Origin of the sequence: Thermomonas fusca DSM 15424 (assembly GCF_000423885.1) — a bacterium.
Lineage (GTDB): Bacteria > Pseudomonadota > Gammaproteobacteria > Xanthomonadales > Xanthomonadaceae > Thermomonas > Thermomonas fusca.
In genome coordinates this window covers 55,374-168,124 of record NZ_AUIV01000005.1, presented here as the reverse complement: position 1 = coordinate 168,124, position 112,751 = coordinate 55,374, and the positions used below count along the sequence as shown (strand labels likewise).

The 112,751-nt window shown below is 68.9% G+C and carries 107 protein-coding genes and 1 riboswitch (2 of these 108 cut by a window edge); of the genes, 40 read left to right on the top strand and 67 right to left on the bottom strand.

What is annotated here, in order from left to right; translation table 11 throughout:
• Positions 1–505, bottom strand: partial view of an MgtC/SapB family protein gene (locus G582_RS0102775; protein WP_028838529.1) — the start only. 731 nt of this gene lie to the left of the window's left edge; 505 of the gene's 1,236 nt are visible here — the first part of the coding sequence; it begins with the start codon at positions 503–505; the stop codon falls past the left edge of the window.
• Between the two features lie 64 nt (positions 506–569).
• Positions 570–1,340, bottom strand: a complete 771-nt coding sequence (locus G582_RS15190) for a helix-turn-helix domain-containing protein (RefSeq protein WP_038052542.1) — start codon at positions 1,338–1,340, stop codon at positions 570–572.
• A 178-nt stretch (positions 1,341–1,518) separates the two neighbouring features.
• Here G582_RS15190 and ccoN point away from each other — a divergent pair, with 178 nt between their 5' ends.
• The 11 genes from ccoN (at position 1,519) to G582_RS0102715 (ending at position 11,807) form a co-directional block, all read left to right on the top strand.
• On the top strand, positions 1,519–2,958 hold the full coding sequence (ccoN, locus tag G582_RS0102765; RefSeq protein ID WP_028838528.1) for a cytochrome-c oxidase, cbb3-type subunit I: 1,440 nt from the start codon (positions 1,519–1,521) through the stop codon (positions 2,956–2,958).
• A 9-nt stretch (positions 2,959–2,967) separates the two neighbouring features.
• Positions 2,968–3,582 (top strand): cytochrome-c oxidase, cbb3-type subunit II, encoded by a 615-nt coding sequence (gene ccoO / locus G582_RS0102760; protein ID WP_028838527.1) that lies wholly within the window; start codon positions 2,968–2,970, stop codon positions 3,580–3,582.
• A gap of 4 nt (positions 3,583–3,586) precedes the next feature.
• A complete protein-coding gene (locus tag G582_RS17425) occupies positions 3,587–3,760 on the top strand; it encodes a CcoQ/FixQ family Cbb3-type cytochrome c oxidase assembly chaperone (RefSeq protein ID WP_083960914.1) in 174 nt (57 codons plus the stop codon).
• The gene (ccoP, locus tag G582_RS0102750; RefSeq protein WP_028838526.1) at positions 3,757–4,692 is read left to right on the top strand and encodes a cytochrome-c oxidase, cbb3-type subunit III; all 936 of its coding nucleotides are present in this window, start codon (positions 3,757–3,759) and stop codon (positions 4,690–4,692) included. Before G582_RS17425 ends, ccoP begins: the two co-directional genes overlap by 4 nt.
• Positions 4,689–4,982, top strand: a complete 294-nt coding sequence (locus G582_RS0102745; protein ID WP_038052538.1) for a hypothetical protein — start codon at positions 4,689–4,691, stop codon at positions 4,980–4,982. The genes ccoP and G582_RS0102745 overlap by 4 nt, the downstream gene beginning before the upstream one ends.
• A gap of 6 nt (positions 4,983–4,988) precedes the next feature.
• Positions 4,989–6,533 carry a 4Fe-4S dicluster domain-containing protein gene (locus tag G582_RS0102740; protein ID WP_028838524.1) on the top strand — a complete coding sequence of 515 codons (1,545 nt, stop codon included), beginning with the start codon at positions 4,989–4,991 and terminating at the stop codon, positions 6,531–6,533.
• Positions 6,534–6,599: 66 nt separating this feature from the next.
• The gene (locus G582_RS0102735; RefSeq protein WP_028838523.1) at positions 6,600–7,115 is read left to right on the top strand and encodes a FixH family protein; all 516 of its coding nucleotides are present in this window, start codon (positions 6,600–6,602) and stop codon (positions 7,113–7,115) included.
• Between the two features lie 4 nt (positions 7,116–7,119).
• Positions 7,120–9,492 carry a heavy metal translocating P-type ATPase gene (locus G582_RS15185; RefSeq protein ID WP_038052599.1) on the top strand — a complete coding sequence of 791 codons (2,373 nt, stop codon included), beginning with the start codon at positions 7,120–7,122 and terminating at the stop codon, positions 9,490–9,492.
• On the top strand, positions 9,489–9,680 hold the full coding sequence (gene ccoS / locus G582_RS0102725; RefSeq protein ID WP_028838522.1) for a cbb3-type cytochrome oxidase assembly protein CcoS: 192 nt from the start codon (positions 9,489–9,491) through the stop codon (positions 9,678–9,680). The genes G582_RS15185 and ccoS overlap by 4 nt, the downstream gene beginning before the upstream one ends.
• Positions 9,670–10,392, top strand: coding sequence for a sulfite exporter TauE/SafE family protein (locus tag G582_RS0102720; protein ID WP_028838521.1), 723 nt, complete (start codon positions 9,670–9,672; stop codon positions 10,390–10,392). The genes ccoS and G582_RS0102720 overlap by 11 nt, the downstream gene beginning before the upstream one ends.
• 98 nt (positions 10,393–10,490) lie before the next feature.
• On the top strand, positions 10,491–11,807 hold the full coding sequence (locus G582_RS0102715) for a diguanylate cyclase (RefSeq protein ID WP_028838520.1): 1,317 nt from the start codon (positions 10,491–10,493) through the stop codon (positions 11,805–11,807).
• Positions 11,808–11,822: 15 nt separating this feature from the next.
• On the opposite strand, the gene asnB is transcribed toward G582_RS0102715, so the two are convergent.
• The 7 genes from asnB to map form a co-directional block, all read right to left on the bottom strand.
• Positions 11,823–13,532: an asparagine synthase B gene (asnB, locus tag G582_RS0102710; protein WP_028838519.1), complete on the bottom strand. Its 1,710-nt coding sequence runs from the start codon at positions 13,530–13,532 to the stop codon at positions 11,823–11,825.
• A 229-nt stretch (positions 13,533–13,761) separates the two neighbouring features.
• On the bottom strand, positions 13,762–14,892 hold the full coding sequence (dapE, locus tag G582_RS0102700) for a succinyl-diaminopimelate desuccinylase (RefSeq protein ID WP_028838518.1): 1,131 nt from the start codon (positions 14,890–14,892) through the stop codon (positions 13,762–13,764).
• The gene (locus tag G582_RS0102695; RefSeq protein ID WP_028838517.1) at positions 14,889–15,251 is read right to left on the bottom strand and encodes a Spx/MgsR family RNA polymerase-binding regulatory protein; all 363 of its coding nucleotides are present in this window, start codon (positions 15,249–15,251) and stop codon (positions 14,889–14,891) included. The genes dapE and G582_RS0102695 overlap by 4 nt, the downstream gene beginning before the upstream one ends.
• A gap of 1 nt (position 15,252) precedes the next feature.
• Positions 15,253–17,142: a CocE/NonD family hydrolase gene (locus G582_RS0102690; protein WP_028838516.1), complete on the bottom strand. Its 1,890-nt coding sequence runs from the start codon at positions 17,140–17,142 to the stop codon at positions 15,253–15,255.
• A gap of 262 nt (positions 17,143–17,404) precedes the next feature.
• Entirely contained in the window at positions 17,405–18,301 is an 897-nt protein-coding gene (gene dapD / locus G582_RS0102685; protein WP_343122280.1) for a 2,3,4,5-tetrahydropyridine-2,6-dicarboxylate N-succinyltransferase, read from the bottom strand.
• Positions 18,247–20,841: a [protein-PII] uridylyltransferase gene (gene glnD, locus G582_RS0102680; protein WP_028838514.1), complete on the bottom strand. Its 2,595-nt coding sequence runs from the start codon at positions 20,839–20,841 to the stop codon at positions 18,247–18,249. Before glnD ends, dapD begins: the two co-directional genes overlap by 55 nt.
• A complete protein-coding gene (gene map / locus G582_RS0102675; protein WP_028838513.1) occupies positions 20,838–21,614 on the bottom strand; it encodes a type I methionyl aminopeptidase in 777 nt (258 codons plus the stop codon). The genes glnD and map overlap by 4 nt, the downstream gene beginning before the upstream one ends.
• Positions 21,615–22,152: 538 nt before the next feature.
• On the opposite strand from map, the gene rpsB reads away from it, so the two are divergent.
• Both rpsB and tsf read left to right on the top strand, forming a co-directional pair.
• Positions 22,153–22,932, top strand: a complete 780-nt coding sequence (rpsB, locus tag G582_RS0102670; RefSeq protein WP_028838512.1) for a 30S ribosomal protein S2 — start codon at positions 22,153–22,155, stop codon at positions 22,930–22,932.
• A 158-nt stretch (positions 22,933–23,090) separates the two neighbouring features.
• Positions 23,091–23,969, top strand: a complete 879-nt coding sequence (tsf, locus tag G582_RS0102665) for a translation elongation factor Ts (RefSeq protein WP_028838511.1) — start codon at positions 23,091–23,093, stop codon at positions 23,967–23,969.
• A gap of 72 nt (positions 23,970–24,041) precedes the next feature.
• Here the strand turns inward: tsf and rlmH are convergent, their stop codons facing one another.
• The 7 genes from rlmH to leuS form a co-directional block, all read right to left on the bottom strand.
• Positions 24,042–24,512, bottom strand: coding sequence for a 23S rRNA (pseudouridine(1915)-N(3))-methyltransferase RlmH (gene rlmH, locus G582_RS0102660; protein WP_028838510.1), 471 nt, complete (start codon positions 24,510–24,512; stop codon positions 24,042–24,044).
• Positions 24,512–25,651 carry a hypothetical protein gene (locus G582_RS0102655; RefSeq protein ID WP_051246517.1) on the bottom strand — a complete coding sequence of 380 codons (1,140 nt, stop codon included), beginning with the start codon at positions 25,649–25,651 and terminating at the stop codon, positions 24,512–24,514. The genes rlmH and G582_RS0102655 overlap by 1 nt, the downstream gene beginning before the upstream one ends.
• The gene (rsfS, locus tag G582_RS0102650; RefSeq protein WP_028838508.1) at positions 25,635–26,039 is read right to left on the bottom strand and encodes a ribosome silencing factor; all 405 of its coding nucleotides are present in this window, start codon (positions 26,037–26,039) and stop codon (positions 25,635–25,637) included. Before rsfS ends, G582_RS0102655 begins: the two co-directional genes overlap by 17 nt.
• The gene (nadD, locus tag G582_RS15180) at positions 26,036–26,737 is read right to left on the bottom strand and encodes a nicotinate-nucleotide adenylyltransferase (RefSeq protein ID WP_248642643.1); all 702 of its coding nucleotides are present in this window, start codon (positions 26,735–26,737) and stop codon (positions 26,036–26,038) included. The genes rsfS and nadD overlap by 4 nt, the downstream gene beginning before the upstream one ends.
• Positions 26,734–27,774: a DNA polymerase III subunit delta gene (gene holA / locus G582_RS0102640; RefSeq protein WP_028838507.1), complete on the bottom strand. Its 1,041-nt coding sequence runs from the start codon at positions 27,772–27,774 to the stop codon at positions 26,734–26,736. Before holA ends, nadD begins: the two co-directional genes overlap by 4 nt.
• Before the next feature lie 16 nt (positions 27,775–27,790).
• On the bottom strand, positions 27,791–28,297 hold the full coding sequence (locus G582_RS15175; protein ID WP_038052534.1) for an LPS-assembly lipoprotein LptE: 507 nt from the start codon (positions 28,295–28,297) through the stop codon (positions 27,791–27,793).
• Between the two features lie 141 nt (positions 28,298–28,438).
• On the bottom strand, positions 28,439–31,171 hold the full coding sequence (leuS, locus tag G582_RS0102630) for a leucine--tRNA ligase (RefSeq protein ID WP_038052528.1): 2,733 nt from the start codon (positions 31,169–31,171) through the stop codon (positions 28,439–28,441).
• A 95-nt stretch (positions 31,172–31,266) separates the two neighbouring features.
• Between leuS and G582_RS0102625 the strand changes: the two genes are divergently transcribed.
• Entirely contained in the window at positions 31,267–32,562 is a 1,296-nt protein-coding gene (locus tag G582_RS0102625) for a metal-dependent hydrolase family protein (protein ID WP_028838505.1), read from the top strand.
• Positions 32,559–32,810, top strand: coding sequence for a SemiSWEET transporter (locus G582_RS0102620; RefSeq protein ID WP_028838504.1), 252 nt, complete (start codon positions 32,559–32,561; stop codon positions 32,808–32,810). Before G582_RS0102625 ends, G582_RS0102620 begins: the two co-directional genes overlap by 4 nt.
• Here the strand turns inward: G582_RS0102620 and G582_RS15170 are convergent.
• The 4 genes from G582_RS15170 to G582_RS0102600 form a co-directional block, all read right to left on the bottom strand.
• Positions 32,758–33,390 (bottom strand): DUF998 domain-containing protein, encoded by a 633-nt coding sequence (locus G582_RS15170; RefSeq protein WP_051246514.1) that lies wholly within the window; start codon positions 33,388–33,390, stop codon positions 32,758–32,760. The two genes, G582_RS0102620 and G582_RS15170, sit on opposite strands and share 53 nt — an antisense overlap.
• Before the next feature lie 25 nt (positions 33,391–33,415).
• The gene (locus G582_RS15165) at positions 33,416–33,976 is read right to left on the bottom strand and encodes a hypothetical protein (protein ID WP_051246511.1); all 561 of its coding nucleotides are present in this window, start codon (positions 33,974–33,976) and stop codon (positions 33,416–33,418) included.
• A gap of 135 nt (positions 33,977–34,111) precedes the next feature.
• Positions 34,112–34,333 carry a helix-turn-helix transcriptional regulator gene (locus G582_RS0102605; protein ID WP_028838503.1) on the bottom strand — a complete coding sequence of 74 codons (222 nt, stop codon included), beginning with the start codon at positions 34,331–34,333 and terminating at the stop codon, positions 34,112–34,114.
• Positions 34,330–34,965 carry a hypothetical protein gene (locus tag G582_RS0102600; protein ID WP_156880219.1) on the bottom strand — a complete coding sequence of 212 codons (636 nt, stop codon included), beginning with the start codon at positions 34,963–34,965 and terminating at the stop codon, positions 34,330–34,332. The genes G582_RS0102605 and G582_RS0102600 overlap by 4 nt, the downstream gene beginning before the upstream one ends.
• 114 nt (positions 34,966–35,079) lie before the next feature.
• On the opposite strand from G582_RS0102600, the gene trxA reads away from it, so the two are divergent.
• The 3 genes from trxA to G582_RS17055 all read left to right on the top strand — a co-directional run bounded on the left by trxA (position 35,080) and on the right by G582_RS17055 (position 38,533).
• Positions 35,080–35,973 (top strand): thioredoxin, encoded by an 894-nt coding sequence (gene trxA / locus G582_RS0102595; RefSeq protein WP_425476530.1) that lies wholly within the window; start codon positions 35,080–35,082, stop codon positions 35,971–35,973.
• A 102-nt stretch (positions 35,974–36,075) separates the two neighbouring features.
• Complete coding sequence (locus G582_RS0102590; protein ID WP_028838500.1) at positions 36,076–36,525, top strand: DUF4442 domain-containing protein; 450 nt, start codon at positions 36,076–36,078, stop codon at positions 36,523–36,525.
• A 64-nt stretch (positions 36,526–36,589) separates the two neighbouring features.
• Positions 36,590–38,533 (top strand): serine/threonine-protein kinase, encoded by a 1,944-nt coding sequence (locus G582_RS17055; RefSeq protein WP_169380539.1) that lies wholly within the window; start codon positions 36,590–36,592, stop codon positions 38,531–38,533.
• Between the two features lie 34 nt (positions 38,534–38,567).
• On the opposite strand, the gene G582_RS15155 is transcribed toward G582_RS17055, so the two are convergent.
• Positions 38,568–40,862, bottom strand: coding sequence for a methyl-accepting chemotaxis protein (locus G582_RS15155; protein WP_051246504.1), 2,295 nt, complete (start codon positions 40,860–40,862; stop codon positions 38,568–38,570).
• Between the two features lie 106 nt (positions 40,863–40,968).
• Between G582_RS15155 and G582_RS17800 the strand changes: the two genes are divergently transcribed.
• The 4 genes from G582_RS17800 to dxs all read left to right on the top strand — a co-directional run bounded on the left by G582_RS17800 (position 40,969) and on the right by dxs (position 44,858).
• Positions 40,969–41,643 carry a DUF502 domain-containing protein gene (locus tag G582_RS17800; RefSeq protein WP_038052526.1) on the top strand — a complete coding sequence of 225 codons (675 nt, stop codon included), beginning with the start codon at positions 40,969–40,971 and terminating at the stop codon, positions 41,641–41,643.
• Between the two features lie 3 nt (positions 41,644–41,646).
• The gene (locus G582_RS17795; protein WP_028838498.1) at positions 41,647–42,414 is read left to right on the top strand and encodes a queuosine precursor transporter; all 768 of its coding nucleotides are present in this window, start codon (positions 41,647–41,649) and stop codon (positions 42,412–42,414) included.
• 193 nt (positions 42,415–42,607) lie between these two features.
• A complete protein-coding gene (locus tag G582_RS15150; protein WP_156880217.1) occupies positions 42,608–42,844 on the top strand; it encodes a hypothetical protein in 237 nt (78 codons plus the stop codon).
• A gap of 109 nt (positions 42,845–42,953) precedes the next feature.
• Positions 42,954–44,858 carry a 1-deoxy-D-xylulose-5-phosphate synthase gene (dxs, locus tag G582_RS0102560; protein ID WP_028838497.1) on the top strand — a complete coding sequence of 635 codons (1,905 nt, stop codon included), beginning with the start codon at positions 42,954–42,956 and terminating at the stop codon, positions 44,856–44,858.
• A 33-nt stretch (positions 44,859–44,891) separates the two neighbouring features.
• Here the strand turns inward: dxs and G582_RS0102555 are convergent, their stop codons facing one another.
• The gene (locus tag G582_RS0102555; RefSeq protein WP_028838496.1) at positions 44,892–45,899 is read right to left on the bottom strand and encodes a TraB/GumN family protein; all 1,008 of its coding nucleotides are present in this window, start codon (positions 45,897–45,899) and stop codon (positions 44,892–44,894) included.
• Between the two features lie 135 nt (positions 45,900–46,034).
• Here G582_RS0102555 and G582_RS0102550 point away from each other — a divergent pair, with 135 nt between their 5' ends.
• Positions 46,035–46,424 (top strand): DUF488 domain-containing protein, encoded by a 390-nt coding sequence (locus G582_RS0102550; RefSeq protein ID WP_028838495.1) that lies wholly within the window; start codon positions 46,035–46,037, stop codon positions 46,422–46,424.
• A 12-nt stretch (positions 46,425–46,436) separates the two neighbouring features.
• Here the strand turns inward: G582_RS0102550 and G582_RS0102545 are convergent, their stop codons facing one another.
• The 5 genes from G582_RS0102545 to G582_RS0102525 all read right to left on the bottom strand — a co-directional run bounded on the left by G582_RS0102545 (position 46,437) and on the right by G582_RS0102525 (position 50,658).
• Positions 46,437–47,102, bottom strand: coding sequence for a DNA-3-methyladenine glycosylase family protein (locus tag G582_RS0102545; protein ID WP_028838494.1), 666 nt, complete (start codon positions 47,100–47,102; stop codon positions 46,437–46,439).
• Between the two features lie 13 nt (positions 47,103–47,115).
• Entirely contained in the window at positions 47,116–47,490 is a 375-nt protein-coding gene (locus G582_RS15145; protein WP_051246499.1) for a DUF423 domain-containing protein, read from the bottom strand.
• A 91-nt stretch (positions 47,491–47,581) separates the two neighbouring features.
• Complete coding sequence (locus G582_RS0102535; protein ID WP_028838493.1) at positions 47,582–48,643, bottom strand: SRPBCC family protein; 1,062 nt, start codon at positions 48,641–48,643, stop codon at positions 47,582–47,584.
• 171 nt (positions 48,644–48,814) lie between these two features.
• The gene (locus tag G582_RS0102530; RefSeq protein ID WP_038052520.1) at positions 48,815–49,471 is read right to left on the bottom strand and encodes a response regulator; all 657 of its coding nucleotides are present in this window, start codon (positions 49,469–49,471) and stop codon (positions 48,815–48,817) included.
• Positions 49,468–50,658 (bottom strand): sensor histidine kinase, encoded by a 1,191-nt coding sequence (locus tag G582_RS0102525; protein ID WP_028838491.1) that lies wholly within the window; start codon positions 50,656–50,658, stop codon positions 49,468–49,470. The genes G582_RS0102530 and G582_RS0102525 overlap by 4 nt, the downstream gene beginning before the upstream one ends.
• A 143-nt stretch (positions 50,659–50,801) precedes the next feature.
• Here G582_RS0102525 and G582_RS0102520 point away from each other — a divergent pair, with 143 nt between their 5' ends.
• The 8 genes from G582_RS0102520 (at position 50,802) to G582_RS0102485 (ending at position 58,410) form a co-directional block, all read left to right on the top strand.
• On the top strand, positions 50,802–51,419 hold the full coding sequence (locus tag G582_RS0102520; RefSeq protein WP_028838490.1) for a GNAT family N-acetyltransferase: 618 nt from the start codon (positions 50,802–50,804) through the stop codon (positions 51,417–51,419).
• Positions 51,416–52,183 carry a septum site-determining protein MinC gene (gene minC / locus G582_RS0102515; RefSeq protein WP_028838489.1) on the top strand — a complete coding sequence of 256 codons (768 nt, stop codon included), beginning with the start codon at positions 51,416–51,418 and terminating at the stop codon, positions 52,181–52,183. The genes G582_RS0102520 and minC overlap by 4 nt, the downstream gene beginning before the upstream one ends.
• Positions 52,184–52,217: 34 nt before the next feature.
• Positions 52,218–53,030, top strand: coding sequence for a septum site-determining protein MinD (gene minD / locus G582_RS0102510; protein ID WP_028838488.1), 813 nt, complete (start codon positions 52,218–52,220; stop codon positions 53,028–53,030).
• 3 nt (positions 53,031–53,033) lie between these two features.
• Entirely contained in the window at positions 53,034–53,297 is a 264-nt protein-coding gene (minE, locus tag G582_RS0102505) for a cell division topological specificity factor MinE (RefSeq protein WP_028838487.1), read from the top strand.
• Positions 53,294–53,821 carry a hypothetical protein gene (locus G582_RS15140; RefSeq protein ID WP_051246541.1) on the top strand — a complete coding sequence of 176 codons (528 nt, stop codon included), beginning with the start codon at positions 53,294–53,296 and terminating at the stop codon, positions 53,819–53,821. Before minE ends, G582_RS15140 begins: the two co-directional genes overlap by 4 nt.
• A 79-nt stretch (positions 53,822–53,900) precedes the next feature.
• The gene (locus G582_RS0102495) at positions 53,901–55,862 is read left to right on the top strand and encodes a M2 family metallopeptidase (protein ID WP_038052517.1); all 1,962 of its coding nucleotides are present in this window, start codon (positions 53,901–53,903) and stop codon (positions 55,860–55,862) included.
• 87 nt (positions 55,863–55,949) lie between these two features.
• Positions 55,950–57,029: an aromatic ring-hydroxylating oxygenase subunit alpha gene (locus G582_RS0102490; protein WP_028838485.1), complete on the top strand. Its 1,080-nt coding sequence runs from the start codon at positions 55,950–55,952 to the stop codon at positions 57,027–57,029.
• A gap of 46 nt (positions 57,030–57,075) precedes the next feature.
• Positions 57,076–58,410 (top strand): amino acid permease, encoded by a 1,335-nt coding sequence (locus tag G582_RS0102485; RefSeq protein ID WP_083960911.1) that lies wholly within the window; start codon positions 57,076–57,078, stop codon positions 58,408–58,410.
• Here the strand turns inward: G582_RS0102485 and G582_RS0102480 are convergent.
• Positions 58,397–59,584 (bottom strand): multidrug effflux MFS transporter, encoded by a 1,188-nt coding sequence (locus G582_RS0102480; protein WP_248642656.1) that lies wholly within the window; start codon positions 59,582–59,584, stop codon positions 58,397–58,399. The two genes, G582_RS0102485 and G582_RS0102480, sit on opposite strands and share 14 nt — an antisense overlap.
• A gap of 253 nt (positions 59,585–59,837) precedes the next feature.
• Positions 59,838–59,968, top strand: a riboswitch (glycine riboswitch).
• A gap of 34 nt (positions 59,969–60,002) precedes the next feature.
• On the opposite strand from G582_RS0102480, the gene gcvP reads away from it, so the two are divergent.
• On the top strand, positions 60,003–62,912 hold the full coding sequence (gene gcvP, locus G582_RS0102475) for an aminomethyl-transferring glycine dehydrogenase (protein WP_028838482.1): 2,910 nt from the start codon (positions 60,003–60,005) through the stop codon (positions 62,910–62,912).
• A gap of 252 nt (positions 62,913–63,164) precedes the next feature.
• Positions 63,165–66,041: a TonB-dependent receptor domain-containing protein gene (locus G582_RS0102470; protein WP_051246496.1), complete on the top strand. Its 2,877-nt coding sequence runs from the start codon at positions 63,165–63,167 to the stop codon at positions 66,039–66,041.
• An 83-nt stretch (positions 66,042–66,124) separates the two neighbouring features.
• Here the strand turns inward: G582_RS0102470 and G582_RS0102465 are convergent, their stop codons facing one another.
• Positions 66,125–68,782, bottom strand: coding sequence for a M1 family metallopeptidase (locus tag G582_RS0102465; protein WP_028838480.1), 2,658 nt, complete (start codon positions 68,780–68,782; stop codon positions 66,125–66,127).
• An 89-nt stretch (positions 68,783–68,871) separates the two neighbouring features.
• A complete protein-coding gene (trhA, locus tag G582_RS0102460) occupies positions 68,872–69,525 on the bottom strand; it encodes a PAQR family membrane homeostasis protein TrhA (RefSeq protein WP_028838544.1) in 654 nt (217 codons plus the stop codon).
• A 143-nt stretch (positions 69,526–69,668) separates the two neighbouring features.
• Here trhA and G582_RS15135 point away from each other — a divergent pair, with 143 nt between their 5' ends.
• Complete coding sequence (locus G582_RS15135; RefSeq protein WP_038052576.1) at positions 69,669–69,986, top strand: flagellar basal body rod protein FlgC; 318 nt, start codon at positions 69,669–69,671, stop codon at positions 69,984–69,986.
• Positions 69,987–70,052: 66 nt separating this feature from the next.
• Here G582_RS15135 and G582_RS0102450 read toward each other — a convergent pair whose 3' ends face one another.
• Positions 70,053–70,775, bottom strand: coding sequence for an anti-sigma factor (locus G582_RS0102450; RefSeq protein ID WP_156880215.1), 723 nt, complete (start codon positions 70,773–70,775; stop codon positions 70,053–70,055).
• 10 nt (positions 70,776–70,785) lie between these two features.
• Positions 70,786–71,274: an RNA polymerase sigma factor gene (locus G582_RS0102445; protein WP_028838478.1), complete on the bottom strand. Its 489-nt coding sequence runs from the start codon at positions 71,272–71,274 to the stop codon at positions 70,786–70,788.
• Between the two features lie 137 nt (positions 71,275–71,411).
• On the opposite strand from G582_RS0102445, the gene G582_RS0102440 reads away from it, so the two are divergent.
• The gene (locus G582_RS0102440) at positions 71,412–72,587 is read left to right on the top strand and encodes a S8 family serine peptidase (RefSeq protein ID WP_051246490.1); all 1,176 of its coding nucleotides are present in this window, start codon (positions 71,412–71,414) and stop codon (positions 72,585–72,587) included.
• A gap of 98 nt (positions 72,588–72,685) precedes the next feature.
• Positions 72,686–73,498, top strand: a complete 813-nt coding sequence (locus G582_RS15125; protein WP_028838476.1) for a hypothetical protein — start codon at positions 72,686–72,688, stop codon at positions 73,496–73,498.
• Between the two features lie 80 nt (positions 73,499–73,578).
• On the opposite strand, the gene G582_RS0102430 is transcribed toward G582_RS15125, so the two are convergent.
• The 11 genes from G582_RS0102430 to rlmE all read right to left on the bottom strand — a co-directional run bounded on the left by G582_RS0102430 (position 73,579) and on the right by rlmE (position 85,283).
• Positions 73,579–74,871 carry an adenylosuccinate synthase gene (locus tag G582_RS0102430; protein WP_028838475.1) on the bottom strand — a complete coding sequence of 431 codons (1,293 nt, stop codon included), beginning with the start codon at positions 74,869–74,871 and terminating at the stop codon, positions 73,579–73,581.
• A gap of 237 nt (positions 74,872–75,108) precedes the next feature.
• Entirely contained in the window at positions 75,109–75,294 is a 186-nt protein-coding gene (locus tag G582_RS0102425; protein ID WP_028838474.1) for a DUF2065 domain-containing protein, read from the bottom strand.
• Positions 75,295–75,342: 48 nt separating this feature from the next.
• Entirely contained in the window at positions 75,343–76,206 is an 864-nt protein-coding gene (gene hflC / locus G582_RS0102420) for a protease modulator HflC (protein WP_028838473.1), read from the bottom strand.
• Complete coding sequence (hflK, locus tag G582_RS0102415; protein ID WP_083960910.1) at positions 76,203–77,261, bottom strand: FtsH protease activity modulator HflK; 1,059 nt, start codon at positions 77,259–77,261, stop codon at positions 76,203–76,205. Before hflK ends, hflC begins: the two co-directional genes overlap by 4 nt.
• A gap of 41 nt (positions 77,262–77,302) precedes the next feature.
• Complete coding sequence (gene hflX / locus G582_RS15120; RefSeq protein ID WP_051246535.1) at positions 77,303–78,646, bottom strand: ribosome rescue GTPase HflX; 1,344 nt, start codon at positions 78,644–78,646, stop codon at positions 77,303–77,305.
• A 66-nt stretch (positions 78,647–78,712) separates the two neighbouring features.
• The gene (gene hfq, locus G582_RS0102405) at positions 78,713–78,988 is read right to left on the bottom strand and encodes an RNA chaperone Hfq (protein ID WP_028838471.1); all 276 of its coding nucleotides are present in this window, start codon (positions 78,986–78,988) and stop codon (positions 78,713–78,715) included.
• 177 nt (positions 78,989–79,165) lie between these two features.
• Entirely contained in the window at positions 79,166–80,131 is a 966-nt protein-coding gene (gene miaA, locus G582_RS0102400) for a tRNA (adenosine(37)-N6)-dimethylallyltransferase MiaA (RefSeq protein WP_028838470.1), read from the bottom strand.
• Positions 80,132–80,136: 5 nt separating this feature from the next.
• The gene (putP, locus tag G582_RS0102395; RefSeq protein WP_028838469.1) at positions 80,137–81,639 is read right to left on the bottom strand and encodes a sodium/proline symporter PutP; all 1,503 of its coding nucleotides are present in this window, start codon (positions 81,637–81,639) and stop codon (positions 80,137–80,139) included.
• Between the two features lie 47 nt (positions 81,640–81,686).
• Positions 81,687–82,580 (bottom strand): dihydropteroate synthase, encoded by an 894-nt coding sequence (gene folP, locus G582_RS0102390; protein WP_028838468.1) that lies wholly within the window; start codon positions 82,578–82,580, stop codon positions 81,687–81,689.
• A 107-nt stretch (positions 82,581–82,687) separates the two neighbouring features.
• Positions 82,688–84,592: an ATP-dependent zinc metalloprotease FtsH gene (gene ftsH / locus G582_RS0102385; RefSeq protein WP_028838467.1), complete on the bottom strand. Its 1,905-nt coding sequence runs from the start codon at positions 84,590–84,592 to the stop codon at positions 82,688–82,690.
• A gap of 43 nt (positions 84,593–84,635) precedes the next feature.
• Positions 84,636–85,283, bottom strand: coding sequence for a 23S rRNA (uridine(2552)-2'-O)-methyltransferase RlmE (gene rlmE / locus G582_RS0102380; RefSeq protein WP_028838466.1), 648 nt, complete (start codon positions 85,281–85,283; stop codon positions 84,636–84,638).
• Between the two features lie 117 nt (positions 85,284–85,400).
• Here rlmE and yhbY point away from each other — a divergent pair, with 117 nt between their 5' ends.
• The 3 genes from yhbY to rnk all read left to right on the top strand — a co-directional run bounded on the left by yhbY (position 85,401) and on the right by rnk (position 86,635).
• Positions 85,401–85,706 (top strand): ribosome assembly RNA-binding protein YhbY, encoded by a 306-nt coding sequence (gene yhbY / locus G582_RS0102375; RefSeq protein ID WP_028838465.1) that lies wholly within the window; start codon positions 85,401–85,403, stop codon positions 85,704–85,706.
• 19 nt (positions 85,707–85,725) lie between these two features.
• Positions 85,726–86,097, top strand: a complete 372-nt coding sequence (locus G582_RS0102370; protein ID WP_028838464.1) for an Mth938-like domain-containing protein — start codon at positions 85,726–85,728, stop codon at positions 86,095–86,097.
• 109 nt (positions 86,098–86,206) lie between these two features.
• On the top strand, positions 86,207–86,635 hold the full coding sequence (gene rnk, locus G582_RS0102365) for a nucleoside diphosphate kinase regulator (protein WP_028838463.1): 429 nt from the start codon (positions 86,207–86,209) through the stop codon (positions 86,633–86,635).
• 10 nt (positions 86,636–86,645) lie between these two features.
• Here rnk and recO read toward each other — a convergent pair whose 3' ends face one another.
• The 9 genes from recO to rpoE all read right to left on the bottom strand — a co-directional run bounded on the left by recO (position 86,646) and on the right by rpoE (position 95,458).
• A complete protein-coding gene (gene recO, locus G582_RS0102360; protein WP_028838462.1) occupies positions 86,646–87,389 on the bottom strand; it encodes a DNA repair protein RecO in 744 nt (247 codons plus the stop codon).
• Positions 87,390–87,425: 36 nt separating this feature from the next.
• A complete protein-coding gene (gene era / locus G582_RS0102355) occupies positions 87,426–88,346 on the bottom strand; it encodes a GTPase Era (RefSeq protein WP_028838461.1) in 921 nt (306 codons plus the stop codon).
• Positions 88,347–88,422: 76 nt separating this feature from the next.
• Entirely contained in the window at positions 88,423–89,109 is a 687-nt protein-coding gene (rnc, locus tag G582_RS0102350; protein ID WP_028838460.1) for a ribonuclease III, read from the bottom strand.
• Entirely contained in the window at positions 89,090–89,473 is a 384-nt protein-coding gene (locus G582_RS0102345) for a DUF4845 domain-containing protein (RefSeq protein ID WP_028838459.1), read from the bottom strand. Before G582_RS0102345 ends, rnc begins: the two co-directional genes overlap by 20 nt.
• A gap of 48 nt (positions 89,474–89,521) precedes the next feature.
• Complete coding sequence (lepB, locus tag G582_RS0102340) at positions 89,522–90,307, bottom strand: signal peptidase I (RefSeq protein ID WP_028838458.1); 786 nt, start codon at positions 90,305–90,307, stop codon at positions 89,522–89,524.
• Between the two features lie 52 nt (positions 90,308–90,359).
• Complete coding sequence (gene lepA, locus G582_RS0102335) at positions 90,360–92,150, bottom strand: translation elongation factor 4 (protein WP_028838457.1); 1,791 nt, start codon at positions 92,148–92,150, stop codon at positions 90,360–90,362.
• A gap of 170 nt (positions 92,151–92,320) precedes the next feature.
• Positions 92,321–93,877, bottom strand: a complete 1,557-nt coding sequence (locus G582_RS0102330) for a DegQ family serine endoprotease (RefSeq protein ID WP_083960909.1) — start codon at positions 93,875–93,877, stop codon at positions 92,321–92,323.
• A gap of 73 nt (positions 93,878–93,950) precedes the next feature.
• On the bottom strand, positions 93,951–94,847 hold the full coding sequence (locus G582_RS15115; RefSeq protein WP_051246486.1) for a sigma-E factor negative regulatory protein: 897 nt from the start codon (positions 94,845–94,847) through the stop codon (positions 93,951–93,953).
• Between the two features lie 5 nt (positions 94,848–94,852).
• Positions 94,853–95,458 (bottom strand): RNA polymerase sigma factor RpoE, encoded by a 606-nt coding sequence (rpoE, locus tag G582_RS0102320; RefSeq protein ID WP_248642641.1) that lies wholly within the window; start codon positions 95,456–95,458, stop codon positions 94,853–94,855.
• 181 nt (positions 95,459–95,639) lie between these two features.
• Between rpoE and G582_RS0102315 the strand changes: the two genes are divergently transcribed.
• The gene (locus tag G582_RS0102315; RefSeq protein ID WP_028838454.1) at positions 95,640–97,715 is read left to right on the top strand and encodes a 3-hydroxyacyl-CoA dehydrogenase NAD-binding domain-containing protein; all 2,076 of its coding nucleotides are present in this window, start codon (positions 95,640–95,642) and stop codon (positions 97,713–97,715) included.
• A gap of 25 nt (positions 97,716–97,740) precedes the next feature.
• On the opposite strand, the gene G582_RS17050 is transcribed toward G582_RS0102315, so the two are convergent.
• The 15 genes from G582_RS17050 to G582_RS0102240 form a co-directional block, all read right to left on the bottom strand.
• Positions 97,741–99,819, bottom strand: a complete 2,079-nt coding sequence (locus G582_RS17050; protein WP_028838453.1) for a S9 family peptidase — start codon at positions 99,817–99,819, stop codon at positions 97,741–97,743.
• A 27-nt stretch (positions 99,820–99,846) separates the two neighbouring features.
• Positions 99,847–101,667 (bottom strand): hypothetical protein, encoded by a 1,821-nt coding sequence (locus G582_RS0102305; protein WP_028838452.1) that lies wholly within the window; start codon positions 101,665–101,667, stop codon positions 99,847–99,849.
• A gap of 27 nt (positions 101,668–101,694) precedes the next feature.
• The gene (locus G582_RS0102300) at positions 101,695–102,603 is read right to left on the bottom strand and encodes an ABC transporter ATP-binding protein (RefSeq protein WP_028838451.1); all 909 of its coding nucleotides are present in this window, start codon (positions 102,601–102,603) and stop codon (positions 101,695–101,697) included.
• Positions 102,604–102,697: 94 nt separating this feature from the next.
• The gene (locus G582_RS0102295; RefSeq protein ID WP_028838450.1) at positions 102,698–103,108 is read right to left on the bottom strand and encodes a GntR family transcriptional regulator; all 411 of its coding nucleotides are present in this window, start codon (positions 103,106–103,108) and stop codon (positions 102,698–102,700) included.
• A 244-nt stretch (positions 103,109–103,352) separates the two neighbouring features.
• Positions 103,353–103,712: a PilZ domain-containing protein gene (locus G582_RS0102290; RefSeq protein WP_028838449.1), complete on the bottom strand. Its 360-nt coding sequence runs from the start codon at positions 103,710–103,712 to the stop codon at positions 103,353–103,355.
• A gap of 33 nt (positions 103,713–103,745) precedes the next feature.
• Positions 103,746–104,744, bottom strand: a complete 999-nt coding sequence (locus G582_RS0102285; RefSeq protein WP_028838448.1) for a DNA polymerase III subunit delta' — start codon at positions 104,742–104,744, stop codon at positions 103,746–103,748.
• Complete coding sequence (gene tmk / locus G582_RS15105) at positions 104,741–105,391, bottom strand: dTMP kinase (protein WP_038052505.1); 651 nt, start codon at positions 105,389–105,391, stop codon at positions 104,741–104,743. The genes G582_RS0102285 and tmk overlap by 4 nt, the downstream gene beginning before the upstream one ends.
• A gap of 2 nt (positions 105,392–105,393) precedes the next feature.
• Positions 105,394–106,446 (bottom strand): endolytic transglycosylase MltG, encoded by a 1,053-nt coding sequence (mltG, locus tag G582_RS0102275; RefSeq protein WP_028838447.1) that lies wholly within the window; start codon positions 106,444–106,446, stop codon positions 105,394–105,396.
• Positions 106,443–107,222, bottom strand: a complete 780-nt coding sequence (gene pabC / locus G582_RS15100) for an aminodeoxychorismate lyase (RefSeq protein ID WP_051246483.1) — start codon at positions 107,220–107,222, stop codon at positions 106,443–106,445. The genes mltG and pabC overlap by 4 nt, the downstream gene beginning before the upstream one ends.
• Positions 107,223–107,364: 142 nt before the next feature.
• Positions 107,365–108,702 (bottom strand): aminodeoxychorismate synthase component I, encoded by a 1,338-nt coding sequence (locus G582_RS0102265; protein ID WP_028838446.1) that lies wholly within the window; start codon positions 108,700–108,702, stop codon positions 107,365–107,367.
• Positions 108,703–108,757: 55 nt separating this feature from the next.
• Positions 108,758–109,996: a beta-ketoacyl-ACP synthase II gene (gene fabF, locus G582_RS0102260; RefSeq protein WP_083960906.1), complete on the bottom strand. Its 1,239-nt coding sequence runs from the start codon at positions 109,994–109,996 to the stop codon at positions 108,758–108,760.
• Positions 109,997–110,086: 90 nt separating this feature from the next.
• A complete protein-coding gene (acpP, locus tag G582_RS0102255) occupies positions 110,087–110,326 on the bottom strand; it encodes an acyl carrier protein (protein WP_028838444.1) in 240 nt (79 codons plus the stop codon).
• An 89-nt stretch (positions 110,327–110,415) separates the two neighbouring features.
• Positions 110,416–111,162, bottom strand: coding sequence for a 3-oxoacyl-ACP reductase FabG (fabG, locus tag G582_RS0102250; protein WP_028838443.1), 747 nt, complete (start codon positions 111,160–111,162; stop codon positions 110,416–110,418).
• Entirely contained in the window at positions 111,159–112,115 is a 957-nt protein-coding gene (gene fabD, locus G582_RS0102245; protein ID WP_028838442.1) for an ACP S-malonyltransferase, read from the bottom strand. Before fabD ends, fabG begins: the two co-directional genes overlap by 4 nt.
• A gap of 130 nt (positions 112,116–112,245) precedes the next feature.
• A protein-coding gene (locus G582_RS0102240; protein ID WP_038052501.1) for a beta-ketoacyl-ACP synthase III crosses the window boundary here: on the bottom strand, positions 112,246–112,751 show its 3' portion. It continues 484 nt past the right edge of the window; only the last 506 of its 990 coding nucleotides appear in the window; the start codon falls outside the window, past its right edge — the gene reads right to left on this strand; its stop codon occupies positions 112,246–112,248.

Here is a 112,751-nt window from a genome sequence, read left to right as displayed (position 1 = left end):
GCGGATTGAGCACCGCCCATGGATCGATGGCGCGATCCGGCAACAGCGGCAGCACCACGGTGGCCGCCGCGGCCAGCAGCAGCGCGTCGTGCAGCTCCTGGTCGGTCAGCACCTGATGGACGAAGTGGTGGGCGCGGGTCTTCATCGCCAGCAGCAGGGTCACCGCCACGCCCAGGCCCGCCGCCAGCACCAGCTCGCGCATCGCCAGCACGCCCAGCAGGAACACCAGCAGCATCGCGGTTTCGGTGGTCAGACCAGGATCGCGACCGCGGCTGGCGCGGTAGCCGGCCAGCGCCGCCAGCACCACGAACGCGCCGCCCAGCGCGATGCCGATGCCGCCGATGCGCTCGGCGATCGCCCCGGCCAGCGCGATCAGCGCGAACGTGCGCACCCCGGCCACGTCGTGGCCGTCGTCGGCGCGCCGGCGCTCGCGCTCCACGCCCACCAGCAAGCCAAGGCCCAACGCCACTGCCAGGCCGCGAAGGATGTCCAGGTCCGCCATCATCCATGCAGCTTCGCGGAACCCCCGTCGGCCGGCAAGCCCGGCGCGGAGACGCCGCCGCTATCGATCAGGCGCGGTCGCGTTTGCGCGACTGCGGGCTCGCCCCATCGCTGCCGCCGTTGGCGGCCAGGCACAGCGCCGTTTCGTCGACGATGCGCACCCGCCGGCCGCGCACTTCGATCACCCCGTCCTCGTGCAGGCGGCTGAAACCGCGGCTGACGGTTTCCAGCACCAGCCCCAGGTAGCGGGCGATCTCGTCGCGGCTCATCGGCAGCTGGAAGTCGTCGCAGGGCCGGCCGATGCGCCGGTAGCGCTCGCTCAGGCCGTGCAGGAACAGGGCGATGCGCTCGCTGGCCTGGCGCCGCGACAGCACGTCGACGTGGTCATGGTCGCGATCCGCACTTTGGCCGATCACGCGCAGCAGCTGCTGCTGCAGGCTGGGCAGCTTGGCGGCGATGGTCGCCAGCTGCGAGAACGGCAGCTCGCACACCCGCGAATCGCTCAGCGCCACCGCTTCGCAGCGGTGCTGGCCACTGCCGATGGCATCCAGCCCGAACAGCTCGCCCGGCAGGTGGAAGCCCAGTACGTGCTCTTCGCCGGCCGGGTTCACCACCACCGTCTTGAAGCTGCCTTCGCTGGCCACGAACACCGCCCGCAACGGATCGCCGGTGCGATACAGGCTTTCGCCCTTGGCCAGCGGCTTGCGCCGCTGCACCACCGTGTCCAGCCTGCCGAGATCTTCCGCGTCGACACCCGCGGGCAGGCACAGCATCTGCAACGAGCACTCCGCGCAGGTGCGCCGCAGTCGTGCCAGATTCAGCGGGATCGGGTCGCTCATGACTTTGCGAATGCCTGCAAATCGGGAAGGCTAGGGCTACAATTATCGCTGATCCCGCCACCAGTTGCCCGGCTTACACCGCCCGCCACGACTGCGATAGACCCCATCAATTTGACCCACGTCAAGCCCCGATCTTCGAGGCCTGACTAGCATGTTCATGTTCACTCCGGAGACCCGCATGCAAGCCATCACCGGCACCTACAACGACAAGGTGGTGCACCAGTTCGCGGTCGCAACCGTGTTCTGGGGCATCGTCGGCATGGCCGTCGGCGTCCTCTGCGCCGCGCAGCTGTACTGGCCCGCCCTCAATTTCGACATCCCGTGGCTGACCTACAGCCGGCTGCGGCCGCTGCACACCAACGGCATGATCTTCGCGTTCGGCGGTTCGGTGCTGTTCGCCACCTCGCTGTACGTGGTGCAGCGCACCTGCCACGTGCGGCTGATTTCCGACAAGCTGGCCAGCTTCGTGTTCTGGGGCTGGCAGGCGGCGATGCTGGGCGCGGTCATCACCCTGCCGCTGGGCATCACCCAGAGCAAGGAATACGCCGAGCTGGAGTGGCCGCTGGACCTGCTGATCGCGATCGTCTGGGTGGCCTACGGCTGGCTGTTCTTCGGCACCATCGTCAAGCGCCGGGTCAAGCACATCTACGTCGCCAACTGGTTCTACGGCGCCTACGTGATCGCGGTGGCGCTGCTGCACATCGTCAACAACCTGGTGATGCCGGCCGGGCTGTGGAAGTCGTACTCTGTCTACAGCGGCGCGGTCGATGCGATGGCGCAGTGGTGGTACGGCCACAACGGCGTGGCGTTCCTGCTCACCGTCGGCTACCTGGCGATGATGTACTACTTCGTGCCCAAGCAGGCGCAGCGCCCGATCTACTCCTACCGCCTGTCGATCGTGCACTTCTGGGCACTGATCTCGATCTACATGTGGGCCGGCCCCCACCACCTGCACTACACCGCGCTGCCGGACTGGGCGCAGTCGGTGGGCATGGTGTTCTCGGTGATCCTGCTGGCACCGTCGTGGGGCGGCGCGATGAACGGCATCCTCACGCTCTCGGGCGTGTGGCACAAGCTGCGCACCGACCCGATCCTCAAGTTCCTGATCGTGGCGATCAGCTTCTACATGATCGCCACCTTCGAAGGCCCGCTGCTGTCGATCAAGACGGTCAACTCGCTGTCGCACTACACCGACTGGACCGTCGGCCACGTGCACGCCGGCACTCTGGGCTGGGTGGCGATGATTTCGATCGGCTCGCTGTACGCGCTGTATCCGCGCCTGCTGGGCCTGCCGGGGATGTACTCGACCAAGCTGATCGACACGCATTTCTGGATGCACACCATCGGCGTGGTGTTCTACATCGTCTCGATGTGGATCGCCGGCATCACCCAGGGCCTGATGTGGCGCGCCACCAACGCCGACGGCACGCTGACCTACAGCTTCGTGGAGTCGCTGGTCGCCACCTATCCCTACTACCTGGGACGCCTGCTGGGCGGCCTGTTGATCCTGTCCGGCATGTGCCTGATGGGCTGGCACATGTGGAAGACCTGGAAGATGGCGTCCGGCGTTGCCGAACATCCGGTCATGGCACCCGACGTCGCCGAAGCGCAGGGCTGAGGACAAGACATGGCAATCGCACACGAGAAACTCGAGAAGAACATCGGCCTGCTGGCCGTGCTGGTGGCCGTCGCCGTCTCCCTCGGTGGCCTGGCCGAGATCGTCCCGCTGATGTTCCAGGCCGAGGCGATCAAGCCGCTGCCGGGGGTCAAGCCGTACCCGGCGCTGGAGCTGGCCGGGCGCGACGTCTATGTCCGCGAAGGCTGCTACAACTGCCACTCGCAGATGGTGCGCACGCTGCGCTTCGAAACCGAGCGCTACGGCCACTATTCGCTGGCCGGCGAATCGGTCTACGACCGTCCGTTCCAGTGGGGTTCCAAGCGCACCGGTCCGGACCTGGCCCGCGTCGGCGGCCGCTACTCCGACGACTGGCACCGGGTGCACCTGATCAATCCGCGCGACGTGGTTCCGGAATCGAACATGCCGTCGTTCCCGTGGCTGCAGAAGAACACCCTGGACGGCGTCACCGTGCAGTCGCACATGCGCGCGCTCAAGCGCCTGGGCGATCCCTACACCGACGCCGAGATCGCGGCCGCGCCGGCCGCCGTCGACGGCAAGACCGAACTGGATGCGCTGGTGGCCTATTTGCAGGGCCTCGGCAAGCACGCGCCGCGGGGGAACTGAGCAGATGATTTCCGGAATCGTGACAACGCTGCTGCTGCTGTTGTTCGTCGGCCTGTGGGTCTGGGCCTGGCAGCCGCGCCTGCGCAGCGGCTTCGACGCCACCGCGCGACTGGCGGTGGATGACGGCGTGCCGGCGGGCGAAGCCCTGGCCGGCGACAACGGGAGGACGAAGGCATGACCACCGCATGGAACTGGTACGTCATCATCCTGGTGCTGTTCAACCTGCTGGGCGTCACCTGGCTGCTGTGGTGGACGGCCAAGCGCCGTCCCGGCGATCCCAAGCCGGAAGACACCAGCCACTACTGGGACGGTGACATCACCGAATACAACAAGCCGATGCCGCGCTGGTGGATCAACGGCTTCTACATCGCCATCGTGTTCGCCTTCGGCTACCTGTTCTGGTACGGCGGCTTCGGCACTTACCAGGGTTTCAGCAAGTGGAGTTCGCAGGGCGAACATGACCGCCAGGCAGCGGTTGCCAACGCGCGGCTGGAACAGACCTTCGCTCCCTACAAGGGCCTGGCGATCGATGCGCTGGCGCGCGACCCGCAGGCGCTCAAGCTGGGCAAGTCGATCTTCGCCAACACCTGCGCAACCTGCCACGGCTCGTCGGCGAAGGGCGCGGTGGGTTATCCCGACCTGACCGACGACATCTGGCACTGGGGCGGTGCGCCCGAGCAGATCCTGCACACGGTGGTGCAAGGCCGCGAAGGCGTGATGCCGCCGTGGGGCAAGGTGCTGCAGGGCATGGGCGGCCCGGATGCGGTGGACTACGTGATCGCCTACGTGCACCAGCTGGGCGAGCCGGCCGGCGGCAACCGCAACGATTACGCCGCGGCGCGTGGCAAGACCCTGTACGAGGGCGTCTGCGTGGCCTGCCACGGCAAGGACGGCAAGGGCGATGCGAAGGTCGGCGCGCCGGACCTGACCGACGGTTACTGGCTGTACGGCGACGGCCGCGAAGCGCTGCGGGTCACCATCGGCGACGGTCGCCATGGGGTGATGCCGGCGTGGGGTAAAATACTGGGCGATACCCGTTCACGCCTGGTCGCGGCCTATGTCTGGTCGCTCTCCCACCAGGCCAAACCCGGCGCCCAGACCCAGCAATGACCTCGTTCACCACCCCGGATTTCGACCATCCGCCGCGCCCGATGGCGCAGCGGATCGGGGCCATCCTGTGGCCCAGCTTCTTCGCAGCCGGGGTGGCGACGATGGTGTTCTTCGCCTTCATCGATCCGCTGGAACTGCGTGACTTGACCTTCCCGGGCCTGGCGATCACCCGCGGGCTGGGCTACAGCATCGGCTTCTTCACCTTCTGGCTGGCGACGGCGTCGTCCAGCCTTTTCACCTGGATCCTGCTGCGGCCTTCCAGCCGCTTCAACGGACCCAGCACCAGGTAACAGGCAGTGAGCAAACGCATCGACATCGACCTGCTGGATTCCGGCGGCGATTCCGTCTATGTGAGCGAGCGGAAGGTCTATCCGCGCGACGTTTCCGGGCGCTTCGACCGCCTGCGCAAGTTGGCGGTGTTCTGGCTGCTCGGGATGTACTACCTGTTCCCGTGGTTGAACTGGGACGGCCGCCAGGCGGTGCTGTTCGACCTGCCGGCGCGCAAGTTCCACGTGTTCGGACTGACCTTCTGGCCGCAGGACTTCAGCCTGCTGGCGCTGCTGCTGATGATCCTGGCCTTCACCCTGTTCTTCACCACCGCGCTGGCCGGCCGCCTGTGGTGCGGCTACGCCTGCCCGCAGACGGTGTGGACCGAGTGCTTCCTGTGGATGGAACGCTGGACCGAAGGCGACCGCGCCAAGCGGATGAAGCTGGATGCCGGCCCGTGGAATCGGGAAAAGATCCTGCGCAAGGGCGGCAAGCACCTGCTGTGGCTGCTGTTCGCGCTGTGGACCGGGTTCACCTTCGTCGGCTTCTTCACCCCCATCGCAAGCCTCGGTGCGCGCCTGCTGCCGTTCGACTGGAATGGCTGGGAGTTGTTCTGGGTGCTGTTCTACTCGCTGGCCACCTGGGGCAACGCCGGCATCCTGCGCGAGCAGGTGTGCAAGTACATGTGCCCGTACGCGCGCTTCCAGAGCGCGATGTTCGACCGCGACACCCTGATCATCGCCTACGACCCGATGCGCGGCGAGCCGCGCGGCCCGCGCAAGAAGGGCCTGGCCAGCGTGCTCGAACGCGCGCGCGGCCTGCTCGACCTGCGCACCGCCTACGACTATGTGTTCCGCGCCAGCAAGCATCCCAGCGCCGCTGCGTCGCGGCTGCAGGCCGCCGGCACGGTGATGCTGGACGGCACCGATGCCGCGCCGCTGCCGAAGTTCCAGACCGAGGAGCTGGGCGACTGCATCGACTGCACCATGTGCGTGCAGGTCTGCCCGGTCGGCATCGACATCCGCAACGGCCTGCAGTACGAGTGCATCGCATGCGGCGCCTGCATCGACGCCTGCGACGACGTCATGGACAAGATGGGGATGCCGCACGGTCTGATCCGCTACACCACCCAACACGCGCTGGACGGTAATTCCGGCCGGGTGCTGCGCCCACGCATCTTCGTCTATGGCTTCCTGCTCACTGCGCTGGTCGGGGCCTGGACCTGGGGCGTGTTCAACCGCAGCCCGCTGATCGCCGACGTGCTGCGCGACCGCAATGCGCTGTACCAGCAGCAGGGCGACCGCACCGCCAACGGCTACACCCTGAAGCTGGTCAACAAGACCGACGCCGACCGCAGCTACCGGGTGCGGATCGAATCGGCCGACGACGCCTCGCTGGTGCTCAAGGATGCGCCGCTGGACGTGCGCGTGCCGGCCGGCGAAGTGGTGTCGCAGGCGGTCGAGGTGGGCGCGCCCGCCACCCTGCGCGGCCGCCACGCGCTGGTCTTCGTGATCGAGGCCGACGACGGCAGTGCAAAGGCGCGCGTTGACAGCACGTTCTTTGGCCCCATGTAACCCTCATCGTTGCGAGCTGCTGCGCTTCCCGCAGCGGCCCGCGCACTGGCTTCCAGGAGAATCCGGATGGAACGCGAATCGTCGTCGCCGTGGCGGCAACCCATCGTCTGGCTGATGGTGGTACTGGTCGGCGCCGTGGTCGTGGGCAGCGTCTGGATGCTCAAGGTCGCCGGCAATGGCGACGCGATCGACGCGGTGCCCGACGAGGTCCAGCGCACCGGCCAGACCCAGCAGACCGATCTCGGCCCCGATGCGCGCGCGGCCGAGCGCAAGCTGGGCGCGATCGTGCGCATCGACGAGGAACACGGCTTCGTCGAAGTGCTGCCGGTGAGCGGCGACTTCGACCACGCGGCCGCGCTCACGCTGCGCCTGCACCACCCCACCCGCGCCGAGCAGGACCTGTCGCTGGCGCTGGCCGCCACCGACACCGGTTGGCGCGCCGATGCCAAGCCGGCCGGCGACCACGACTGGCTGATCCAGCTGCAGCCGGCCACCGGCGACGCCTGGCGCCTGCGCGGGCGGATGCCGAAGGGCCAGCTTGCCGCGCAGCTGCGGCCGTCCCTGGACGACGGGCAACCGTAGCGCGGTGAATGCCGTGGCCGGGGTCTGCCACCACTGCGGCGAAACGCTGCCGCAGTCGCCGGTGCGCGCCGACGCCGAAGGCGGCACGCGCGAATTCTGCTGCGAAGGCTGCGCTGCCGCTGCGCGCTGGATCGCGGACGCCCACCTGGATGACTACTACCGCCTGCGCAGCGCGCCGGGCGGACGGGTCGATGCCGACGCGCCGGCGCTGGCCGCCTGGGACCGCGAGGAACTGCTGGCCGGCCACGCCCGCGAGGTGGACGGCGGCCGCGAGATCACCGTGCTCACCGACGGCATGCGCTGCGCCGCCTGCGCCTGGCTGATCGACCGCGCGCTGGCGCGCGAGCCGGGCGTGCTGGAGTCCTCCGCCAACGCCATCACCGGGCGCATCCGCATCGCCTGGGATCCCGCGCGTACCGCATTGTCGCAGCCACTGGCGCGGCTGGCCGCGCTCGGCTACCGGCCCTACCTCGCCACCGGCCAGGCGCGCGAAGCGGCGCGTCGGCGCGAACGCAACCGCGACCTGCTGCGGATCGGGCTGGCCGGCATCGGCGCGATGCAGGCGATGATGTTCGCCGAAGCGCTGTATCTCGATACCCGCGGCGAGATGCCGCTGCCCACCCGCGATTTCTTCCGCTGGATCACCTTCATGGTGTCGACCCCGGTGGTGTTCTGGGCCGGCTGGCCGTTCATCGTCGGCGCCTGGAACGAACTGCGCGGGCGCCGCCTGGGCATGGACGTGCTGATCGCCGGTTCCACCCTGCTGGCGTGGGCGGTGAGCACCATCGAAACCGTGCGCGGCGGCGCCCACGTCTGGTTCGATGCGGCGGTGATGTTCGTGTTCCTGCTGCTGGTGGCGCGCCAGCTGGAGCAGCGCGCGCGCGGCATCGCTTCCGCGCAGGTGGATGCGCTGGCACGGGCGCGGCCGGCGTTCGCCACCCGCGAACTGGCCGACGGCAGCCGCGAGTCGGTGCCGATCGATGCGCTGGCGGTGGGCGACGTGGTGCGGATCGCGGTGGGCGAGCCGGTGCCGGCCGACGGCGTGCTGCTGGAAGACGAGGCGCATTTCGAGGAATCCCTGCTGACCGGCGAATCGGTGCCGGTGACCCGCCATGCCGGCGATGCGGTGTTTGCCGGCACCGCCTGCCGCGAGCACGCGGCGAAAATCCGCGTGACCGGCGTCGGCACCGGCACCCGCCTGGCCGAGCTGGCGCGGCTGGTGGAAAGCGCGCAGGCGCACCGCCCGGCGCTGGCACAGGGCACCGAACGCATCGCCGGCTGGTTCGTCGCCGGGCTGCTGCTGGCCGCGGTGGCGGTGTATGCGTGGTGGCGCGTGCATGAGCCCGCGCGCGCCTTCGAAGTGGTGCTGGCGCTGCTGGTGATCAGCTGCCCGTGCGCGCTGTCGCTGGCGGTGCCGGCGGCGCTGGCCGCCGCCCACGGCGCGCTGGCCAGGATCGGCGTGCTGTCGGTGCGGCCGGACGCATTGCAGCGGCTGGCGCAGGCCACCGACGTGGTGTTCGACAAGACCGGCACCCTCGGCGACGGCAAGCCGCACCTGCAAGGCGTGGATGCCTGCCGCGGCATCGACGCCGATGCCGCGCTGCGCATCGCCGCTGCGCTGGAACGCGACAGCAACCATCCGCTGGCCGCCGCATTCGCGCAGGTGGCCGACGCGCCGGTGGCAGGCGGCGTGCGCGCCATTGCCGGGCGCGGCGTGGAAGGCACGGTCGAGGGCGTGCGCTGGCGCATCGGCACCGCGCCGTTCGCGACCGGCAGCGATGACGACGGCGCGGTCTGGCTGGGCAATGACGCAGGCGCGCGCGCGCGCTTCACTTTCGCCGAACACCAGCGCGTGGACGCCGCGCAGGCGCTGCAGCGATTGCGCGAACAGGGCCTGACACTGCATCTGGCCAGTGGCGACGCCGCCGCACCGGTGGCGCGCTTCGCCAGCGCAATGGGAATCGCCGATCCGCATGCGCGCCAGTCGCCGGAAGACAAGCTGGCACTGGTACGCGCGATGCAGCGCGATGGCCGGGTGGTGGCGATGGTCGGCGATGGTCTCAACGACGCGCCGGTGCTGGCCGGCGCCGATGTCTCGCTGGCAATCGGCGATGGCGCCGCGCTGGCCCAGCGCTCGGCGGATCTGGTGCTGTCCGGCAGTTCGCTGGGCAACGTGCCGGCCGCCATCGAGATCGCCCGCCGCACCCATCGCATCGTCCGCCAGAACCTGGCCTGGGCGATCGGCTACAACCTGCTGGCGCTGCCGCTGGCCGCCGCCGGCATGGTTACCCCGTGGCTGGCGGCGCTGGGCATGGCATTGTCCTCGCTGGCGGTCACCGCCAATGCCCTGCGCCTGACCAAGGTTCCGCCGCGATGAACATCCTGCTGTTCCTGATTCCCATCAGCCTGGTGATGATCGGCGCCGCCGCGCTGCTGTTCGCATGGGCGGTGAAGCACGGCCAGTTCGAGGATCTGGACACTCCCGCGCTGGATATCCTGCGCGACGACGACAGGCCACCGGCCCCCGCGCCGGACGCGCCAGCGGACGACCACGATGCCGGTTGACCTGCTGGTGCTGGGCGCGGCGCTGCTGACCGGCCTGCTGGGCGGCGCGCACTGCGTGGCGATGTGCGGCGGCATCGCCACCGGGTTTTCGGTGCATTCGCGCGGCTGGTTCGCAGCGCTGCAGCCCAACCTCGGCCGGGTCAGCGGCTACGTGCTGGCCGGCGCATTGGTCGGCGGTCTTGGCGGCGGCCTGCTGGGCATGGCCCGCGTCCCGCAGCTGGGCATCGCGATGCGCGCGCTGGTCGGGATCGTGCTGGTCATCGCCGGGCTGCGCATGCTGGATATCAAGGGTCGCCTGCCGCGCTTTTCCGGCGGCCCCGGCAACCGGTTGTGGCGCGCGCTGGCACCTTTGCAGCGCCGCCTGCTGCCGGCCGATACCGCCGGCAAGCGGTTCCTGCTCGGCATGCTCTGGGGCTGGATGCCCTGCGGCCTGTCCACCACCCTGCTGGCGGCCGCGTGGCTGAGCGCCAGCCCACTGCACGGCGCGCTGACCATGGCCGCGTTCGGGCTGGGCACGCTGCCGGTGATGGTGTCGCTGACCTGGGCCGGCGCGCGCATCGGCCAGCGCCTGCAGCGCGGCGCGCTGCGCAATGCCGCCGGCGTGCTGGTGATCGCCGCCGGCCTGCTCACCATCGCGGCGCCCTGGCTGATGCAGCTGCCGGCGATGCACGGCCTGCTCGCCGCGCTGGGCTGCCGCAGCCTGCCGGTCTGACCCGGCCCAGGTCCGCCCTGCTTCGGCGCCGCAGCTGCTGCATAATCGGGATGGCCGCAGGGCCATCTCCCGCGCCGCACTTTCCCAGGAAACCACCGATGCCGGCCGGATTCGCTTTGGCCAACGCCCGCCAACCCATCGCTGCCCTGCCCCAGCGCATCCTGCTGCTGGAGAATTCGCGCGCCTACACCTCGATGTTGCGCGAAGCGATTGAGCAGCGCGTGCAGCTGCCGATCAGCGTCGCCTCGACGCTGGCGGAAGCGCGCGAACTGCTGGACCGCGAATCCGACTGGTTCCTCGCCCTGACCGGGCTGGTGCTGGCCGACGGCGACCGTGATCAGGTCATCGATTTCTTCGTCGAGCGCCGCATGCCCACCATCGTGGTCAGCGGCGTGTACGACGACGCGCTGCGCGAACGCGCGCTGCAGCAGCACATCATCGACTACGTGCTGAAAAGCACCCCGGACAGCCTCGACTATCTGGTCTGGCTGGTGCAGCGGCTGGAGCGCAACCGCCGGATCAGCGCGCTGGTGGTGGACGATTCGCTGTCGGCCCGCTCCTACATCGCCTCGCTGCTGTCGCTGCAGGGCTACCGCGTGTCCCACGTCGCCGACGGCCAGTCGGCGCTGCGCATGATCGAAGCCGACCCCGACATCCGCCTGGTCATCGTCGACCAGGAAATGCCGGGCATGGACGGGATCGAGCTAACCCGCCGCCTGCGCCAGCTGCGCGCGCGCGACCGGATGGCGGTGATTGGCGTGTCCGGCAGCACTGATGCCTCGCTGATCCCGCGTTTCCTAAAGAACGGCGCCAACGATTTCCTGCGCAAGCCGTTCTCGCGCGAGGAATTCTTCTGCCGGGTCTCGCAAAACATCGACCAGCTGGAGCTGATCGGCACCCTGCAGGACCTGGCCACCCGCGATTTCCTGACCGGCCTGCCCAACCGCCGCAGCTTCCTCGAGCAGAGCGAGAAGCACATCGCCCGCAGCAGCAGCGGCGACGTGACCGTGGCGATGATCGACATCGACCACTTCAAGCACATCAACGACAGTTTCGGCCACGAGGCCGGCGACCGCGCGTTGCGGGCGATGGCCGACATCCTGCACGCCCACAACCGCCCGGAGGACTACTGCGGGCGCTTCGGCGGCGAGGAGTTCTGCATGCTGATCGACGGCCTCGACGCACAGGCCAGCCTGCGCCACCTGGCGGGCCTGCGGCAGGCGGTGGAAGCGATGGAAATCGACATCGACGGCCGGCCGCTGCGGATGACCATCAGCATCGGCGCCAGCCGGCGCTCGCCGCAGTTCCCCAACCTGCACAAACTGCTGGGCGAGGCCGACCGCCAGCTGTACCTGGCCAAGGCCGGCGGCCGCAACCAGGTGTGCGGCCTCGAACCTGAATCGCTGCCGGCCTGACCCACGCGCCCTGCCTCAGGGGGCCGCCACGCCCGCCGCGATGGCATCGTTGTGTACCCCAGCCACCGCGCGCCCGGACGGGTCGGCCATGCCGGCGAAGCTGGCATCCCACGCGATCGCCGCCGCCGACGAACAGGCGATCGACTTGCCGCCCGGCACCGTTTCCGCCGCCGCGCGGCTGGGATAGAACTGCTCGAAGATGTGGCGGTACCAGTACGCCTCCTTGGTCTGCGGCGGGTTGACCGGGAAGCGTTTGTCGGCGGCGGCCAGCACGCGGTCGGATACCTGCGCCTCGGCGTGCGCCTTCAGTCCGTCGATCCAGCCATAGCCGACGCCGTCGCTGAACTGCTCCTTCTGCCGCCACAGGATTTCCGGCGGCAGGTAGCCGTCGAACGCCGCGCGCAGCACGCCCTTTTCCATCCGCTGCGGGCCGGCATCGCCCTTGCGCACCATCTTGTGCGCCGCGTCCATCCGCATCGCCACGTCGAGGAATTCGCGGTCCAGGAACGGCACCCGCGGCTCCACGCCCCAAGCCATCATCGATTTGTTGGCGCGCAGGCAGTCGTAGTTGCTGAGCGCATCGAGCTTGCGCACCAGCTCCTCGTGGAACTCGCGCGCGTTCGGCGCCTTGTGGAAGTACAGATAGCCGCCGAACACCTCGTCGCTGCCCTCGCCGGAGAGCACCATCTTCACCCCCATCGCCTTGATCCGCCGCGCCAGCAGGAACATCGGCGTGGACGCGCGGATGGTGGTGACGTCGTAGGTTTCGATGTGGCGGATCACCTCGGGCAACGCGTCGAGCCCCTCCTCGAAGGTGTACTCGAAACCGTGATGCACGGTGCCCAGCATGTCCGCCGCCACCTTCGCCGCGGCGAGGTCGGGCGAGCCCTTCAGGCCGATCGCGAAGCTGTGCAGGCGCGGCCACCACGCTTCCGATTTGTCGCCGTCCTCGATCCGATGGCGGGCGTAGCGCGCAGCCACCGCCGCCACCAGCGAGGAATCCAGCCCGCCCGACAGCAGCACGCCGTAGGGCACGTCGGTCATCAGCTGGCGGTGCACGGCGGCCTCGAACGCCTCGCGCAGTTCGGCCAGCGATACTTCCACGCCTTCCACCGCCGCGTAATCGCGCCACGGGCGCTCGTAGTATTTCGTCAACTCGCCGGTCGCGCTGTCGTACCAGTGCCCCGGCGGGAACTGCGCCACGTCGGCACAATCGTCGGCCAGCGACTTCATTTCCGAAGCCACCCGCAGCCGGCCTTCGGCATCGTGACCCCAGTACAGCGGCACCACCCCGATCGGATCGCGGGCGATGATCGCGCGCCCTTTCGCGCGGTCCCACAGTGCGAACGCGAAGATGCCGTTGAGGCGGTTGAGGAAGCAGGCGGGCTCGTCTTCCCGGTAGAGCGCGCTGATGACCTCGCAATCCGACTCGGTCTGGAACGCATACGGCTGCGACAGTTCACGCTTCAGCGCCAGATGGTTGTAGATCTCGCCGTTGACCGCCAGCGCCAGTTCGCCGTCCGCCGACAGCAGCGGCTGCGAACCGCCAGCCGGATCGACGATGGCCAGCCGCTCGTGCACGAGGATTGCGCCGTCGTCGGTGTAGACGCCGCTCCAGTCCGGGCCGCGATGGCGCTGCCGCTGCGAGCGTTCCAGCGACTGCCGCCGCAGGGCCTGGAGGTCGTCGCCGGGCTGCAGCCCGAAGATGCCGAAGATGGAGCACATGGTGGGAATTCCTTGGTGGATGGGTGAAAACCGCACAACGAAAAAGCCCGCATCCTTCGATGCGGGCTTTGGGTGATTCCGGCTTGCTGTCGCTTCGCCTATGCGCGGGCCCGCAGCCGCGCACGATGGTTCGTGCCGCGATTATTGCGGTTGAGGTTGTTGGCGGTGGCGACGAAGGAGCGCATGGGCCGACTATGGCACGCCGGATCCGGCGCGCGCAAGCGCCCTCTCAATCAACCAGCAGCCGCTCCATCAGCGCCAGATAAAGATCCGGCAGCCGTTCCAGATCGGCCACGCGCACGTGCTCGTCGACCTTGTGGATGCTGGCGTTGACCGGGCCGATCTCGATGCACTGCGCGCCCAGCGGGGCGATGAAGCGGGCGTCGGAAGTGCCGCCGCCGGTGCTTTCCTCCGGCATGTGGCCTGCGAACTGCGCAAGCACCTCCCGCGCCGCCGCGCGCAGCGGGCCTTCCGGTGTGTGGAACGGCTCGCCGCCGCGATGCCAGTGGACGCTGTAGTCCAGCCCGTGCGCGGCCAGCACGGCCTCGCACTCGGCTTCCAGCTGCGGCGCGCGCCAGTGCGGGTTGTAGCGCAGATTGAACAGCACCTGCAGTTCGCCCGGAATGACGTTGTTGGCCCCGGTGCCGGCGTGGATGTTGCTAACCTGCAGGCTGGTCGGCGGGAAGCTCTCGTAGCCCTCGTCCCAGCGCCGGGCCGCCAGCGCCGCCAGCGCCGGCATCGCCTGATGGATCGGATTGCGCGCCTTCTCCGGATAGGCGACGTGGCCCTGCACGCCGCGCACCGTCAGCGTCGCCGACAACGTGCCGCGCCGGCCGACCCGCAGCAGGTCGCCCAGCGCCGCCTTCGACGACGGCTCGCCGGTGATGCACCAGTCGATGCGCTGGCCGCGCTGGCGGAACACCTCGGCGACCTTGCGCACGCCGTCGATGGCATCGCCCTCCTCGTCCGAGGTCAGCAGCAGGGCCACCGTGCCAGGATGGTCCGGATGCGCGGCGACGAAGCGTTCCAGCGCGATGACGAACGCGGCGACGCTGCCCTTCATGTCGGCCGCGCCGCGCCCGTACAGCAGGCCGTCACGGACCTCGGGCAGGAACGGGTCGCTGGCCCAGGCCTCGCGTGGGCCGGGCGGCACCACGTCGGTATGGCCGAGCAGCGCCAGCACCGGGCCGCCGCTGCCGTGCGTGGCCCACAGGTTGTCGACTTCACCGAAGCGCAGGTGCTCAATTGCGAAACCGGCGGCGCGCAGGCGCGCGGCGATCAGCGCCTGGCAGCCTGCATCCTCCGGCGTCACCGACGGCCGTGCGATCAGCTCGCAGGCCAGCGCGACGACATCGCTCATGCGCCGGTGCCGAACAGCTTCTTGAAGCCGTTGTCGGAAAAGCCCTGCGACACCGTGCCGTCGCCCAACACCACCACGGGGCGGCGGACCAGCTGCGGGTATTCCTTCAGCAGCAGCTTCCACTCCGCATCGCTGCCGGGCGCCTTGCGGTTCGGCGGCAGCTGCCGCCACGTCGTGGACGACTTGTTGACGAGCGCATCCCAGCCGCCCACCGCGTCCTTCCAGCCGCGCAGCGTTTCCGGCGACTGGCGCTCGTCGCGGTAATCGACGAACGCATGCTCGATGTCGAAGCGCTTGAGCCAGTTCAGCGCCTTCCTGCAGGTATCGCAGTTCTTCAGTCCGTACAGCGTCGCGGCCATCTCAGCGTTTCACCACCGGCAGTTCGACATAGCTCGCATTATCCGCCGAATGATGGATCGCGTTGTCGGCCACCACCGCCTCGCGCTCGGTTTCGTTGGGGCCGCCGGTGTTGAGGTTGCGGGCGAACTTGGGGAAATTGGAGCTGGTGATCTCGACGCGGATGCGGTGGCCCTTGCCGAACTGGATCGAGGTGGTGATCGGCGTGGGCTTGAGCGTGTAAACCGTGCCGGGCTGCATCAATGCGGGCACCGTGTAGCCATCGCGATAGCGCGCGCGCAGCATGGTGTCGCCGATGATCCACGCGGTGCCGTCCGGCGCCACGTCGACCAGCTTCACCGCGAAGTCGGTGTCCTTGGCGCTGGACGACACCTTCAGCACCGCATCGACGAACCCGGTCACTTCCATCGGCTCCTGCAGCGGCGCGCTGGTATAGACCAGCACGTCGTGGCGCGATGAAATCTGGCGCTGGTCGAACGCACCGGGGATAACCACACCGCCGTTGCAGCAGTCGCCACCACCGATGGTCTGCACGGGGTTGGCCGGGTCATAGCGATAGCTGTCCTTCGGTTCGTCGGCGCGCGGCGCTTCGAATGACAGCAGGCCGTCGCCGTACATCGAATTGGCATTGCCGCCGGAGCGCAGGTACATGCGCACCGGCTGCGCCGCCTTCGGCGGCCACTGCGCATCCGACTGCCAGCGGTTGGCGCCCATGGTGAAGTAGCGCACATGCGGCGTGTCGGCAGCGAACGCCTTCGGCTGGTCCTTCAGCCAGCGGTCGAAGAAGCCGAAGATCTGCTGGTTGACCGGGAAACTGGCGTCGCCCATCTCGCGGTCTCCGACCTTGTAGTCCTTGCCCAGTCGTGCGAACTGGCAGTGCGGGTTCGGTCCCACCACCACGTACTGGTTGGCACTGGCTTCGCGATCCGAATTGACGCTGCGCGCGTGGTTGTACAGCGCCATGTTCGGGCCGATGGACACGTCGTACCAGCTGTTGAACCACAGCGCCGGCACGCCCCAGCCCATCGAGTCGTCGTACAGGCCGCCCTTCTTCCATTCGGCATCACCTGGTCCACGCGCGATCATCGATTCGAACGTGGCCGGCGGCTCACCCAGCGAGGACAGCAGGCTGGCGTAGGGCAGGTGCCAGATGTGCTTCTTCCATTCGACATCGGGCTTCCTGGTGTCGAGATCGTTGTACTGCGCGATCCGCGCACGCATCGGCCCGGACAGGTCCTGCGGCAGCTGCGCGCGCAGGGGATTGTCGACGCCGTACATCCAGATCGCGAACAGCGTGCGCGGCACGCCGCCGGTGTAGAAATTGCCCTGTTCCCAGAACGGGCCGACCTTGCCGATGCCCGCGCCCGCCGCCATCGGCACCATCGCCGCATGCGCCGGATGGTTCATCGCCGCCAGCGCCAGCTGCCATTCCGCCGACGACGAACAGCCCAGCGTGCCGACCTTGCCGTTCGACCACGGCTGCTTGGCGATCCAGCTGAGGGTGTCGTAGCCGTCGGTCTGCGGGTAGCCCAGGATCTCGTACTTGCCCTGGCTGAAATAGCGGCCGCGCTCGTTCTGCACGATGAAGGCGTAGCCGTTGCGCACCGCTTCGGCGGCGAAGCGTGCGGTGCTGCCGCGCAGCACGTGTTCGTTGTAGGGCGTCTTCCACAGGATCGTGGGCAGCGGGCCCTTCGCGCCCTTGGGCCGCCAGATGTTGGTGGACAGGCCAACGCCATCGCGCATCGGCACCAGCAGCGCGACCTCGGATTCTGCGATCGACGCCAGTTCGGCGCGCAGCCCGTCATCGCCGTAGCGCGAAAGATCCTGCGCGGAATTGGCCGAAGCTGCCGTCAGTGCGGCGACCAGCAGGGTGACGGACAGGCGCTTCTTCATGGCATCGCTCCGGTGAGGATGCCTATCCTGTCGCATGGCGCGCCGCGCCGCTCCCCTGCCGAAAGTCATGGATCTCCGGAATGGGCGGCGGGCAGCCAATCCCGCGACACGCCACGAGTCATGCCTGCGGGTTCGAAAGGCTGGCCGGCGTGCGTTGGCCGCGACCTTCGGCGACATGGATGTCGCCGATGAGCCTACATGGACGTATTCACGGCGTGTCGCGGACAACGCATGCCGGCCAGCCTCGCGCGGACACCATCAATCAATCCGCCAAACCGCGCAGCAGCTCGTTCACGCTGGTCTTGCCGCGGGTCTTCTCGTCCACCTGCTTGACGATCACCGCGCAGTACAGCGAATGGCTGCCATCGGCCGCCGGCAGCGAACCGGACACCACCACGCTGTACGGCGGCACCGAGCCGTAGCTCACCTCGCCGGTCATGCGGTTGTACACGCGCGTGCTCTGGCCGAGGAACACGCCCATCCCGACCACGCTGTGGTGGCCGACCACGAAGCCTTCCACCACTTCCGAGCGCGCGCCGATGAAGCAGTGGTCCTCGATGATGGTCGGCCCCGCCTGCAGCGGCTCCAGCACGCCGCCGATGCCGACGCCGCCGGACAGATGACAGCCCTTGCCGATCTGCGCGCAGCTGCCCACCGTGGCCCAGGTATCGACCATCGTGCCTTCGTCGACGAAGGCGCCGATGTTGACGAAGCTCGGCATCAGCACCACGTCCTTGCCGATATGGCTGCCCGCGCGCACTACCGCGCCCGGCACCACCCGCGCACCAAGCTGGCGGAACGCGACCTCGTCGAAGCCGGCAAAGCGCGCCGGCACCTTGTCCCAGAACGGCGCCGGCGCGGCATCGACCAGCGCCATCTCCTGCGTGCGGAAATACAGCAGCACCGCCTTCTTCAGCCACTGGTTGACCTGCCAGCCAGCGTTGCCATCGGGCTCGGCCACGCGCAGCTGGCCGCTTTCCAGCCCGGCGATGGCCGCGTCCACCGCGGGCCGCACGCGGCCGGCGATGTCGTCGGCGGTCAGCTCCGCGCGGCGCTCCCACGCATCTTCAAGCGTCGTGCGCAGGGCGGAAAAATCGGCTGCAGTCATCGGTTGTCTCCGTCGAAAACCGCCAGCAGTGCGGCGCGCAGGGCGTCGCAACGGTCCGGCGAAAGGGGGTGGTTATGTTCGTCGCTGACCAGCAGCAGGTCCTCGGCGCGCGCGCCGAAGGTGGCGATGCGCGCATCGTGCACGCGCAGCCGTTGTTCGCGCAGCACCCGCGCCACGTCGGCCAACAGGCCGGGGCGGTCGGTGCAGATCAGGCCGATGCGGGTGCCGCCGGCCATCTCGGTGAAATCCAGCTGCGGGGCCACGCGGAAGTGGCGGAGGTGGCGCGGCTGGCTGCGCCGCGCCGGCAGCAACCGGCCCAGATCGCCGGCCAGCGCCTGTGCCAGCGCCGCAGCCAGCAGCGCCGGTTCCGGCGCCTGCCGCTGCTCCGCCGGCAGCACGTGGAAGGTATCGAAGATGGTGCCGTCCGGGCCGTCCAGCACCCGCGCCTGCAGCACGCTCATGCCCAGGCGATCAAGGGTGATGACGATGGCGGCGAACAGGCCGTCGCGGTCGGGCATGTGCACCAGCACGTCCAGCCCGTCGCGACCGTCGCGGCCGGGGATCGCGCGCGCCGCCACCACCGGCTCGAACGGCAGCGCGCCGTTCAGCGCAGTGGCCTGCCAGGCGATCTGTTCGGGGCGGCTGCGCAGGAAATTCTCGTCCGGCATGCGCGCGAACATGGCGTCGACATCGGCATCGGCATGCCCGGTATCCAGCAGCAGCGCGCGCGCCGCAGCGCGGTTCTCGGCGATGCGTTCGGCGGCGGCCACCGGCTGCCCCAACCCGCGCCGCAGCGCCAGCCGGGTGGCAGTGTGCAGGTCGGCCAGCAGCCGGTCCTTCCAGCTGTTCCACAGCTTGGGCGACGTGCCGGCGATGTCGGCGCAGGTCAGCAGATAGAGCGCATCCAGCCGTTGGCGGTCGGCAACGATGGCGGCGAAGCGATGGATCACCTCGGGATCGGTGATGTCCTGCTTCTGCGCGGTGACCGACATCAGCAGGTGCCTGCGCACCAGCCATTCGACCAGCGCGGTGTCGGCCTCGGACAGGCCGTGCGCCTCGCAGAACGCGCGCGCATCGACCGCGCCGAGTTCGGAATGGTCGCCGCCGCGGCCCTTGCCGATGTCATGGAACAACCCGGCAAGCAACAGCAACTCCGGCTTGCGCAGCGACGGCCACACGTGGTGCGCGATGGAGAAGCGCGGATCGGCCTCGCCGCTGGCGAACTGGTCCAGATTGCGCAGCACCGCCAGCGTGTGTTGGTCGACGGTGAACACGTGGAACAGATCGAACTGCATCCGCCCGGACACGCGCTGGAACGCCGGGATCCAGCGCCCCAGCACGCCGGAGCGGGCCATGCGCTCCAGCGTCTTGACCGGGCGCGGGCCGCGCAGCAGCTGCATGAACGCTTCGCGCAGCGCCGGCGAGGCATCGGTGTAAGCGGGAATCTGCGGCAGTTCCTGCGCCAGTTCGCGCGCGCTTTGCGAATGCAGGCCGCGCAGGCCGGAATCGGCTGCCCACGCGGCGAACAGCGCGAACAGGTTGGCGGGATCGCCGGCCAGCCAGCCCGGTGATCGCGCCGCCAGCCAGCCGCCGCGGCGCTCGAAATCCGCATCGATGGGTTCGGGCGCGGCCACGCCTTCGAAATGCTCCTCGAAGCGCTGCAGCAGGCGGTCCCCGATCCGCCGCACCACCGCGGCGCTGCGGTAGAAGTCCTGCATCATTTTCTCGACGCCGAGCGAATCGGCATCGTCGACGTAACCCAGCCGCACCGCCAGCAGCTTCTGGTAATCGAAACGCAGCCGCTCCTCGCGCCGCCCGGCCACCAGATGCAGGCCGTAGCGCAGCCGGCACAGCGCGCGGCGCTCGCGCTCCAGCGCGGCAGCCTCGTCCCAGCCCAGCCGGCCCCGTTCGATAAGCCGGTCCAGCGCGTGCACGCCAAAGCTGCGCAGCGCCAACCAGCCCAGCAGGTGCAGGTCGCGCAGGCCGCCGGGGCCGTCCTTGAGATTGGGCTCGAGGTTGTCGGAGGTATCGCCGAAGCGCGCGTGGCGGCGACGCTGTTCCTCGCTCTTGGCTTCGAAGAACGCTTCCGCCGGCCACACCCGCTCAGGCGCGACGGCCGCGCGCAGCGACTCTTCCGTCGCCGCCGCGGCGCACAGCGGACGCGCCTCGATCAGTGCGGTCAGCACGCTGTGGTCGTCGCCCGCGGCGGCGGTGCATTCCCGCGCCGAGCGCACCGCATGGCTGGCTTCCAGGCCTGCGTCCCACAGCAGCGCCACGAAGCGTGCCAGCGCCGCTTCCCAGGCGCGCTGCGCCTCGGGTTCGGCCAGCACCAGCAGGTCGATGTCGGATTGCGGGAACAGTTCGCCGCGGCCGTAGCCGCCCACCGCGAACAGGGCCAGCGGTGCGTCCTCCGGAATACAGCGCCGCCATGCGGCGCGCACCTGCGCATCGACGGCGCGGGCGCGCAGCGCGATCAGGCGATCGGCGGGATGGCCGGCGTCGAAGCGTCGCGCCAGGCGGGCATCGATGCGCGCCTGCGCGGCCTTCGCCGCGGCGGACCAGGCCGGGTCACCGCCCGCCGGCGCGCTCACAGGTCGTTGTCGTCGCCCGGCAGCCGGGTCAGGATCTCCACGCCGTCGCGGGTCACCACCACGGTGTGCTCCCACTGCGCCGACAGCTTGCGATCCTTGGTGACCACGGTCCAGCCGTCCGGCAGCAGGCGGGTGTGGCGTGCGCCTTCGTTGATCATCGGCTCGATGGTGAAGGTCATGCCCTCTTCCAGCACCAGGCCTTCGCCCGGGCGCCCGTAATGCATCACCTGCGGGTCGTCGTGGTAGATCTTGCCGATGCCATGGCCGCAGTAGTCGCGCACCACGCTGAAGCGCTCGGCCTCGGCATAGCTCTGGATGGCATGGCCGATATCGCCCAGGGTCGCGCCCGGCCTGACCGCGCGGATGCCGCGGAACATCGCCTCGCGGGTGACGTCCACCAGCCGCTTGGCCATCACCGACGCGGTACCGACGATGTACATCCGGCTGGTGTCGCCATGCCAGCCGTCCTTGATGACGGTCACGTCGATATTGACGATGTCGCCGTCCTTCAGGACCTTGGTTTCGCTGGGAATGCCGTGGCAGATCACGTTGTTGACCGAAGTACACACGGTCTTGGGATAGCCGCGGTAGCCGATGTTGGCCGGGATCGCGCCCTGCACGTTGACGATGTGGTCGTGGCAGATGCGGTCGAGTTCCTCGGTGGTGACGCCCGCCTTCACGAACGGGGCGACCACCTGCAGCACTTCGGCGGCCAGCCGGCCGGCCTCGCGCATTTTCTCGATCTCGGCCGGGGTCTTCAGATTGATAGTCATTTGCGGATTATCGCGCATTGCGCGGGTGGCGGCAGAACGGCGTCTGCAAGACCGTTGTCCGGTGCTGGGATGCGCCGGGGGAAGAGTCCGCCGCTCGATCCAGTCATCCAAGACTGATGTCGCGGCCGCGGGCCATCCATGGCCCGCTCGGGCTCTTCCCCCGGCGCACCCCATCACCTCCATGCAACCAGACCGCCGGCCGGGGGCGAGCACAAAGCCGGGCAGGATGCCCGGCGCCCGAATCGGGCCAGGGATGGCCCGATTGAGGGACAAGCCGCCTCCGGCCGGCGGCCTGGTTGCAGCCATGATTTGCTCGCAAACCCCTCCTCCCCTATAATTCCGCGGCTGTAAACGCCATGCCGAGCGCCATCGGCAAATCCACACCTGTCGGCAACCCCCGCTCCGGGGTGCCCGCGCAAGCGGGTTCGGAAGCGGTGACGACGGGGAGGCCCAACCCCGGAATCCAGCGCCAGCCCCCGCGGCCGTGGCGCAGCGCCTTCATCCAACCGGCGCGGATTCCCTCATCGGAGTTTCAGAAATGCCCCAGATCACCATGCGCCAGATGCTGGAAGCCGGCGTCCACTTCGGCCACCAGACCCGCTACTGGAATCCCAAGATGGGCCCGTACATCTTCGGCGCCCGCGGCAAGATCCACATCATCAACCTGGAAAAGACCGTCCCGCTGTTCAACGACGCGATGAACTTCATCTCGGGCGTTGCGCAGAAGCGCGGCACCATCCTGTTCCTGGGCACCAAGCGCAGCGCGCGCGATGCCATCAAGGAAGAAGCCGAGCGTTGCGGCCAGCCGTTCATGAACCAGCGTTGGCTGGGCGGCACCCTGACCAACTTCGCCACCGTCAAGAAGTCGGTGTCGCGCCTGAAGGAACTGGAAGCCGCGGAAACCGACGGCACCTTCCAGAAGCTGGTCAAGCACGAAGTGATGGGCCTGCGCCGCGAGCGCGACAAGCTGGAAGCCTCGCTGGGCGGCATCAAGGAAATGAACCGCCTGCCCGACGCGATCTTCGTGATCGACATCGGCCATGAAGACATCGCCATCAAGGAAGCCAAGAAGCTCGGCATCCCGGTGATCGCGGTGGTCGACACCAACTACAACCCGGAACTGGTGGACTACGCGATCCCCGGCAACGACGACGCCATCCGCGCCGTGCAGCTGTACGCCCGCGCCGCCGCCGACGCCGTGCTGGAAGGCAAGGCCGCTGCCCCGAATTCGGCCACGGTGCGTGAAGAAGACTTCGCCGCCGCCGTCGAAGGCGAAGAGGCCAAGCCGGCCCGCCGCAACGGCAAGAAGGGCGAGTAATCGCCCGTCCCGCGGTCGCGCCCAGCTGCGCGGCCGCGGGTTACTGCTCGCCATTCCCGCGCAGGCGGGAGTCCAGGGACGTTGAACCCCGAACGGGCAAGGTCTCCGGATCCTGCTTTCGCAGGGATGGCGTTTCCATACATCTAGAGGTAATCCCCATGGCTGAAATCACCGCTTCCCTGGTCAAGGATCTGCGCGAGCGCACCGGCGCCGGCATGATGGAGTGCAAGAAGGCACTGACCGAAAACAACGGCGACATCGACGCCGCCGCCGAGGCGCTGCGCAAGTCGGGTCTGGCCAAGGCCGACAAGAAGGCCAGCCGCGTCACCGCCGAAGGCCGCGTGGCCGCTGCCGGCAACGGCGGCAACGCCGTGCTGGTCGAGATCAATTCCGAAACCGACTTCGTGGCCAAGGACGGCAGCTTCGTCGCCCTGTGCGACGCCATCGCCGCCGCCGCGCTGAGCTCCGGTGCTGCCGACGTTGAAGCCCTGAAGACCGCCAAGCTGGCTTCCGGCGAGACCGTCGAGGAAGCCCGCGCCGCCGCCATCGCCAAGCTCGGCGAGAACATCCAGGTGCGCCGCATGGTGCGCGTGGACGGCAACAACAACGTGGCGGCCTATGTGCACGGCGGCAAGATCGGCGTGCTGGTCGAGCTGGCCGGCGGCGACGCCGACCTGGCCCGCGGCCTGGCGATGCACATCGCCGCGATGAACCCGCCGCACAACAAGACGTCCGATGTGCCGGCCGAGTTCGTGGCCAAGGAAAAGGAAATCGAGCTGGCCAAGATGAGCGAAAAGGACAAGGCCAAGCCGGCCGAGATCCTCGAGAAGATCATCAGCGGCAAGATCAACAAGATCGTCAACGAGGTCACCCTGTACGGCCAGCCCTACGTGCTGGACGGCGACAAGACCGTCGAAGCCGTGGTCAAGGCCGCCGGCGCCGACGTGCTGGGCTTCCAGCGCCTGGTGGTCGGCGAAGGCATCGAGAAGGTGCAGGAAGACTACCTGGCCGAAGTCGCCAAGGCGATGCAGGTCTGATTCTTCGCGACACCCAACCCACGAAAAACCCGCCGGAAACGGCGGGTTTTTTGTTGCCCGCGTGCGCTGTGATCAGGCGCGGTGATAGGGATGGTTGGCCAGCAGCGCCGCCGCGCGGTAGATCTGTTCGGCCAGCACCAGCCGCACCAGCATGTGCGGCAGGGTCAGCGGGCCCAGCGACCAGTGTTCGTCGGCGCGGGCGATGACCTCGGCGGCATGGCCCTCGGGGCCGCCGATCAGGAAGGCGAGGTCGCGGCCCTGCCCGCGCCAGCGTTCGAGGCGTTGGGCGAGCTGTTCGGACGAATGCATTTTCCCGCGCCCATCCAACGCCACCACATGCGCGCTCTTCGGCAGCGCCGCCAGCACCCGCGCGCCCTCGTCGCTCATCGCGCGGGCGGTGTCACGACCCTTGCCGCGCACGCCGGGTTCGACCTCGACGAGATCGAGCGGCAGCCAGTGCGACAGCCGTTTCTGGTACTCGGCGAAGCCCTGCGCCACCCAGCCGGGCGCGCGCTCGCCCACGGCGATCAGACGCGCCTTCATCAGTACCAGTACCCGGCGTCATCCTGAGCGAAGCGCGCATCCTCATCGCCCAGCTGGCGCTGTTGTTTGAGCCAGCGCTTGAACGCCTGCGGTTGCTGCAGGCCGCGCAGGTCGGCGCGCATGATCGCCAGGTCGGCTTCGACTTCGCGCTTGCAACGCGCCAGCAGCTTGTCGAGCTGCTGCGGCTTCAGCCGCCGCGCCGGATCCAGCCCGTAGTCCGCGCAGAAGCCCTGCTCCACCTGCGCCAGTTCCCGCGCGACCTCCTCGCACTGCCGGGACAGCTCGCGGTTGTACTGCTGCAGGCGCGCGTCGGTGAGTGCATCCACGCCGGCGGCGTCCAGCAGGCCGATCTCCACCTGCAGCTCGATCAGGCCGATCAGGTCGCCAGCCTTGTAGCTGGCGTTGAGCCGCTGCATCAACACGGTGCGGCGCTGGCCGTCGGCGGCGTCGCGGGCGCGATCCGGATGCAGGCTGGCCGCGAGCCTGCGGTACAGCTCGCGCAGCGGCGGCGGCTCGTCGGCCGGCTGTTTGGCGCGTTCGCGCTGCTGCCGACGCGCCTTGCGCTGCCGCACATGTTCCTGCTGCTGGTGCATTCGCGCCTGCGCCTGCTCGAACACCGCGTCCGGCGAGTCCATCGCCTCCACGTCCTCGGGCGACAGGCCGAACGCAGCACCGAGCACCTGCTTGAACATCGCATCCGTTTCCGCCATGTCCGCGTCGTAGTCCTGCGGACTGTGGCGGTCGTACAGTGGCTTGAGTTCCACGCGACCGGCCTCGATCAATGGCCCGGCCAGCTGGCACAGCAGTTCGGAAAGAACGGCGCGATCACTCTTGGCCAGCTTGATGGTGGCGTCGCTGTGGTCCAGCAATTCCACCAGCGCGACATCCAGCTCGATCCGCTGCGCCAACAGCGGCGCCAGTTGCGACTGGTGGCGCTCATGCCAGCGCGGCAGGGCCTCGGCCCAGGCGCGCAGTTCGCCGCGCTGGCGCTCCAGCTCGGACACCAATTTGTCGAAGCGCTTGCGCGCCGGGCTGGCCTGGGCGCAGAGGCCGGACTGCGCCTGCAGCTGCTGCAGGACGCTGGCTGCCGCCACCGGCGCAACGGCCGTGACGGCACCGGGCTTATTCGTCTTCGCCACCCGCTGCCGGCGGCTGGTCGCCGACCGACCACAGCCGTTCCAGCGCGTAGAACTCGCGCACCCTCGGCAGCATGACGTGGACGACCACGTCCCCCAGGTCCACCAGCACCCATTCGGCCTCGCGCTCGCCTTCCACGCCCAGCGGCATCACGTCGAGCTTCTTGGCGAAGCGCACCACTTCGTCCGCCGCCGACTTCACGTGGCGGGTGGAGGTGCCGGAGGCAACCACCATGTAATCGCAGACGCTGCTCTTGCCGCGTACGTCTATTTCAACGATGTCCTTGGCCTTGAGTTCTTCCAGCCCGTCGTGCACGGCCTTCAGCAGGGCCTCCACGGAGGGCGGCGGGTTGGGCAGGCTGGTCTTGATGACTTGGGCGGCGGTGGTCAAGGGCGATCGCTCGATGGAAACGCAGGCAGTATAACGGCCGGGTTGCGGTAGAGATGAAGGCTGTCGATACGCGCGGCCACGGCCGCCGGCACCCACTCCCGCCACGGTTCGCCGGCGGCGATGCGGCGGCGCAGCTCGGTGGAGGACTCCGGCCGCAGCTCCGCCAGCGGCAGCAGGACGAAGCCGCCAGCCGGCCCATCAGCCAACGCATCGGGCGGCAGCCAGCGGCCATTGACCTGGGCCAGCACCTGCGGCGCCTGTTCGCGCAGGCGCGCGGCGTCGACCTCGGCACCCGGGCGCTGCACGGCGACGATATGGGCGAGGTCGAACAGTTCGCGCCAGCGGTGCCAGGTATGCAGCTGAAGCAGCGAGTCGGCGCCGACCAGCCACGCCAGCGGCGCGCTGGCGCCGGCTTCGGCGCGCAGCTCGGTCAGGGTGTCGAAGGTGTAGGACGGACCGGCGCGGTGCAGTTCGCGCGTGTCCACCCGCAGCCCCCGCTCGCCGTCGATCGCCAGCGCCAGCAGCTGCGCGCGCTGGTCGCTATCGGCATGGGTGGCGTCCTTGTGCGGCGGATCGCGCGCCGGCACCAGCGCCACCTCGGCGTGCAGCGCATCGCGGGCGGCGCGGGCGATGGCCAGGTGCCCGTTGTGCACCGGGTCGAAGCTGCCGCCATAGAACACCCGCAGCGGGCTGCTCACGATGCCAGCAGGCGCAGTGCGCCCGGATCCGCAACCGTCAGCAGCAGGCGTTCCAGCTGCAGCCAGGCGTCGTGGGATTCGCGGCCCGGCCGCACCCGGCCCTTGGAAATGCGGTCCACGCTGCCGGCTTCCACCAGCAACCGCTGCCAGCGCTCCGGCGGATGCCGCGACAGCGCGCGCTTGTACACGGCTTCCTTGGCCGGCCAGATGCGCTGCGCCTTGCACTCGGCGGCGAAATTGCGCGCGCGCGCCAGCGCGGCGACGGTGTGCAGCTCCTTCACCACCATGCCCATCAGCGCCGGGATCGCCTCGCCTTCCGCCTTCAACCCGGCGATCACCCGCGACACCTGCGCGGCTTGCCCGTTGAGGGCGGCATCGACCAGCCGGAACACGTCGAAGCGCGCGGAATCGGCGACCAGCGCATCCATCCGCTCGACATCCAGCACCTCGGCCTGACCCTGCAGCAGCAGCGCCAGCTTGTCCACTTCCTGCGCCGCCGCCAGCAGGTTGCCTTCCACCCGCTGCGCCAGCCGCGCCACCGCGTCGGGTGCGGCCTTGATGCCGCGGCTGCGCAGGCGCTGGCCGATCCAGCCTGACAGCTCCTGCGGCTTCACCGGCCAGGCGATGGCGAGGTGCCCGGCGCGGGCGACCGCCTCGCTCCACTTGCCGGCGTGCGACTTCGACCATTCGCCGGCGATCACCAGCAGCACCACGTCCGGCGGCGGCGCGGCGCAGAAGCCGGAAATCAGCTTCGCGCCCTCCGCGCCCGGCTTGCCGGTGGGCAGACGGACTTCGATCAGGCGACGGCTGGCAAACAGGCTGGGCGCGTTGATCGACGCATCCAGCCCGTCCCAGTCGGCATCGCGGCCTTCCATGTCGTGCACTTCGCGGTCGGGGATGCCCTGCGCGCGCGCGGCGGCGCGCACCGCGTCGGCGGCTTCCAGCACCAGCAGCGGCTCGCTGCCGGCTATCAGATAGACCGGCCGCAGCGGCTCGTTGGCCAGCTGTCCGGCAAGGCGGTCTGCGCCCAGTTCCATGCGCGGCCTGCCGGCGTTACTGCGCGGCCGGCTTGGAAGCGGCGTCGACGCGACGCAGGATCGCCGCCGCCATGTCGCGGCGCAGCTCGCGGACCAGCATCTCGCGCTCGCTGGCCTTGCCGATGGAATCCACCGCCGGGGCCAGGTAATCGCGCGACAGCTCCACCGCCTGCTGCGGAACTGCGGTGCTGCCATCGGCACGGCGCAGGCTGAACACCACCGCGTAGCGCAGCGCGTATTCCTGAGCGCGCCCGGACTGGTCGTTGCTGATCGGGGTGTCGGCCCACTGCTCGGAAATCACCTGCAGGGTGGCGACCCCTTCGCTGGCCTCCGCGGGCGCCGCCTGCGCGCCTGCGCGCTGCAGGCCTTCGGCCAGCAGATCGCCCAGCGGGCTGTAGCGGTCGGCCGCCAGCACCCGCACCGGGCCCAAGTCGGCCGGCAGGTTGAGGGCGTTGCGCAGGTGAAAGCCGCAGCCGGACAACAGCGCGGCGGACAGGGCGAGGATGGCGAGGCGGGATTTCATGCTCGGAGTGTATCGCGCTTCATTCCCGGCCCCGCGTCGGGGAGCGATTCGCACGCAGCGCGAAGGGGGAGTGGAAGCCAAGGAGTGGGGCCCACCGTTTCGGAAGCGAAACGGCGGGGGTATGCGCCAGCCTGGCGCGGTTCACACCACGATATTGACGATCTTGTCCGGGACCACGATCACCTTCTTCGGCGCCTGCCCGGCCACGAACGCGGCCACGTTCGGCTCCGCCAGCGCGGCGGCCTCGATCGCCTCGCGCGGGGTATCTACGCCGACCTCGATCGTGCCGCGCAGCTTGCCGTTGACCTGCACCGCCAGCGTGACCGCATCGCGCACCAGCGCAGCCGCATCCGGTTTCGGGAACGGCACGTCCTCCAGCAGCGTCTCCGGATGGCCGAGCACCTGCCACAGCGCATGGCTGATGTGCGGGGTGATCGGATTCAGCAACAGGACGATGGCTTCGAACGCCTCGTGGCGCACTGCGCGCCCCTGCTCGCTCATGTCGTTGAACTTGCCGATCGCGTTCATCAGCTCCATCAGCGCGGCGATGGCGGTGTTGAAGGCGTGCCGGCGCGCGTAGTCGTCGCCGACCTTGGCGATGGCCTCGTGCACCTGCCGGCGCAGCGCCTTCTGCGGTGCGTCCAATGCGGCGGGGTCGACCGCCGGGTGGTCCGGCTGGGCGGCATGTGCGTGCACGTCGCGCCACAGCCGGCGCAGGAATCGCGCCATGCCTTCCACGCCGGCATCGCTCCATTCAAGCGACAAGTCGGGCGGCGCGGCGAACATCGAGAACAGGCGCACGGTGTCGGCACCGTAGCGGTCCACCAGCAGCTGCGGATCGACGCCGTTGTTCTTCGACTTCGACATCTTCTCGGTGCCGCCGATCTGCACCGGCTGGCCGTCCGCGGCCAGCGTGGCGCCGGTGATGCGGCCCTTGTCATCGCGCTGCAGTTCCACGTCGGCCGGGTTGATCCACTCCTTGCCGCCGTTGTCCTGCTCGCGGAAGAAGGTGTCGGCGATGACCATACCCTGGGTGAGCAGGCGGGTGGCCGGCTCGTCGCTGTGCACCAGCCCGGCGTCGCGCAGGAGCTTGTGATAGAAGCGGAAATACATCAGGTGCAGGATCGCGTGCTCGATGCCGCCGATGTACTGGTCCACCGGCAGCCAGTAGTTGGCGCGCTCGTCCACCATGTCGGCGGCACCCGGCGAGGTATAGCGGGCGTAGTACCAGCTCGACTCCATGAAGGTGTCGAAGGTGTCGGTTTCGCGCTCGGCGGCGCCACCGCACTGCGGACAGGTGGTCTTGCGCCACTCGGGGTCGGACTTGATCGGAGAATGCACGTCGCCCGATGCGAAGGCATCGGCCACGTCCTCGGGCAGCACCACCGGCAGCTGGTCTTCCGGCACCGGCACCACCCCGCAGCCGGGGCAATGGATGACCGGGATCGGGCAACCCCAGTAGCGCTGGCGCGAGACGCCCCAGTCGCGCAGGCGGAAGTTGACCCGCCGGGTGCCGGTCCCGGCCAGCTCGAACTTCACCGCCAGCGCCTCGAACGCGGTGTCGAAGTCCATGCCGTTGAACTCGCCGGAGTTGATCAGCCAGCCGCGTTCGGTGTGGGCGCCCTCTTCCTCGATCCGGCGCAGGTATTCGCGCACCATTGCCACTGCGGCATCGATCTCGTAGACGTCCACCGGCGCATGGCCACCCAGCGCCACCGCCATCGGGTCGTCGTGTTCCTTCAGGTGCGACGACATTTCCTCCAGCGCGTCGCGGGTCGCCGCATCGACGATCACCGGCTTGACCGGCAGGCCGTAGGCCTTGGCGAATTCCCAGTCGCGCTGGTCGTGCGCCGGCACCGCCATCACCGCGCCGGTGCCGTAGCCCATCAGCACGAAATTGGCGACGTAGATCGGAATGTCCTCGCCGGTGACCGGGTGCCGGGCCCACTGGCCGGTGGCCATGCCGCGCTTTTCCTGCGTCTCCAGCTCCGCCTCGGAGACGCCGCCCTGCTTGAGACCGGCGATGAATTCGGCCAGCTCGGGGTTGGTGCGCGCGGCCTTCTGCGCCAGCGGGTGTTCGCCGGCGATGCTGATGAAGGTCACGCCCATCAGGGTATCGGGACGCGTGGTGAACACGGTCAGCGGCCGGGTTTCGCCATCGACCGCAAAATGGATTTCCAGCCCTTGGCTGCGCCCGATCCAGTTGCGCTGCATGGTCTTGACCGAGTCCGGCCAGCCTTCCAGTTTGTCCAGATCGTCCAGCAGCTCCTGCGCGTAGTCGGTGATGCGCAGGAACCACTGCGGGATCTCGCGCTTTTCCACCAGCGCGCCGGTGCGCCAGCCGCGGCCGTCGATGACCTGCTCGTTGGCCAGCACGGTCTGGTCCACCGGGTCCCAGTTGACCACCGAATTCTTGCGGTAGGCCACGCCCTTCTTCAGCAGGCGCACGAACATGCGCTGCTCGTGGGCGTAGTAGTCCGGCTTGCAGGTGGCGAACTCGCGGCTCCAGTCGATCGCATAGCCCAGCGACCGCAGCTGCGTGCGCATGTGCTCGATGTTGGCGTAGGTCCATTTGGCCGGCGCGGTCTTGTTCTTGATCGCGGCGTTCTCGGCCGGCAGGCCGAATGCGTCCCAGCCCATCGGCTGCAGCACGTTGTGCCCGGTCATCCGCTTGTGGCGGCTGATGACATCGCCAATCGTGTAGTTGCGCACATGGCCCACGTGCAGCGCACCGGACGGATACGGCAGCATCGACAGGCAGTAGTACTTCGGCTTGCCGCCGCCCTCGCGCACCTCGAAGGCACGGGTGTTGGCCCAGAACGACTGGGCGGCGGACTCGACGGTGCGGGGATCGTAGATGGCGGGCTCGGACACGGCAGAAGGCACGGGGGAAGCGGATCACGAAGCTTACCGCAGCGCACCACGGGCCGCCCGCATGGCACTATCCGCCGACTTCCGGGAGATCCGCCATGCGCACCCGCCTCGCCCTTGCCGCCGCCCTGCTGGCCGTCCTTGCCCCCGCTGCCTCTGCCGGTGACGCCGTCCTGACCTGCGGCAGGTTGTTCGACAGCCGCAGCGGCGCGCTGCTTGGTCCGCACACGGTGGTGGTGCGCGCGGGACGCATCGCCGAGGTGGTACCCGGACGCGGCGCAGCCGCGGGCGACGCCCGCGCCATCGACCTGTCCGACCGCACCTGCCTCCCCGGCTTCACCGACCTGCACGTGCACATGGGCAGCCAGTCCAGCCCGCAAAGCTATTCCGAAGGGTTCCGGCTGGACCCGGTGGACTACGCCTATCGCTCGGTCGGCTACGCGGAAAAAACCCTGGCCGCCGGCTTCACCAGCGTCCGCGACCTCGGTGGCGAAGTTGCACTGCACCTGCGCGACGCGATCAACCAGGGCTTGGTGAGGGGTCCGCGGATCTTCGCCGCCGGCAAGTCCATCGCCACCACCGGTGGCCATGCCGACCCCACCAACGGCTGGAACGACGCGCTCTCGCACTTGGTCGGCCCGCCCGGCCCCACCGACGGCGTGGTCAATTCGGTCGACGACGCCCGCCAGGCGGTGCGCCAGCGCTACAAGGACGGCAGCGACGTCATCAAGATCACCGCCACCGGCGGCGTGCTCAGCTACGCGGCGTCCGGCGACGCGCCGCAGTTCACCGTCGACGAAGTGAAGGCGATCGTCGATACCGCGAAGGATTACGGCTACCGGGTAGCGGCGCACGCGCACGGCAAGGAGGGCATGACCCGCGCCATCCTCGGTGGCGTCACCAGCATCGAGCACGGCACCTACATGGATGAGGAGGTGATGCGGCTGATGAAGGCGCGCGGCACCTGGTACGTGCCCACCATCTACGCCGGGCGCTTCGTCGCAGAGAAGGCCAAGATCGACGGCTATTTCCCCGACGTCGTCCGGCCCAAGGCGGCGCGGATCGGCGCGCTGATCCAGGACACCGCGGGCAAGGCGTACCGCAACGGGGTGAAGATCGCCTTCGGCACCGACATGGGCGTGGGCCCGCACGGGGACAACGCGCGCGAGTTCCTGTACATGGTCGAGGCTGGCATCCCCGCCGCGCAGGCGCTGCAGGCCGCCACCATCCGCGCCGCCGAGGTGCTGGGCGTGGACGACCAGGGCGTGCTGGCGCCCGGCAAGCGCGCCGACATCGTCGCCCTGCCCGGCGACCCGCTGGCCGACATCGGCAACGTGCTGAAGGTGGATTTCGTGATGAAGGACGGCGTCGTCCACCGCGAGCCCGCGCGATGAACCTGGAATGGCTGGGTTACCTGGCCGCCACCTGCACCACGCTGTCGTTCGTGCCGCAGGCGGTGAAGACCATCCGCACCCGCGACACCTCCGGCATCTCGCTGGGGATGTACGTGGTGTTCACCTTCGGCATCGTCTGCTGGTTTGGCTACGGGATCTTCCTCGACTCGTGGCCGATGATCGCCTCTAACGCGGTCACCTTCGTGCTGGCGGCAACGATTCTTGCGCTGAAACTGAAACACGGCTGAGCACCAGCGCCGCCAGCAGCCACCAGCCCAGCCACAGCGCGAACGCCAGCCGCTGCGCCAGCCCCACCCACGCATCCACCGGTGCCAGCACCGCCAGCAGCGGCACCAGCAGGCCGGCGGCAAGACAGGCAACGGCAAACCCGGCGCCGCGCCGCGCGCCCAGCGCCAGCAGCAGCATCGCCGGCACGAACGCGATCCACCACAGCATCCACATCAGCGCATGCAGCCGCATCGCGTGCTCGTCCTGTCCGCTGGCATCCAGCGGCAGCGCACCCTGCAGCCCGAACGCCAGCGCCGACAGCTGCGCCAGGGTCAGCCCGATCCGCGCCGCCCAGCCCCGCTTGGCCAGTGAAGGCCGCAGCGCCTGCGAAGCCAGCAGCAGTGCGATCCCCGGCAGCAGGAACGCGCCCGCGTTGAACAGCATCGCTCCCGGCAGGCCACTGGCACCGCGCAGCGCTACCGGGTGGATGCGGTGCGAATACTCCGGCAGGCCGACGGCGGCCAGCAGCAGCGCGAGGGTAAACGACAGCGCCGCAAGCGCCGCCAGGACCGCGCCGCGCCGGGTTTTCTCAATGGTCACCGCGACTCCGGTCCACGGCTGAAGATTACTTGCTGGCCCAGCCGGTCGCCCCACCCACCGCGGTGGGCTGATTGTCCTGCAGGTACTGCAAGGTCATGCTCGCGACGCGGATCAGCATGCTGTTGTCCGCGGCACCGAACGTCCACGCGCCGGCCATGCCTTTCGCGTGCTGATAAAACTCCGGCTCCGCGATGACCGTTCCCGTCGCTTGGTCGGTCATTTTCACCTTCACCAGCACCTGCGAGCTTCCGGCAAGCGCGCCAGCCCAGAATCGCGCGCCCTTGCCGATGAACCGGATCTTCTCGATGCGCGGCTCGATGATCAAAGTACGTACCGGCTCGTGAGCCGCCGGCCGCGCATTCTGTTCCTGAAGCCAGTTACCGACCCGCTCGTCCAGGTTCCGCTGGAACGAGGCCAACGCCGCCTTGTTGGCGTCGTGATTGGAATATTCCGTAGCCAGCGCCGCCGGCCTCAGCTCGTAGCGATCGAAAGCGACTAGCGCTTCTGATGGCGGCGGATTGGTGGCGCCTGTCGCGCTGATCACGTCCTTGCCGTGCGCCGCCGAGAAGGCGAAAGCCAGCAGCATGGCAAGTATCGATTTCCAAACGTGCATTTCATCCCCTTGAGTACGTGTTGACGGCCCTCCGTCGCCGTGGCGACCCTAACAGATGCGGTGTCCGGCAGGAATCCGGCGGCAGCCTTTGGGGCTGGCATGCCGCGGCTACTTCTTGGCCCCGTTCCATTGGAAGACCTCTTCAATCCGCACGCCCAGCGCATCGGCAATGCGAAACGCCAGCTCCAGCGATGGCGCGTAGCGGCCTGCCTCCAGCGCGATGATGGTCTGGCGGGTGACGCCGCAGGCATCGGCCAACGCCTGCTGGGTCATTTCACCCCGCGCGAAGCGCAGTCGGCGGATGTCGTTGGCAACCGCGGTGCCGCTCATTGTCGGTCGCGCCAATACAGCACCGCGGCCACCAGCTGTTCCACCCACAGCCCGGCCAGCAGCGCCAGCATCAGCATCTGCGCGATGAAGGGGTAACTGAATTCACGCAGGCGCTCGGTCTCGGAGAACCCCAGCAGCAGCGCGATCGCGACCACCCCGCCAGCGGCGGCGCAGCGGGCCCACTGGCCGGCGACCAGCTCAATCCGTGCATCGCGTTCATCGGCCTGCACGCGCCCCGCCCAGCGTTGCTTCAGCACCTGCGCCAGCACCAGCCAGGCCACGAACAGGGTGCCGATGGACTTGCCGGCCGCGCCGGCATCCGGATTGCGGTGGATCGGCAGCTGCGGCAGTAGCAGCTCCGCCTTGAGTATGAGGGCGACGATCAGCGCGCTGGCAAAGGCCACGCCGACCCAGGCCTGCCATTCGCCGGGCGCCACCTGGACTTCTTCGTCGCTTGCCGGAGTCGCGTGTAGCTGCGCCACCGAGAACCAGACCGCAGCCACGAACAGGAACATCCCCAGCCACCCCAATGGCAGCGGCAGGTCGCGGTATTCACCGGTGAAGAACAGGGCCAGGCCGACGCCGGCCAACAACAGCCAGGTGACAAAGCCGGATCGGGGAGAGAGGCGCATTGATGTCATCTCCAGCGGACTAAATGTAATGCAGACATTACATTCGTCGCTTCGCATGTCAACTATTTTTTACATCGGCTTGCGATTGCGGCCTTCGTCGCCATCTACTGGGCCATGTCCCTTAGCGACCTCGCCATGAACCAGACCGCCAGCCCGAACGTGTTCGACGCCACCGCCGCCCAGTTCGAGGAGGATGTGATCCGCCGGTCGATGCAGACCCCCGTGCTGGTGGATTTCTGGGCCGAATGGTGCGGCCCGTGCAAGACGCTGGGGCCGCTGCTGGAGAAGCTGGCCGCCGATTATCACGGCGCTTTCGTGTTGGCCAAGGTCGACGTGGACAAGCAGCAGGAACTGGCCGCGGCGTTCCAGATCCGCTCGGTGCCCACGGTCATGCTGGTCAAGGACGGGCAGCTGGTGGACGGTTTTCCCGGCGCGCTGCCGGAAGGCCAGCTGCGCGAATTCCTCAAGCACCATGGCATCGAGCCCGCAGCCGCCCCCGCCGAAGAGCAGGCCCCGGCCGAAGCCGCGCCGCTCGACCCGCACCAGGAAGTCGTGCGCCTGCGCAAGGCGGTGGAAGCCGAGCCGGACAAGGAAGAACACAAGCTCGACCTCGCCCTGGCCCTGCTGCAGACCGGCTCGGCCAGCGAAGCCGAGCAGCTGCTGGACCGGTTGCCGGCCAACCTGGCCACCGACGACCGCGCCATCAAGGCACGCGCCAAGCTGGGTTTCGCCGCCCTGCTGGTCGACGCGCCCCCCGCGGAAGTGCTGCAAGCCGCGATCGCCGCCGAACCGGGCGACCTGCGCGCGCGCCATCTGCTGGGCGTGCGCCAGCTGGTGGCTGGCGATGCCGAGGCCGGGCTGGCCCAGTTCATCGAAATCCTGCGCCGCGATCGCAAGTACGGCGACGACCTGGCCCGCAAATCGCTGATCGACGCCTTCCGCGTGCTCGACGACGACGAGCTGGTGGGCCGCTACCGCAGGCAGATGTCGGCGCTGCTGCTGGTCTGACCCCCGCTTGCGCAGGCCCGCGCCAGCAGCGGGGGCGGCCGCACACGCAACAGTACGGCCGCGTATGGGATGATGCCCCCTCCTCCCGCGATCCGCGTCACCATGCGAGCCAGCCTGTTCCGCCACGGCCTCAACCTGTGGCCGCCCTACCTGCTTGCCGGCATCCACCTGACCCACCTGTCCGACGACTACCGCCGCGCCCGGGTGGAACTGCGGATGCGGCCGTGGAACCGCAACTACGTGGGTACCCACTTCGGCGGCAGCCTGTTCGCGATGACCGACCCGTTCTGGATGCTGATGGTCCTGCACCACCTCGGCCGCGACCACTTCGTGTGGGACAAGGCGGGCGAGATCGAATTCGTGAAGCCCGGCCGCGGCGTGGTGCAGGCCAACTTCGCGCTCGACGACGCGGTGCTCGGGGAGCTGCGCGACGCCGCCGCCGGCGGCGGCAAGGTACTGCGCTGGTTCGACAACGACATCGTGGATGCCGGCGGCGAGGTGGTCGCGCGCACCCGCAAGCAGTTGTACGTCCGCCGCAAGCCGGCGCGCTGATCGTTCCATCCATCACCACGCCCGTCGTATGCTCGGCGCTGCACCCGGGCAAGCGAACTGCAACGTGACCGACAAGACCTATCCCAGCATCGACGGCTACCGCATCTTGCGGGTGATCGGCCACGGCGGCATGTCCACCGTTTACCTGGCCGAGCAGGCCTCGCTGGATCGCAAGGTGGCGCTGAAGGTGATGCTGGCCGACGCACTGGCCGACGAGGTCAGCCGCGCGCGCTTCGAGAACGAGGCCCGCACCATCGCCCGGCTGGAACATCCCAACATCGTCGGCATCTACGAGGTCGGGCGCACCGGCGACGGCCTGCCGTTCTACTCGATGCCCTATCTTTCGCGCGGCCACCTGGCCCAACGCCGGCTGGCCGGCGACCAGCCGAAGGTGGCGGCGATCCTGCGCAGCCTGCTGGACGCGCTGGACTACGCGCACGTGCGCGGCGTGGTGCACCGCGACGTGAAGGCCGAGAACGTGCTGTTCGACGACGCCGACCGGCCGATGCTGGCCGACTTCGGCATCGCCCTGCGCCGCGGCAGCAACCCGCGCCTGACCAGCGCCGGGCTGGCCGTCGGCAGCACCGCCTACATGCCACCGGAGCAGGCGCGCGGGCAGGACGTGGACCGCCGCGCGGACATCTACAGCATCGGCGTGCTCATCTGGGAAATGCTGGTGGGCCAATTGCCCTACAACGCCGGCGATGCACTGACCATGGCACTCAAGCACGTGCAGGAACCGGTGCCACGGCTGCCGGCCGCGCTGAAGCACTGGCAACCGCTGATCGACAAGGCCATGGCTAAGCAACCTGACCAGCGCTACGCCAGCGCCAACGACATGCTGCAGGCGCTCGACGCACTCGAGCGGCGCAGCGGCAGGGCCTTCGGCGCGGTCGAAGTCCCGCCCGCGGCACTGGCGGAACCGCAAGCCGCGGCGGCCGGGTCGCGTTGGCTGCTTGCCGGGATCGGCGGCATGGCAGCGCTGGCGCTCGCCATGGCCTACTTCTCCCTGCGCGAATCGCCCTCACCCGCGGCGACCAACGCCCAGGCCGCGGATGCGCCCGCGGCAATCGACCTGCCGGCACCGACCGAAGGCGCGGTGACCGGGCTGGGCGACCCGCTGGCAACCGGCGGCAGCGTTGCCGCCTTCGTCGCCAATGCCGAGCAGCAGCTGCGCAACGGCGCGCTGCTTTCGCCCGCCAATGCCAACGCCTGGGACAGCATCGAGGCGGCCTGGCGCACCAATCCGACCGATCCCGATACCCTGCGGCTGACCGCGGAACTGTTCGACGCACTGGGCAATGCCGCCGAGCGCGCACTGCTGGGCGGCGACAGCGCCAGCGCGCGGGCGGCATTCCAGCGTGCGCAGCAGCTCGATGCGCGCCGCGGCGGCACCGGCGCCTCGATCGCCCTGCTGCGCAAGCGCCTCGATGCCGCGCTGGAGCGACGCTTGACCACGCTGCTGGCCAAACCCGCCACCCGCGGCAGCGCCGCCACCCTGCTGGCAGAAACCGGCTGGCTGGGGCTGGATGCCGCGCGCCAGCGGGCACTGCAGGCGCGGGTGGGGCCGGCGCCCATCAAGGCAGTCGCCGTGACCGCCCGAGCCGCGCAGTCGCAGGCGGCCAGCGTGGAGATCCTGACGGTCAGCCGCTCCGACTACGCCCGCTTCGCCAGCGCCACCGGCCGCGCCGCGGCGAACTGCGGCAAGGGCTTCTTCGGCCGCAAGCTGCGGTGGAACAACACCGGCAACGACCGCAAGCCGATCGCCTGCGTTTCCGCCGCCGATGCGCTGGCCTACGCCGCCTGGCTGGGCGCGCAGGACGGCCATCGCTACCGCCTGCCCAGTGCCGGCGAGCTGCGCGCCCAGCCGGCCGCCGCGGTGGGCGGCTGGCTGACCCTGTGCGCCGACCGCGACTGCGGCAGCCGCATGGTCGGCGGCAAGGCGCAGCCGCTGGACGCCTCGCGCGGCTATGCCGACGTCGGCATCCGTCTGGCCAAGATGGACTGAGGCGCCTGGCGCCTCCGGCGGGCCGGCATCGCCGTCACGCCACCAACCGGAAGCGCGACATCTGTTCCGAGAGGGCTTGCGCCTGGTCCGCCATGGACCGCGCCGCCGCGCTGGCCTGCTCCACCAGCGCCGCGTTCTGCTGGGTGGAATTGTCCAGTTCCGTGACCGCCTGGTTGACGACCCCGATGCCAGACGTCTGCTCGTCGTTGGCGGAGCTGATTTCGGCCACCAGCCTGGAGACCTTGCCGACCTCGCTGACCAGCTTCCCGATCGCTTCGCCGGCCTGCCTGACCTGCACGGAGCCCTGGTCCACGGCCAGCACGGAGGTCTCGATCAGCATCTTGATTTCCTTGGCCGAGGTTGCCGAACGCTGCGCCAGCGCCCGCACCTCGCCCGCCACCACCGCGAAGCCGCGCCCCTGTTCGCCGGCGCGCGCCGCCTCCACCGCCGCGTTCAGCGCCAGGATGTTGGTCTGGAAGGCGATGCCGTCGATCACCCCGATGATCTCCTCGATCCTGTGCGAGGCGTCGGTGATCCGCCGCATCGTACTGACTGCCTCCGTCGCCACCTCCCCGCCGTCCTGGGCGATGGTGGAGGCCTGTTCCGCCAGCCGCCGCGCATCGCGCACGCGCTCCGCGTTGTGCTGCACGGTGGAGGTCAATTCCTCCATCGAGGACGCGGTTTCCTCCAGGCTGGCCGCCTGCAGCTCGGTCCGCCTGGAAAGATCGTCGTTGCCGGAGGAAATCTCGGATGCCGCGGCGTTGATCGCCACCACCGCGTCCTGGATCTGCCCCACCATCTCGGTCAGGCGTTCCACGGTCTCGTTGGCGTTGGCGGCCATTTCGCCGAACGTTCCCTGCAGGCGTGCGTCCACGCGGTGCGTCAGGTCGCCTTCGGCCAGCGAATGCAGCACCTGGCGGATGCCCACCAACGCGCGCTGGGTGTTGTCCACCATGGCGTTGACGCTGCGGGAAATGGTCAGGTGGAAGTCCTGCTTACCCTGCTCGACGATGCGGCAATCCAGGTCTCCCGCCGCGGCGCGCGCCACCACTTGCTCGATTTCGCGTTCGATCAGCAGTTCGCCGGTGCGGTCGCGCCATTCGGTGATGTAGCCCAGCACCTTGCCCTGTTCGCTGCGTACCGCGGTCACGGTGGTGTCGAAGGTCAGCGCCCCCAGTTCGACGGTTTCGGCGTGCACTGTGGTCAGCCCGCCCAGCAGGACCCGCCGCCGCGCCGGCTCCGGGTGGAATTCCTCCAGGTAGGTCCCGACCGTGCGCTCCGCCCGGAACTCCGGCAGCGTCTGCGCGATCGCCGCTTCCGCCCGCCCCAGCATGGCCTGCATCGCGCGGTTGGCGAACACCACCTTGCGATTGGAATCGGCCACCATGATGTTGGCGGTCGCGGACGCCATCGCCTCGCGGGTCATCGCCCGCTCGCGGCGCAGGTCCTCGACCTGGAAGCCCAGCCGGGTCTGCATCGACTTGATGCCCTGCAGGATGCCGCCGACCTCGTCGCTGCGCGAGGTGTCGATGTGGCCGGTGAACACGTCGCCGGCGATCTCGCGCAGCGCGCGGCGGGCGTCGTTGCAGCGGCCCACCACGTCGCGCGAGAGCCAGCGGGCCGAATACAGGGTGAAGCCGAGACTGGCGACCACCAGCAGCCACCCGGTCACGTCGTGCGCGCCCGCGCGCAACAGCAGCAGCGCCGCCAGCACCGGGCCGAACAGGGCGAACAGGTACAGGCGCGTGGTCAGCGACAGCTTCCACAGCGGGTTCAGCCGCTCCGCCAGCGGCACCTGCCGCACGCGGCCGTTGCGGATCACCACGTCCTTCAGCTGGCCGGTACGCAGCTGCGCATAGACGCGCTCGGCCTCGGCCACCTGCGCGCGCGACGGCTTGCGCCGCACCGACATGTAGCCGGTGACCTTGCCTGCCTCGTCGAGGATCGGGGTGACATGCGCGTCCACCCAGTAGTGGTCGCCGTTCTTGCAGCGGTTCTTGACCAGACCCCCCCACGGCCGGCCGGCCTGGATGTGCGTCCACAGGTCGGCGAATGCCCCCGCCGGCATGTCCGGATGGCGGATGACGTTGTGCTGGGAGCCGATCAGCTCGTTCTCGTGGTAGCCGCTGATCTCGCAGAAGTATTCGTTGATGTAGGTGATGATGCCGCGCAGATCGGTGCAGGAAACGATCAGTTCCCCGTCCCGGAACGGCTCCTCCCGGCCGGTGACCGGCTGCTCCAGCAGCGCCTTGCGGGACAGAGTGGCGCTGACGCGCCGCGGCGGGGAAGGAGCAGGCACCACGGTTTCGACATCGGGAGACGCAACCATCAACCTGCTCCTGGGTGATTTTTCGGCAAATGCGGGATAAGTCCTGGGGAATAACGGCAGCCGCGGCGCCGACTTTATGCCCCCCCCGCCCCCCTAGAATGTGCGCATGTCCGCATCTCCTTCGCTCGGCCTGCGCCTGCAGCGCCTGTTCCTGACCGGTCTGCTGACCCTGCTGCCGCTGTGGCTGACCTGGGTGGTGGTGAAATTCGTGTTCGTGCTGCTGGGCGACCTCAGCAAGCCGCTGATCGAGCCCGGCCTTGCCGGCATCGCCGCGGGCAACCCCCGGACCTTCGGCTGGCTGGTGGAACCGTGGGTGCAGAACGCGATCGCGCTGGTCGCCACGGTGGGCTTCATCCTGCTGGCCGGCTGGCTGGCGCGGCGGGTGGTGGGGCAACGGCTGCTGCGCTGGTTCGAGGCGCTGGTGGCGCGCATCCCGCTGGCCAGCACCATCTACGGCAGCGCGCGCAAGCTGCTGGACATCCTGCAGACCAAGCCGGATGGCACCCAGCGGGTGGTGCTGATCGACTTCCCGCACAACGAGATGAAGACGCTGGGCTTCGTCACCCGCGTCATGCGCGAGATTGGCACGGGCCGCGAGCTGGCGGCGGTGTACGTGCCGACCACGCCCAATCCGACCTCGGGCTATCTTGAAATCGTGCCGATGGAAAAGATCACGCCCACCGACTGGACCGTGGACCAGGCCATGAGCTTCATCATCAGCGGCGGCGCGGTGGCCCCGGACACCATCCCGTTCGCGCCGCCCCCGGCCAAGTCGCCCTGAAGCATGCGCCTGCTGGACGATCGCGCGACCCGGCTGTTCGCAGCGCTGGCGGCGTTCTTCTGTGCCAACGCGGTGCTGGCCGAGTTCATCGGGGTCAAGATCTTCGCGCTGGAAGGCACGCTGGGGATCGCGCCGCTGCAGTGGAAGCTGTTCGGGCAGGGCGGCACGCTGGACTTCACCGCCGGCACGGTGGTCTGGCCGATCGTGTTCATCATGACCGACACGGTCAACGAGTACTTCGGCAAGCGCGGCGTGCGCATGGTCAGCTGGCTGGCCGCGGGGCTGGTGGCCTACGGCTTCGGGTTCGCGTACATCGCCATCCGGCTGGCGCCGGCCGGCTGGTGGGTCGGGGCGGCGCAAGGACAGGGCGTGCCCGACTACCAGGCGGCCTACGCGGCGGTGTTCGGCCAGGGCATGTGGATCATGGTCGGCTCGCTGGTCGCCTTCCTGGTCGGCCAGCTGATCGACATCGACGTCTTCCATCAGATCCGTCGCCGCACCGGCGAGCGCCACGCCTGGCTGCGCGCCACCGGCTCCACCGCGGTGTCGCAGCTGGTGGACAGCTTCGTGGTGCTGTACATCGCCTTCGTCCTCGGCCCGCAGCGTTGGCCCACCTCGCTGTTCCTGGCGGTGGGCTCGCTGAACTACGCCTACAAGATGCTCGCGGCCATCGCGCTGATCCCGCTGCTCTACCTCGCCCGCGCCGGCATCCACCGCTATCTGGGCCATGCGCGCGCCGCGCAGCTGCGCGCGCAGGCCGCGCAGGCCTGACGTCGGCCCCTCATCCCTGCGGGCGGGGCTTCACCCAGCGCCGGCGCTCGCGGTCGCGGCCGAAACCCTTCCTGCCCAGAACCTTCGATTTCGCGCGCCCTTCGGCTGATCCCGGTCAAGGCAGCGACGACAGCGCCTGCCGATCATGGCGGCACCGCGCACAGCGCGTCCCGCCATCTTCTGGAGTTTCCTCATGCTGTTCGACGTCCTGGGCCTCGTTGACGAAGCCACTGCCCGCTCCATCGCCTTCGCCGTGCACGCGCTGGACCCGCAGGCCAAGATCACCGCCAACATCGGCCGCGGCCGCCTGCTGGTGGAAAGCGGCCTGAAGGAAAACGACATCAGCGATGCCCTGCGCGCCGCCGGCTTCCCCGCCACGCTGGCGCCCGAGCACGCCGAAGGCACCACCTGCTGCGGCAGCTGCGGCTGATTGCGCGCGCCCCGCCGGATGCGCGCCGGGGCCCGCGACCGCGGGCCCCGTGCGTTCCGGACCCGGCCTTCACATTGCCCGCACCCCGCCGCAGCGCGACAATAGGCGGATGATCGATGCGTCCCGCTATCCCCTGTTGTCGAAAATCGACAACCCCGCCGACCTGCGCCAACTGCCGGAAGCCGACATTCGCGCAGTGGCCGACGAGCTGCGCGCGTTCCTGATCGAATCGGTAGGCAAGTCCGGCGGGCATTTCGGCGCGGGCTTGGGCGTGGTGGAGCTGACCACCGTCCTGCATTACCTGTACGACACGCCGCACGATCGCATCGTCTGGGACGTGGGCCACCAGTGCTACCCGCACAAGATCCTCACCGGCCGCCGCGACCGCATCCACACGGTCAAGCAGAAGGACGGCGTGGCGCCGTTCCCCAAGCGCGAGGAAAGCGAATACGACACTTTCGGCGTCGGCCACTCCTCGACCTCGATCTCGGCCGCGCTGGGCATGGCCATCGCCAATGCGCGCGCCGGCATCGACCGCCGGATCGTGGCGGTGATCGGCGATGGCGCGATGACCGCGGGCATGGCCTGGGAAGCACTCGGCCACGCCGGCGGCATGGACGAGGAACCGGACATCCTGGTGATCCTCAACGACAACCGCATGTCGATCAGCGAGGCGGTGGGCGGGCTGACCAAGATGCTCGGGCGCATGTCCGGCAACCGCACCCTCAACGCCATTCGCGAAGGCGGCAAGAAGCTGCTGGGCGACAAGCGCAACCCGCCGGCGCGCTTCGTCAAGCGCTGGGAAGAACACTGGAAGGGCATGTTCGTGCCGTCCACCCTGTTCGAACAGATGGGCTTCCATTACACCGGCCCGATCGACGGCCACGACACCGACGCCCTGCTGCAGACCCTGAAGACGCTGAAGGGCCTGCGCGGCCCGCAGCTGCTGCACGTCATCACCACCAAGGGCAAGGGCTACGAATTGGCCGAAGGCGACCAGATCGGCTACCACGCGGTCAGCCCGTTCGACCCCACCATCGGTGTGGTCGGCAAGCCCGCGGCGAAGAAGCCCACCTACACCGACGTGTTCGGCGACTGGCTCTGCGACATGGCAGCAAGCGATCCCAAGCTGCTCGGCATCACCCCGGCGATGCGCGAAGGCTCGGGCCTGGTGCGTTTCAGCCAAGAGTATCCGGACCGCTATTTCGACGTCGCCATCGCGGAGCAGCACGCGGTGACGCTGGCCGCGGGCATGGCCTGCGAAGGTGCCAAACCCGTCGTGGCGATCTACTCCACCTTCCTGCAGCGCGGCTACGATCAACTGGTGCACGACGTCGCCATCCAGAACCTGGACGTGCTGTTCGCCATCGACCGCGGCGGCGTGGTCGGCCCGGACGGCGCCACCCATGCCGGCAACCTCGACCTCAGCTACCTGCGCTGCGTGCCGAACATGCTGGTGATGGCGCCGGCCGACGAAAACGAATGCCGACAGATGCTCTCCACCGGCCACCATCACCCCGGCCCTGCCGCGGTGCGCTACCCGCGCGGCAGCGGCCCCGGCTTGGCGGTGCAACCGAGTCTGGACATGCTGCCGATCGGCAAGGCGCAGCTGCGCCGCAGCGGTGCGCGGATCGCCCTGCTCGCATTCGGTGCGCTGGTGCCGGCAGCGCAGCAGGTGGGCGAGGAACTTGGCCTCACCGTGGTCAACATGCGCTTCGTCAAACCGCTGGACCGCGCGCTGATCCTTGAACTTGCGAACAGCCACGAAGGCTTCGTTACCCTTGAAGACAACGTGGTGGCAGGCGGGGCCGGCAGCGGCGTGGCCGAACTGCTGGCCGCCGAAGGCATGGGCCTGCCGATCCTGCACCTCGGCCTGCCCGATGCCTTCCAGCACCACGCCAGCCGCGAAGACCTGCTGGCCGAAGCCGGGCTGGACGCGGCCGGCATCCGCGCGGCGGTGCTGAAGCGCTGGCCGGATCTGCTGCAGGCGCCGCGCGCGCAGGCTGCATCCTGACTGCGCAACGCGGCCGCATCCGCCAGCCTGGGCTCACTCGTCCGGCGCGATCACCGTATAGCCCTTGGCTTGCAGCGCGGCCAGATAGCCATCCGTGCCCAGCATGTCGCTGAGCGCCAGCGTGGCGAAGCTCACCGTATTGCGTTCCAGCGCCGCTTCGGCTGCCACCAGCCATTTGGCGCGCAGCTTGCGCTGTGCATCGCCGTAGCCCAGCCGCTTGCCGATGCCGGCTTCGGTGATCGCATTGCTGCACGCCTCCCACCGGTAAGCCGGCGGCAGCGCGCGCAGCGCGGCGACATCGCCGGTGGCCCAGGCATTGGCGCGGGCGCGCATGGCGTCGAGGTCGGTCTCGATATGGGTCATGGTGCTGTCGAAGCAGGCCAGATCGTCCAGCGTCGTCTTCGACCATTCCTTGAGCAGCGGCTTGGGATCCTTGATGACGATGGTTTCCTTCACCACCGTGACCGTGGGGCTGTGCGCCTTGATCGCCTCAGCGACCACCGGCCAGGCCAGGTCGTGGGTGTCCAAGCCGCTTTTCTTCATCGCCGCCGAGTACAACTCCTGCGCGGCGAACAGCGGGCGGCGCTTCTCCACGCCACCGTCGCTGCCGATGTAGCGCGCCTTCAGCGTCTGCCAGCGCGCATAGGAAGCAGGCGACACCACCTGTTGCAGTTTCCTGTCATCGGGATTGTTGCGCGCGCCCAGCAGCTTGGGCATCAGCAGCAAGCCCCTGAAAAAGCCCACGTCAGCATCGATCTGCACGCCGCGCATGCGGATCACTTCCTGCGCTTGCGCCAGCACCTGCTGCAGCTGCGCGGACTGCCACTGCATCTTCATCGGCAGCGGCCGCAGCGTGCCGAGGACGTAGAGGTCGTGGCTGCCCTTGCGCACCAGCCACAGGCCGGGGCCCGGCTGCTCGCCCTCCACCACCACGGTGGCCTCGGTGCGGATGCCGTCTGCCGGCGGCGCGGCCTGCTGCGCCTGCAGCGGCATCGACATGAAGCCCAGCGTCAACGCCGCCGCCAACATCGTCTTTCGCATCCATTCGCTCCATCGACTGCCGGAAAGCAAATTGTGACGCCTATCACTGGAAAAAGTTCAACCGCGGGCTGAATCCGCGGCGGCCATGCAAACGCTGCGCTACCCTCGATGGCGGCCACTGCCGAGGAACCCCGCATGTCCGTTCGCATCGTCCGCCTCGGCACCCCGCGACTGCCTGCGGAAGGACTGCGGATCGGCACCGTGCGGCGGCCGCCGCGCGGCGTGCCGAAGTCCGAATTCGCCAAGCGCGACTTCTACGACGTCTGGCTGCCCACCGTGGCGCCCAGCCAGGCGGCGATGGACATTGCCCATGCCGCCGTCACCGCCAAGGATTGGGCCAATTTCTTCAGGCATTACCGCAGCGAGATGAAGCGTCCCGATGCCGCGCATGCCATCGCGCTGCTTGCGGCACTGTCGCAGGGCACGGATTTCAGCGTGGGCTGCTACTGCGAGGACGAGGCGCATTGCCATCGCCACGAACTGCGCAGGCTGCTGCAGGAAGCCGGTGCCAAGGTCGTCGCCTGACCGCCGTGGCGCTCAGTCCTGCGAACGCGCAACTGCCTGTTTCGCGCCCGCGGCGGCATCGGCGATCCGCCACAGGTAGAAGCTGGCGTAGCTGCGGTACGGTCTCCAGGCTTCGCCGCGCGCCGCCAGCTGCTTCGGCGTCGGCATCGCGTCCAGCTTGTCCACCGCCTGCGCGCCCTTGCGGATGCCGAGGTCGTCGATCGGCAGCACGTCGGGACGGCCGAGCCGGAACATCAGCATCATCTCCACGGTCCAGCGGCCGATCCCGCGGATCGGCACCAGCGCGGCGACGATGTCGTCGTCGCTCATCGCCGCCATCCGCCGCAGGCTGGGGATTTCATCCGCTTCCTCGCGCCGCGCCAGGTCGCGCAGGGCGAGCAGCTTGTTGCCGGACACGCCGCAACCGCGCAGCGCGGCATCGTCGATGCGCGCCAGCGTGTCGCAGTGGAAGCGGTCGCTGCCGATCGCGGTCTCGACGCGGCCGACGATGGTCGCCGCCGCCTTGCCGCTGAGCTGCTGGTAGAGGATGGCGCGGGCCAGCGCATCGACCGGGTCGAAGGGCTTGCGCCACTGCGGATTGGCCGCGATCGGCTCCAGCCGACGCATCCACGCGCCCAGCTTGCGATCGCGTTTGCACAGATGCGCGAACGCCGCTTCCACATCGAATCCACGCGCCATGATCCCGTCCCCCTCAGCCTCGCAACCGGTCGTAGGCGTGCAACAGCCAGCCGCTGATCATCAGCGCGCCGCCAAACGGCGCCAGCGTCGGCGCCAGCCCCAGCACCACCACCGCCAACAGGCTGCCGCAGAACAGGAACACCCCGCCCAGCAGCATGGCCAATGCCAGCAACCCAGTGGGCCGTTGCGCCAGGGGCGCCAGCGCAGTCAGGGCCATGCCGTGGGCGAAGGCGAACACCGCCGCCTGCAGCAAGCGCGGCTGCGCTTCCGGGGCGGCTGCATGCATGGCGTAGGCCGACAGTGCCACCGCCAGCGCGGCAAGCAGGCTGCCGATGGCGGCGAGGTAGCGCCGGTAGACGACGAAGGCGGGGGCGCCGTGGCTGTTCATGCGTGCATTCTGCCTGCAGGGGGCGGCACAAATGCAAACGCCGCGTCAGGACGCGGCGTTTGCGGGTATCGCGATGGCTTGCGCGATGCGCTTACTTCACCGGCCAGTAGACGTCGAACTGGCCGTTCTCGGTGAAGGCCCCCGCCACGCCGGACTTGTAGTCCTCGAAGGCGCGGTCCTTCACTTCGTGGCCGTGGGTCGCAGCCCAGGCGCGCAGCGCGTTGCGGACGTTCTCCAGCTCCGCCATGTAGCCGGTGTACGAAGCCACCACGGCCTTCGCCGCCGGGCTCTGCACGTGCTGCACGGGGCCCTGGGTGGCGACGCTGGCGATGGCGCTGCCGTCCTTCTTGCGGACCGGCTGGACCACGTCGAAGGTGTAGGTTTCGCGGCCCAGGTCGGTGGTGACGATGCGCAGCGGGCCAACCGCTTCAAGGCCGTTGGCGTCGATCACGCGCTTGATCCACTCGCTGTTGGAGGTCATCGACGCCTGGATCTGCGCGTTGCCACGCTCGACCGCACCCGCGCTGACGACCAGCAGGTCTTCGGCCGGACGATCGACCACCTTCGGGGTGGTCATCTTGCTGTCCTTGATCGCGTAGTCGACGTTCGGCACCGCGGCCAGCATGTTGACCAGGCGGGTCAGGCCCATCTTCATGTCGTCGCCCACGTGGCGGGTGACGTACATGCCGGCGTAGCGGCCGATCAGGTTCCAGCCGTAATCGACGTCGTAGGTCTGGGTAATCTCGACGTTGCGGTTGTTGCGGCCAGTCGGCTTGAAGGTGAACGCGGTGCGCTTGTTGCTGCCGCGCTCCTCGTTCTCGATCGCGAACGCGATCTTTTCGCGCGGCACGCTCTCGACGATCTTCCACGAGCCAGTGCCCACGCCCTTCTTTTCCGACACGTAGTCGAGCTGGGCACCCTCGCCCTCCTCGGGACCGGACAGGGTGACCTGCATGCGCGGGTCGCGCAGCACCACCGTGTTCCAGTCCTTGAAGCGACGGAAGCTGTTGAGGGTATCGAACACGATGGTGAGCTTGCGGTTGGTTTCGATCTTCTCCACCAGGTGGCGCGAAGACGGCAATGCGATGCCGACCACCAGGTACAGCGCCACGACGATTGCGAGCGAAATCAGGATCTCGAGCAAACGAGTCATTCAGGAATCTCCGGGAAAGGCCGCCAGCGGCCTTGAGCCGCACAGACCGGCCATCCTAACAAACTGCAGCCATCGGCGGCGAGGGGATGGAGGCGAAAAAACGCGACGGCGGCCACCAATCCGGACAGCGCCGCCCGCGCCTGACGCGGGCGGGCACCGGGCGGGCGCCGGTCAGACCAGCTGCAGCTCGAACGCCTTGAGCACCGCACGGGTGCGGTCGCGCACGCCCAGCTTGCTGAGGATGTTGGATACGTGGTTCTTGATGGTGCCCTCGGCCACGCCCAGCGAATTGGCGATCTCCTTGTTGGAAAAGCCCGAGGCCATCAGCCGCAGGATCTCGGTCTCGCGATCGGTCAGCGGGTCCGGGCGATCGAGGCTGACGAACTCGTTGCGCATGTGCTCCAGCCCCGACAGCAGGCGCTGGGTCACCGCCGGCTGCACCAGCGAGCCGCCGCCGGCCACGGCCTGGATGGCACTCACCAGCTGCTCCAGCGACACGTCCTTGAGCAGGTAGCCCTTGGCGCCGGCCTTGATTCCCGCCAGCACCAGCGCGTCGTCGTCGAACGTGGTGAGGATGATGGTGGGCGGCAGGGTGCCGGCGCGCCCCATCGCCTGCAGCGCCTCCAGCCCGGACATCGCCGGCATCCGCATGTCCATCAGCACCACGTCTGGCTTCACTTCCGGGATGCGCTCCACCGCTTGGCGGCCGTCGGAGGCTTCCGCCACCACTTCGATCCCTTCAGCCAGGGCGAGCAGCGAACGGATGCCCTGGCGCACCAGGGTCTGGTCGTCCACCAGGAACACGCTGATCGGGGTGGGTCGGGTCATGCGATGACTCCTTCGGGAAGGCGGGTGGCCGCATTCGGCGCCACCGGCAGGGTAATGGTGAGCTGGAAACCCTGGCCGCGGCGAGTCTCGATGTCCAGGCGGCCGCCGTGCTGGCGCAGGCGTTCACCGAGGCCGCGCAGGCCGTTGCCCGGCAGCACCTGGTCGCTGCCACGGCCATCGTCGCGCACCTGCAGGACGATATTGTGCCCCTCCCGCCGCGCCGCCAGCCACAACCGGCTGGCACCGGCATGCCGCACCGCATTGGTGATGGCTTCCTGCGCGCAGCGCAGCAGCACATGCGCGCGCTCCGGGTCGTCGACGGTGAGTGGTTGTTCGATGTCCGTTTCGATGGCGAGCTTGGGCACGTTCTCGGCCAACGGACGCAGCGCCGCGCCCAGATCGATCGCGCCGCCCTCGCGCAGCTGGCTCACCGCCTCGCGCACGTCGGTCAGCAGCAGCCGGGCCAGGGTGTGGGCCTGCTGCACGTGCTCGCGGACGCGGCCTTCGGACAGGTGGCCGGCCACTTCCAGGTTCAGGCTGAGGGCGGTGAGGTGGTGGCCCAGCAGGTCGTGCAGTTCGCGCGAGATGCGGGTGCGTTCGTTGACCCGCGCACTGTCCGCCAGCAGGGCGCGGGTGGCGCGCAGCTCCGCATTGAGGCGGCGCTGGTCCTCGCGCGCCTGCGCCTGCTGCAGGGCGACCAGGCTGACCACGAACACGAAGCCGGAAAAACCCGCGTACAGCATTGATTGCATCAGCGCTTCCATCGGCGGGAAGCCCAGCCAGCGGATGAACACCGGCGCCACCGCCAGCTGGCTGACCAGCAGCCAGGCCACCCCCAGCGGAAGCGGCAGCAGCCACGGGAACACGCAGGCCGCCACCATCAGCAGCACGCTGCCCATGCCGGTGCCGCTGAAATAACTGACCCCCAGCGCGGCCGCGGTCAGCACCAGCAGCAGCAGGTAATCGGCGGCGCTGCGCCGGCGCCCGCCCAGGTTGCGGGTCAGCCAGACGTAGCCGGCGCCGAAGGCGACATAGGCCACCCAGCCCTGCCAGGGCATGGCCAGGTTGTCGCCGCTGGCGACCTGCGGCGGCCGCAGCCAGAAATACAGCAGCGGCAGGCCGACCATCGCCCAGGTGAACAGGCCGGCATAGCGCAACAAGCGGGTGTGGGGGATTCGCGCGAACATGGCGTCTTATACCGCCTTGCGCCCCGCCCCGCCCTGCATCGAAGGTCATGGCGCGCGCCCCCGGCGGCGCATGCGATAATCGCCTGTGGCCCGCACCGCGGACCACGCGCAGCAGCCACCGGAGTTTCAAGGAGTTCCAAGGAATGTCGATCGCCATCCGCGACGTGCGCGAGCACGAGCTGGATTCCGTCCTGGCCCTCAACAACGCGGCAGGTCCTGCGATCCTTCCCCTGGACTCGGGCCGCCTGCGCCAGCTGTTCGACCGCGCCGAATATTTCCGCGTTGCGGAGCGCGACGGCGCCATGGCCGGCTTCCTGATCGGCTTCGGCGCGCATGCGCAGCACGACAGCGTCAATTTCGCCTGGTTCCGCGAGCGCTACCCGGATTTCTTCTACATCGACCGCGTGGTGGTGGCCAGCCGCCGCCGCGGCGGTGGCGTCGGCCGTGCGCTGTACGCCGACGTGCAGAGCTATGCCGAGCTGCGCTATCCGCATCTGGCCTGTGAGGTGTTCCTCGAACACGGCGCCGACCACGCCCTGCTGTTCCACGGCAGCTTCGGCTTCCGCGAAGTCGGCCAGAACGTGATGCCCTCAGCCGAAGGCCCCGGCCACGACCTGCGCGCGGCGATGCTGATGAAGTTCCTGTGCAGCTATCAGTGGGTGCGCGACACCTACGGCGACGCCCTGCCCGACGAGCCCTGGCTGCAGCGCCCGCGCAGCCACGTCGCCGCCGCGCTGCCGGCGCACGGAGCCTGCGCATGAGTGCGCAGACCGATTACGCACAGGCCGGCGAACTGAAATTCGGCCAGGTCGGCATCGCCAACCTGCGCGTGCGCAGCCTCGACCCGGCGCAGCTGGCCGCGGAGATGGCCGAACGCGTGCAGCGCGCGCCCAACCTGTTCGCGCGCGCCGCGGTGGTGCTGGATTTCGGCGGCCTGAGCAAGGCGCCCGGCATCGACGAGGCGCGCGCGCTGGTGGACGGCCTGCGCGCGGCCGGCGTGCTACCGGTGGCGCTGGCCTACGGCACCAAGGAAATCGATGCGCTTTCGCAGCAGCTGGGCCTGCCGCTGCTGGCCAAGTTCCGAGCCCAGTACGAACGTGCCGACGATGCGCCGGTTCCGGCGCGCGCCCCGGAACCGCTCCGCGCGGCCGAGCCGTCGCCTGCCCCCGCCGCCCCGGCGGCCGCCAGCGCGTCCGCACCCGGCCTGATCCAGGCCACGCCGGTGCGCTCCGGCCAGCAGGTCTACGCCGAACAGCGCGACCTGACCGTGCTGGCACCCGTCGGCGCTGGCGCGGAAGTGCTTGCCGATGGCAGCATCCACATCTACGGTGCACTGCGCGGCCGCGCCTTGGCCGGCGCGCGCGGCAACGAAGGCGCCCGGATCTTCTGCCGCGAGTTCCATGCCGAACTCGTCGCGGTGGCCGGGCACTACAAGGTGATGGAAGACATCCCCGCCGCGCTGCACGGCAAGGCCGTGCAGGTGTGGCTGGAAAACGGACAACTCAAGCTTGCGGCGCTCGACTGAATGCCGCTCCCACAGCATCACGGAGGAAGCCAACTTGGCTGAGATCATCGTAATCACCTCGGGCAAGGGCGGCGTCGGCAAGACCACCACCAGCGCCAGCATCGCCACCGGGCTGGCCCGTCGCGGCAAGAAAGTCGCGGTCATCGACTTCGACGTCGGCCTGCGCAACCTCGACCTGATCATGGGCTGCGAGCGCCGGGTGGTGTACGACTTCGTCAACGTCATCCACGGCGAGGCCACCCTCAAGCAGGCGCTGATCAAGGACAAGCGCTTCGACAACCTGTACGTGCTGGCCGCCAGCCAGACCCGCGACAAGGATGCGCTGAGCAAGGAAGGGGTGGAGAAGGTGCTGAAGGACCTGTCCGCCGAAGGCTTCGACTACGTCATCTGCGACAGCCCCGCCGGCATCGAGAAGGGCGCGTTCCTGGCGATGTATTACGCCGACAAGGCGATCGTGGTGGTGAACCCGGAAGTCTCCAGCGTGCGCGACTCCGACCGCGTGCTGGGCCTGCTGGCCTCCAAGACCCATCGCGCCGAGCGCAGCGATGGCGAGGTGGCTGCGCACCTGCTGCTGACCCGCTACAGCCCGGTGCGGGTGGAGAGCGGCGAGATGCTGTCGATCAACGACGTCGAAGAAGTGCTGGGCCTGAAGACGATCGGCGTGATCCCCGAATCGGGCGACGTGCTGAACGCGTCCAACAAGGGCGAGCCGGTGATCATGGACGGCGAATCCATCGCCGGACAGGCCTACGACGACGCGGTGGCGCGGCTGCTGGGCGAAGAACGCCCGCTGCGCTTCACCACGGTGGAAAAGAAAGGCTTCTTCAGCAAGCTGTTCGGGGGTTGAGGCATGGCTATTTTCGATTTCCTCAAGCCCAAGAAGAACACCGCCTCGGTCGCCAAGAACCGCCTGCAGATCATCATCGCGCAGGAGCGCAGCTCGGCCGGCGCGCCGGACTACCTGCCGCTGATGCGCCGCGAGATCCTGGAAGTGATCCGCAAGTACGTGAACGTGGACACCGACGCGGTCAAGGTGGACGTGGTCAAGGACGGCGAGCACGACGTGCTGGACATCTCGGTGTCGCTGCCGGAACGCGGCGCTTCGCCGGCCTGAAAACGGCCCGTCCGCCCGCCGTGGAAACCCCGCCGGTGCTGACTCTGGCCGAGATCGGCTTCGATGCACCGCGCGCGCTGCTGGCCCGCTACGGGCTGGCGCTTGCGCGCGTGGCCGATGGCGCGCCCATTCCCGGCAGCTACTGGGGCGATGCCGAGGCCGGCATCATCGGCAGCAGCGTGTACGCACGCGCCGATACCCCCGTGCATTCGCTGCTGCACGAGGCCGGCCACCTGATCGTGCTGCCGCCGGAACGGCGCGAAGGCGTGCATACCAACGCCACCGATTCGGTGCCGGAAGAAGACGCGGTCTGCGTGCTGCAGGGCCTGCTGGGCGATGCCCTGCCCGGGGTCGGCCGCCAGCGGGTCTGGGCCGACATGGACAGCTGGGGCTACACCTTCCGACTTGGCTCCGCCCGCGCCTATGTCGAACACGACGCCGCCGACGCCTGGCGCTGGCTGCGCGAGCACGGCCTGGTGGATGCCAAGGGCGCACTCACGCAGACTGGCCCCAGCCACGCCTGAGCCGGCCCGCTTGCCCGCACGCGGCATCGCGGTCTAGCCTTGCCGCTTCCCGCATCTCCCTGCCGCCGAGGATCTCGCCGTGAAGCTTCGCCACGCCCTGCTTGCCACCGCCGTCATCGGCACCCTCGGTCTTGCTGCGTGCAAGCGCGACGCCGAGCCCACGGCGCCCGCCGCCACGCCCGCCGCGCAGCAGGGTGAAACCGCCGACCAGTTCGTCGCCCGCGTGAACGAGGAAGTGCGCAAGCTCAGCACCGAACTCAACTCCGCGCAGTGGCTGTCCAATACCTACATCAACAGCGACAGCGAGCTGGTGGCCGCCAAGGCAAACGAACGCTGGCTGGCCCAGCTCAACGTCTGGATCGAGCAGTCCAAACGCTACGACGGCCAGCAGCTGAAGCCGGAAACCGCGCGCGCGCTCAAGCTGCTGAAACTGTGGACGGCGATGCCGGCACCGCGGGACCCGAAGAAGCTGGAGGAACTGACCCAGCTGGTGACGCGGATGGAGGGGATGTACGGCGCCGGCAGCTATTGCACCGGCGAAGGCAGTAGCCGCAGCTGCCGCGACATCGGCCAGCTCAGCGAGGTGCTGGCCAAGAGCCGCGACTACGACGCCCAGCTGGATGCCTGGCAGGGCTGGCATACCGTCAGCGTGCCGATGCGCAAGGACTACGTGCGCTTCGCCGAACTGGTGAACGAAGGCGCGAAGGAAATGGGTTTCGCCGATGCCGGCGAGATGTGGCGCTCCGGCTACGACATGTCGCCGGCGGAACTGGCCAGCGAGAGCGACCGCCTGTGGGGCCAGGTCAAGCCGCTGTACGAACAGCTGCACTGCTACGCGCGCACCCGCCTGGACGCGCAGTACGGCAAGGACAAGGGCGAAGTGGCCGGTGGCCTGCTGCCCGCACACCTGATGGGCAACCTGTGGCAGCAGGACTGGAGCAACCTCTGGGACATCCTGCAGCCGTACAAGGCGGCCGGCAGCCTGGACGTGAACGCCGCGCTGGAACGCATGGCGGCCGCCGACCTTGCGCGCGAACTGGCCAAGCCCGCCGCGGCCGACGGCTCTGCCGCCGAGCGCAGCTTCATGGCACAGCGCGCCGCGCAGCTGGCCACCGCCAAGGCGATGACCGAGCGCGCGCAGGATTTCTACGTCTCGCTGGGCATGCCCAAGCTGCCGGAGAGCTACTGGCAGAAGTCGCAGTTCATCAAGCCGCTGGAGCGCGACGTGGTCTGCCACGCCAGCGCCTGGGACATGAACATGGCCGGCGACGTGCGCACCAAGATGTGCATCGTGCCCAGCGAGGAAGAGCTGACCACGATCTACCACGAGCTTGGCCACATCTATTACGACCTGGCCTACAACAAGCAGCCGCCGATCTTCCAGAACGGCGCCCATGACGGTTTCCACGAAGCCATCGGCGACACCATCGTGCTGGCGATGACGCCGCAGTACCTGGCCTCGGTGGGGCTGGTGGACGCACCGAAGCAGAGCCAGGAAGCGCTGATCAACGCGCAGATGCGGATGGCGCTGGCCAAGGTGGCCTTCCTGCCGTTCGGGCTGATGATCGACCGCTGGCGCTGGGGCGTGTTCGACGGCTCGATCCAGCCGGACGGCTACAACAAGGCGTGGTGGGAGCTGAAGGCGAAGTACCAGGGCGTCGCCCCGGCCACCGCACGCGGCGAGGACTTCTTCGACCCAGGCGCCAAATACCACGTGCCGGGCAACACCCCGTACACCCGCTACTTCCTCTCGCACATCCTGCAGTTCCAGTTCTACAAGGCGCTGTGCGACGCCTCCGGCCACAAGGGCCCACTGTACGAATGCAGCTTCTACGGCAACAAGGAAGCCGGCAAGCGCTACTGGACGATGCTGTCCAAGGGCAACAGCCAGCCGTGGCAGCAGACCATGAAGGAACTGACCGGCGGCGAGAAGATGGACGCCAGCGCGGTGCTGGAATACTTCGCCCCGCTGCAGGACTGGCTGAAACAGCAGAACGCCGGACAGACCTGCGGCTGGCAGGCCCCCGCCGCGGGCGCCTGATCCGTAGCGCCCGGGTACACGAAGAAGGCCGGCCATGCCGGTCTTTTTCATTGCCCGCGCCCGCGTGATCCGCGCAATACTGCCGGCATGGACGCCGACCTCGCCCCGCAGCCGCAAGCCACCGCCACCGCCCTGCCGGCGCGCTTCTATGCCGCGCCGGCGATGGCCGCCACCGACCGCAGCGCGATCTTCGACCGCAGCTGGCAACTGGTCGCGCACGCCTCGCAGCTGCGCGGCATAGGCGACCACGTCGTTGCCAACCTCGCCGGCCTGCCGGTGATCGCGGTGCGCGGCGGCGACGGCGCGGTGCGGGTGATGCACAACGTCTGTCGCCATCGCGCCGGCCCCATCGCGCAGTGCGACGGCCTCGCCGCGAAGGCGCTGCGCTGCCGCTATCACGGCTGGACCTACACCCTGGAAGGCCAGCTGCGTTCGGCGCCGGAAATGAAGGACGCACAGGGCTTCGATGTCGCCGACGTGCGCCTGCCGCAGCTGGCCGTGCGGATCTGGCAGGGTCTGGTGTTCGCGGCGGTCGATGCAGCAAACGCACCGGACTTCGACGCATTCGTCGCCGGCATCGACGCCCGCCTCGGCCCCGACCGCGGGCTGGAACACTACGGTGGGCACCACCGCGCCAGCTACGATATCGCCTGCAACTGGAAGGTATATGTCGACAACTACCTCGAGGGCTACCACGTCCCGTTCGTGCATCCCGGCCTGAACCGGCTGCTCGATTACCGCAGCTACCGCACCGAGCTGGCGCGCTGGCATTCGCTGCAGTGGAGTCCGCTGATCGTGTCTGATGAAAGCCCCGATCCCGCGCTGTACGGCAGCGGCGACGCGCTGTACTACTGGCTGTGGCCGAACAGCATGCTCAACATCCTGCCCGGCCGGCTGCAGACCAATACCGTGGTGCCGCTGGGCGTGGATCGCTGCCGGGTGATCTTCGACAGCTACTACGCCGATGCCGGCGACGCCGCGCGGCGCGACGCCGACCTCGCCTTCAGCGACGAAGTGCAGCACGAGGACATCGGCATCTGCGAGGACGTGCAGCGCGGCTTCGCCTCCGGCAGCTATGTGCCGGGCCGGCTGAACCCGCTGCGCGAAACCGGCGTGCACCATTTCCATGAGTTGCTGCGCGCGGCGTACCGCGCGGATGGCCTCTGATGTTTGCTCCCTCCCCTGCGTGCAGGGGAGGGTTGGGGAGGGGTAGATGGCCAACGATGAATCCCCGGCACCTGGCACCTCGCCGCCGCCGACTGCCCTGCACGTGCAGCAGGTAGAGAAAAAACCCCTCGGCCCGTGGTCGGCCACCGCGCTGGTGGTTGGCAGCATGATCGGCAGCGGCGTGTTCCTGCTGCCGGCGTCGCTGGCCTCGTACGGCGGCGTCAGCCTGCTGGGCTGGGCCATCACCCTGTCCGGCGCGCTGGCGCTGGCGCTCACCTTCGCGCGGCTGGCGATGCGTTGGCCGCAAACCGGCGGCCCCTACGCCTTCGCCCGCAACGCCTTCGGCGAAGCACCGGGGTTCATGGTGGCGTGGAGCTACTGGGTGTCAATCTGGAGCGCCAACGCGGCGATCGCGGTGGCGTTCGCGGGCAGCCTGGGCGCGCTGTTCCCGGCACTGGTGGCCACCCCGCTGCGCGCGGGCGCCTGCGCGCTGGCGGGGCTATGGCTGTGCGCCGGGATCAACCTGCTGGGGCTGCGCGAAGCGGGGCGGATGCAGATCGTGCTGACCGTGCTCAAGTTCGTGCCGCTGGCGCTGTTCGCCGGCATCGCGATCTGGTTCGTCGAGTCGGCGCAGTTCCAGCCGTTCAACCGCAGCGCGGAGTCGCTGCCGGCGGCCACCCATGCCTGCGTCGCCCTGGTGCTGTGGGCGCTGCTGGGGCTGGAGGCCGCCACCGTGCCGGCCGGCGCGATCGACGACCCGGCGCGCACCATCCCGCGCGCCACCCTGGCCGGCACCGCGCTGGCCGGCATCGCCACGGTGCTGGCAGTGACCGCGGTGATCGGCATCGTGCCGGCCGCGCAGCTGAAGGATTCCACCGCGCCGATGGCCGATGCCGCGCGGATGCTCTGGGGCGGCTGGGCCGGCATCGCCATCGCCACGGTGGCGGCGGTGTCCTGCCTCGGCGCGCTCAACGGCTGGGTGATGCTGTCGGCGCAGATCCCGTTGGCGGCCGCCCGCGATGGCCTGCTGCCGCGCGCCTTCGCCCGCCAAGACGCGCGCGGCACGCCGGTGTTCGGCATCTTCGCCAGCAGCGTGCTGGCGTCGCTGCTGGTGGCCGCCAACTTCAGCCGCTCGCTGGTGTCGCTGTTCACCTTCTCGATCCTGCTGTCCACCGCCGCCACCCTGCTGCCCTATCTCGCCGGCAGCGCCGCCTGGCTGCTGCGCGGCGAACGCAAGGGCCGCGCGGTCGCCGCCTTCGCGCTGGTCTACAGCGGCTATGCCCTGCTCGGCGCCGGCGGCGAGGCGCTGCTGTGGGGCGGTGTGCTGCTGCTGGCGGGGGTGCCGGTGTATGCGTGGATGCGCCGGGCTAGAGCTCGCTAGGTTCCATCGCCGCCGGCACCGCCGGCACCCGCAGCGCGCGGCCAGAAACGCGGTTTTCCCACCACCAGAACAGCCAGCCGGCCAGCACGAAGGCGGCCGCGCCCAGCGCCAGGTGCAGGGCGCTGTCGCTGAGCAGCGGCGACAGCAGGCCGGCGATGATCGCGTTTCCCAGCAGTCCGAAGAACGCCTGCAGCGAGGACGCGCTGCCGCGCCGGTGCGGATACATGTCGAGGATGGCGAGGGTGACGATGGGAAACACCAGCGCGATGCCGAACGCGAGCAGGCTCATCGGCAGTACCGCCCACGGCACCGCCGGCACGTCCGCCCACAGGGTGTAGCCGAGGTTGAGCGCCATCGCGGTGCCGCAGCAGGCGAAACCGATGTTCGCCAGCCGGCGGCCGTCGATGCGTCCGGCGGAACGGCCGGACATGAACGCGCCCAGCATCATTCCGCCGATCATCGGGATGAAGAACCAACCGAACTGCTGCTCGCGCAGCCCCAGCAGGTCCAGCACGAACGCCGGCGCGGAAGCGATGTACAGGAACAGTGCGCCGAAGTTGAGCGCCGCCGCCATCGACATGCGCAGGAAGCGCGGGTTGCGCGCCATCTCCAGGTAGCCGCGCAGCAGCGCCGGCGGCCGCAGCGGCAGCCGCGCCGCGGGCGGGTGGGTTTCCGGCAGCGCGCGCTGCACCGCCACGATCAGCACCAGCGCGAACGCGGCCAGGAACCAGAAGATCGCCGGCCAGCGGTGCCAGCCCAGCAGCCAGCCGCCCAGCACCGGCGCCACCGCCGGGGCGATGCCGAAGATCATCGACACCTGGCTCATCAGCCGCTGCGCATCGTCTCCGTGCAGCACGTCGCGGATCACCGCGCGCCCCACGATCAGGCCCACGCCCGCGCTCAGGCCCTGCAGCGCGCGGAACGCCAGCAGCTGCGGCAACGTGGTGGCCAGCGCGCAGCCCACCGAGGCCAGCAGGAAGACCACCAGCCCGCCCAGGATCACCCGCCGCCGCCCCAGCGCGTCCGACAGCGAGCCGTGCACCAGGCTCATCCCGGCGTAGGCCAGCAGGTAGATGCTGATGGTCTGCTGCATGGCCAGCTTGTCCGCGCCCATCTGCGCGCCGATCTGCGGGAACGCCGGGAAGATGGTGTCGATGGAGAACGGGCCGAACATCGACAGTCCACCCAGCAGCAGCGCCAAGCGGCGGAACGAAATGGATGGATTCACGATCGGGGGATGGGGAATGCCGGCGGGCAGGATAGCAGCGCGGCGGTCGCCGCCCGTCGCGGAAAAGCTGCGTTGCACGCTTGCAACTGTCGGCAACCGCTATAATCGCGCCACACGGAGGGAGAAGCGCGCGGACCTCGTCCCGCAGCGCTGCCGAAGGCGCAACCGCCCGGAATCGCTCAGGCCCAAGACCGCCGTGTGACCACACTCTGGAGAGATCGGCAGGCCATTCATCGGCGCTGCCGGCGCCGAAGGGGCAAGAAGCCGCGCGGATTCCCCTCCCCGCCCGCGCGCTTCCAAACTCTCAGGCAGAAGGACAGAGCGGGCATCCCCTTCACGCGCCCTCGCGCCCCCGGATGCCGCCATGACCCAGCCCTCGCTCCGCTCGCTCGAACACCACGACGCCTTCATCGAACGCCACATCGGCCCCAACGACGCCGAAATCTCGACGATGCTGGCCCAGCTCGGCTTCGATTCGCTGGAGGCGTTCACCGACGCCATCGTTCCTGCCAGCATCAAGTCCACCGCGCCACTGGCGCTGCCGGAGTCGATGACCGAAGTGGACGCGCTGGCGAAGATCCGCGCCATCGCCGACAAGAACCAGGTGTTCCGCAGCTTCATCGGCCAGGGCTATTACGGCACCCACGTGCCGAACGTGATCCTGCGCAACATCCTCGAGAACCCGGCCTGGTACACCGCCTACACGCCGTACCAGGCGGAGATTTCGCAGGGCCGCATGGAAGCGCTGATCAACTTCCAGACCATGGTCGCCGACCTGACCGGGATGGACATCGCCAATGCCTCGCTGCTGGACGAAGCCAGCGCGGCCGCCGAGGCGATGACCCTGGCCAAGCGCAGCGCCAAGTCGAAGTCCGACACCTTCCTGGTGGTCGGCGACACCCACCCGCAGACCATCGAAGTGCTGCAGACCCGCGCCGAGCCGCTGGGCCTGAAGGTGAATGTGGTGCGCGGTACCGACGCGGTGCACGCCGCGATCGCCGCAGGCGACTACTTCGGCGTGCTGGCGCAATACCCGGCCTCCAGCGGCTGGGTCGCCGACTGGGAGAAGGATGCGGAGGCCATCCACGCGCACAACGCGCTGTTCGTGGTCGCCACCGACCTGCTGGCCCTGACCCTGCTGAAGTCGCCGGGCGAGATGGGCGCCGACATCGTGATCGGCAACACCCAGCGCTTCGGCGTGCCGTTCGGCTTCGGCGGCCCGCACGCCGCGTTCATGGCCTGCCGCGACGCCTTCAAGCGCAGCATGCCGGGCCGCCTGATCGGCGTGTCCATCGATGCCGACGGCAACCCGGCCTACCGCCTCACCCTGCAGACCCGCGAGCAGCACATCCGCCGCGAGAAGGCGACCTCCAACATCTGCACCGCGCAGGTGCTGCTGGCGGTGATGGCAGCGATGTACGCCGTCTACCACGGCCCCGATGGCCTCAAGCGCATCGCCAGCCGGGTGGCGCGCTACACCGCCATCCTCGCCGCCGGCCTGCGTGAACTCGGCCACGCCAGCGTCCACGCCAGCGCCTTCGACACCCTGTGCATCGACGCCGGCGACCAGTCCGCCGCGCTGGTCGAGCGCGCGCGCGCGCACCGCGCCAACCTGCGCGTGCGCGGCAACGGCTCGATCTGCATCTCGCTGGACGAAACCACCACCCGCGCCGACCTGGAACTGCTGTGGCGCATCTTCGGTGGCGACGACGCCAGGCTGCCGTCGGTCGACGCGCTGGATGCCAGCGCGCCGTCACTGATCCCGGCGGAACTGGCGCGCAGCAGCGCGTTCATGACCCACCCGGTGTTCAACACCCACCACAGCGAGCACGAACTGCTGCGCTACCTGCGCACGCTGGCGGACAAGGACCTGGCGATGGATCGCACCATGATCCCGCTGGGCAGCTGCACGATGAAGCTCAACGCCACCGCCGAGATGATCCCGATCACCTGGCCGGAGTTCGGCAACATCCATCCGCTGGTGCCGGCCGAACAGGCGCAGGGCTACAAGGAACTGATCGCCGGGCTGGAAGCGATGCTGGTGGAAGCCACCGGCTACGACGCGGTCAGCCTGCAGCCCAATTCCGGCGCGCAGGGCGAATACGCCGGCCTGCTGGCGATCCGCGCCTACCATGCATCGCGCGGCGAGAGCCATCGCAACATCTGCCTGATCCCGGAATCAGCGCACGGCACCAACCCGGCGTCCGCCAACATGTGCGGGATGAAGGTGGTGGTCACCAAGTGCGACGCCAACGGCAACGTCGATGTGGAAGACATCCGCGTGCAGGCCGAGAAGCATTCGGCCAACCTTGCCGCGCTGATGATCACCTACCCGTCCACCCACGGCGTGTTCGAGGAAGACGTGGTGGAAATCTGCGAAATCATCCACCAGCACGGTGGTCAGGTGTACACCGACGGCGCCAACATGAACGCGCTGGTCGGCTTGGCCAAGCCGGGCAAGTGGGGCTCCGACGTGTCCCACCTCAACCTGCACAAGACCTTCTGCATCCCGCACGGCGGCGGCGGCCCCGGCGTCGGCCCTTGCGCGGTGCGCTCGCACCTGGCGCCGTTCCTGCCCAAGGCGTTCGGCGAGCAGGGCATCCGTACCGAAGGTAGCGGCGGCGGCGCGATGGTGTCGGCGGCCAGCTTCGGCAGCGCCAGCATCCTGCCGATCAGCTGGATGTACATCGCGATGATGGGCCGCGACGGCCTGCGCAAGGCCACCCAGGTGGCGATGCTCAACGCCAACTACATCGCCAGGCGCTTGGCCCCGCACTTCCCCACCCTGTACACCGGCCGCAACGGGCTGGTGGCGCACGAATGCATCCTCGACCTGCGCCCGCTGGAGAAGCAGTCCGGCATCAGCGCCGAGGACGTGGCCAAGCGCCTGATCGACTTCGGTTTCCACGCCCCGACCCTGAGCTTCCCGGTCGCCGGCACGCTGATGGTGGAACCCACCGAGTCCGAATCGCAGCACGAGCTGGATCGCTTCATCGACGCGATGATCCAGATCCGCGCCGAGATCCAGGACGTGATCGACGGCAAGCTGGACCGCTTGGATAACCCGCTCAAGCACGCGCCGCATACGGCGGTGCGCGTGTCGGCCAGCGAATGGGCCCACGCCTACCCGCGCGAGCTGGCCGCGTTCCCGCTGCCGGTGCTCAAGCAGGTCAAGTACTGGCCGCCGGTGGCGCGCGTGGACAACGTGCACGGCGACAAGAACGTGATGTGCGCCTGCATCCCGGTGGATGCGTACAAGGACGAAGACGCGTAACCGTCGCCGCGATGTGATGACGTGCAACAGGCCCCGCCATGCGGGGCCTGTTGCGTTTCCGGCCCCGCGAGCGGGGCGACCGGCGCCGCGCGGGTTTATTCCCGTCCGGCGCCGGGGCCGCAAGACCTATTCCAACGCCAGTCGATCCCGACTAGATTGGGGGCCGGCCCCGTCTTCCGCAGCCGCGAAGCACGGGGATCGCATGCAGCCGCGCTTCGGCGCTGCCACGACAATCACCTGGGGAGGGATTTGATGAACACATGTGCGAAGCCCGGCAAACGCCGCCTCTGCATCGCCCTGCTGGCCGCGCTGGCGCTGCCGGCGATGGCCCAGCAGGCTGACGGCAAGCAGCCCGCTGACAGCAAGGTCAGGACACTGGACCGCTTGACCGTCACCGGTTCGCGCATCCAGCGCACCGATATAGAGGCGGCGCTTCCCATTACCGTCATCCAGCGCGCCGAAATCGACGCGCAGGGCATCACCTCGGCCGAGCAGCTGTTGCAACAGCTGAATGTCGCCAGCAGCGGTCCGGATAATCTTGCGGCCAACAGCGGCGTTGCCCCGCCCGGCACCCGCGGCAACAACGGCGTGTCCGGCGCCAACCTGCGCGGCCAGGGTGCCGATGCAACCCTGGTCCTGCTCAATGGCCGGCGCGTCGCCGCCCACGGGCTGGCCGGACAGGTGGTGGACCTGAACTCGATCCCGTTCGCCGCCATCGAGCGAGTGGAAGTGCTGCGCGATGGCGCATCCGCCGTCTACGGCACCGATGCCATCGGCGGCGTGATCAACTTCATCACCCGTCGCAACTATCAGGGCTACACCCTCAGCGCCGGCGCGGATGTCACCCAGCAGGGCGGTGGCGAGATCTATCACGCCAGCCTGCTTGGCGGTTGGGGCGATCTGGACACCGACCATTGGAATGTCTGGGCGGCACTCAACGTCAAGCGAAACAATATCCTGCGCGGCAACCAGCGCGACTTCGCCAACAGCTTCCAGGCCGATCGTGGCCTCTCCCCTGACACCCGCGGCACGCCGTTCGCCAACGTGGTCAGCGGCACCGGCAGCCTGATTGGCAGCGGCTTGCGGGACCCCGACAGCAATCTCACCAAGACCACCATCAGCGTCCTCGACCTGCCTGGCGGCGCGGGCTGCGAAGCCGGCGGCGACATGATGGGGCCCTACGACGACAAGGTCTGGTCAAGCCCCGGTGCGAGCTTCGGCTGCGCATGGGACTACGGTCGCGCCCGCACCATCCAGCAGCCGGTGGATACCGTGCAGGGCATCGGACGCGCCACTTTCAGGATCAGCGACAACCATGAATTCTTCGCCGAGTTCATGGGCTCGAAGGTCAGCTCCACCCGGCGATTCGAAGCCCAACAGATCAGCTCCAGCGTCAATGCCAGCGCCACCCAGTTGGACGCCTACGAGCTGAATGCCACGACCCAAGCCACCTACGACGCGATCTATAACCAGCTTCACGATTACTTCGGTGACCAGGCCAACCTTGCCTACGGCAAGCCGATCACCTACCGCTGGCGCTGCTACGCCTGCGGCCCGCGTCAGCTGGAAACCACCACCAAGGCCTACCGCCTGCTGTTCGGGCTGAACGGGGTCGTCGGCCGATGGGATTACGACATCGGCCTGTCGCGCGCGGAAAGCCGCGCCCAGACCGCGTTGGCCGGGGGCTACTACTACACGCCGCAACTCAAGGCCGCCCTCAAGAGCGGCCTGCTGAACCCGTTCCTGATGCCGGGCCAGGAGCAGTCACAAGCCGCCTACGACGCGCTTGCCGCGGCCGACGCCAGCGGCCTGCTGCTGTACAAGGGCGTATCCACCACGACCACCCTTGATGCCAGTTTCAGCGGTGGCCTGGGCTTCAAGCTGTGGGGCGAGGAGGAGGTGAAGGCAGCGGTCGGCTTCGACCTGCGCCGCGAGGAGTACGAGTTCAGCGGTCCGTCCGACTGGTCGCGCGGGAATGCCTTCGTGTTCGGCGCGCCCGGAGACGCTTCCAATTACATGTCGCCCAAGACCCGTAATGTCAAAGCACTGTTCACCGAGCTCAATCTGCCGGTGATGGACAGCCTGGAAGTGAATCTGGCGGTGCGGCACGACCGCTACGACGGCTTCGGTGGCACCACCAACCCGAAGTATTCGTTCAAATGGCAGCCGATCGACTGGCTGGTGTTCCGCGGCGCCTACAGCACCGGGTTCAAGGTGCCGGATTTCGCCAAGCTGTTCCGCGGAATCACTGAAACCCAGTACACCGGCCTGGACCTTGCCGATCCGGCAACATGCCCGAACGGCCGCTACAACCCCGACGTTGCCAATTGCAACGTGCAGATCCGCCCCGACATCGTCACCGGCGGCAACCCCAACCTGAAGCCGGAAGAAGCCAAGCAGCGCAGCCTCGGCATCGTCATCGCCCCCAACGCCAACTTCAACGTCAGCGTGGACTGGTGGGAGATCGAACGCATCAACACCATCCGCAGTGGCTTCAACCTCAGCACCATGACCGCGAACTACCCGCTGTACGCGGCCAACTTCATCCGCGACAGCAGCGGCGCCATCATCCAGATCGACCAGCGCTACATCAACACCGGCGGCACCCTGACCAGCGGCATCGAACTGGACGCCAACCTGCGCGGGGAACTGGCTGGCGGCGCTTGGAACATCCACCTCAACGGCAACTATCTGGATACGTTCAAGACCAAGAGCTTCGACAGCTTGCCCTACAGCGACAACCTGGTCGGCGAATACGAGCGCTACTTCAATCTGCCGATCAAGTGGAAGCACACCCTCGGGTTCGGCTGGCAGAAGGGCGACTGGTCGCACCTGCTGACCCAGATTCATCGCGGCGGGTACAAGGACTGGCAGCCACCGGGCGTTGCCAACGGCTACGTGCCAGCCAACTACAGCCGCGACGTGGACAGCTACACGCTGTACAACTACAGCGTCAGCTGGGCCGGCATCGACAAGATGAAGCTGACCTTCGGCGTGCGCAACCTGCTGAACACCGACCCGCCATTCACCCTTCGCTACCTGGACGACGGCGACGGTGCCGGCTGGGAAGCGCGCGTAGCCGATCCGCGAGGGCGTTCGTTCAATCTGCTGGCGGAATACCGCTTCTGATCAGCCATCGCCGCACGCCGTAAAAACGAGAGGCCCCGCATCGCGGGGCCTCTTCGTTTCACTTCGGGCAGATATCGCAGCGGTCAGACGCCCTGCTGCTTCAACCACGCATCGACCTGCGGCAACCGCTGCTGGCGCAGCTTGACCCGGGTCTGGATGCCGTTGACCACGCGCTCGGCATCGCGACGCGAGGTGGGCGCGATATGCGCTTCGGCGAAGGCGTTGATCTTCTCCACCATCGACAGGTCGGTGGCGCTGCTGCCCAGCCCCGGATAGAAGCGCGCACGCGAAGTGGAGTCGACCAGCTTGTCCACCTGCTCGCGGTGGGCAGCGGCGAAGTCGAAGGCCAGCTCCGGATGCTCCCACGACACCGCGGAGATCATCCCAGCGCCGTTGGTGGCACCCGGCTCGTCGGTCAGCGTCATGTCCAGCGCGCGCTGCGCCAGCGCCTTGTCCTTGGCCCGCGCCAGCAGGCCGTAGTACTGGTCGCGCAGCATTGAGGACTTCTCCTGCCGCGCCAGCGCGTGCAGCCGCTCCCAGGTGGCGACGTCGGCATTGCGCGCCACCATGCCCAGCACGGTGCGGCGCAGGTCCGGCGACAGCGAGGCGGGATCGGCCAGGAACGCGTCGAAGCGCCGGCGCGCCTCCACCAGCACCGCGGCATCGCCCAGTCCGCCCAGGGTCGAAATCAGGGTGTTGCGCAGCTGCCGGGTGGCCGCAGAGTCGCCGGCGCGGTTGTCCCAGCCAAGCTGGGCGAACTTCGGTGCCAACCGCTTGATCGCGAAGGCATGGATCGCGTCCTGCCGCTTGGCATCACCCTTGAACAGATCATCCAGCCCGCCCACCGAGCCGGCCACCATCTGCCACAGCTCCGGCGCGGCATCGGCCGGTACCTGCATGGCCAGGTCCAGGCTGTCGGATTCCGGCTGCAGGCCGACCGCGGCCAGCGCGCCGGTATCCAGCATCAGGCCCATCTGGTCGACCACCGGCAGCCCGGCGAAGCCGCTGCGCAGCGCCTTGAACTGGGCCGGTGCGTACAACGTGCGGAAGTAGCCTTTCTGGCCGGCGTTCACCAGCGCCAGCGTGTCGCAGCCAGGCAGGGTCACGCTGGCCTTGCCGTCCACCAGCACGCGCACCGCCTTGCCATCGCCGCCGCGCACGTTGACCGGCACCCGCCAGCGCAGCGGCGTCTTGTCCGGGCGGTCCACGGTGTATTCGCCCTGCTCCAGCTGCACGCGGGTGCTGCCATCGACACAGGCGCTGCTCGCCTTGATCAGCGGCACGCCCGGCTGCAGGGTGAAGTCATGCGCGACCGCGGCGAACTGCTTGCCCGGCGCGGCCTGCTCGATCTCGGCCCACAAGTCGTCGGTCACCGCGTTGCCATAGGCGTGCTTGCCGATGTAGCTGCGCACGCCGTTGCGCCACGCAGTCTCGCCCACGTAGTCCTCCAGCATCGAAATCACCGCAGAACCCTTGCCGTAGGTGATGCCGTCGAAGGCCTGGCTGGCCTGCTCCACCGTGGCCACGTGCTGCACCACCGGATGGGTGGTGGCGAACGCATCCTGGCCCATCGCGCCGCGGCTGGTGAAGGCCGCATCGACGCTGTCGGTGTCCCACTCGGGATGCAGCTTGCGGGTGGTGCGGCCTTCCATCCAGGTGGCGAAACCTTCGTTGAGCCACAGATCGTCCCACCACGCCATCGTCACCAGGTTGCCGAACCACTGGTGGGCGATCTCGTGTGCGGCGGTGCTGAACACACGCTGCTGGTCGGAGACGTTGGAGATCGCCGGGTCGAGCAGCAGCGAGGATTCGAAGGTGAAGATCGCACCCCAGTTCTCCATCGCGCTGAAGAACTGGCTGCGGCCCGGCGCGGCGATGTTGTCCAGCTTCGGCAGCGGATACTTCACCCCGAAGTAGTCGTTGAACTCGCGCAGCGCGTCGCGGCTGGCCTCCAGCGCAAAGCGCGCCTGTTCCGCCTTGCCCTTCTGCGCGATCACGCCGATTTCCACCCCGTTGTCAGCAAGGGTGGCGCGATCGAACTCGCCCATCGACAGGAACAGCAGGTAGGTGGACATCTTCGGCGACGGCTTGAACAGGGTCAGCGTGCGCCCATCACCAAGACCGTGGGTACTGGCCACCGGCATGTTGCTGACCACCATCTGCGCGGACGGCGCGGTCACCGCCAGCCGGAACGTGGCCTTGTGCGCCGGCTCGTCCCAGGACGGGATGAAGCGGCGCGCATCGGAGTTCTCGAACTGGGTGTAGAGCGCGCGCTTCTTGCCGGCGTCGGTGGGATAGTCCAGCGCGAACAGGCCGTTGGCCTGGGTGCCGATCTTGCCGCTGTATTCGATCGCCAGCAGGTAGCTGCCCACCGGCAACGTCTGGTCGAAGCTGAAGGTCGCGGTCTGCGCCGCGGCATCGACACGGGTCTTGGGCACCAGCGCCTTGCCGTTGGCGCGCTCCAGCCGGACCGTACCGAATTCGAGGTCGGCCGCGTTCAGGGTGATGCTGCGGGTGGGTGCCAGCACATCGACATTGATCCGCACCTTGCCGTCGAACGCCATGCGCTCCGCATGCGGTTCGACCTCGATGTCGTAGTTGCTCGGTCGGACATCGCGCGGCAGCTGCGTCGTCACCGCCGCAGGCGCCGCGGCGGGTGCGGCAGCGGCGGGCTGCGCGAGCGCGGCGTTGCCGGCGCCGGCCAAGGCCAGCGCGATGGCGGTTGTCAGGATGCGACGCATGGACTACCTCGGGGATGGATGCGAAGCCCCGATCATCCGGCCTGCGCCCGGCGGCGCACACCGCCGGAAGTCATGCGCGCCGCTCGCGGTTACAGCAAGTGCAGCATCACCGCGACGTAATGGCAGACGCTGCCGGCAATCACGAAACCATGCCAGATCGCATGCGACCAGCGCAGCTGCGGGCGCATGTAGAAGAACGTGCCGACGGTATAGGCAACGCCGCCGGCCAGCAGCCACAGCAACGAATCCATGCCCAGCGCGTGCAGCATGGGTTTTGCGGCCAGCACGATCAGCCAGCCCATGCCGATGTAGATCAATGTCGACAGGCGCTTGAAGCGGCCGGTGTAGAACAGCTTGAACACCACCCCGGCCAGCGCCAGCGTCCAGATCGTGCCGAACAGCCACCAGCCGGTGGGGCCGCGCAGGCCGACCAAGGTGAACGGCGTGTAGGTGCCGGCGATCAGCAGGTAGATCGCGCAGTGGTCGAACACTTTCAGCCGGCCCTTCAGGACCGGATGCGAGATCGCGTGGTACAGGGTGGAGGCGGTGTAGAGCAGCAGCAGGGCGACGCCGAAAACGATCGCGCCGGCCAGCTGCCAGCCATCGCCGAACAGTGCCACCAGCGTGATCAGCACCGCACTGCCAGCCAGCGATGCGGCGGCGCCGACCCCGTGGGTCAACGCGTTGGCCAGCTCCTCGCCGTGATGCGGAACGACGCTGGAATGGCTCTGAGCATATTGCATTGCAGCAGGATACCTCGCTGCCGGCGCCTGTGGGTGAAGCCGGCCCGGCCCGCCGGCAGCGGCCGGAAACCGGACGGGGTTCGCCGTTTTCGCGCCAATGGCAGCGTAAAGTGGGCCGCGCTTATCCTGCAAAGCTGCCCGCCATGACCATTTCCGGCGTTTCATCGAATATCGCCGCCTCCGGCATGCACGCGGCGACGCAGCGGATGCAGGCTGCGGCCAGCAATACCGCCAACCGCGAAACCACCGGTTTCCAGCGCCGCGAAGTGGTGCAGTCGGAAGCGCCGGATGGCGGCGTGCAGGCGCGCATCGTGCGCACCGACGCAAGCAACGGCACCGCCTCCGCGGAGGTGTCCGACGTCGTCGATGCCCGCCAGGCTGCCCATGACTTCGCCGCCAGCACCGCCGCCTTCCGCGCCCGTGAGGACGCACTGGGCACGCTGCTCGACGCGTTCGCCTGAGAACGACGACCATCGCGATTCGATGCACCTGCCGGTGCGCCCGGGTGCCAACGGGCGCGGCTTAGGTCACGGCAGGCGCCACCCGGAAGCAACGACCGCCCGCTCGCGCTCGGCATCAAGCGCTTCACCCTTGATGCGTGCATCGATCGCAGCCAGCACTTCCGGTGCCGTCCCGGCCCCCGCTTGCCGCAGCTCGCCCGCGTTGGCCGCCGCCTGCACCAGCAGCTCCACGCGCCATTGCCCGTCTTCGCGGCATGCGAGCCCCTGCCAGCCGCCGTCGACGCCGTCGAAGCTGCGACACCAGCGCCCATCGTGGTCGCGGAAGGTCAGGCCCATGCGCACGCCGTCCACCGGCATCGCGGACATCGACCGGTCGAGCACGTTGGCAAATCCGCCGCGCGCGACCAGCGCCCCACCCTCGCGCACCCACGGCGCGCTGCCGTCGTGGCGAAACGCCAGCGCCGCCGCGACCAGCGCCAGCGATGCGGCAAGCGCATAGGCCGACGCACGCCAGCGCGCCGCGCGCCGCTCGGTGCGTCGGGCGAGGGGCGCAGGTGCAGACGCGTCCACCAGCCTGCGCAGCGGCTCCGGCACCGGCTCGCCCAGTACGCCATCGAAAGCGTCCCGCAGCCGCTCACGCATGCGCTGATCACGCCTGATCGCCGCGTCCAGCGCGGGATCGAGCAGGCGCGCCGCCTCGATGCGCGCGCGCACGTCCGCATCCGCCTCGCCATCCAGGTAGGACTGCAGCGCTTCGGCATCGTTGCTGTTCATGGATGTTGGTTGCATCACTGAATCCTCATTCATCCCCGAGCCAGTCGCGCAGCGCTGCGCGCGCGCGCGACAGGCGGCTCGTGACCGTGCCCTCGGGCACACCCAGCACGCGTGCGGCTTCGCCATAACGCATGCCTTCCACCAGCACCAGCGCCACCACTTCGCGCTGCTCCGGCGGCAACCTCGCCATCGCCTCGGCTACCGACAGCGCTTCGAGGTGGCGCTCGACGCCCGCCTCGCCCACCGAAAGTCCGGCTTGCTCGTGGACGAAGATCGCCTGCTTGCGCGCACGCGCCCGCAGTTCGTCCAGCCAGGCATTGCGCAGGATGCCGAACACCCACGCGTCCACCCTCCCTTCCGGTCGCCACTGCTCCACACGCGCAAGTGCGCGCTCCAACGCCAGCTGCACCAAGTCGTCCGCATCCGCGGCATTACCCGCCAGCGCGCGCGCCATGCGGCGCAGACGGGGCAACAACGCGGGCAGCGCTTCGCGGACGGTTTCGCGATGGCTCATGCCTACATGGGATCCTACGAACGTGAGCACGGTTTCCATCCGCCGCGCGCACGGGTCGCTCAGCGGCGGTGCAGGAGCGGATGCTAGCATCCGGCCGCATCCACTCCAGCCGGTGCCGCATGCGTTGTCACTTGCCCATGGTTGCATGCCTGCTGTTCGCACTCGCGCCGATCCTGCCCGCGCGCGCGCAGGTGCTGCCTGGCGGCATGCCGGCACTGCCACGGGTGCCGGCAAGCGCGCCGATCGACACGCTCGACGGGGCGCTCTCCGATCCGGCCGGCGACGTGCTGGGCACGGTTCGGATCTATCGCCAGCAGGCCGAGGCGCTGCTCCGGGAAGCGCGTCCGCAGGTGGCGCGCGCGCCGGATGGCGCGATCATGCGACGCGCCGAGTACCTGGCGCTGGACATCGACACTGCCGACCTTGACGCGATCCGCGCTGCCGGTTTCCGGATAGTGCGCGAGGACCGCGACGACGAACTTGGACTGTCGATCTCGCTGTTGCGCGACAGTCGCGACCGCAGTCCCGGCCGCGCGCTGCGCGCGCTGCGCGCGGCCCTGCCCGGCCGAACCATCGAACCCCACCACCTGTTCCTGCCTGCCGGCGGCCCCGCCAGCCAAGCCCACGAGTCGGCATCCGCCGATGCAGGACTACGCGTCGGGCTTGTCGATGGCGGCGTGGACGCCACGGCTCCCGCACTGGCACGCACCCGCATCGTGTCGCATGGTTGCGATGGCCGCAGCCTCCCGCAGCCGCACGGCACCCGGGTGGCGATGCGCCTGGTCGCAGGCGCGCCCGCCACGCTGCTGGCCGCCGACCTGTGGTGCGGCCAGCGCGTGGGAGGCGACACGCTCGCACTGGTCGAGGCACTGCGCTGGATGGCGCAGCAACGCGTGGCGGTGATCAACATCAGTCTGGTCGGACCGGACAACACCGCGCTGCGACGGACGGTAGAAGCGCTGCTCGCACGTGGACAGGTGATTGTCGCGGCGGCCGGCAACGACGGGCCGGCTGCACCACCGCGCTTTCCTGCGGGCTACCCCGGGGTGGTTGCGGTTGCCGCCGTCAACGCCCGCGGCGGGCTGTTGCCGGAGTCGGCGGTGGGCAAGCACGTCAGCGTCTGTGCGGACGGCGTGGTGGATGCGCGCACGCGCGGTACGTCCTTCGCGGCGCCGGTGGTGGCGCACATCCTCGCGGGTGTCTGGACCGCGCCGGCCCCCGGGCACAGCGCAGAGGCCATGCGTGTGCTCGCGCGCGCGGCACGCCCGGCACGCACGTCCCGCTGCGGGCTGGGGATCATCGCGCCAACCTGAACGGATTCCATCCGCGTTGCGACGCGCGGGATGGATCCGGCATTCCCGGTCGTTCTGTCCTTACACGCGGACCCACCGCGGATGAAAGGAGAACTCCGATGCGCAAGACCCCTCTCACCCTGGTCGCACTCGCCGCCTTCGCCTGCGTGGCCCCTGCCCACGCTCAGGTACTGGGTGGCCGCGGCGACCTCACCGGCGGCCTCGGCGGCGCCATCGACGGCACTGGCGGCATGATCGGCGGCAACTTCTCCGGCAACAGCCGCATCGACGGCCGGTTGCCTGCAGCGAACGCCATCGACCGCCTCGAAACCGCCCGCGAACGCGCCGCCCGCCGCGCGCGGGCCAGCGGCAATGCCATCGCCGGCGCAACCAATGATGCCGTGGCACGCGGCAAACGCGCCGCAGAGGCCAGCGCCAGCCGCGCGACCAGCCAAGGCGAGCGCGGCATGGCACTGGCCGGTACGCTCGCGGGCGCGGCCCAGGGCACGCTGCAGGGCAACGATGCCACCACGCCGGCGCCAGCTGGCACGCAGCCGCACGCGCCCGGCCTGGATGTCGCGGGCACCGGCCATGGCGCCGCCAGCGCGGTGCTGGGACGCGGCGCGCAGGAAGACGCGAACGCCGATCCCGGCAGGTCCGACAACGCCCCCGCGCGTCGCCCGCTGTTGCCCAGCGTGGATGCCGATGGTTCGGCTGAGGGCAGCGCCTCGGCTTCGGCCTCGCGTGAATCCGGTGTCAGCGCTTCCACCGGCGGCACTGCAAACGGCTCGGCGCGCCTGAAGCGCGACAAGGCCAACGGGTCCGGCGAAACCGCCGCGGCGACCTCCGCGAACCAGGCGCCGGCACCCACCGCGGAACCGCGTCCGGCCACGGCCAAGCGCGACCGCAAACAGGTCGATGACCCCCGCTGAGCCCGCATACGGCGCCCCCGCCCGCAACGACGAAGCCCCGCGCAAGCGGGGCTTCGTCCTGGTACCGCGGCTGCCGGGGCTCAGGCGAACGGGTCGCGCAGCACCATGGTGTGGTCGCGGTCCGGGCCGGTGCTGACGATGCTGATCGGGCAACCGGCCAGCTCTTCCAGCGCGCGCAGGTAGGCGCGTGCCGCAACCGGCAGCTTGTCCCATTCGGTGACGCCGTGGGTGTTCTCACTCCAGCCCGGAAACTCCAGGTACACCGGGGTGATTTCTTCCCAGCCCTGGGCATCCAGCGGCGCGTACTCCGTGCGCTTGCCACGGTACTCGTAGGCAATGCACATCTTCAGCTTCTCCATGCCGTCCAGCACGTCGAGCTTGGTGATGCACAGGCCGGAAATGCCGTTGATCGCCACCGCGCGCTTCAGCGCCACGATGTCCATCCAGCCGCAGCGACGCGGGCGACCGGTCGACGCGCCATATTCGGCGCCGCGGTCGCGGATGCCCTGACCCACTTCATCGTCCAGTTCGGTCGGGAACGGGCCGCCGCCGACGCGCGTCGCGTACGCCTTGGCGATGCCCAGCACGTAGTCGATCGCATCCGCACCCACGCCGGCACCGGCCAGCGCACCGCCGACGGTGGTGTTCGACGAAGTGACGTAGGGATAGGTGCCGTGGTCGATGTCCAGCAGCGCGCCCTGCGCGCCCTCGAACAGCACCCGCTTGCCCTGCTTGCGCAGCTCATGGCAGATCCCGGCCACGTCCGACTTCATCGGCTCGACGTATTCGCCGAAGGCCAGCGCCTCGGCATAGACGGTGTCGAAATCCACCGCCTCCACGCCCAGATACTTGGTCAGCACGAAGTTGTGGTAATCCAGCGCGGCGCGGAGCTTTTCGGCCAGCTGCTCGGGATAGTGCAGGTCGGCGATGCGGATGCCGCGGCGCGCCACCTTGTCCTCGTAGGCCGGGCCGATGCCGCGGCCGGTGGTGCCGATGGCCTTGCCGCCGGCGGCCTTCTCGCGGGCCTGATCCAGCGCGATGTGGTACGGCATGATCAGCGGCGCGGCCGGCGAGATCTTCAGGCGGCTGCGCACGTCGACGCCGGCGGATTCGAGTTCCTCGATCTCCTTGCGCAGCGCGGCCGGCGAGATCACCACGCCATTGCCGATCAGGCACAGCGCGCCGTCGCGCAGGATGCCCGACGGGATCAGGTGCAGCACCGTCTTCTTGCCGTTGATGACCAGGGTGTGGCCGGCGTTGTGGCCGCCCTGGAAACGCACCACCGCACCGATGTCCTCGGTCAGCAGGTCAACGATCTTGCCCTTGCCCTCATCGCCCCACTGGGCGCCCAACACCACGACCGACTGGCCCATGGCCGCAACTCCTTGTTTTCTGGCGGCCATCGGGGCCGCTGGATGGGTGTGCCGGCAAGCCTGCCACCGTTTGCGAGCTGCCATCGGGGCGGCCCGCGGCGGCGGGAACGCCAGACACGGAAAAAGCCGAGGCGAACCCCGGCTTTTGCGCATTCTACCCGCTTCCGCAACCGGCCGCGAACTTGGCTGATGGCTGCGTTCAGCCCGCTGCCCGACAGTGCGGGCGATCGGAAAGCCTTAGCCGCGCACCAGCCACAGCGACAGCAGCCCCAGTATCAGCACGACGCCGCCGATCCGGCGCACGTGTTCGTCGGGCAGGTTCAGCAGCTGCGCCGCGGCGCGCTTCCACGCACCGGGGGCGGCAAACAGGAACAGGCCTTCGATGACCGCCACCAGGCACAGCGCCGCCCACAGCTCAGCCACGGCAACCCAGACGCGGGGCGCGCGTGTTCGCAATCGGACCGGAAACCATCAGCGGTCGCTGCGCATGTACTGCAGGAACGGGTCGTTGCGCTCCAGCACGATCACACTTTCGCCACCGGAGAACGCCTTGCGGTAGGCCTCCAGGCTGCGCTGGAACGCGTAGAAGGACGGATCGCGGTTGGCCGCATCGGCGTAGATGCGCGCGGCCTCGGCGTCGCCTTCGCCGCGCAGCTTCTGCGCGTCGCGCTCGGCTTCGGCCAGGATCACCTGCTGGTCGCGGTCGGCACCGGCGCGGATCTCGTTGGCCTGCTCCTCGCCTTCCGCGCGCAGACGGCTGGCCACCTGCTGGCGCTGGGCGCGCATGCGGTTGTAGACATCGTCGATGACGCGGCTGTCGGTCGGCAGGTCGAGCTGCTTGATGCGCAGGTCGATGATCCGCACGCCCAGCGTGGCCGCGCCCTTGTTGATGATGTCCAGCTGGCTCTTGACGATCTCGGTGCGATCGCCCGACACCGCCTGCTGCAGGGTGCGCGCGTTGATCTCGTTGCGCAGCGCGTCCTTGATGATCGGCGCCAGGCGGTCCACCGCCGCAGCCTCGTCGCCGCCGGTGGCGCGATAGAACGCGCGCGCGTCCTGGATCCGGCCGACCGCGAAGAAGTCCACGCTGACGTCCTTGCGCTCGGAGGTCAGGTAGCGCTCGGGCTCGGCCGGCAGCACCTGCAGGCGCTTGTCGAAAATGCGCGCGGTTTCCACCATCGGCCACTTGAAGTGCAGGCCGGGGCCGAGATCGACCCGCGACACGCGGCCGAGGTTCAACACGATCGCGGTATGGCCTTCGCTGACCACGAACACCGAACCCATCAGCAGCACCAGCGCGGCGACCACTGCCGCCATCCATGCCGGGAATTTCATCGCACGTTCTCCTCACGGCCGGCGGGGCGGCCGCTGCGGCCCGGGCGCGCCTGCGCCTCCGGCGCGGCGGCCTCCACCGTCGGCGACAACAGTTCGGGCAGCATCGCCTGCGCGGGTGCCTGCTTGGCGGCGCCGTCCAGCGGCACATAGATCAGCTGGCGACCGTCGCCACCGACGATCTTGCGGTTGCGCGCCAGTACATCCTGCACGGTTTCCAGCCACAGCCGCTTGCGGGTCACTTCGGGCGCGTTCTTGTACTGCGCCACCAGCAGGCTGAAACGTTCGGCGTCACCGGTAGCGCGGGCGATCTCGGCGGTCTTGTAGCCTTCCGCCACGGTGCGCACGCGTGCGGCCTGGCCGCGCGCTTCCGGCACCATCTTGGCGGCGTAGGCGCGGGATTCGGAAATCAACCGCTCCTTGTCCTGCTGGGCGCTGTTGACATCGTCGAACGCCGGCTTGACCTGCTGCGGCGGACGCGCGTCCGGCAGGTTGAGTTCGGTCACCACCAGGCCGGTGCGATAGGCCTCGAGCGACTTCTGCAGGCGCTCGCGCGCGCCCACCGCCAGCTGTTCGCGCGCACCGAGCACGGTATCCAGGGTGGAGCGTCCCACCGTCTCGCGCACGGTGCTGAGCGCCGCCTGGCGCAGCACTTCGTCGCCGTCGCGGGTGCCGAACAGGTACACCTGCGGGTCGGCCACACGGTACTGCACGTTCACCGCGACCTCGACGATGTTCTCGTCGCTGGTCAGTACCGGCACGCGGTCTTCGTAGTTCTTGATCTGGGTGGCGTTGACCTTGATGACGCGTTCGATCGGCCACGGCAACTTGAAGCTCGGGCCGGGCTGCATCACCCGGTCGAACATGCCGAAACGCAAGACCACGCCGCGCTGCTGCTCGGCAATCAGCACGAAGCAGTTGAACGCCAGCCACAGCGCCAGCGCCAACCCAATCCAGCGCAACGGGCTGCCACCGCCGCCGAAGTCCGGCAGCTTGTCCAGCAACCGGCCGAAACCGCCGCCTGCCGAACGGCCGCCGCCGGGCCGGTTCCACGCCATCCAGACCGCTTTTGGCCCGCGCGGGCCGCTGTTTTTTATCGTCATGTGCCTGATTCTACTGAGAAGCGGTCTGCCGGGTGGGGCTCATCCGGAAACTCCGGTTGCTGCGGCAACAGCGCGCGCAGCGGCGCGCCGTCGGATTGGGCCGCCAGCCTGGCGGCATCGGCCTGCGGCAGATCGATCGACAGGCGCCAGCCGTCGGCGTCGTGGGTTTCGCCGCGCACCGCGTCCAGCGCATGCAGGCGCGCACGCAGGCGCCCGGCGTCGGTGGGCAGGTGTACGTCGCCGACCACCCGGCGCAGGCCGAGGCGCTCGCCCAGGACTTCGTGCAGCAGGTTCAGCCCCAGCCCGTCGCGCGCCGACAGCCACACCGCCGCGCGAGCTTCGCCGGGCGCGTCGATCCGCGGCTGCGCGCCTTCGATGCGGTCGATCTTGTTGAACACCAGCAGCTGCGGAATCTCGCTGGCGCCGATTTCGTGCAGCACCATCTCCACCTGCGCCTTGCGCTCGTCGCGCAGCGGGTCGTCGGCATCGATGACATGCAGCAGCAGGTCGGCCTCGCGCGCCTCGCTGAGGGTGGAACGGAAGGCCGCCACCAGCTCGTGCGGCAGGTCGCGGACGAAGCCCACGGTATCGGCCAGAACCACGCCACCGCCGGGCAGTGCGATCCGGCGCACGGTCGGGTCGAGGGTGGCGAACAATTGGTCGGCGGCGTAGGCATCGGCGCCGGTCAGCGCATTGAACAGGGTCGATTTGCCGGCGTTGGTGTACCCCACCAATGCCACACGCGGCAGTTCGCTGCGCACCCGCGCGCGACGCATCTGGGTGTGCTGCACCTCGACTTTCTCCAGCCGCTTCTGCAGCATTTCCATGCGCTTCTGCAGCAGCCGGCGGTCGGTTTCCAGCTGGGTTTCGCCGGGCCCGCGCAGGCCGATCGAGCCACCGCGCTGGCGTTCCAGATGGGTCCAGCCGCGCACCAGCCGGGTCGCCATGTGCTTGAGCTGGGCCAGTTCGACCTGCAGCTTGCCTTCGGAACTGCGCGCGCGCTGCGAGAAGATGTCCAGGATCAGCCCGGTGCGGTCCACCACCCGACGCTCCAGCGCCTTTTCCAGGTTGCGTTCCTGGATCGGCGTGAGCGCGTGGTTGACCAGCACCAGATCGGCGCCGGTGGCCTCGCAGGCCGCCCTCACTTCCTCCAGCTTGCCGGTGCCGATCAGGATCGACGGGTTCGGCTTGTCGATCCGTGCCGGCAGCGTGGCCAGCACGCGCGCACCGGCCGAGCGCGCCAGTTCGGCGAATTCCTCCAGCACGCCTTCGGCCGGCGGGCCGCCGGCATGGGGTTGGATCAGCAGGGCGTTTTCGCCGCCGCGCGAGCGTTCGAACAATTGGGTCGGCATCGGGACGTAAGTGCGGGCGGCGGCCCGCGATTGCAAGCCCGCGCCGCGGCCGGGTCAGTCGGCGTCGACCTGAGCCGGAACCGGCTCGCCCGCGTCGGCAGCCTCACCGGCGGGGCCGCCCAGACGCACGTTGCGCGCCGGCACCACGGTGGAGATCGCGTGCTTGTAGACCATCTGGCTGACGGTATTGCGCAGCAGGATGACGAACTGGTCGAAGGATTCGATGGTGCCCTGCAGCTTGATGCCGTTGACCAGGTAGATGGACACCGGCACGCGCTCGCGGCGCAAAGCGTTCAGGAATGGATCCTGCAAGGACTGCGACTTCGTCATGGATTCCCCGTACTGTCGTGCGTTGTTGTTTGTCGTGGGCCGACGCCTGCGGCGATCCCCGGCCCCGCGCCCGTCCATCGCGGCGGGCGCATCCCGATGTTAACGCAGGAGTCAGCTCCGCGGGAACGCCCGCATTCCGCGCCGCCACTGCCGCATCGACCGCAACGCCTGCCGCACCTATGCGATTGCGCTGCAGCCGAGGAAACCGTCCACCGCCGCGTTCAGCGCATCGCGCTGCGAGGCCGGGTCGAACCAGCGTGCGTCCAACTCGCCGCGCAGCCAGGTGAACTGGCGCTTGGCCAGCTGGCGGGTGGCAGCGATGGCGCGTTCGCGGAATTCCGCAGCCGATGTCGCGCCGTCCAGATGCTCCCAGGCCTGCCGGTAGCCTACCGCGCGCAGCGCCGGCAGATCCAGCGGCTGCGGATGCGCGGCGAGCTCCGGCAGTGCGCGCAGCGCGCGGACTTCGCCGAGGAAACCTTCCGCCAGCATGGCGTCGAAACGGGCTTCGATGCGGGCATGCAGATCGGCGCGCTGCGGCGGCGCCAGCACCAGCTTCAACGTGCACACCGGCAAGCGCCGGCCGGACGCGTTGCACCGCCAGTCGCTGATGCTGCGCCCGCTGAGCCGGTAGACCTCCAGCGCGCGCTGGATGCGCTGCGCGTCGGTGGCGTGGACGCGCGCGGCAGCCGCGGGATCGATCCGCGCCAGCTCGGCATGCAGCGCGGCCCAGCCGCGCACGCCGGCCTCCTGCGCAAGCGTGGCGCGCAGCGCCGGATCGGCCGCAGGCATATCGGACAGGCCATCCAAAAGTGCGTGGAAATACAGCCCGGTGCCGCCGGCCAGGATCGGCAGCCGGCCACGCGCGACAATGCCGTCGATGGCACGTTTCGCATCCACCGCGAACTCCGCCGCCGAATACGGCTGCCAAGGCTCGCGCAGGTCGATCAGGTGGTGCGGCGCCTGCGCCTGTTCGGTGCGGGTGGGTTTGGCCGCGCCGATGTCGAGACCGCGGTACACCAGCGCCGAATCGACGCTGACGATCTCGCCGCCGAGACGCCGCGCGAGCTCGATGGCATACGCGCTCTTGCCCGACGCGGTCGGGCCCATCAACGCGATCGCGCGCGGGCGCGGGTCCAGCCCCATCGGCTTCAGTAGCCGCTTTCGCGCAGGCTGGCCTGGACCTGCGCATGGCGTACCTGCACCGCAGCCTGCGGTGCCCGCGACAACAGGCTTCCAGCCACGATCGCGATGCTCGCCACGATGAAGCCCGGCACCATTTCATAGAGCGTGCTGCCGGTGTGCTTCCACAGCACCACGGTCAGCGCGCCGGCGAGCATGCCGGCCAGCGCGCCGGTGCCGGTCATCCGCGCCCAGAACAGCGAGAACAGCACCACCGGCCCGAACGCCGCGCCGAAGCCGGCCCACGCATAGCTGACCAGGCCCAGCACGCGGCTGTCGGGGTCGCGCGCAATCCAGATCGCCAGCAGCGCCACTGCCAGCACCGTGGCCCGGCCCACCCACACCAGCTCGCGTTCGCCTGCACGCGGGCGGAAGAAGCCGTGGTAGAAGTCCTCGGTCAGCGCGCTGGAGCAGACCAGCAGCTGGCAGCTGAGCGTGCTCATCACCGCGGCCAGGATCGCCGACAGCAGCACGCCGGCCGCCCAGGGGTTGAATAGCGCTTCGGCGAGCACGATGAAGACGCGCTCGGGATTCTCGCCCAGCGCGACCGCCTGCTGCGGGTGCTGGGTGGCCCAGGCGATGCCCGCCAGCCCAACCGCGACCGCGCCCAGCAGGCACAGCACCATCCAGGTCATGCCGATCCGCCGCGCCTGCGGGATCACCGCCAGCGAATCGGCCGCCATGAAGCGGGCCAGGATGTGCGGCTGGCCGAAATAACCCAGCCCCCACGCCAGCGCCGACACCACCGCGACCAGACCACCACCGCCGATCCACTGCAGCCGCGCCGGATCGACCTGCTCGATCACCCGCAGCGTCTCGACCGGGCCACCCACGCTGAGGATGACGATGACCGGCGTCAGCAGCAGGGCGAAGATCATCAGGGTGGCCTGCACGGTGTCGGTCCAGCTCACCGCCAGGAAGCCGCCGATCAGCGTGTAGAGGACAGTCGCCGCCGCGCCCCACCACAGCGCCTGCGCGTAGGGCAGGCCGAACACGCTCTCGAACAGGCGCGCGCCGGCCACGATGCCGCTGGCGCAGTAGATCGCGAAGAACACCAGGATCACCAGCGCCGACACGATCCGCAACAGCCGGCCGTTGGCGGCGGAGCCATCACTGGAGAAGCGCGTGGTGAAATAGTCCGGCAGGGTCAGCGCGTTGTCGGTGCGCTCGGTATAGACGCGCAGCGGCCCGGCCACGAAGCGCCAGTTGCACCAGGCGCCGATGCACAGGCCGATGGCGATCCAGGCTTCGCTGACGCCGGTCAGGTACAGCGCGCCGGGCAGGCCCATCAGCAGCCAGCCGCTCATGTCGGAGGCGCCGGCCGACAGCGCGGTGACGTAGCCGCCCAGCGAACGGCCGCCGAGAATGTAATCGTCCAGGTTGCGGGTCGAGCGCCATGCGGCAAACCCGATCCCCACCATCGCCAGCAGATAGATGCCAAAGGTGATCAGCAGCGGGGTACTGGCAGTCATGCGCGGGCTCCGGTTGGACGGCGCACTTTAACCCGGCGCGAGTCCGCTCACTCTGGCCAGGCAATCCCCGGCTTGGCGGCCGGCTTGCGTGGCGGTGGCAACGCCGCCACCGCAGCCCAGACCTTCAATGCATCGACGGTCGCCGCCACGTCGTGGACGCGCACGATGGCAGCGCCGTTCTGTGCGGCCACCAGATGCGCCGCGACCGACCCCGCCATCCGTTCGCCGGCCATCTCGCGCCCAGTGATCTCGCCGATGCTGCGCTTGCGCGACAGGCCGGCGAGTACCGGCACGCCCAGCTCGGTGAAACGTCGCAACTGTGCAAGCAGCTGCAGGTTGTGCAGCGTGGTCTTGCCGAAGCCGAAACCGGGATCGACGATGATGTTCTTCCTGGCGACCCCCGCCATCTCGGCGGCGAAAATGCGTTCGGCCAGGAACCGATGCACCTCGCCCGCCACGTCGTCGTAATCCGGCGCCGCCTGCATCGATCGTGGCTCGCCCAGCATGTGCATCAGCACCACCGGCACGCCCAGCGCCGCTGCCGCATCGAGCGCGCCCTCGCGGCGCAGGCCGTACACGTCATTGAGAATGCCGGCGCCGGCTTCGACCGCCGCGCGCATGACTTCCGGCTTGCTGGTGTCGATGCTGATCGGCAACGTGGTCGCGCGCGCCAGGCCTTCGATCACCGGCAGCACGCGGCGCAGCTCCTCTTCGACCGACACCGCCTGCGCGCCGGGACGAGTGGACTCGCCGCCGATATCGAGGATGTCGGCGCCCTCCTCCGCCAGCCGCAACCCATGGGCGATGGCGGCTTCGGCATCGAAGTGCGCACCGCCATCGGAAAACGAATCCGGAGTGATGTTGACGATGCCCATCACCCGCGGGCAGTCCAGCCGCAGGACGCGGCCGTTGCAGTCGAGCTGGGGCGAGGTGTCGAACATCGAAAGTCCACAAAAAGAAAAAGGCCAGAGCGGACTCTGGCCTTTTCGTCATTTCCCGGCAAGCGCTGCGCGGTGCTTACTTAGCCTTGCACGCTAGCCTTGCACGCTTAGCCCTGCACGACGGGCCCGCCAATCGGCGCGGCCGGCGGCGCGGCATCGCCACCGGGCTTGTTGCCAGGCTTGCTCCAGCCCATCGGCGGCGGCACTTCGCGGCCATCCATGATCGCGTCGATCACCGGCACGTCGATGGTTTCGTACTCCAGCAGTGCCTTGGCCATCACGTGCAGCTTGTCGATGTTCTCGTTCAGCAGCTGCGTGGTGCGCGCATAGGCGCGATCGAGGATGCCGCGCACCACGTCGTCGATCCGGCGCGCTGTGTCATCGGAGACGTTCTTGTGCTGGGTCACGCTGCGGCCCAGGAACACCTCGTCCTCTTCCTCGCCGAAGGTGATCGGGCCGAGTTCCGACAGGCCCCACTTGGTCACCATGTTGCGAGCCATCTTGGTGGCGCGCTCGATGTCGTTGGACGCCCCGGTGGTCACCTTGTCGGCGCCGAAGATCAGCTCCTCGGCGACGCGACCGCCATACAGCGAGGCCAGCTGGGACTCGATCGCGATCTTGTTGTAGCTGTACTTGTCGCCTTCCGGCAGGTACATGGTCACGCCCAGCGCGCGGCCGCGCGGGATGATGGTGACCTTGTAGACCGGGTCGTGCTCCGGCACCAACCGGCCGACGATGGCATGGCCGGCCTCGTGGTAGGCGGTGAGCGTCTTTTCCTGCTCGCTCATCGCCATCGAACGGCGTTCGGCGCCCATCAGGATCTTGTCGCGCGCCTTGTCGAAGTGCTCCATGCGCACTTCCTTGGCGTTCTCGCGCGCGGCGAACAGCGCCGCCTCGTTGCACAGGTTGGCCAGGTCCGCGCCAGAGAAGCCGGGCGTGCCGCGGGCGATGGTCATCGGCACCACGTCGTCGGCCAGCGGCAGCTTGCGCATGTGGACCTTGAGGATCTGCTCGCGGCCCCTGACGTCGGGCAGGCCCACCACCACCTGGCGGTCGAAGCGGCCGGGGCGCAGCAGCGCCGGGTCCAGCACGTCGGGGCGGTTGGTCGCGGCGATCACGATCACGCCTTCGCCGCCCTCGAAACCGTCCATCTCCACCAGCAGCTGGTTGAGGGTCTGCTCGCGCTCGTCGTGGCCACCGCCGAGGCCGGCACCGCGATGGCGGCCGACCGCGTCTATCTCGTCGATGAAGATGATGCACGGCGCATGCTTCTTGGCCTGCTCGAACATGTCGCGCACGCGCGAGGCGCCGACGCCGACGAACATCTCGACGAAGTCGGAGCCGGAAATCGAGAAGAACGGCACCTTGGCCTCGCCGGCGATGGCCTTGGCCAGCAGGGTCTTGCCGGTGCCGGGCGGGCCGACCATCAGCACGCCGCGCGGGATCTTGCCGCCCAGCTTCTGGAAGCGCGACGGGTCGCGCAGGAACTCGACCAGTTCAGCCACGTCTTCCTTGGCCTCGTCGCAACCGGCAACGTCGGCGAAGGTGACCTTGACCTGGTCGTCGGAGAGCAGCTTGGCACGCGAACGGCCGAACGACATCGCGCCCTTGCCGCCGCCACCGCCCTGCATCTGCCGCATCATGAACAGCCAGAAGCCGATGATCAGCAGCACCGGCAGGAAGTTCAGCACTAGCGACCAGAACGAGATGCCGGAATCCGGCGGCGCCTGCTTGATCTCGACCTTGTGCTGGATCAGGTCGTTGATCAGGTCCTTGTCGCGCACCGGCGCGGTGGTGGTGCCGGTGCTGCCGTCGGCGCGCTCGAAGGTGATGCTGCGCTCGTTGCTGGAGATGTCGACCTTCTTGATGCGGTCGTTCTCCACGTCCTGCACGAACTGCGAATAGACCACGTCCTGGCTGGCGGCCAGCTTCGGCGAGAAGCTCTGGAACACCACCATCAGCACGGCGGCGACCACCACCCAGAGCAACAGGTTTTTCGCGAGATCGTTCATGTCGGCCCTTGGCTGTCCTTCCGCTTCACTTCGTTGTGGAACATCACTTGATCTGTGCCAGCTTGCCGGTGGCCAGTGCGTATACCTCCGGCGAGCGGTTGCGCGAAGCCGCCGGCTTGCGGATCGCCACCTTGGCATAGCGCCGCCGCAGCTCCCGCACGTAATCGTCGAAACCCGTTCCCTGGAACAGCTTGATCAGGAACGTACCGCCGTTGCGGAGCTGGCCATCGGCGAAGTCCATGGCCAGTTCCGCCAAGTGCATCGCGCGCGGCTGGTCCACCGCCGTCATACCGCTCTTATTGGGGGCCATGTCGGACAAGACAAGGTCGACCTGTTCCCCGTTCAGCATTTCCAGCAATTGCGATAGAACCGCATCTTCCCTGAAATCGCCATGAAGGAACTCCACCCCGGCCAGCGAGGGCATTTCCAGGATGTCGCTGGCGATGACCCGCCCGGGCCGGTTCGCGTCGAGCCGATCCAGCTCCTGGCGCACCCATTGCGACCAGCCGCCGGGCGCCGCACCCAGATCCACCACCACCATGCCCGGCTTGAGCAGGCGATCGCGCTCCACCAGCTCCTCGAGCTTGTAGGCCGCGCGCGAGCGCATGCCCTCGGCCTGCGCCTTCTTCACGTAAGGGTCGGAGAAGTGTTCCTTGAGCCAGCGCTGGCTGGATTTGCTGCGGGTCGCCATGCGTCTCGTCCCCCTCCCGGGGCCGGGAGGGTCGTGGGGGAATGGAGCCACCTGCGGGCGGCCCCCATCGTCCGCATGATACCCTGCGCACCCTTCTTTTATTCCGCCGCGTGCCGCATGCCGATTGCCTTGACCAACGCCCAGATCCGCTTCCTGCGCGGCCAGGCGCACGACCTCAAGGCGATGCTCCAGGTCGGCGGCAAGGGCATCACCGATGCGCTGGTAGCGGAAGTGGAACTGGCGCTGGAACACCACGAGCTGATCAAGGTGAAGGTGGCTGGCGCGGATCGCGAGGCGCGTGACGCCATGATCGTTGCCCTGGCCGAACGCGCCGACGCCGCGCTGGTGCAGCGGATCGGCCATACCGCGGTGCTCTATCGCCCGAGCACGGACAAGCGGCAGATCGTCCTGCCCCGCGGCTGATCGCAGCCAGCGACCCACGATGCAGCTGAACCTCGAACGCCCGGATTACCAGTATTTCCTGCGCGGCGCCGACGGCACCGGCGCACTGGTCAACGAGCGCCGGCTGACCGCCAGCTTCATCATCGCCCCGCAAGCGCTGGTCGAGGACTGGCCGGTGCACGACGCCTCCGCAATCGGCGCCGCCGACCTTGAACCGCTGCTGGCACTGGCGCCGGAACTGGTCCTGCTGGGCACCGGCGCCACCCAGGTCTTCCCGCCCGCCGCCGCGCTGGCCACCTGCCTGCGGCGCGGGATCGGCATCGAAGTCATGTCCAACGCCGCCGCCGCGCGCACCTACACGGTGCTGGCCGGCGAAGGCAGGCGGGTTACGGCCGGTTTCCTGTTCCCCTGAAGGTTGCCGGGCCGTTGAATCGCGGCTAATGTTCCCCCAAATTCCAGAACATCCGCGGGCGACGCGCCAGCCGCGCCGCCCGCATTGCTTTGCAGGAGCCTTTGTCGACATGAGCACCGCCACCCAACGTCCCACCCTGCTGCTGTCCCGCGTGGACGTGGAGCGCATCGAGGACCTGCTGGACCGCCCGCAATTCCGCAGCCTCAACACCGCGCCGCTGCGCGAGGAGCTGGAGCGCGCCGAGCTGATCGAGCCCGGCGATATGCCCGACGACGTCATCACCATGAATTCCACCGCGCTGGTGAAGGTGATCGACGACCAGCAGCAGGCCCACGAATACGAGCTGACCCTGGTGTATCCGCGTGATGCCGACGGCAGCAGCGACAAGGTGTCGATCCTGGCCCCGGTGGGCAGCGCCCTGCTGGGCCTGCGGGCGGGCAACAGCATCGACTGGCCGATGCCGGGTGGCCGCAGCGCGCGCCTGCACGTGCTGTCGATCCGCTACCAGCCGGAAGCCGCGGGCGAACTGCACCGCTGAGCCCGCACGATCAGGGCGCGCCTTTGTCCTTGGGCGCGCCCAACCGCCCCAGTTCGCCCAGCATTTCCCACGATTTCAGCCCACGGCCCCCCAGGTGGTGCAGCAGCACCGCCCGCAGCGGCAGGCGCAGGCTAGCCAGGTCCTCGCCTTCCGGCTGCGTGTCCGCGGCCAATGCCAGCAGCGCGCGGCCGGTCGCGGTATCGCGGCGTTCGCCGGCACGCTCGCTGCGCAGTCGGCGCGGCCCTTCCTCGGGGTCCAACCGATAGCGCGCCGCCGGATCGATATCGGTGCCGTCGCCGTCCACCTCGAATGCCGGCCCCACCCCCAGCGCCTCCAGCAGGTCGCGCTCGAACCGGCGCAATGTCCACGCCAGCGGCTCGCCCGCGCGCAGGCGTTCGCGCACCTGCGCATAAGCCGCGTGCAGCTCCGGCTGCGGCACGTGCCGTGGCGCCAGCCGCAGGCACAGTTCGTTGACGTAGAACGCCGCCAGCGCGGCATCGCCCTGCAGCAGCGGCGCGGCGTCCGCCGCTTCGGCGGCGGCCAGTTGGGCCAGTTCGCCCTTTTGCACGGCATCGAAACGGATCGACTGCAGCGGCTGCAGCGCTGCCCGCAGCACATGTTTCTTCGGTCCGGTCACCCCGCGCGCCACCAGTCCGATGCGGCCGTGCTCCGCGCTCAGCACCTCGACCAGCAGGCTGGTTTCCCGCCACGGGCGGGCGTGCAGGACGAAGGCGGGCTCGGCGCTGTAGCGCATGCGCTCAACTCTCCTCGTGCCGGACGGCCATCGCGATCAGTCGTGGTAACCCAGCGCGCGCAGCGCCGCCTCGTCGTCGCTCCAGCCTTCGCGCACGCGCACCCAGGTCTGCAGGAACACCTTGGCGTCGAACAGGCGTTCCATCTGCTCGCGGGCGTACTTGCCGATATCGCGCAGGCGCTCGCCGCCCTTGCCGATGACGATCGCCTTCTGGCCTTCGCGCTCGACCCAGATCACCGCATCGATGCGGTACATCACGCCGGTCTTGGGCGAAGGTTCCTCCTCGAAGCGCTCCACCTCCACCGTGGTGGAGTACGGCAGTTCCTCGCCGAGGCGGCGCATCAGCTGCTCGCGCACCAGCTCGCCGGCGAGGAAACGCTGGCTCTTGTCGGTGATCTCGTCCTCGCCGAACGCCGGCTCGCCTTCCGGCATCAGCCCCAGCAGGGTGGCGACCAGCGGCTCCAACCCGCGGCGCTTGAGCGCCGACAGCGGATGCACGGCGGCGAATTCGCGCCCTTCCGTGACCTTGGCGATGAACGGCAGCAGCGCGGTCTTGTCCTTCTCCTTGTCGACCTGGTTGACCACCAGCACCACCGGCAGGCCGGCTTCGCGCAGGGCGTCGAAGGCCAGCCCGTCCTCGTGGTCCCAGCGCCCGGCCTCGATCACCAGCAGCGCTGCGTCCACGCCTTCCAGCGCGCCGCGGGCGGCGCGGTTCATCATCCGGTTCATCGCCTTGCCGGAGCGCTTGCCCTGCTCGCCGTGGATGCCGGGGGTGTCCACCAGCTGCAGCTGGCCGCCGGGGAAGGTGGCAATGCCCAGCAGGCGGTGCCGCGTGGTCTGCGGACGATTCGAGGTGATGCTGATCTTGGCGCCGACCAGCGCGTTGACCAGGGTGGATTTGCCGACGTTGGGGCGGCCGATGACGGCCACTGCGCCGCTGCGTGATGTGGGATTCATGCGCGGATTGTAGAGCGCGGCCCGCTTTGACGCTGCGATTCCCGCAGATCGACCGACGATGCCCGCCCAGCCGGGGTCAGGCGGATTCGAGCAATTCCAGCATCGCGCCCGCGGCAACCTGTTCGGCCGCACGCCGCGAACTGCCCTCGCCTTCGGTGCGCAGGGCGGGACTGGCCAGGCTGCAGCTGACGCTGAAGATCCGCGCATGGTCCTCGCCGCCTTCGTGCAGCAGCGCGTAGACCGGCAGCGGCTGCTGCCGCCCCTGCAGCCACTCCTGCAGGCGGGTCTTGGCGTCCTTGCCGACCTTGTTGGGCGGCGGCAGGGCGGCGATCAGCGGCGCGAACCAGGGCAGCACGGCTGCCCGGCAGGCGTCGAAACCGCCATCCAGGTAGATCGCGGCGACGATGGCTTCCACCGCGTCGGCCAGGATGGAGTCGCGGCGGTGGCCGCCGGTCTTCATTTCGCCCGGCCCCATCACCAGCCGCGGGCCGATGTCGAGCCAGCGGGCGATGCCGGCCAGCGCGGATTCGCGCACCAGTTCGGCCCGGGCGCGGGTCAGCGCGCCTTCGTCGGCCTTCGGCCAATGCCGGTACAGCGCCTCGGCGACGAACTGGTTGACCAGCGCGTCGCCGAGGAATTCCAACCGCTCGTTGTTCGGACTGCCCGCGCTGCGGTGGGTCAGCGCCTGCGCCAGCAGCGCGGGGTCCGCGAACACATGGCCGGCGAACGCCGGCGGCGTGCGCTCACTCGCCGCTGGTGCCACGCGTCAGCACCTGCTCGGCGTGGAACTTGCCGACCACGTCGAGGTTCGCCATCAGTGATTCACGGCGCTCGTAGTCCACGATCATCTTCAGGCCGCCATCGGTGGACTCGAACTTCATCGCATCCATTTTCTTGACGTGATCGGCGTAGCTCATTTCCAGCCGCTTGAGATAGCGCGTGCGCACTTCTTCCTTGGAGGCCCCGGCCAGCTCCTTGTCGTCCGCCAGACCCTTGAGCGCCTGCTTCACCGAATAGAACTCGATGTACATGGGCACGATCTTCATCGCGCAAAAGGCGAAGAAAATCCCAAGGCACAGCACCATCAGGAACCCCAGCATGGTCATGCCGCGCTGCTTCTGCTTCATTCGTGCATCCCCTCTTGGTTTAACGGCCGTGCCCCTGGCCAGGCATGATCAAGGAATACGCGTTCCGATACGGGAAACGTCCACCCAATGATCCGCGCTGGCGTCGAAGTTCATCCACACCATGAACGCCTTCCCGCGCAGGTTGGTTTCCGGCAGGAATCCCCAGAACCGGCTGTCCTCGCTGTTGCCGCGGTTGTCGCCCATGACGAAATAATGCCCCGCCGGGACCGTCCAGTCACCATCGGCGACGCTGAATTCGCCTTCCAGCACGAAATGCGGCCGGCCGGGCATGCCTTCGGTCAGCTTGGAATCGCCGGTTTCGCCCGCGCCCTGGCCAACCCCGGTGTAGACCCCTTCCACCCGGTACGGCAGCGCCTGCCCGTTCACGCTGACCTTGTGGTCGTGGTAGCCGATGACATCGCCCGGCACCCCGATCACGCGCTTGATCCAGTCCTCGCGCGGATGGTGCGGCGGGCGGAACACCACCACGTCACCGCGCGCCGGCTCGCCAAGCTCGACGAACTTCTTGTTGCTGATCGGCCAACGCAGGCCGTAGCTGAACTTGTTGACCAGGATGAAATCGCCGATCAGCAGGGTCGGCATCATCGAGCTGGACGGAATGCGGAACGGCTCGGCGACGAAGCTGCGCAGCCCCAGCACCAGCGCCAGCACCGGGAAGAACGCCTTGGCGTAATCGACCAGAACCGGGTCCTTGGCCTCGTCCAGCGGGCCGGCCGCGGCGGCGCGGCGCTTGGCCAGGAACAGCTTGTCCAGCAGCCAGACCAGGCCAGCCAGCGCGGTCAGGGTGACCAGGATCGTTTCGAACCACACCATCATGCGATGTTCTCCATTTGCCGCCGTGTCGTCGCGCCCCCGCGGGGCGCTCCTACTTGTCCATCTGCAGCACGGCGAGGAAGGCTTCCTGCGGAATCTCCACGCTGCCAACCTGCTTCATCCGCTTCTTGCCTTCCTTTTGCTTCTCCAGCAACTTCTTCTTGCGGGAGGCATCGCCACCGTAGCATTTGGCCAGCACGTTCTTGCGCAGCGCCTTGACCGTGGTGCGGGCGATGACCTGCGCGCCGATCGCGGCCTGGATGGCCACGTCGAACATCTGCCGCGGGATCAGGTCCTTCATCTTCTCGGTCAGCTCGCGCCCGCGCCGGTCTGCGTGCGTGCGGTGCACGATGATCGACAGCGCATCGACGCGGTCGCCGTTGATCAGCGTATCCACGCGCACGAACGGGCCGGCGTCGAAGCGCAGGAAGTGGTAATCGAGCGAGGCATAACCGCGGCTCACCGACTTCAGCTTGTCGAAGAAGTCCAGCACCACCTCGGCCATCGGCAGCTCGTAGCTGATCTGCACCTGGCTGGCCATGTAGGTGATGCCGATCTGCACGCCGCGCTTTTCCTCGCACAGCTTGATGATGTTGCCGATGTAGGCCTCGGGGGTGAGGATGTTGGCGCGGATGATCGGCTCACGGATCTCCTGCACCTGGTTGATCGGCGGCAGCTTGGCCGGGTTGTCCATCGACACGATGCTGCCGTCGGTCTTGAGCACCTCGTAGACCACGGTCGGCGCGGTGCTGATCAGGTTGAGGTCGTACTCCCGCTCCAGCCGCTCCTGCACGATCTCCATGTGCAGCATGCCCAGGAAGCCGCAGCGGAAGCCGAAGCCCATCGCCTCCGAGCTTTCCGGCTCGAAGCGCAGCGCGGCATCGTTCAGGCGCAGCTTGTCCAGCGCTTCGCGCAGGTCCGGGTAGTCCTCGGCATCGACCGGGAACAGGCCGGCGAACACGCGCGGCTGCATTTCCTGGAAACCCGGCAGCGGCTCCGGCGCGGGGTCGGCCAGCAGGGTCAACGTATCGCCCACCGGTGCGCCGTGCACATCCTTGATGCTGGCATTGATCCAGCCCACTTCGCCGGCACGCAGCACCGGCATCTCCTTGCGCTTGGGGGTGAACACGCCGACCTTGTCGACCAGGTGCCAGCGCCCGGTCGACATCACCAGGATCTTGTCGCCCGGCTTGATCTCGCCCTGCATCACCCGCACCAGCGAGACCACGCCGAGGTAGTTGTCGAACCAGGAATCGATGATCAACGCCTGCAGCTTGTCGGTGGCGCGCGGCTGCGGCGGCGGGATGCGCTGGACGATGGCTTCCAGCACGTCGCCCACGTTCAGGCCCGTCTTGGCGCTGATGGCGACCGCGTCGGTGGCATCGATGCCGATCACGGCCTCGATCTCTTCCTTGACCTTGTCGATGTCGGCGGTGGGCAGGTCGATCTTGTTCAGCACCGGCACCACTTCCAGGCCCTGCTCCACCGCGGTGTAGCAGTTCGCCACCGACTGCGCCTCCACGCCCTGCGCCGCATCCACCACCAGCAGCGCGCCTTCACAGGCAGCCAGCGAGCGGCTGACCTCGTAGCTGAAGTCGACGTGGCCGGGGGTATCGATGAAGTTGAGGAAATAGGTATTGCCGTCCTTCGCGGTGTACGGCAAGGAGACCGACTGCGCCTTGATGGTGATGCCGCGCTCGCGCTCGATCGGGTTGTTGTCGAGCACCTGCGCTTCCATCTCGCGCGCGGTCAGGCCGCCGCACAGCTGGATGATGCGGTCGGCCAGAGTCGACTTGCCGTGATCGACGTGGGCGATGATGGAGAAGTTGCGGATGAACCGCATCGAATCGTGCTGCATTGGGGGGCGTCGGCTGAGTGCGGCAACGGCCGCGGGATCGCGGCCTGTGGGAAAGACAGCCGTGCATTATCGCACAGGCCCGAATGCAGCCCTGACGGCCTGCCGGCGCCGCGCCCGGCCGCGCTCACGACCGGGCGCAGGCTTGCACCATGCCCTCAGCGCTCGACCGGGGTCACCGTGACGTAGCGGGTGCCGCCGCCGCGCCGCACCAGCAGCATCACCGGCTTGTTGGCGCCGACCGCGCGCAACTGGGCGTCGAGGGCATCGACGCTGCCGACATCATGGCGACCCACCGCCAGCACCACGTCGCCGCGCTGCAGGCCCGCTTCGCGTGCGGCCTGCCCTTCGACGCGGGCGATCAGCACGCCCTCCTTTGGCTGCAGCCCCATGCCGCTGCGCTGCTGGGCGGTCAGTTCCTGGCCGATGATGCCCAGCGGGTTGGCCTGCGCGGGCGCCGCCGGCTTCTGGCCACTGCCCGCTTCGCCGCCGGCCGCTGCAACGCTTTCGTCGAGCGCGCCCAGGGTTGCGGTCAGGGTGCGCGGCTTGCCGTCGCGAATGACTTCCAGGGTGACCCTGCTGCCCGGTGCCATCGCGCCGATGATCGGCGGCAGATCGCTGGATTCGTACACGCGCTGGCCGTTGACGCTGCGGATCACGTCCTGCCGCTGCAGGCCGGCGCGTTCCGCGGCGCTGCCCGGCTCGATGGTCGCCACCAGCGCGCCGTTGGCATCGGCCAGGCCCAGCGCGCTGGCGGCATCGCGATCCATGCCCTGGATCTGCACACCCAGCTGGCCGCGGGTGACCTTGCCGGTCGCCTTGAGCTGCTGCACCGCGTTCATCGCCACGTCGATCGGAATGGCGAAGCTCACCCCCATGTAGCCGCCGGAGTTGCTGAAGATCTGCGAGTTGATGCCGACCACCTGGCCGCGGGTGTCCAGCAGCGGGCCGCCGGAGTTGCCGCGATTGATCGCCACGTCGGTCTGGATGAACGGCACGTAGCGCTGGTCGGCGCCGGGGTTGGCGCGGCCGACCGCGCTGACGATGCCGGCGGTGACCGAATGGTCGAGGCCAAACGGCGAGCCGATCGCCACCACCCACTGGCCGGGCTTGAGCGCGTCGGAATTGCCGATGCGCATAACCGGCAGACCCTTGGCGTCGATCTTCAGCAGCGCCACGTCCGACTGCGGGTCACTGCCCACCACCTTGGCGGTGAACTCGCGACGGTCGGACAGCTTGATGCGCACGGTGTCGGCGCCATCGACCACGTGATGGTTGGTGAGCAGGTAGCCGTCAGCCGAAATGATGAAGCCGGTGCCCAGCGAAGTGCCGCGCGGGCGCGCGTCCGGCATGCCCGGCATCCCCGGCATGGGGGTCATGCCGGGGCCGAAGAAGCGGCGGAAGAACTCGGGGATCTGTTCATCGCCCTCACCCCCGTCTTCCGGCATCTGCGGCATCCCTCGCGCCTGCGCCATGGCCTGCGAGCGGCCGCCGAGTTCCGCCTGCACGCTGACCACCGCCGGGCCAACCTGATCCACCAGCCGGGTGAAATCGGGCAGGCCGGCCACCAGCTCCGGCGCAGGCGTGGACGGCTGCGTCGCCAGCGGGGTCTGTGCATTGGCGGCGTTCTGGCCGCTGCAGGCACCCACGCCGGCCACCGCCAGCGCGGTGGTCAACAGCAGGGGACGCAGGGAAGCGAGCTTGATCGCGGGCATGGCAAGGGATTCCTCTTCGCGTGGATCGGAAACAGGGAAGGTGTGGCGCCGGGCGCGCCACGGGGCTGCACGGTCAGGGCTGCTGCTGGCCCTGCGCATCGGCGCCGGCGGCCGCTTGCGTGGAGGCCGCCTCGTCGGAAAGCAGCTTCGGCGGCGCGCCGAAGACCGGCGGGGCGAACGGATTGTCGGCACGCCGCGGGTGGTCGCCGAAGCCCACCGCAAGGCCGCCGCTGCCGGCGTACTGCGGCAGGATCGAACGTGGCCACGGACGGGTGACGATTTCGGCCTCGGGCAGGCCACGGAATTCCGGGGCGGCGACAGCGGGCGTCGCCGGAGTGACCGCGGCGATCTGCGCGTTGGCCTCGTCTGCGGTCGCGGTGGCCGCGACAGCGGCAGCCGGCCTGCTGCGCCGCGCCGGCTTGACGGACGCGGTGGCAGCGGCCGCCATCGAAGCAGCAGCCAGCATGTCCGACCCGCCGGCCGGGACCGTCGGCAACTGCGGCGCAGGCTGCGACGGTGCGGGCTGCCCATGCACCGGCGCGGCCGGAGTCGTCACGGCCACCTGCGCCGGTGCAGCGGGCGACGCATCGTTATCCAGCGCAGGCCGCCCCATCAGCACCACCACCGCCAGCGCGGCCGCAAGGGCGCCGATGCCGGCGCCGCGCCGCAGCCATGCCGGCCGCGAGGTTGTGGCAGCCGGGGCCGCCACCACTTCGCCGCCATGCAGCGCCGCGGAAACACGCGAGGCGAAATCGGCCGGCAGGCGCCGGGCCGGCGCCATCCCGCGCATCACGTCGCTGGCAATGCGCCAGCGATCCCAGCTCCCGGCCAGCTCGTCATCGTGCTGCAGCCGGCGCAGCAGGAAGCGGGTCTGGTCCTCCGGCAGCGCGCCGTCCATCAGCGCGGACAGCTGTTCGCGGCTGCTGAGCTGGGTGAGGTCGATGCAATGGCGGTCGGTATCGGTATTCATGGGCGTCATGAGGCGTGGGTACGCTTCGGAAGTTCATCGTGGTCCAGCAGGGGGCGCATGCGGGCATCGATGGCCTCGCGGGCGCGGAAGATGCGCGAACGCACCGTGCCGATCGGGCAGCCCATGCGTTCGGCGATTTCCTCGTAGCTCATGCCTTCCACCTCGCGGAAGGTGATGGCATCGCGCAGGTCCTGCGGCAATGCTTCGACCGCAGCCAGCACGGTTTGTTCCAGCTGGTGGCGCATCAACTCGCGCTCGGGGGTGTCGTTGTCGCGCAGGCGCAGGCCGGACTCGAACTGCTCGGCATCCTCGATTTCGATGTCCTCGCCCGGCGGGCGGCGCCCGTGCGAAGCCAGGTGGTTCTTGGCGGTGTTCACCGCAATCCGGTGCAGCCAGGTGGGAAACTGGGCCTCGCCGCGGAACCCGCCGATGGCCCGGTACGCGCGGATGAAGGTGTCCTGCGCCACGTCCTGCACTTCCGCCCAGTCGTGCACGTAGCGCGAGATCACCGCGGCCACGCGGTGCTGGTACTTGCGCACCAGCAGGTCGAAAGCGGCGGCATCGCCGCGTTGCACGCGGGCCACCAGGTCCTGGTCGAGGGCTTGCGACACCCGATCCTCCGTCATTTGCGCCGCAGCCTCGTGTTTGGGCCCGGTCGCCTCCGGGCGTTATGACAGCGATGTGCCGGCAAAGTTCCGCGACCCATGCCGCCTAGTTGATGGCGTTTAGACAAGTATTCAAGTTTTCGCGGGCTACGATAGCCGCTTCCCTGCTGATACGGATGGCATGCGCATGGCTGATTCCTCCGCCAACGGTTTCGACGGACTCCGCCTTCGTCACTGGCAGCCGCAGCGCCGCGACGACGGCGTGCTGGTGCTCTGCTTCGACCGCGCCGACGCGCCGGTCAACGCATTCTCGCAGGATGCGCTGATCGAGCTGGGCGAGGCGCTGGCGCGCATCGCCATCGAACCGCCGAAGGCGCTGGTGATCGCCTCCGGCAAGAGCAGCGGCTTCATCGCCGGTGCCGACCTGAAAGAGTTCCAGGAATTCGACCGTCGCGGCACCGTCAACGATGCCATCCGCCGCGGCCAGGATGTGTTCCAGACTCTGGCCAGCCTGCCCTGCCCCACGGTCGCGGCCATCCATGGTTTCTGCATGGGCGGCGGCACCGAGATTTCGCTGGCCTGCCGCTACCGCGTGGCCAGCAGCGACGCCTCCACCCGCATCGGCCTGCCGGAAGTGCAGCTGGGCATCTTCCCCGGCTGGGGCGGCAGCGCGCGGCTGCCGCGGCTGGTCGGCGCGCCGGCGGCGATGGACATGATGCTGACCGGTCGCGCGCTGAGCGCGAAGGCCGCGCGCGCCATTGGTCTTGTGGACAAGGTGGTGGAACCGGCGCAGCTGATCGACGCCGCCGCGGCGCTGGCGCTCAAGGGCAGCGTGCGTCCGTTCAAGCAGCGCGCACTGGGCTGGCTGACCAACACCTTGCCCGCGCGCAAGCTGCTGGCGCCGCAGATGGCCAAGCAGGTCGCGCGCAAGGCACCGAAGGCGTTCTATCCGGCGCCCTACGCGCTGATCTCGACGTGGGAGCGCAGCGGCGGCGCCGGCATCCGCACACGCCTGGACGCCGAGCGCCGCGCAGTGGTCAAGCTCGCCGGCAGCAGTACCGCGCGCAACCTGATCCGCATCTTCTTCCTCACCGAGCGGCTGAAGGCACTGGGCAAGGGCGAATCCGGCATCGCCCGCGTGCACGTGATCGGCGCCGGCGTGATGGGCGGCGACATCGCCGCGTTCGCCGCCTACAAGGGCTTCGAGGTGACGCTGCAGGACCGCGAGCAGCGCTTCATCGACGGCGCGCTGCAACGCGCGCAGGCGCTGTTCGAGAAGAAGGTGAAGGACGAGAGCAAGCGCCCGGCGGTGGCGGCGCGGCTGAGGTCGGATCTCGACGGCGCGGGCGTCAACGATGCCGATCTGGTCATCGAAGCCATCATCGAAAACCCCGACGCCAAACGCGACCTGTACCAGGCGGTCGAACCGCGGATGAAGGCGGACGCGCTGCTGACCACCAATACCTCGTCGATCCCGCTGGACGAGCTGCGCCCGCACATCGCGCGCCCGGCGCAGTTCGCCGGCCTGCACTACTTCAACCCGGTGGCGCAGATGCCGCTGGTGGAAATCATCCGCCACGACGGCATGGCCGCCGAGACCGAACGCCGGCTGGCCGCGTTCTGCAAGGCGCTGGGCAAGTTCCCGGTGCCCGTGGCCGGCACCCCCGGCTTCCTGGTCAACCGGGTGCTGTTCCCGTACATGCTCGAGGCCGCAACCGCCTACGCAGAGGGCATCCCCGGCCCGGCCATAGACAAGGCGGCCACCCGTTTCGGCATGCCGATGGGGCCGATCGAGTTGCTCGACACCGTGGGCCTGGACGTGGCCGCCAGCGTCGGCCGCGAGCTGGCGCCCTTCCTCGGTCTGGACGTGCCGGCGGCGCTGGCCACGGTCGAGGCCGGCAAGCGCGGCAAGAAGGATGGCCAGGGCCTCTACAAGTGGGAAAACGGCAGGGCGGTCAAACCCGAACTCCCGGCCGGCTTCGTGGCGCCCGACGATCTGGAAGACCGCCTGATCCTGCCGCTGCTCAACGAGGCGGTGGCCTGCCTGCACGAGGGCGTGGTCAGCGATGCCGATCTGCTGGACGCCGGGGTGATCTTCGGCACCGGCTTCGCGCCGTTCCGCGGCGGCCCGATCCAGCACATCCGCGCCGTCGGCGCCGACGCGCTGCTGGCGCGGCTGCAGGCGCTGCAGGCGAAGTACGGCGAACGCTTCGCACCGCGCGCCGGCTGGGATCAGCCGGTGCTGCGCTCGCCGCTCGCCTGATCCCCGCGATCGGCAGCACCGGCGCTCAGCGCGTCGGTTTTTTTGCCAGCGCGCGGAATTCCGGCCCCGCCGCGCGCAGGTTCTCGCGCAGGTAGGCCCGCAACTGCGGGCCCGCGGGCTCAGGCACCGGCCCGCCGAGGTGGCGCTGCAGCATCGTTTCCATCGCGAACAGATACGCCTCGCGCGGGATCGGTTCGAGCGGCGAATGGCCACCGCCGGGCTCCACCAGCAGAGTGACGGGCCACCCCGATGCTTTCAGCGTCGCCACGTAGTTCGTCACTTCGCGGATCGCCACGGTGCGGTCGGCGCCGCCAGCCATCACCAGCAGCGGCCGACGCATCCTTGCGGCATTCGCCAGCGGTGATTGCGCGTGCAGGCGGGCGAAGACCGCCGGATCGGTGGCGTCCAGCGACAGCGCCCGCAGGGTGTGGCGCAGCGAACGATCCGGCAGGTCGCCCTGCTCGCCGGCATCGACCAGCCAGCGCATCGACCAGCCGAGGTCCGTCGGCGGCGCGCCGGCCACGCCGACCTTGAACAACTCCGGCTGGAAAGTCACGCCCAGCAGCGCGGAATAGCCGCCGAACGAATGGCCGACGATGCCCACGCGATCGCCATCGCCGATGCCGCGGGCCAGCAGCCAGCGGACGCCCTCGACGATGTCGCGCTGCACGCGACCGTTGCCGTAATCGCCGTTGGGCGCAAACGTGTAGGCGCGGCCGTGGCCGGTGGAGCCGCGGAAGTTCGACTGGAACACCACGTAGCCGCGGTTGGCGAGGAACTGCGCCACGCCGTCGAAGCCGGGGCGGAAGTGGTTGATCGGCCCGCCGTGCACCTGCGCGATCAGCGGTGCGCGCGCCGGGTCCACGCCGGGCGGCAGCAGCACGAAGCCGTGCACGCGCAGGCCGTCGGAGGCGAGGTAGGACACCGCGAGCTTGCGCGCGAGCTGCGACTCCCGCGGCGAATGCGCGGTGATCGTGGCCTGGTCGAGGATGCGGCGATGCTTGCCGGTGCGCGGATCGAACAGGTGCCAACGCGGATCGCGCAGGGTCGCCGCGCGTTCGGATACCAGCCATTGCGCGCCCGGCCCGCTGCCGGGCTGCACGGCGATATCGCGGCCGGGGAATTGCTTGGCAATGCCAGCCACCAGCGCCTGCGCGTCGCCGATACCGTAGGTCGCCGCGGCCGTGCTGCGATAGCTTGCGACCAACGGCATCGAGGTGCGCGGGTCCAGCACGACCTCGTCGAGGTCGGCCTCAAGGCGCGGGTCTTCGTGCAGCGTCTGCAACTTGTCGTCGGCGGTCAGCCGCAGTAGGCGCCGGAAGTTGTCGGCGGGCACCCCGCTGCCCGGGTTGCCTTCCATCAGCAGGCTGCCATCGGGCATCGCGGCGAGCAGGTTCAGCCGTTCCATCGGCGCGAGGCGCAGCACTTCGCGCAGCGACCCATCCGGCAGCACGCGATGCAGGGCATCGTGGTCGCCCTCGAAACGCGCCAGCGCGACGATCCGGCCACGTGCATCCAGCGCGACATCGTGGACCCAGCGCGGGTCCTCCCGCAGCAGCGAGCGCTTGCCGTGCACGTCCATGCGAACGACCCGCCAGCGTTCGCGCTTGCCGATCGACACGCGCTCGCGCAGCAGCACCGCGGCCGGCTGCGACGGGTCGACCTTCATCGCCTGCCGGCGATCCGCGCCGCCCACCGGCACGCGCACGCCGGCACGGCCGTCCGCCGACACGCTGGCGAGCGACTTCGATCCGCGCAGGAACAGCCAGCGGCCGTCGCGCGACCAGAACAGTTGTTCGGCCTGGGTACTGGCGACCAGCACCCGCGGCTTGCCGCCCGCGACGGGCAGCAGGAACAGGCTGCGCGACTCCCCCTGCTCGCGCAGGTAGGCCACGTGGTCGCCGCCCGGCGACAGCTGCACCGCGGCCAGGCCGCGGCTTTCGAGGAAGGCGGTGCGCGGCAGTTGCGGTGCGCGCGGCAGCGCGCGCTGGGCGGCGATGGCGTTGCGCAGTTCGAAGGTGGAGTCGGCCGCCGGCAACTGCCCCGGCGCAAACAGCAGCGCGAGCAAGGCCAGCGTCCCGCACAGCTCACGGAACTTCGTCATCTCGATTTTCTCCGTAAGTCCGGGCGTTCAGGCCGCCGCGGTTTGCAGGTTGGGCAGCGCGGCTGGCAGGGTTTCGCGCTTCGGCACCATCAGCCAGAGCGCAACCAGCGCGGGCAGGCCGACCGCGCCGCACATCGCCACCCACAGCCAGCGTCTGCGCGGCGCAAGCTGCAGGCGCGCACTCAGCCAGATCGCGCCGAGCAAGGACGCCACGCAACCGGCCAGCGCCAGCCACAGCATGCTGCGCGGCATCGGCTGCGGCGGCGCGCGCAGCGGTTGCGGCGCTGCGTACAGGTCCTGCGCGCCCAGGCACAGCGTGCGCAGCACCGGCGACAGCCACCAGATGCGCGCGGTGTAGGCGGTCGGCAGGTCCTGGCCGATGTCGCGGCGCGCGATTTCGCGCACGCGGCCGTTGCCGTCCACGCGCAGCACCTGCTGGAACGGATGCTGCAACTCGCTCGACCACACGCCCCAGGTGTAGGTGAACGACACCAGGTAGCCATCGAGCAGTTCGATCACGTCCATCCGGCCGAGGTTGCCCACCTTGCCCGGCATCGGCACGCGCATCAGTGGCTGCAGCAGGTCGAGTCCGTTCATCGCCTCGCGGCCGGGATAGAAATAGGCGGCGCGGTCGCTGAGCAGCAGCAGGTTGTCGCCGGCCGGCTGCGGCGGGCTGGCCATCACTTCGCCCTGCGGCAGGTGGATGCGTTCATGGATGCGCCCCTGCCCGTCGTCGTACTGATAGACAGCGTGGGCGTTGTACAGATGGTTGGCGGCGAACGGCATCGTCGGTGCCGGGAACGCGGCCTGCGCCTCACCCACCCCGAGGTCGCCGCGCGTGCGCATGTCCAGCGTGCCGTAGCCGACGAAACGCATGCTGTCGTGCTTGAACACCCAGGTGATGTTGCGCTCGCCGTCAGTGAACTCCATCGGCTGCAGGTTGGTCATCTCGCCGCGGCGAGGCAGGTTGCGCAGCGGGTAATGCGTGTGCACGTCGGACAGCGCGATCTGCTCGCGCCACAGTTCCGCCTCCGGGTCGCGGCTGCGCTCGATGCCCATCAGCAGGATGTCCTTGCCTTCCGCGCGATCGGCCTCGATGTAGCCGCCGTGCGGCGGCGTTGCCATGTTGAGCGGATGGGTGCCGGAGGCCGTCCAGAACAGTTCGACCCCATAGCCCAGCATCCACGCCAGGAAATACGCGCCGAGCTGCACCGGCAGCGCGGTCGCGGCGGTGGCGACGAAGCTGCGCGGCGCGGCCACCGGATCGGGCCGGAACACGATGGCGACCAGCCCCGCCAGCACGGCCAGCAAGGTGGCCTGCAATGTCAGCATCGCCACGCCCGAGGCCTGCGCGAACATCAGCAGCATCGGCAGCACCAGCACCGCGAACGAATGCCGGCGGTCGCCGATCATCGCGTAGGCGCCCGCTGCGTAACCGATCAGGGCGACCAGCCAGCCGGCGATCGGCATCATCCAGTGGCGCATGTCCACCACGCGCGCGGTCATGGTGTCCTGGTACAGCGCGATCAGCGCGATCGGCAATGCCGCGGCGACCAACAGCAGCACCGCGCCCGCGCCACCCAGCGCGCCGGCGATCTGCAGGCGGTGCATCGGCCGGTGCAGCAGACTGAGCCATTGGTTCGGCTTGCGGTAGGTACCCATCTGGTACAGCCCGAGCAGGGTGCCGGCCACCGCGTAGGTCACGGCGAAGACCTGGTAGACCAGCAGCGGTTGCTGGGCGAGGTCGACGATGCGGGTCAGGAAACCCAGGACGCCGGCGTGCACCGCCGCGGCCGCGATGACCCAGGGGCGGAAACGCAGCAGTTCGCTCTTGAAGAGATCTTTCATGTTGGTGTCCTCAGGGCACGGCGCGGCTCAGGCCGCGATCGGCGCCGCATGGTTCTTGGCAAGGAAGGCGTTGACCGCGCGATCCAGGCTGACCGGCATCGACTGCACGTTGCGTGCGCCCGCCTCGCGCAGGAAGCGCTCGAAGCTGGCGTCCTGGTCCAGCACCAGGTAGTGGTGCAGGCCGTCGAGGCGCTGGGCTTCCAGCAGGCCGGGCACGCGGCGCGGGTCCGGACCCTTGAACGGCACGTCGGCCACCCAGTGGCTCACGCGCGCGGTGAAATCCTCCGGCGCCGACATGTGCCGCAGCTGCCCGCGCTCGAGGATGATGAGGTTGTCGGCAACCCGCTCGATCTCCTCCATCTGGTGCGAGCAATAGATCACCGTGCAGTCGTCGGCGGCGTTGCTGTACAGCAGCGACTCCAGGAAGGCGCGCTTGGCGACCACGTCCAGGCCCAGCGTCGGTTCGTCCAGCACCAGCAATTCCGGCCCTTGCGCCAATGCCAGCGCGAGGTTGAAGCCGGCCCGCTCGCCGCGCGAGAGCTGGCCGACCTTCTGCTCCGGCAGCACGTGGTAGTGGCCGATCACGCCGTCGAACGCCTGCTGGTTCCAACGCCCGTACTGGTGGTGCTGCATCGCCACCACCTGCGACACCCGCATCCAGTTAGGCAGGGTGTGTTCCTCGTTGACGAAGCCGATCCGGCTGCGGTCCTGCGGCGTGAGCGCTTGGCTGTCCTTGCCGAGGATGCGCGCATCGCCCGCGCTGGGCGGCATGAAGCCCAGCAGGATGCGGAACAACGTGGACTTGCCTGCGCCGTTGGCGCCGACGATGGCGTGGACCCGGCCGCGGGGAATCGCGAGGTCAAGCCGGTCCAGCGCCAGCTTGCGTCCGTAGCGCTTGGACAGCGCACGGGTTTCGATGATGAGGTCGTTGGGCATGTAGGCGTATCCGGATGGGCCCGCCGATCCGCGGATCGCTGTCCCCCTGCGTTGGACGCAGACGGACGGCCCCCGCGGCGGCGATGGCGGGGGGTCAGGCGGTCTTGCGGGGCACCAGCAGGTCGAAGGCGTCGGCGACCCGCGCCTGCACCTCGTCGGCTGCAAAGCCCAGCGGAATCACGTCATTGACGAAGCGGCCGACGGCGTCGTCCAGGCGGCGGTCCCGCTCGGCGTCGGACAATCGCTGGCGGGGTGCGGCAACGAACAGGCCCGTGCCCTGGCGCGATTCCAGCCAACCCTCGGTGGTCAGCTCGGCATACGCCTTGGCGACGGTATTCGGATTGATCATCAGCTGCTGGGCAAGCCCGCGGACGCTGGGCAGCTGATTGCCGTGCGTGAGCTCGCCGGTGGCGATCTTCATGCGCACGGCATCGACGATCTGGCGACCGATCGGGCGCGGATCGCCGGTGGCGACCTGGATCATCAGGGGGCTGGTTCGGGCCATGGTTGCACTGTCCTGTCTGTACTATTAGAAATAGTACAGCGCGAACAGCCATTCGTCGTCAACCTGCCTGCGACGAAACGCCTTGGGTGGCGATGAAGCCGGACCGGACGCGGCCCAACGAGGGCATGCGGGACTGGACTGCACGCACGGCCTCGCGTTTCCGCCGGCCAAGCATGCGCCGTCATCAGGGGCGTTCTTCAGCGCAGCGGGACAGCCACGCCGCTCCTCCAGACCGAAGCCGCAGTTACATCGTCTGGGTCGGCTGGTCCGCGTTGAGGGTGCCGGCCAGGGTGGTTTCGATCTTGCTGCGCACCGCCTCGCCTTCGGCGGTATCGGCGAACTGCACGCCGATGCCGGCGGCGCGGTTGCCCTGGGCGCCGGTGGGGGTCACCCACACCACCTTGCCGGCGACCGGCAGGCGTTCGGAGGAATCCGGCAGGGTCAGCAGCAGGAACACTTCATCGCCGATGAAGTAGCGGCGCGCGGTCGGCACGAAGATGCCGCCCTGGCGGATGAAGGGCATGTAGGCGTTGTACAGCGCCGCCTTGTCCTTGATTGCCAGCGACAGGATGCCCTGCCTTGCCCCACCGCTCGGATTGCTCATTCCCCGTTCCCTGTTAGTTGCCTGTCCCAAGCCTCAGCGCCACGCCAGCAGCGCTTCCGCCACCGCAAGGTCCGCGCGCACCGTGGTGTGCAGCAGCTCGCGGGCGCGATTGGCCGCGTCGAAGCGCGCGGCCAGCGTGCGGGTTGCCGCCGGATCGGTCAAGCCCGCGGCTTCGCGCAGCGCGAACTCGGCCAGATGACGCAAACGTTCCGCGGCGCGTCCGTCGGCCACCCAGCGCTGGGCGACTTCGCTGGCCTCGGCCTGCCCGCGCAGCAGCGCCTGCGCGTCCTTGACCACATCGCGGCGCAGCGCCAGACCATCGCCCGATGCCCATGCATCGGCCAGGCCGGGGTGCCCGCGAGCGGCATCCAGCGCTTCGCTGGCCAGCGCTTCCGCGTGGCCGCGCTGGCGCAGCCAGTGCAGGGCCTCGCCGCGCGACGGCAGCCGCAGCTCCAGCCGCTGGCAGCGGCTGCGGATGGTCGCCGGCAGCCGCGCCGGATTGGACGCCAGCAACCACAAATAACGGCCCGGCTGGGGCTCTTCCAGCGTTTTCAGCAGCGCGTTGAAGGCGCTCCAGTTGATCGCATCGCAGGGATCGACGATCACCACCTGCGCCCCGCCCAGCTGCGCGGTCATGCCCATCTTTTCCGACAGCACGCGGATCTGTTCGATCACGATTTCGCTGCGCGGCTTGCCGGTCTTATGGTTGATCTCGTAGCCGAGGAAGCGCAGGTCGGGATGCGCGCTGTGTCCCCACGGGTGCGCCGGCGCGCCGTCCGGGCGCACCTCAAGTGCTTCCATCTGCGCGCGCGAAGCAAACAGCGTGCAGCTCTTGCAAGCGTCACAGGCTTCGCCATCGGGGCGCGGCGACAGGCACAGCACGCGCCGCGCCAGGTGTTCGGCGAGCAGGCGCTTGCCGATCAATGCCGGCCCGGTGATCAGCGTTGCATGGCCGAAGTGGCCGGCTTTGATGGCGTCGGCCGCCTGCGTGTAGGCGCGCTGCAGCCAGGGCGAGAGCGGCGGCAGGTTCATGCCAGCGCCTTGCGGTAGTCGGCCAGCACCCCCAGCGCGGCGGCGGCGACGGTGGCCGCATCAGGGCCGGCGTCGAGCACGCGGATGCGCTGCGGATGGCGTGCGGCGCGGGCAAGGAAGCCTTCGCGCACGCGCTCGAAGAAGTCGTCGCGCTCGCGCTCGATTCGGTCGGGCGAGGCGCCGCCGAGCAGGTCGCGCCCGCGGGTGCGTTCACGTGCATGCGCCACGCCCAGATCCAGCAGCAGGGTCAGGCCGGGCTCGATGCCGACCGCGCGCCGCTCCAGTTCGGCGATGAAGCTTTCATCCATGCCGCGCGCCGCGCCCTGGTAGGCATAGCTGGAATCGGTGAAGCGATCGGAAATCACCCATGCGCCGCGTGCCAGCGCCGGCAGGACCACCTGCTGCACATGCTGCGCGCGCGCCGCGAACATCAGCAGCAGTTCGGCATGCGGATGCACCGCCTCGTCGCCGGCGTCCAGCAGCAGGCCGCGGATGCGCTCGGCCAGCGGCGTGCCGCCCGGCTCGCGGGTGCACACCACTTCGCAACCATCGGCCAGCAGCGCATCGCGCAGCGCGGACAGCACGGTGCTCTTGCCCGCGCCCTCGCCGCCTTCGATGGTCAGCAGGCGCGGCTTCGATTGCAACATCGTCACTTCGGCGTGGCTCCTTCACGCTCGGCTTGGCGCTGCGCGCGGTAGCGCTGCACGTAGCCGCGCACCGCGCTGTTGTGCGCGTCCAGCGAGGCGCTGAAGACGTGCCGCCCGCTGCCGTCGCCCACCGCGACGAAATACAGCGCATCGCCCGCCGCCGGCTGCGTGGCCGCCTGCAGAGCCGCCTTGCCGGGCATGGCGATGGGCGTCGGCGGCAGGCCGTCGCGGGTGTAGGTGTTGTAGGGCGTATCGGTGGTCAGGTCGCTGCGGCGGATGTTGCCGGCGTAGCTGGAGCCCATGCCGTAGATCACGGTGGGATCGGTCTGCAGGCGCATGCCGGTCTTCAGCCGGCGCACGAACACGCCGGCGATGGCCGGCCGCTCCTCGGCGATCCCGGTTTCCTTCTCGACGATCGAGGCCAGCGTCAGCGCCTGGTCGCGGTTGTCCAGCGGCAGGTCCGGTGTGCGCGATTTCCACGCCGCATCCAGCGCCTTGTCCATGCCGGCGTAGGCGCGCTTGAGGATGTCGAGGTCGGAATCGCCGCGCACCCAGGCATAGGTCTCGGGCAGGAAGCGGCCCTCCGGATGCTGGCCGGCGTGGCCCAGCGCCGCCATCAGCGCGGCGTCATCCATCTGCGTGGTGTTCTGCTCCAGCAGCGGCGCCTTGCGCAGCGCCGCGCGCAGATCGCGGATGTTCCAGCCTTCGATGATGGTGAACATGCGCCGCACCACCTTGCCGTCGCGCATGGCCTGCAGCAGCGCGCGCGGCGAGGTGTCCTCGCGCAGCGCGTATTCGCCCACCTGCAGCCGGCCGGCAGCACCGGTCTGGCGCGCCAGCAGCTGCCAGTACAGGCGGTCGCCGGTGTCCACGCCCTGCGCCTGCAGCTTGCGCAGCAGCTTGTCGAGGTTGTCGCCGCGCGCGACCACCAGCCCGGCGTTCGCCTGGATGCCGGACAGCGGCGTTTCGGCAAAGGTGCGGAAGCGATCCCAGTACCACGCCGCCACCGCCAGCACGGCCAGCAGCAGGATCAGCAGCGGCCGACGCGCCTTCATGCGCCCACCGCGGGATTGGAAAACATCGGATAGGCCATCGCCAGTCGCGCCTGCAGTTCGGTCAGCGCCGGGTGCGCCGCCCAGTTGCGCGCGCCCAGCAGGGAGACCGGCAGGATACCGCGCACGGCGTTGCAGAGCGCCAGTGCGTCGGCGTCCTCCACCTCGCCTGCCGTCAGTTCGGCCTCCTCCACCAGTCCCTGCGCCAGCAGCCAGCCGCGCAGCACCCCGGCCACGCCGCAGCGGGCAACCGGCGGCGTCAGCCAGCGGCCATTGCGATGCGCCAGCAGGTTGGCGGCAGTGGCACAGACCACGCGGCCTTCGCTGTCCCGCATCAGTCCTTCGTCGCAACCGGCGCGCTCGACTTCGCCGCGCGCCAGCACCTGTTCCAGCCGGTTGCAGTGCTTGATGCCGGCCAGCTCCGGCTGGATCGCCAACGGCATGTCGCAGACATGCAGGCGCAGGCCGGCGTTGACCATCGGCGGCAGTGGATGCAGCGCCAACGTCCAGACCGGCTGCGGATCTGCCGGCGGCGCATAGCCGCGGCCACCGTCGCCGCGGGTGATCAGCAGCTTGAGCACGCCTGCATCGGCGCCATCGATCATTTCGGCGATGCGTGCCTCGATGAAGGCCGGATCGGGCAAGCCGATGCCGAGCCGTTGCGCGCCTTCGCGTAGCCGCGCGAGATGACGCGACCACAGCGGCAGTTCGGCGCCATGCACGCGCATGGTTTCGAACAGGCCGTCGCCGTAGGCGAGGCCGCGATTGGAAATGGACAACTCCGTCGATCGAGTTACGCCGGAGAAAATCATTTTCTCTCCCAGCTGCCAGCGCAAGTTGCAAGCGGATGCCATGGGCCTTGGCGCACCAAGCGAGTATCGGGGAGCGACTGCGCCAAGGCCCATGGCATCCGCCGCTCGATCACTCGCATCCCAGTGCCCTCAACATTCCCCGCGCCTTCGCCCGCGTCTCCTCCAGCTCGCGCTGCGGATCCGAGTCGATCACGATGCCGGCGCCGGTGCGGAAACGCAGGGTGTCGCCCTCCACTTCGGCGCTGCGGATCAGGATGTTCAGGTCCATGTCGCCATCGTGCCCCAGCCAGCCCATCGCGCCGGTGTAGGCGCCGCGGCCCACGCCTTCCAACTCGGCCACGATCTGCATGCAGCGCACCTTCGGGCAGCCGGTGATCGTGCCGCCGGGAAACAGTGCCGCCAGCGCCTGCCCAGGCGTCACGTTCGCGCGCAACTGGCCGCGCACATTGCTGACGATGTGGTGGACGTGCGCGTAGCTTTCCACCGTCATCAGCTCGTCCACCTGCACGCTGCCCGGCGCGCACACGCGGCCGAGGTCGTTGCGCTCCAGGTCCAGCAGCATGACGTGCTCGGCGCGCTCCTTCGGATGGCCCACCAGCTCGCGGATGCGCGCGGCATCGTCGTCGCCGGGAAAACGCGCGCGGGTGCCGGCGATCGGGCGGGTTTCGGCAACGCCCGCGCGTACCGACAGCAGCCGCTCCGGCGAAGCGCTGACCACGCTGCCCCAGGCGCTGCGGAACAGCCCCGCGAACGGCGCGGGATTGTGCTGGCGCAGGCGCTGGAACAGCGCCGCGGGATCGAGCGCGCCGCCGAACCTCGCCTCCCAGCCGCGCGAGAGGTTGACCTGGAACACATCGCCGGCCGCAACGTAGTCCAGCACCCGCGCCACGCCATCGAGATAGCGCTGCGGTTCATCTTCTTCGATACGCCTCGGCGGCGCCCATGCCGGCAGCGGCGCCAGCGCGCGCGCGCGCTCGATGTCTTCCGCAAGGCGCAGCCGCCATGCATCGGAGTCGGCTTCCGCACAAACGCGAAGCTCACCGCTGCTGCGATCGCGCAGGACCACGGCCGGGCAGCGCAGCGCGATGGCCACCGGCAAGCCACCTTCCGCCTGCGGCAACGCCAGCACCGGCTCCACCTGCGCAGCCAACTCGTATCCCAGCAGCAGCGCCCAGCCGCCGGCCAGCGGCAGACCGGGGCCGGTCGCGGTCGCCTGCCATTGGCGGTCGAGCACGTCGAAGAAACAGCCTGCCAGCGCCTCGCCCGACAGCGTGCGCACCACCCCATCGCGATGCAGGGCGAAGCCCTCGCCAGCGTGTGCCAGCAGCAGATCGCGGCGACCGTGCGCGCCGGTGGCGCTGGATTCCAGCAGCACCGGGTAGCGCGCCGGAGCGAGCCGGTGCAGGTCGAGCAGGTCGATGTCGGCGGGAAGGGTTGGTTCGATCATCGGCAAGAGCACCCCTCCACGGCCCTCCCCTGCTATGCAAGGGAGGGAGCAAGTTTCAGACCCGCTTGAACACCAGCGTGCCGTTGGTGCCGCCGAAACCGAAGCCGTTGGATACCGCCACGTCGATCTTCGCTTCGCGCGCCACGTTCGGCACGTAATCAAGATCGCAGCCTTCGCCCGGGGTTTCCAGGTTGATGGTGGGCGGGATGATGCCGGTCTGCAGCGCCTTGATCGAATAGATCGCCTCCACGCCGCCCGCCGCGCCGAGCAGGTGGCCGGTCATCGACTTGGTCGAACTCACCATCGTCTTGTACGCATGCTCGCCCAGCGCGCGTTTGATCGCCAGTGTCTCGGCCAGATCGCCCAGCGGCGTGCTGGTGCCGTGCGCGTTGAGGTAGCCGATCTGGTCGGGATTGATGCCGGCGTCGCGGAACGCCATCGCCATGCAGCGCGCCGGGCCTTCGCCGTTCTCGCTGGGCGCGGTCATGTGGAAGGCATCGGACGATGCACCGAACCCGACCAGCTCGCAGTAGATGCGCGCGCCGCGGGCCTTGGCGTGTTCGTACTCCTCCAGCACCAGGATGCCGGCGCCGTCGCCCAGCACGAAGCCGTCGCGCTCGGCATCCCACGGCCGCGAGGCGCGGGTGGGATCGTCGTTGCGGGTGCTCATCGCCTTCATCGCGCAGAAGCCGCCCATCGCGGTCGGCGAGCTGCCGCGTTCGGCGCCGCCGGCGAACATCACGTCGGCATCGCCGTACTGGATCATCCGCATCGCCATGCCGATGCTGTGGTTGGCTGTGGCGCAGGCGGACACGGCCGAGAACGTCGGCCCCTTGATCCCGGTCGCCAGCGACAGCTGGCCCGGCATCATGTTGATGATGGTGCTGGGGATGTAGAACGGGCTGATCTTGCGCACCCCGCCCTCGTGCAGCTTGATCGCGGTTTCCTCGATGCCCCAGATGCCGCCGATGCCGGCACCGATCAGCGCGCCGATGCGCTCGGCGTTGGCCTCCGTCACTTCCAGCCCGGCATCGTCCTTCGCCATCAGCGAAGCGGCCATGCCGTAGTGGATGAAGTGGTCCATCTTCTTGGCGTCCTTCGGGTTCACCCAGCGGGTGATGTCGAAGTCGCGCACCTCGCCCGCGATGCGGGTGGGATAGGTGCTGGCGTCGAAGCCCTCCACCGTGCCAATGCCCGAGCGGCCGTTGACGATGCCGTCCCAGTTGCTGGCCAGGTCGTTGCCCAGCGGCGAGACGATGCCCATGCCCGTGACCACCACGCGTCGCTTGCCCATCGTCGTCTCCTCCACGCTTTTCGTTACGTTCGGTGCAAATACAGGGGGCCGCATGCGCGGCCCCCGGGGTACAGCTGGCGGACGCCGGGCTTACGCCTTGACGTGGGCCTTGATGTAGTCGATCGCAGCCTGCACGGTGCTGATCTTTTCCGCGTCTTCATCCGGGATTTCGCACTCGAACTCTTCCTCGAGCGCCATCACCAGCTCCACGGTGTCCAGCGAATCCGCGCCCAGGTCGTCCACGAACGACGCGCTGTTGGTGACGTCTTCTTCCTTGACGCCCAGTTGTTCGACGACGATCTTCTTGACGCGCTCTTCGATGTTGCTCATGTGGGTTGCTCCTCCCGGAAATCGGGTCGTTCAGTGGTGAAGTGTACGGGAAACCCGGGCGACATGAGGACAGGCCGCCCGGCGGTAAATCACGGCATGTACATGCCGCCGTTGACGTGCAGGGTCTCGCCGGTGATGTAGGTCGCCGACGGCCCCGCGAGGAAAGCCACCGCGCGGGCGATGTCGGCCGGTTCGCCCAAACGGCCCAATGCGATCTGGCCCAGCATCGCCTCCTTCGCGGCCTCCGGCAGGTCGGCGGTCATGTCGGTGGCGATGAAGCCCGGCGCAACCACGTTGACGGTGATCCCGCGCGAGCCGATTTCTTTCGCCAGCGACTTGCTGAACGCGATGATGCCGGCCTTGGCCGCGGCGTAGTTGGCCTGGCCGGCGTTGCCGGTGACGCCGATCACCGAGGCGATATTGACGATGCGGCCCTTGCGCGCCTTCATCATCCCGCGCAGCACCGCCTTCGACGCGCGATAGACGGAGGTCAGATTGGTGTCGAGGACGGTCTGCCAGTCCTCGTCCTTCATCCGCATCAGCAGATTGTCGCGGGTGATCCCGGCATTGTTGACCAGGATCGAGATGGCGCCGAATTCGCTGGACACGGCCTCCACCAGCGCTTCGATGGCGCCGGCTTCGTTCACGTTGAGGCGACGGCCGTGGCCGCCGCGCGCGGCCAGCCGCTCGCCGATCGCCTGCGCGCCGGCGTCGCTGGTGGCGGTGCCGATGACGGTGGCGCCGAGCGCCGCCAGTTCATCCGCGATCGCCGCGCCGATCCCGCGCGATGCGCCGGTGACCAGCGCGACTTCACCTTGCAGCAACAACTCGCTCATGCCTTCCATTCCTCGATGGCGCCGGCGAACTCGGCCGGCGTGCCCAACGCGCGTGCGTCGAGCGATTTGTCGATGCGCTTGGCCAGCCCGGCCAGCACCTTGCCTGGGCCGCATTCGCCGATGCGGACGACGCCGCGCGCGGCCAGCGCCTGCATGCAGCCGGTCCACTGCACCGGCAGGTAGAGCTGGCGCACCAGCGCGTCACGGATCGCATCGACGCTGTCGTGCGCGTGGGCGTCCACGTTCTGCACCACCGGCAGCGCCGGCAGCTTCCATTCCAGCCCGGCCATGGTCTGCGCCAGCCGGTTGGCCGCTTCGCGCATCATCGGCGTATGCGACGGCACGCTGACCGCCAGCTTGACCGCCTTGCGCACGCCCTTTTCCTGCAGCAGCGCCAGCGCGCGGTCCACCGCCGCGGCATCGCCGCCGATCACGATCTGGCCGGGCGAGTTGTAGTTGGCCGGCACCACCACCTGCGCACCGGAGGCCTCCGCGCAGACCGCTTCCACCAGCGCATCCTCGGCGCCCAGCACCGCCGCCATCGCGCCGGTGCCTGCGGGCGCTGCGTCCTGCATCAGCTGGCCGCGAATGCGCACCAGATGCGCACCGTCGTGCAGCGACAGCGCGCCGGCCGCGACCAGCGCGGTGTATTCGCCCAGACTGTGGCCTGCCAGCACCGACGGCATCGGCCCGCCCTGCTCGTTCCACAGCCGCCACACCGCCACGCCCGCGGCCAGCAGCGCCGGCTGGGTGTACTCGGTGCGATTGAGCATTTCCTCCGGGCCGCCCTGCGACAGCGCCCACAGGTCCACGCCGGCGCCATCGGAGGCCTCCTGGAACGTGGCCTTCACGGAAGGATGCAGCTCGGCCAGTTCGGCCAGCATGCCGACCGCCTGCGATCCCTGACCGGGAAACACCAGCGCGACCGGATTGGATTGGATGGCTTCGCTCACGCTATGCAAACCGTGCAGATGTGGCGCAGGACGGTGCCCTGCGTTGGGGCGGGCATGATACGAGCAATTGCTCTAGCCTGTCTGTACCGGGGCGTATTGGCGGGCCGGATGCGTGTCCGGCGGCGCGGACTCAGTAGCGCAGCAGCGCCGAGCCCCAGGTGAAGCCGCCGCCGAACGCTTCCAGCAGCACCAGCTGGCCGCGCTGCACCCGGCCCGAGCGCACCGCCTCGTCCAGCGCCAGCGGCACCGAGCCGGACGAGGTGTTGCCGTGACGGTCGACGGTGACGATGACGCGGTCCATCGGCATCGCCAGCCGCTTGGCAGTGGCTTCGATGATGCGCAGGTTGGCCTGGTGCGGCACCAGCCAATCCAGCGCGGTGCGATCCAACCCGTTCGCCTGCAGCGCTTCCTCGACCACCGAGTCCAGCGCCTTCACCGCGTGCTTGAACACCTCGTTGCCGGCCATCATCACCCGCACGCCGGCGTTCTCTTCTTCCGGCTTGAAGCCGACCGAGACACCCACCGGATTCCACAGCAGTTCGGCCTTGCTGCCGTCGGCATGCATGTGGGTGCTGAGGATGCCGGTGTCGGTATCGGCCTTCAGCACCACCGCGCCGGCGCCGTCGCCGAACAGCA

Excerpts from the sequence above, each read along its gene's own strand:
- ccoO (WP_028838527.1), top strand. The coding sequence starts at position 2,968 with ATGGCAATCGCACACGAGAAACTCGAGAAGAACATCGGCCTGCTGGCC.
- G582_RS0102430 (WP_028838475.1), bottom strand. The coding sequence starts at position 74,871 with ATGGGCCAGTCGGTCGTGGTGTTGGGCGCCCAGTGGGGCGATGAGGGC.
- hflC (WP_028838473.1), bottom strand. The coding sequence starts at position 76,206 with ATGAAATTCCCGGCATGGATGGCGGCAGTGGTCGCCGCGCTGGTGCTG.
- acpP (WP_028838444.1), bottom strand. The coding sequence starts at position 110,326 with ATGAGCAACATCGAAGAGCGCGTCAAGAAGATCGTCGTCGAACAACTG.
- asnB (WP_028838519.1), bottom strand. The coding sequence starts at position 13,532 with ATGTGCTCCATCTTCGGCATCTTCGGGCTGCAGCCCGGCGACGACCTC.
- mltG (WP_028838447.1), bottom strand. The coding sequence starts at position 106,446 with ATGAAGGCGCGTCGGCCGCTGCTGATCCTGCTGCTGGCCGTGCTGGCG.
- G582_RS0102470 (WP_051246496.1), top strand. The coding sequence starts at position 63,165 with ATGAACACATGTGCGAAGCCCGGCAAACGCCGCCTCTGCATCGCCCTG.
- G582_RS17795 (WP_028838498.1), top strand. The coding sequence starts at position 41,647 with ATGCGCCTGCTGGACGATCGCGCGACCCGGCTGTTCGCAGCGCTGGCG.
- G582_RS0102600 (WP_156880219.1), bottom strand. The coding sequence starts at position 34,965 with ATGCGCCTCTCTCCCCGATCCGGCTTTGTCACCTGGCTGTTGTTGGCC.
- G582_RS0102620 (WP_028838504.1), top strand. The coding sequence starts at position 32,559 with ATGAACCTGGAATGGCTGGGTTACCTGGCCGCCACCTGCACCACGCTG.
- rlmH (WP_028838510.1), bottom strand. The coding sequence starts at position 24,512 with ATGAAGGCGCGTCTGATCGCCGTGGGCGAGCGCGCGCCCGGCTGGGTG.
- G582_RS0102690 (WP_028838516.1), bottom strand. The coding sequence starts at position 17,142 with ATGAAGAAGCGCCTGTCCGTCACCCTGCTGGTCGCCGCACTGACGGCA.
- minE (WP_028838487.1), top strand. The coding sequence starts at position 53,034 with ATGGCTATTTTCGATTTCCTCAAGCCCAAGAAGAACACCGCCTCGGTC.
- G582_RS0102300 (WP_028838451.1), bottom strand. The coding sequence starts at position 102,603 with ATGCCCAACGACCTCATCATCGAAACCCGTGCGCTGTCCAAGCGCTAC.
- putP (WP_028838469.1), bottom strand. The coding sequence starts at position 81,639 with ATGACTGCCAGTACCCCGCTGCTGATCACCTTTGGCATCTATCTGCTG.
- trhA (WP_028838544.1), bottom strand. The coding sequence starts at position 69,525 with ATGCAATATGCTCAGAGCCATTCCAGCGTCGTTCCGCATCACGGCGAG.
- G582_RS0102555 (WP_028838496.1), bottom strand. The coding sequence starts at position 45,899 with ATGCGAAAGACGATGTTGGCGGCGGCGTTGACGCTGGGCTTCATGTCG.
- gcvP (WP_028838482.1), top strand. The coding sequence starts at position 60,003 with ATGACCCAGCCCTCGCTCCGCTCGCTCGAACACCACGACGCCTTCATC.
- G582_RS0102370 (WP_028838464.1), top strand. The coding sequence starts at position 85,726 with ATGCAGCTGAACCTCGAACGCCCGGATTACCAGTATTTCCTGCGCGGC.
- G582_RS15135 (WP_038052576.1), top strand. The coding sequence starts at position 69,669 with ATGACCATTTCCGGCGTTTCATCGAATATCGCCGCCTCCGGCATGCAC.
- G582_RS0102285 (WP_028838448.1), bottom strand. The coding sequence starts at position 104,744 with ATGAACCTGCCGCCGCTCTCGCCCTGGCTGCAGCGCGCCTACACGCAG.
- G582_RS17425 (WP_083960914.1), top strand. The coding sequence starts at position 3,587 with ATGATTTCCGGAATCGTGACAACGCTGCTGCTGCTGTTGTTCGTCGGC.
- G582_RS0102345 (WP_028838459.1), bottom strand. The coding sequence starts at position 89,473 with ATGAAGCAGAAGCAGCGCGGCATGACCATGCTGGGGTTCCTGATGGTG.
- G582_RS17050 (WP_028838453.1), bottom strand. The coding sequence starts at position 99,819 with ATGACGAAGTTCCGTGAGCTGTGCGGGACGCTGGCCTTGCTCGCGCTG.
- G582_RS0102625 (WP_028838505.1), top strand. The coding sequence starts at position 31,267 with ATGCGCACCCGCCTCGCCCTTGCCGCCGCCCTGCTGGCCGTCCTTGCC.
- G582_RS0102720 (WP_028838521.1), top strand. The coding sequence starts at position 9,670 with ATGCCGGTTGACCTGCTGGTGCTGGGCGCGGCGCTGCTGACCGGCCTG.
- G582_RS0102305 (WP_028838452.1), bottom strand. The coding sequence starts at position 101,667 with ATGAAAGATCTCTTCAAGAGCGAACTGCTGCGTTTCCGCCCCTGGGTC.
- G582_RS15145 (WP_051246499.1), bottom strand. The coding sequence starts at position 47,490 with ATGAACAGCCACGGCGCCCCCGCCTTCGTCGTCTACCGGCGCTACCTC.
- dxs (WP_028838497.1), top strand. The coding sequence starts at position 42,954 with ATGATCGATGCGTCCCGCTATCCCCTGTTGTCGAAAATCGACAACCCC.
- tmk (WP_038052505.1), bottom strand. The coding sequence starts at position 105,391 with ATGTTGCAATCGAAGCCGCGCCTGCTGACCATCGAAGGCGGCGAGGGC.
- ccoN (WP_028838528.1), top strand. The coding sequence starts at position 1,519 with ATGCAAGCCATCACCGGCACCTACAACGACAAGGTGGTGCACCAGTTC.
- G582_RS0102290 (WP_028838449.1), bottom strand. The coding sequence starts at position 103,712 with ATGAGCAATCCGAGCGGTGGGGCAAGGCAGGGCATCCTGTCGCTGGCA.
- G582_RS0102445 (WP_028838478.1), bottom strand. The coding sequence starts at position 71,274 with ATGAGCCATCGCGAAACCGTCCGCGAAGCGCTGCCCGCGTTGTTGCCC.
- G582_RS0102295 (WP_028838450.1), bottom strand. The coding sequence starts at position 103,108 with ATGGCCCGAACCAGCCCCCTGATGATCCAGGTCGCCACCGGCGATCCG.
- dapE (WP_028838518.1), bottom strand. The coding sequence starts at position 14,892 with ATGAGCGATGTCGTCGCGCTGGCCTGCGAGCTGATCGCACGGCCGTCG.
- G582_RS0102715 (WP_028838520.1), top strand. The coding sequence starts at position 10,491 with ATGCCGGCCGGATTCGCTTTGGCCAACGCCCGCCAACCCATCGCTGCC.
- G582_RS15115 (WP_051246486.1), bottom strand. The coding sequence starts at position 94,847 with ATGAATACCGATACCGACCGCCATTGCATCGACCTCACCCAGCTCAGC.
- G582_RS15175 (WP_038052534.1), bottom strand. The coding sequence starts at position 28,297 with ATGAAATCCCGCCTCGCCATCCTCGCCCTGTCCGCCGCGCTGTTGTCC.
- ftsH (WP_028838467.1), bottom strand. The coding sequence starts at position 84,592 with ATGAACGATCTCGCGAAAAACCTGTTGCTCTGGGTGGTGGTCGCCGCC.
- tsf (WP_028838511.1), top strand. The coding sequence starts at position 23,091 with ATGGCTGAAATCACCGCTTCCCTGGTCAAGGATCTGCGCGAGCGCACC.
- map (WP_028838513.1), bottom strand. The coding sequence starts at position 21,614 with ATGACTATCAATCTGAAGACCCCGGCCGAGATCGAGAAAATGCGCGAG.
- hfq (WP_028838471.1), bottom strand. The coding sequence starts at position 78,988 with ATGACGAAGTCGCAGTCCTTGCAGGATCCATTCCTGAACGCTTTGCGC.
- G582_RS15165 (WP_051246511.1), bottom strand. The coding sequence starts at position 33,976 with ATGCTGCTGGCTTTCGCCTTCTCGGCGGCGCACGGCAAGGACGTGATC.
- G582_RS0102450 (WP_156880215.1), bottom strand. The coding sequence starts at position 70,775 with ATGCAACCAACATCCATGAACAGCAACGATGCCGAAGCGCTGCAGTCC.
- fabG (WP_028838443.1), bottom strand. The coding sequence starts at position 111,162 with ATGAGCGAGTTGTTGCTGCAAGGTGAAGTCGCGCTGGTCACCGGCGCA.
- G582_RS0102530 (WP_038052520.1), bottom strand. The coding sequence starts at position 49,471 with ATGACCCGACCCACCCCGATCAGCGTGTTCCTGGTGGACGACCAGACC.
- hflK (WP_083960910.1), bottom strand. The coding sequence starts at position 77,261 with ATGGCGTGGAACCGGCCCGGCGGCGGCCGTTCGGCAGGCGGCGGTTTC.
- G582_RS0102545 (WP_028838494.1), bottom strand. The coding sequence starts at position 47,102 with ATGGCGCGTGGATTCGATGTGGAAGCGGCGTTCGCGCATCTGTGCAAA.
- ccoP (WP_028838526.1), top strand. The coding sequence starts at position 3,757 with ATGACCACCGCATGGAACTGGTACGTCATCATCCTGGTGCTGTTCAAC.
- holA (WP_028838507.1), bottom strand. The coding sequence starts at position 27,774 with ATGGAACTGGGCGCAGACCGCCTTGCCGGACAGCTGGCCAACGAGCCG.
- G582_RS0102480 (WP_248642656.1), bottom strand. The coding sequence starts at position 59,584 with ATGTTCGGCCCGTTCTCCATCGACACCATCTTCCCGGCGTTCCCGCAG.
- rnk (WP_028838463.1), top strand. The coding sequence starts at position 86,207 with ATGAGCACCGCCACCCAACGTCCCACCCTGCTGCTGTCCCGCGTGGAC.
- G582_RS0102535 (WP_028838493.1), bottom strand. The coding sequence starts at position 48,643 with ATGACTCGTTTGCTCGAGATCCTGATTTCGCTCGCAATCGTCGTGGCG.
- yhbY (WP_028838465.1), top strand. The coding sequence starts at position 85,401 with ATGCCGATTGCCTTGACCAACGCCCAGATCCGCTTCCTGCGCGGCCAG.
- G582_RS0102440 (WP_051246490.1), top strand. The coding sequence starts at position 71,412 with ATGGTTGCATGCCTGCTGTTCGCACTCGCGCCGATCCTGCCCGCGCGC.
- ccoS (WP_028838522.1), top strand. The coding sequence starts at position 9,489 with ATGAACATCCTGCTGTTCCTGATTCCCATCAGCCTGGTGATGATCGGC.
- rpsB (WP_028838512.1), top strand. The coding sequence starts at position 22,153 with ATGCCCCAGATCACCATGCGCCAGATGCTGGAAGCCGGCGTCCACTTC.
- G582_RS15150 (WP_156880217.1), top strand. The coding sequence starts at position 42,608 with ATGCTGTTCGACGTCCTGGGCCTCGTTGACGAAGCCACTGCCCGCTCC.
- G582_RS0102525 (WP_028838491.1), bottom strand. The coding sequence starts at position 50,658 with ATGTTCGCGCGAATCCCCCACACCCGCTTGTTGCGCTATGCCGGCCTG.
- G582_RS0102330 (WP_083960909.1), bottom strand. The coding sequence starts at position 93,877 with ATGCCCGCGATCAAGCTCGCTTCCCTGCGTCCCCTGCTGTTGACCACC.
- G582_RS0102735 (WP_028838523.1), top strand. The coding sequence starts at position 6,600 with ATGGAACGCGAATCGTCGTCGCCGTGGCGGCAACCCATCGTCTGGCTG.
- lepB (WP_028838458.1), bottom strand. The coding sequence starts at position 90,307 with ATGGTGTGGTTCGAAACGATCCTGGTCACCCTGACCGCGCTGGCTGGC.
- trxA (WP_425476530.1), top strand. The coding sequence starts at position 35,080 with ATGTCCCTTAGCGACCTCGCCATGAACCAGACCGCCAGCCCGAACGTG.
- miaA (WP_028838470.1), bottom strand. The coding sequence starts at position 80,131 with ATGGGGCTGGACCCGCGCCCGCGCGCGATCGCGTTGATGGGCCCGACC.
- folP (WP_028838468.1), bottom strand. The coding sequence starts at position 82,580 with ATGTTCGACACCTCGCCCCAGCTCGACTGCAACGGCCGCGTCCTGCGG.
- G582_RS15125 (WP_028838476.1), top strand. The coding sequence starts at position 72,686 with ATGCGCAAGACCCCTCTCACCCTGGTCGCACTCGCCGCCTTCGCCTGC.
- lepA (WP_028838457.1), bottom strand. The coding sequence starts at position 92,150 with ATGCGGTTCATCCGCAACTTCTCCATCATCGCCCACGTCGATCACGGC.
- recO (WP_028838462.1), bottom strand. The coding sequence starts at position 87,389 with ATGCGCTACAGCGCCGAGCCCGCCTTCGTCCTGCACGCCCGCCCGTGG.
- G582_RS0102485 (WP_083960911.1), top strand. The coding sequence starts at position 57,076 with ATGGCCAACGATGAATCCCCGGCACCTGGCACCTCGCCGCCGCCGACT.
- G582_RS0102550 (WP_028838495.1), top strand. The coding sequence starts at position 46,035 with ATGTCCGTTCGCATCGTCCGCCTCGGCACCCCGCGACTGCCTGCGGAA.
- era (WP_028838461.1), bottom strand. The coding sequence starts at position 88,346 with ATGAATCCCACATCACGCAGCGGCGCAGTGGCCGTCATCGGCCGCCCC.
- G582_RS0102465 (WP_028838480.1), bottom strand. The coding sequence starts at position 68,782 with ATGCGTCGCATCCTGACAACCGCCATCGCGCTGGCCTTGGCCGGCGCC.
- G582_RS0102745 (WP_038052538.1), top strand. The coding sequence starts at position 4,689 with ATGACCTCGTTCACCACCCCGGATTTCGACCATCCGCCGCGCCCGATG.
- G582_RS0102590 (WP_028838500.1), top strand. The coding sequence starts at position 36,076 with ATGCGAGCCAGCCTGTTCCGCCACGGCCTCAACCTGTGGCCGCCCTAC.
- G582_RS0102605 (WP_028838503.1), bottom strand. The coding sequence starts at position 34,333 with ATGAGCGGCACCGCGGTTGCCAACGACATCCGCCGACTGCGCTTCGCG.
- G582_RS0102490 (WP_028838485.1), top strand. The coding sequence starts at position 55,950 with ATGGACGCCGACCTCGCCCCGCAGCCGCAAGCCACCGCCACCGCCCTG.
- G582_RS0102265 (WP_028838446.1), bottom strand. The coding sequence starts at position 108,702 with ATGATCGAACCAACCCTTCCCGCCGACATCGACCTGCTCGACCTGCAC.
- rlmE (WP_028838466.1), bottom strand. The coding sequence starts at position 85,283 with ATGGCGACCCGCAGCAAATCCAGCCAGCGCTGGCTCAAGGAACACTTC.
- fabF (WP_083960906.1), bottom strand. The coding sequence starts at position 109,996 with ATGGGCAAGCGACGCGTGGTGGTCACGGGCATGGGCATCGTCTCGCCG.
- G582_RS0102315 (WP_028838454.1), top strand. The coding sequence starts at position 95,640 with ATGGCTGATTCCTCCGCCAACGGTTTCGACGGACTCCGCCTTCGTCAC.
- minC (WP_028838489.1), top strand. The coding sequence starts at position 51,416 with ATGAGTGCGCAGACCGATTACGCACAGGCCGGCGAACTGAAATTCGGC.
- G582_RS15190 (WP_038052542.1), bottom strand. The coding sequence starts at position 1,340 with ATGAGCGACCCGATCCCGCTGAATCTGGCACGACTGCGGCGCACCTGC.
- G582_RS17800 (WP_038052526.1), top strand. The coding sequence starts at position 40,969 with ATGTCCGCATCTCCTTCGCTCGGCCTGCGCCTGCAGCGCCTGTTCCTG.
- G582_RS0102695 (WP_028838517.1), bottom strand. The coding sequence starts at position 15,251 with ATGGCCGCGACGCTGTACGGACTGAAGAACTGCGATACCTGCAGGAAG.
- G582_RS15155 (WP_051246504.1), bottom strand. The coding sequence starts at position 40,862 with ATGGTTGCGTCTCCCGATGTCGAAACCGTGGTGCCTGCTCCTTCCCCG.
- G582_RS0102520 (WP_028838490.1), top strand. The coding sequence starts at position 50,802 with ATGTCGATCGCCATCCGCGACGTGCGCGAGCACGAGCTGGATTCCGTC.